General features: G+C 69.2%; 96 protein-coding genes and 2 tRNA genes (2 of these 98 cut by a window edge). 31 read left to right on the forward strand and 67 right to left on the reverse strand.

Annotation, left to right across the window (positions count from 1 at the left end; genetic code table 11):
• Positions 1–265, forward strand: the end of a protein-coding gene (locus LOK44_RS04185; RefSeq protein WP_237568760.1) for an MMPL/RND family transporter. 2,639 nt of this gene lie to the left of the window's left edge; 265 of the gene's 2,904 nt are visible here — the last part of the coding sequence; its start codon lies off the left edge, out of view; its stop codon occupies positions 263–265.
• 35 nt (positions 266–300) lie between these two features.
• Positions 301–750, forward strand: coding sequence for a DUF5078 domain-containing protein (locus tag LOK44_RS04190; RefSeq protein WP_372481188.1), 450 nt, complete (start codon positions 301–303; stop codon positions 748–750).
• On the opposite strand, the gene LOK44_RS04195 is transcribed toward LOK44_RS04190, so the two are convergent.
• From LOK44_RS04195 to LOK44_RS04205, 3 genes are all read right to left on the reverse strand, one after another.
• A complete protein-coding gene (locus LOK44_RS04195) occupies positions 747–1,412 on the reverse strand; it encodes a cysteine hydrolase family protein (protein ID WP_237568761.1) in 666 nt (221 codons plus the stop codon). The two genes, LOK44_RS04190 and LOK44_RS04195, sit on opposite strands and share 4 nt — an antisense overlap.
• Before the next feature lie 144 nt (positions 1,413–1,556).
• Positions 1,557–2,543 (reverse strand): zinc-dependent alcohol dehydrogenase family protein, encoded by a 987-nt coding sequence (locus LOK44_RS04200; RefSeq protein ID WP_237568762.1) that lies wholly within the window; start codon positions 2,541–2,543, stop codon positions 1,557–1,559.
• Positions 2,544–2,580: 37 nt separating this feature from the next.
• Complete coding sequence (locus tag LOK44_RS04205; RefSeq protein WP_237568763.1) at positions 2,581–3,549, reverse strand: NADP-dependent oxidoreductase; 969 nt, start codon at positions 3,547–3,549, stop codon at positions 2,581–2,583.
• Positions 3,550–3,650: 101 nt separating this feature from the next.
• Here LOK44_RS04205 and LOK44_RS04210 point away from each other — a divergent pair, with 101 nt between their 5' ends.
• On the forward strand, positions 3,651–4,262 hold the full coding sequence (locus LOK44_RS04210) for a TetR/AcrR family transcriptional regulator (RefSeq protein ID WP_237568764.1): 612 nt from the start codon (positions 3,651–3,653) through the stop codon (positions 4,260–4,262).
• Between the two features lie 16 nt (positions 4,263–4,278).
• On the opposite strand, the gene LOK44_RS04215 is transcribed toward LOK44_RS04210, so the two are convergent.
• The 8 genes from LOK44_RS04215 to LOK44_RS04250 all read right to left on the reverse strand — a co-directional run bounded on the left by LOK44_RS04215 (position 4,279) and on the right by LOK44_RS04250 (position 13,519).
• Complete coding sequence (locus LOK44_RS04215) at positions 4,279–4,878, reverse strand: NADPH-dependent FMN reductase (protein ID WP_237568765.1); 600 nt, start codon at positions 4,876–4,878, stop codon at positions 4,279–4,281.
• A gap of 84 nt (positions 4,879–4,962) precedes the next feature.
• Positions 4,963–5,694 carry a M15 family metallopeptidase gene (locus LOK44_RS04220; protein WP_237568766.1) on the reverse strand — a complete coding sequence of 244 codons (732 nt, stop codon included), beginning with the start codon at positions 5,692–5,694 and terminating at the stop codon, positions 4,963–4,965.
• Positions 5,695–5,737: 43 nt separating this feature from the next.
• Positions 5,738–7,450: a hypothetical protein gene (locus tag LOK44_RS04225; protein ID WP_237568767.1), complete on the reverse strand. Its 1,713-nt coding sequence runs from the start codon at positions 7,448–7,450 to the stop codon at positions 5,738–5,740.
• 139 nt (positions 7,451–7,589) lie between these two features.
• A complete protein-coding gene (locus tag LOK44_RS04230; RefSeq protein ID WP_237568768.1) occupies positions 7,590–9,215 on the reverse strand; it encodes a dipeptide ABC transporter ATP-binding protein in 1,626 nt (541 codons plus the stop codon).
• The gene (locus LOK44_RS04235) at positions 9,212–10,096 is read right to left on the reverse strand and encodes an ABC transporter permease (protein ID WP_237568769.1); all 885 of its coding nucleotides are present in this window, start codon (positions 10,094–10,096) and stop codon (positions 9,212–9,214) included. Before LOK44_RS04235 ends, LOK44_RS04230 begins: the two co-directional genes overlap by 4 nt.
• Positions 10,093–11,061 (reverse strand): ABC transporter permease, encoded by a 969-nt coding sequence (locus tag LOK44_RS04240; RefSeq protein ID WP_237568973.1) that lies wholly within the window; start codon positions 11,059–11,061, stop codon positions 10,093–10,095. Before LOK44_RS04240 ends, LOK44_RS04235 begins: the two co-directional genes overlap by 4 nt.
• Positions 11,062–11,075: 14 nt before the next feature.
• Complete coding sequence (locus LOK44_RS04245; protein ID WP_237568770.1) at positions 11,076–12,596, reverse strand: ABC transporter substrate-binding protein; 1,521 nt, start codon at positions 12,594–12,596, stop codon at positions 11,076–11,078.
• Positions 12,597–12,625: 29 nt separating this feature from the next.
• Positions 12,626–13,519 (reverse strand): Lrp/AsnC family transcriptional regulator, encoded by an 894-nt coding sequence (locus tag LOK44_RS04250; RefSeq protein WP_237568771.1) that lies wholly within the window; start codon positions 13,517–13,519, stop codon positions 12,626–12,628.
• Positions 13,520–13,753: 234 nt separating this feature from the next.
• Here LOK44_RS04250 and LOK44_RS04255 point away from each other — a divergent pair, with 234 nt between their 5' ends.
• Genes LOK44_RS04255 through LOK44_RS04285 form a run of 7 tightly spaced genes read left to right on the forward strand, consistent with a single transcriptional unit; the run spans position 13,754 to position 21,172 of the window.
• Positions 13,754–14,152 (forward strand): YybH family protein, encoded by a 399-nt coding sequence (locus tag LOK44_RS04255; RefSeq protein ID WP_237568772.1) that lies wholly within the window; start codon positions 13,754–13,756, stop codon positions 14,150–14,152.
• Complete coding sequence (locus LOK44_RS04260; protein ID WP_237568773.1) at positions 14,149–15,741, forward strand: purine-cytosine permease family protein; 1,593 nt, start codon at positions 14,149–14,151, stop codon at positions 15,739–15,741. The genes LOK44_RS04255 and LOK44_RS04260 overlap by 4 nt, the downstream gene beginning before the upstream one ends.
• Complete coding sequence (gene speB, locus LOK44_RS04265; RefSeq protein ID WP_237568774.1) at positions 15,738–16,694, forward strand: agmatinase; 957 nt, start codon at positions 15,738–15,740, stop codon at positions 16,692–16,694. Before LOK44_RS04260 ends, speB begins: the two co-directional genes overlap by 4 nt.
• On the forward strand, positions 16,691–18,295 hold the full coding sequence (locus tag LOK44_RS04270; protein WP_237568775.1) for a thiamine pyrophosphate-binding protein: 1,605 nt from the start codon (positions 16,691–16,693) through the stop codon (positions 18,293–18,295). The genes speB and LOK44_RS04270 overlap by 4 nt, the downstream gene beginning before the upstream one ends.
• Before the next feature lie 15 nt (positions 18,296–18,310).
• The gene (locus tag LOK44_RS04275) at positions 18,311–19,804 is read left to right on the forward strand and encodes a sodium:solute symporter family protein (protein ID WP_237568776.1); all 1,494 of its coding nucleotides are present in this window, start codon (positions 18,311–18,313) and stop codon (positions 19,802–19,804) included.
• A gap of 27 nt (positions 19,805–19,831) precedes the next feature.
• Positions 19,832–20,344: a hypothetical protein gene (locus LOK44_RS04280; protein ID WP_237568777.1), complete on the forward strand. Its 513-nt coding sequence runs from the start codon at positions 19,832–19,834 to the stop codon at positions 20,342–20,344.
• A 6-nt stretch (positions 20,345–20,350) separates the two neighbouring features.
• Positions 20,351–21,172, forward strand: coding sequence for an LLM class flavin-dependent oxidoreductase (locus LOK44_RS04285; RefSeq protein ID WP_237568778.1), 822 nt, complete (start codon positions 20,351–20,353; stop codon positions 21,170–21,172).
• Here LOK44_RS04285 and LOK44_RS04290 read toward each other — a convergent pair.
• From LOK44_RS04290 to LOK44_RS04305, 4 genes are all read right to left on the reverse strand, one after another.
• Positions 21,169–21,399 carry a hypothetical protein gene (locus LOK44_RS04290; protein ID WP_237568779.1) on the reverse strand — a complete coding sequence of 77 codons (231 nt, stop codon included), beginning with the start codon at positions 21,397–21,399 and terminating at the stop codon, positions 21,169–21,171. The genes LOK44_RS04285 and LOK44_RS04290 overlap by 4 nt on opposite strands.
• Before the next feature lie 150 nt (positions 21,400–21,549).
• Complete coding sequence (locus tag LOK44_RS04295) at positions 21,550–21,753, reverse strand: hypothetical protein (protein ID WP_237568780.1); 204 nt, start codon at positions 21,751–21,753, stop codon at positions 21,550–21,552.
• A gap of 61 nt (positions 21,754–21,814) precedes the next feature.
• Positions 21,815–22,840, reverse strand: a complete 1,026-nt coding sequence (locus tag LOK44_RS04300) for a zinc-binding dehydrogenase (RefSeq protein WP_237568781.1) — start codon at positions 22,838–22,840, stop codon at positions 21,815–21,817.
• A gap of 11 nt (positions 22,841–22,851) precedes the next feature.
• The gene (locus tag LOK44_RS04305) at positions 22,852–25,236 is read right to left on the reverse strand and encodes an AAA family ATPase (RefSeq protein WP_237568782.1); all 2,385 of its coding nucleotides are present in this window, start codon (positions 25,234–25,236) and stop codon (positions 22,852–22,854) included.
• A gap of 59 nt (positions 25,237–25,295) precedes the next feature.
• Between LOK44_RS04305 and LOK44_RS04310 the strand changes: the two genes are divergently transcribed.
• Positions 25,296–26,018, forward strand: coding sequence for a TVP38/TMEM64 family protein (locus tag LOK44_RS04310; RefSeq protein ID WP_237568783.1), 723 nt, complete (start codon positions 25,296–25,298; stop codon positions 26,016–26,018).
• Here the strand turns inward: LOK44_RS04310 and LOK44_RS04315 are convergent.
• On the reverse strand, positions 25,975–27,516 hold the full coding sequence (locus LOK44_RS04315; RefSeq protein WP_237568784.1) for an FAD-binding protein: 1,542 nt from the start codon (positions 27,514–27,516) through the stop codon (positions 25,975–25,977). The genes LOK44_RS04310 and LOK44_RS04315 overlap by 44 nt on opposite strands.
• A 172-nt stretch (positions 27,517–27,688) precedes the next feature.
• On the opposite strand from LOK44_RS04315, the gene LOK44_RS04320 reads away from it, so the two are divergent.
• Positions 27,689–28,738 (forward strand): GGDEF domain-containing protein, encoded by a 1,050-nt coding sequence (locus LOK44_RS04320; protein ID WP_237568785.1) that lies wholly within the window; start codon positions 27,689–27,691, stop codon positions 28,736–28,738.
• Positions 28,739–28,748: 10 nt separating this feature from the next.
• On the opposite strand, the gene LOK44_RS04325 is transcribed toward LOK44_RS04320, so the two are convergent.
• The 12 genes from LOK44_RS04325 to LOK44_RS04380 all read right to left on the reverse strand — a co-directional run bounded on the left by LOK44_RS04325 (position 28,749) and on the right by LOK44_RS04380 (position 43,979).
• Complete coding sequence (locus LOK44_RS04325) at positions 28,749–29,738, reverse strand: GGDEF domain-containing protein (RefSeq protein ID WP_372481189.1); 990 nt, start codon at positions 29,736–29,738, stop codon at positions 28,749–28,751.
• Between the two features lie 14 nt (positions 29,739–29,752).
• The gene (locus tag LOK44_RS04330) at positions 29,753–30,475 is read right to left on the reverse strand and encodes an MgtC/SapB family protein (RefSeq protein ID WP_237568787.1); all 723 of its coding nucleotides are present in this window, start codon (positions 30,473–30,475) and stop codon (positions 29,753–29,755) included.
• 76 nt (positions 30,476–30,551) lie between these two features.
• A complete protein-coding gene (locus LOK44_RS04335; RefSeq protein WP_237568788.1) occupies positions 30,552–31,436 on the reverse strand; it encodes a formylglycine-generating enzyme family protein in 885 nt (294 codons plus the stop codon).
• Positions 31,429–32,346, reverse strand: coding sequence for an HAD family hydrolase (locus LOK44_RS04340; RefSeq protein WP_237568789.1), 918 nt, complete (start codon positions 32,344–32,346; stop codon positions 31,429–31,431). The genes LOK44_RS04335 and LOK44_RS04340 overlap by 8 nt, the downstream gene beginning before the upstream one ends.
• Positions 32,346–33,890 (reverse strand): arylsulfatase, encoded by a 1,545-nt coding sequence (locus LOK44_RS04345; RefSeq protein ID WP_237568790.1) that lies wholly within the window; start codon positions 33,888–33,890, stop codon positions 32,346–32,348. The genes LOK44_RS04340 and LOK44_RS04345 overlap by 1 nt, the downstream gene beginning before the upstream one ends.
• Before the next feature lie 181 nt (positions 33,891–34,071).
• Positions 34,072–34,145: transfer RNA gene (locus LOK44_RS04350), tRNA-Ile, on the reverse strand.
• Positions 34,146–34,288: 143 nt separating this feature from the next.
• Entirely contained in the window at positions 34,289–36,772 is a 2,484-nt protein-coding gene (locus tag LOK44_RS04355) for an alpha/beta hydrolase family protein (protein ID WP_237568791.1), read from the reverse strand.
• Between the two features lie 487 nt (positions 36,773–37,259).
• A complete protein-coding gene (locus LOK44_RS04360; RefSeq protein ID WP_237568792.1) occupies positions 37,260–38,093 on the reverse strand; it encodes a carboxymuconolactone decarboxylase family protein in 834 nt (277 codons plus the stop codon).
• A gap of 7 nt (positions 38,094–38,100) precedes the next feature.
• A complete protein-coding gene (locus LOK44_RS04365) occupies positions 38,101–39,471 on the reverse strand; it encodes a metallopeptidase TldD-related protein (RefSeq protein WP_237568793.1) in 1,371 nt (456 codons plus the stop codon).
• A 64-nt stretch (positions 39,472–39,535) separates the two neighbouring features.
• Entirely contained in the window at positions 39,536–41,053 is a 1,518-nt protein-coding gene (locus LOK44_RS04370) for a TldD/PmbA family protein (RefSeq protein WP_237568794.1), read from the reverse strand.
• Positions 41,054–41,097: 44 nt separating this feature from the next.
• Positions 41,098–41,928, reverse strand: coding sequence for a CbiQ family ECF transporter T component (locus tag LOK44_RS04375; RefSeq protein WP_237568795.1), 831 nt, complete (start codon positions 41,926–41,928; stop codon positions 41,098–41,100).
• On the reverse strand, positions 41,925–43,979 hold the full coding sequence (locus tag LOK44_RS04380) for an ABC transporter ATP-binding protein (RefSeq protein ID WP_237568796.1): 2,055 nt from the start codon (positions 43,977–43,979) through the stop codon (positions 41,925–41,927). The genes LOK44_RS04375 and LOK44_RS04380 overlap by 4 nt, the downstream gene beginning before the upstream one ends.
• 105 nt (positions 43,980–44,084) lie before the next feature.
• On the opposite strand from LOK44_RS04380, the gene LOK44_RS04385 reads away from it, so the two are divergent.
• On the forward strand, positions 44,085–44,528 hold the full coding sequence (locus LOK44_RS04385) for a MarR family winged helix-turn-helix transcriptional regulator (protein WP_237568797.1): 444 nt from the start codon (positions 44,085–44,087) through the stop codon (positions 44,526–44,528).
• Positions 44,529–44,569: 41 nt separating this feature from the next.
• Positions 44,570–45,814 carry an MFS transporter gene (locus LOK44_RS04390; RefSeq protein ID WP_237568798.1) on the forward strand — a complete coding sequence of 415 codons (1,245 nt, stop codon included), beginning with the start codon at positions 44,570–44,572 and terminating at the stop codon, positions 45,812–45,814.
• Between the two features lie 7 nt (positions 45,815–45,821).
• Here the strand turns inward: LOK44_RS04390 and LOK44_RS04395 are convergent, their stop codons facing one another.
• A complete protein-coding gene (locus LOK44_RS04395; RefSeq protein ID WP_237568799.1) occupies positions 45,822–46,550 on the reverse strand; it encodes a VIT1/CCC1 transporter family protein in 729 nt (242 codons plus the stop codon).
• Positions 46,551–46,652: 102 nt separating this feature from the next.
• Here LOK44_RS04395 and LOK44_RS04400 point away from each other — a divergent pair, with 102 nt between their 5' ends.
• Complete coding sequence (locus LOK44_RS04400; protein WP_237568800.1) at positions 46,653–48,620, forward strand: acyl-CoA dehydrogenase family protein; 1,968 nt, start codon at positions 46,653–46,655, stop codon at positions 48,618–48,620.
• Positions 48,621–48,636: 16 nt separating this feature from the next.
• Here LOK44_RS04400 and LOK44_RS04405 read toward each other — a convergent pair whose 3' ends face one another.
• Positions 48,637–49,116, reverse strand: a complete 480-nt coding sequence (locus LOK44_RS04405; RefSeq protein WP_237568801.1) for an LppP/LprE family lipoprotein — start codon at positions 49,114–49,116, stop codon at positions 48,637–48,639.
• Positions 49,117–49,133: 17 nt separating this feature from the next.
• Positions 49,134–49,209: transfer RNA gene (locus LOK44_RS04410), tRNA-Asn, on the reverse strand.
• Positions 49,210–49,368: 159 nt separating this feature from the next.
• On the opposite strand from LOK44_RS04410, the gene LOK44_RS04415 reads away from it, so the two are divergent.
• Entirely contained in the window at positions 49,369–49,614 is a 246-nt protein-coding gene (locus tag LOK44_RS04415; RefSeq protein WP_237568802.1) for a hypothetical protein, read from the forward strand.
• Here LOK44_RS04415 and LOK44_RS04420 read toward each other — a convergent pair.
• From LOK44_RS04420 to LOK44_RS04430, 3 genes are all read right to left on the reverse strand, one after another.
• A complete protein-coding gene (locus LOK44_RS04420; protein ID WP_237568803.1) occupies positions 49,611–49,892 on the reverse strand; it encodes a DUF7155 family protein in 282 nt (93 codons plus the stop codon). The two genes, LOK44_RS04415 and LOK44_RS04420, sit on opposite strands and share 4 nt — an antisense overlap.
• 61 nt (positions 49,893–49,953) lie before the next feature.
• Positions 49,954–51,849 carry a DNA primase gene (gene dnaG / locus LOK44_RS04425; RefSeq protein WP_237568804.1) on the reverse strand — a complete coding sequence of 632 codons (1,896 nt, stop codon included), beginning with the start codon at positions 51,847–51,849 and terminating at the stop codon, positions 49,954–49,956.
• Positions 51,850–51,853: 4 nt separating this feature from the next.
• A complete protein-coding gene (locus LOK44_RS04430) occupies positions 51,854–53,125 on the reverse strand; it encodes a deoxyguanosinetriphosphate triphosphohydrolase (RefSeq protein WP_237568805.1) in 1,272 nt (423 codons plus the stop codon).
• Between the two features lie 57 nt (positions 53,126–53,182).
• Here LOK44_RS04430 and LOK44_RS04435 point away from each other — a divergent pair, with 57 nt between their 5' ends.
• Positions 53,183–55,198: a TPM domain-containing protein gene (locus LOK44_RS04435; protein ID WP_237568806.1), complete on the forward strand. Its 2,016-nt coding sequence runs from the start codon at positions 53,183–53,185 to the stop codon at positions 55,196–55,198.
• Positions 55,199–55,264: 66 nt separating this feature from the next.
• Here the strand turns inward: LOK44_RS04435 and LOK44_RS04440 are convergent, their stop codons facing one another.
• Together LOK44_RS04440 and LOK44_RS04445 are read right to left on the reverse strand one after the other, a co-directional pair.
• Positions 55,265–56,152 carry a type IV toxin-antitoxin system AbiEi family antitoxin gene (locus LOK44_RS04440; RefSeq protein WP_237568807.1) on the reverse strand — a complete coding sequence of 296 codons (888 nt, stop codon included), beginning with the start codon at positions 56,150–56,152 and terminating at the stop codon, positions 55,265–55,267.
• Positions 56,153–56,312: 160 nt separating this feature from the next.
• Positions 56,313–57,710 (reverse strand): glycine--tRNA ligase, encoded by a 1,398-nt coding sequence (locus LOK44_RS04445; RefSeq protein WP_237568808.1) that lies wholly within the window; start codon positions 57,708–57,710, stop codon positions 56,313–56,315.
• A 105-nt stretch (positions 57,711–57,815) separates the two neighbouring features.
• Here LOK44_RS04445 and LOK44_RS04450 point away from each other — a divergent pair, with 105 nt between their 5' ends.
• Together LOK44_RS04450 and LOK44_RS04455 are read left to right on the forward strand one after the other, a co-directional pair.
• The gene (locus tag LOK44_RS04450; protein WP_237568809.1) at positions 57,816–58,205 is read left to right on the forward strand and encodes an ArsR/SmtB family transcription factor; all 390 of its coding nucleotides are present in this window, start codon (positions 57,816–57,818) and stop codon (positions 58,203–58,205) included.
• Positions 58,202–58,609 (forward strand): Fur family transcriptional regulator, encoded by a 408-nt coding sequence (locus LOK44_RS04455; RefSeq protein WP_163924418.1) that lies wholly within the window; start codon positions 58,202–58,204, stop codon positions 58,607–58,609. Before LOK44_RS04450 ends, LOK44_RS04455 begins: the two co-directional genes overlap by 4 nt.
• Here the strand turns inward: LOK44_RS04455 and LOK44_RS04460 are convergent.
• Genes LOK44_RS04460 through recO form a run of 3 tightly spaced genes read right to left on the reverse strand, consistent with a single transcriptional unit; the run spans position 58,598 to position 60,730 of the window.
• Positions 58,598–59,044 (reverse strand): hypothetical protein, encoded by a 447-nt coding sequence (locus LOK44_RS04460; RefSeq protein WP_237568974.1) that lies wholly within the window; start codon positions 59,042–59,044, stop codon positions 58,598–58,600. The two genes, LOK44_RS04455 and LOK44_RS04460, sit on opposite strands and share 12 nt — an antisense overlap.
• The gene (locus tag LOK44_RS04465) at positions 59,041–59,928 is read right to left on the reverse strand and encodes a decaprenyl diphosphate synthase (protein ID WP_237568810.1); all 888 of its coding nucleotides are present in this window, start codon (positions 59,926–59,928) and stop codon (positions 59,041–59,043) included. The genes LOK44_RS04460 and LOK44_RS04465 overlap by 4 nt, the downstream gene beginning before the upstream one ends.
• On the reverse strand, positions 59,870–60,730 hold the full coding sequence (gene recO, locus LOK44_RS04470; protein WP_163924417.1) for a DNA repair protein RecO: 861 nt from the start codon (positions 60,728–60,730) through the stop codon (positions 59,870–59,872). The genes LOK44_RS04465 and recO overlap by 59 nt, the downstream gene beginning before the upstream one ends.
• A 77-nt stretch (positions 60,731–60,807) precedes the next feature.
• Here recO and LOK44_RS04475 point away from each other — a divergent pair, with 77 nt between their 5' ends.
• Complete coding sequence (locus LOK44_RS04475; RefSeq protein ID WP_237568811.1) at positions 60,808–62,262, forward strand: amidase; 1,455 nt, start codon at positions 60,808–60,810, stop codon at positions 62,260–62,262.
• A gap of 10 nt (positions 62,263–62,272) precedes the next feature.
• On the opposite strand, the gene era is transcribed toward LOK44_RS04475, so the two are convergent.
• From era to hrcA, 8 genes are all read right to left on the reverse strand, one after another.
• A complete protein-coding gene (era, locus tag LOK44_RS04480; protein ID WP_237568812.1) occupies positions 62,273–63,172 on the reverse strand; it encodes a GTPase Era in 900 nt (299 codons plus the stop codon).
• A gap of 7 nt (positions 63,173–63,179) precedes the next feature.
• Positions 63,180–63,497, reverse strand: a complete 318-nt coding sequence (locus LOK44_RS04485) for a cytidine deaminase-like protein (protein WP_237568813.1) — start codon at positions 63,495–63,497, stop codon at positions 63,180–63,182.
• A 16-nt stretch (positions 63,498–63,513) separates the two neighbouring features.
• The gene (locus LOK44_RS04490) at positions 63,514–64,824 is read right to left on the reverse strand and encodes a hemolysin family protein (RefSeq protein ID WP_237568814.1); all 1,311 of its coding nucleotides are present in this window, start codon (positions 64,822–64,824) and stop codon (positions 63,514–63,516) included.
• A complete protein-coding gene (ybeY, locus tag LOK44_RS04495) occupies positions 64,821–65,357 on the reverse strand; it encodes an rRNA maturation RNase YbeY (RefSeq protein WP_163924412.1) in 537 nt (178 codons plus the stop codon). Before ybeY ends, LOK44_RS04490 begins: the two co-directional genes overlap by 4 nt.
• Entirely contained in the window at positions 65,354–66,403 is a 1,050-nt protein-coding gene (locus tag LOK44_RS04500) for a PhoH family protein (RefSeq protein ID WP_237568815.1), read from the reverse strand. Before LOK44_RS04500 ends, ybeY begins: the two co-directional genes overlap by 4 nt.
• A gap of 96 nt (positions 66,404–66,499) precedes the next feature.
• Complete coding sequence (locus LOK44_RS04505; RefSeq protein WP_237568816.1) at positions 66,500–67,258, reverse strand: 16S rRNA (uracil(1498)-N(3))-methyltransferase; 759 nt, start codon at positions 67,256–67,258, stop codon at positions 66,500–66,502.
• A gap of 30 nt (positions 67,259–67,288) precedes the next feature.
• Positions 67,289–68,437 carry a molecular chaperone DnaJ gene (gene dnaJ / locus LOK44_RS04510; protein WP_237568817.1) on the reverse strand — a complete coding sequence of 383 codons (1,149 nt, stop codon included), beginning with the start codon at positions 68,435–68,437 and terminating at the stop codon, positions 67,289–67,291.
• Positions 68,438–68,491: 54 nt separating this feature from the next.
• Positions 68,492–69,523: a heat-inducible transcriptional repressor HrcA gene (gene hrcA / locus LOK44_RS04515; RefSeq protein WP_237568818.1), complete on the reverse strand. Its 1,032-nt coding sequence runs from the start codon at positions 69,521–69,523 to the stop codon at positions 68,492–68,494.
• A 178-nt stretch (positions 69,524–69,701) separates the two neighbouring features.
• On the opposite strand from hrcA, the gene LOK44_RS04520 reads away from it, so the two are divergent.
• A complete protein-coding gene (locus LOK44_RS04520) occupies positions 69,702–70,031 on the forward strand; it encodes a type II toxin-antitoxin system VapB family antitoxin (RefSeq protein WP_237568819.1) in 330 nt (109 codons plus the stop codon).
• Here LOK44_RS04520 and LOK44_RS04525 read toward each other — a convergent pair.
• The 9 genes from LOK44_RS04525 to LOK44_RS04565 form a co-directional block, all read right to left on the reverse strand.
• Complete coding sequence (locus LOK44_RS04525; protein WP_237568820.1) at positions 70,028–70,657, reverse strand: DUF998 domain-containing protein; 630 nt, start codon at positions 70,655–70,657, stop codon at positions 70,028–70,030. The genes LOK44_RS04520 and LOK44_RS04525 overlap by 4 nt on opposite strands.
• Positions 70,658–70,778: 121 nt before the next feature.
• Positions 70,779–70,994 carry an MbtH family protein gene (locus LOK44_RS04530; protein ID WP_237568821.1) on the reverse strand — a complete coding sequence of 72 codons (216 nt, stop codon included), beginning with the start codon at positions 70,992–70,994 and terminating at the stop codon, positions 70,779–70,781.
• Positions 70,991–72,307, reverse strand: coding sequence for an NADPH-dependent L-lysine N(6)-monooxygenase MbtG (mbtG, locus tag LOK44_RS04535; protein WP_237568822.1), 1,317 nt, complete (start codon positions 72,305–72,307; stop codon positions 70,991–70,993). The genes LOK44_RS04530 and mbtG overlap by 4 nt, the downstream gene beginning before the upstream one ends.
• Complete coding sequence (locus tag LOK44_RS04540; RefSeq protein ID WP_372481169.1) at positions 72,304–76,698, reverse strand: non-ribosomal peptide synthetase; 4,395 nt, start codon at positions 76,696–76,698, stop codon at positions 72,304–72,306. The genes mbtG and LOK44_RS04540 overlap by 4 nt, the downstream gene beginning before the upstream one ends.
• Complete coding sequence (locus LOK44_RS04545; protein WP_372481170.1) at positions 76,683–82,169, reverse strand: non-ribosomal peptide synthetase; 5,487 nt, start codon at positions 82,167–82,169, stop codon at positions 76,683–76,685. The genes LOK44_RS04540 and LOK44_RS04545 overlap by 16 nt, the downstream gene beginning before the upstream one ends.
• Positions 82,162–85,140, reverse strand: coding sequence for a mycobactin polyketide synthase MbtD (gene mbtD / locus LOK44_RS04550; RefSeq protein WP_237568824.1), 2,979 nt, complete (start codon positions 85,138–85,140; stop codon positions 82,162–82,164). Before mbtD ends, LOK44_RS04545 begins: the two co-directional genes overlap by 8 nt.
• Positions 85,140–86,459, reverse strand: coding sequence for a beta-ketoacyl [acyl carrier protein] synthase domain-containing protein (locus tag LOK44_RS04555; protein WP_237568825.1), 1,320 nt, complete (start codon positions 86,457–86,459; stop codon positions 85,140–85,142). The genes mbtD and LOK44_RS04555 overlap by 1 nt, the downstream gene beginning before the upstream one ends.
• Positions 86,449–87,189, reverse strand: coding sequence for a thioesterase II family protein (locus LOK44_RS04560; protein WP_237568826.1), 741 nt, complete (start codon positions 87,187–87,189; stop codon positions 86,449–86,451). The genes LOK44_RS04555 and LOK44_RS04560 overlap by 11 nt, the downstream gene beginning before the upstream one ends.
• Positions 87,186–90,719 (reverse strand): non-ribosomal peptide synthetase, encoded by a 3,534-nt coding sequence (locus LOK44_RS04565; RefSeq protein WP_237568827.1) that lies wholly within the window; start codon positions 90,717–90,719, stop codon positions 87,186–87,188. The genes LOK44_RS04560 and LOK44_RS04565 overlap by 4 nt, the downstream gene beginning before the upstream one ends.
• 101 nt (positions 90,720–90,820) lie before the next feature.
• Here LOK44_RS04565 and LOK44_RS04570 point away from each other — a divergent pair, with 101 nt between their 5' ends.
• A complete protein-coding gene (locus tag LOK44_RS04570; RefSeq protein ID WP_237568828.1) occupies positions 90,821–92,482 on the forward strand; it encodes a (2,3-dihydroxybenzoyl)adenylate synthase in 1,662 nt (553 codons plus the stop codon).
• On the opposite strand, the gene LOK44_RS04575 is transcribed toward LOK44_RS04570, so the two are convergent.
• Positions 92,472–97,721 (reverse strand): type I polyketide synthase, encoded by a 5,250-nt coding sequence (locus LOK44_RS04575; protein WP_237568829.1) that lies wholly within the window; start codon positions 97,719–97,721, stop codon positions 92,472–92,474. The two genes, LOK44_RS04570 and LOK44_RS04575, sit on opposite strands and share 11 nt — an antisense overlap.
• 58 nt (positions 97,722–97,779) lie before the next feature.
• Positions 97,780–98,910: a radical SAM family heme chaperone HemW gene (hemW, locus tag LOK44_RS04580; RefSeq protein WP_237568830.1), complete on the reverse strand. Its 1,131-nt coding sequence runs from the start codon at positions 98,908–98,910 to the stop codon at positions 97,780–97,782.
• A gap of 95 nt (positions 98,911–99,005) precedes the next feature.
• Between hemW and LOK44_RS30065 the strand changes: the two genes are divergently transcribed.
• The 4 genes from LOK44_RS30065 to LOK44_RS04595 all read left to right on the forward strand — a co-directional run bounded on the left by LOK44_RS30065 (position 99,006) and on the right by LOK44_RS04595 (position 102,369).
• Positions 99,006–99,098 carry an Ms4527A family Cys-rich leader peptide gene (locus LOK44_RS30065; RefSeq protein WP_372481190.1) on the forward strand — a complete coding sequence of 31 codons (93 nt, stop codon included), beginning with the start codon at positions 99,006–99,008 and terminating at the stop codon, positions 99,096–99,098.
• A 125-nt stretch (positions 99,099–99,223) separates the two neighbouring features.
• Positions 99,224–100,918 carry a nitrite/sulfite reductase gene (locus tag LOK44_RS04585; RefSeq protein ID WP_237568831.1) on the forward strand — a complete coding sequence of 565 codons (1,695 nt, stop codon included), beginning with the start codon at positions 99,224–99,226 and terminating at the stop codon, positions 100,916–100,918.
• Positions 100,919–100,921: 3 nt separating this feature from the next.
• Positions 100,922–101,626 (forward strand): phosphoadenylyl-sulfate reductase, encoded by a 705-nt coding sequence (locus tag LOK44_RS04590; protein ID WP_237568832.1) that lies wholly within the window; start codon positions 100,922–100,924, stop codon positions 101,624–101,626.
• Positions 101,605–102,369, forward strand: a complete 765-nt coding sequence (locus LOK44_RS04595; protein ID WP_237568833.1) for a sirohydrochlorin chelatase — start codon at positions 101,605–101,607, stop codon at positions 102,367–102,369. The genes LOK44_RS04590 and LOK44_RS04595 overlap by 22 nt, the downstream gene beginning before the upstream one ends.
• A gap of 12 nt (positions 102,370–102,381) precedes the next feature.
• Here the strand turns inward: LOK44_RS04595 and LOK44_RS04600 are convergent, their stop codons facing one another.
• The 6 genes from LOK44_RS04600 to LOK44_RS04620 all read right to left on the reverse strand — a co-directional run bounded on the left by LOK44_RS04600 (position 102,382) and on the right by LOK44_RS04620 (position 106,767).
• Positions 102,382–103,452: a sulfate/molybdate ABC transporter ATP-binding protein gene (locus LOK44_RS04600; RefSeq protein WP_237568834.1), complete on the reverse strand. Its 1,071-nt coding sequence runs from the start codon at positions 103,450–103,452 to the stop codon at positions 102,382–102,384.
• Between the two features lie 25 nt (positions 103,453–103,477).
• A complete protein-coding gene (cysW, locus tag LOK44_RS04605; RefSeq protein ID WP_237568835.1) occupies positions 103,478–104,290 on the reverse strand; it encodes a sulfate ABC transporter permease subunit CysW in 813 nt (270 codons plus the stop codon).
• Positions 104,287–105,171 (reverse strand): sulfate ABC transporter permease subunit CysT, encoded by an 885-nt coding sequence (gene cysT, locus LOK44_RS04610; protein WP_237568836.1) that lies wholly within the window; start codon positions 105,169–105,171, stop codon positions 104,287–104,289. The genes cysW and cysT overlap by 4 nt, the downstream gene beginning before the upstream one ends.
• Positions 105,168–106,208 carry a sulfate ABC transporter substrate-binding protein gene (locus LOK44_RS04615; RefSeq protein ID WP_237568837.1) on the reverse strand — a complete coding sequence of 347 codons (1,041 nt, stop codon included), beginning with the start codon at positions 106,206–106,208 and terminating at the stop codon, positions 105,168–105,170. Before LOK44_RS04615 ends, cysT begins: the two co-directional genes overlap by 4 nt.
• A gap of 118 nt (positions 106,209–106,326) precedes the next feature.
• The gene (locus tag LOK44_RS30070) at positions 106,327–106,419 is read right to left on the reverse strand and encodes an Ms4533A family Cys-rich leader peptide (RefSeq protein WP_372481171.1); all 93 of its coding nucleotides are present in this window, start codon (positions 106,417–106,419) and stop codon (positions 106,327–106,329) included.
• A gap of 153 nt (positions 106,420–106,572) precedes the next feature.
• Positions 106,573–106,767, reverse strand: coding sequence for a hypothetical protein (locus LOK44_RS04620; RefSeq protein WP_237568838.1), 195 nt, complete (start codon positions 106,765–106,767; stop codon positions 106,573–106,575).
• A 24-nt stretch (positions 106,768–106,791) separates the two neighbouring features.
• Here LOK44_RS04620 and LOK44_RS04625 point away from each other — a divergent pair, with 24 nt between their 5' ends.
• The 5 genes from LOK44_RS04625 to LOK44_RS04645 all read left to right on the forward strand — a co-directional run bounded on the left by LOK44_RS04625 (position 106,792) and on the right by LOK44_RS04645 (position 112,368).
• Positions 106,792–108,018: an FAD-dependent oxidoreductase gene (locus LOK44_RS04625; RefSeq protein WP_308192707.1), complete on the forward strand. Its 1,227-nt coding sequence runs from the start codon at positions 106,792–106,794 to the stop codon at positions 108,016–108,018.
• A gap of 56 nt (positions 108,019–108,074) precedes the next feature.
• Positions 108,075–110,096 carry a glycoside hydrolase family 15 protein gene (locus LOK44_RS04630; protein ID WP_237568839.1) on the forward strand — a complete coding sequence of 674 codons (2,022 nt, stop codon included), beginning with the start codon at positions 108,075–108,077 and terminating at the stop codon, positions 110,094–110,096.
• 68 nt (positions 110,097–110,164) lie between these two features.
• Positions 110,165–110,458, forward strand: coding sequence for an ANTAR domain-containing protein (locus tag LOK44_RS04635; RefSeq protein ID WP_237568840.1), 294 nt, complete (start codon positions 110,165–110,167; stop codon positions 110,456–110,458).
• Positions 110,459–110,507: 49 nt separating this feature from the next.
• A complete protein-coding gene (locus LOK44_RS04640) occupies positions 110,508–111,785 on the forward strand; it encodes a DUF222 domain-containing protein (protein WP_237568841.1) in 1,278 nt (425 codons plus the stop codon).
• A 76-nt stretch (positions 111,786–111,861) separates the two neighbouring features.
• Positions 111,862–112,368, forward strand: a complete 507-nt coding sequence (locus tag LOK44_RS04645; RefSeq protein ID WP_237568842.1) for a GAF domain-containing protein — start codon at positions 111,862–111,864, stop codon at positions 112,366–112,368.
• A gap of 196 nt (positions 112,369–112,564) precedes the next feature.
• Here LOK44_RS04645 and LOK44_RS04650 read toward each other — a convergent pair whose 3' ends face one another.
• The 3 genes in view from LOK44_RS04650 to lepA are tightly spaced (at most 34 nt apart) and all read right to left on the reverse strand, a layout consistent with a single transcriptional unit that may run on beyond the window.
• Positions 112,565–113,263 carry a sensor domain-containing protein gene (locus LOK44_RS04650; protein WP_237568843.1) on the reverse strand — a complete coding sequence of 233 codons (699 nt, stop codon included), beginning with the start codon at positions 113,261–113,263 and terminating at the stop codon, positions 112,565–112,567.
• Between the two features lie 34 nt (positions 113,264–113,297).
• Complete coding sequence (locus tag LOK44_RS04655; RefSeq protein ID WP_237568844.1) at positions 113,298–114,032, reverse strand: sensor domain-containing protein; 735 nt, start codon at positions 114,030–114,032, stop codon at positions 113,298–113,300.
• Positions 114,004–115,343 carry the 3' portion of a translation elongation factor 4 gene (lepA, locus tag LOK44_RS04660; RefSeq protein ID WP_237568845.1) on the reverse strand. It continues 580 nt past the right edge of the window, so only the last 1,340 of its 1,920 coding nucleotides appear in the window; the start codon falls outside the window, past its right edge; the stop codon is at positions 114,004–114,006. Before lepA ends, LOK44_RS04655 begins: the two co-directional genes overlap by 29 nt.

Genomic DNA, 115,343 nt, shown 5'->3' on the forward strand with positions numbered 1-115,343 from the left:
CACGTCGGCGGGCCTGGTGTTCGCGTTCACGATGATGTCGATGGCGGTCAGCGAGCTGACCGTGATCGGCCAGGTCGGCACCACGATCGGTCTGGGTCTGCTGTTCGACACGCTGATCGTGCGCTCGCTGATGATGCCGTCCATCGCCGCACTGCTCGGACGGTGGTTCTGGTGGCCGCAGAACGTCCGGACACGACCCCTACCCGCTCCGTGGCCGACGCCTCCGCCGTCGTCCAAGGACCCCGAACCGGTTCCCACCGCATGACGACGAGGAGCAACATGATGGGCACGCGCAATCTGATGCGTCGGGGCGGCCTGCTGGCCGCTACGTGCGGGATCGCGGCGACGGTGTTCGCCGCGCCCGCGGTCGCCGACTCCACGGACGACTACCCCATCCCGAAGCGACAGATCGAGACGTCGTGCGACGCCGAGCAATACCTGGCCGCCGTGCGCGACACCAGCCCGGTGTACTTCGAGCGCTACATCATCGACAAGAACAACCGGCCTGCCGACGTGCAGCAGGGCGCCGTGGACCGGATCCACTGGTTCTACTCGCTCAACGCCTTCGACCGGCGCGGCTACTCCGAGTACATCGCCACCCACGTCTTCGGCGAACCGATGGCTCAGCGCTGGGGCAACTGGGCGAAGGTCTTCTTCAACAACAAGGGCGTGGTCGCCAAGGCCACCGACGTCTGCATGAACTACCCGCGTGGCGACATGTCGGTGTGGGCCTGGCCGGTCGCGCGCTAACCGACGTCCGCGGTGGCCTGCATGGCGTTGACGACGTCCTCGGTCCAGACCACTCCGTGGGCGAGGAACGCATAGTTGACCAGAGCGGCCTGGTAACCGTCGCCCCATTCCGGGTGACGGGGACCTGCGATGGCATCGCGGACGACGTAGACCTCGAAGCCCTGTTCGAGGAGATCGCGCAGGTGCGATTCGACGCACATGTTCGCGAGCATCCCCCCGAGCAGGACCCGGTTGATCCGTCGTTTGCGCAGCTGCAGCACCAAGTCGTTGGTCTGCGAGCCGAACACCTTGTGCGGACTGACGACGACCGTGTCGGGGTCCTCGATGTAGGGCTTGAACTCGTCGAGCCAGTCGGCTCCCGAGCCGGTGAGCCCGTCGAGATTCAGGGGGCCTGGCCGGTCGAACGTGCCGGTGCGCAGTTCGTCGGACTCGAGTGGACCGTTGAACAGCCAGCGGTGGTCGGTGGGATAGAAGTAGTGCGGTGAGATGAACATCGGGTACGACGCGGCCTTCGCGGCTTGGAAGAGGGTGAGCATGTGGGCGACGGTGTCGTTCTCCGTGACGCTGTCACCCGTTGCGGCCCAGTTGATTCCGGCCGGGCTCAGGACGTCGTTCTGCGGATCGATGAACACGACGGCGGTGTCGCGTGGGTTCCAGTTCATTTCCAGTGCCTCTTCACCTAGGGCCAATCTCGGGTATGCATCGATGATTCCCCCATCGGCGGCTGACGTCGTCAGGGTTCGCACCCATCACGGGCACCTGCTGGCCCGTGTGCCAGATAGCTGCTAGCCGGTATCGACGCTGCGCTAGAGCTGTGGCAGCACGATCACCTTCCCCGATGCAGTGCCGTTCCCGACGGTCTCGTGGGCGTCGTCGACATCGGCGAGGGTGAAGGTCGTGTCGTCCAGTCGCGGGACCAGCCGGCCACTGTCAGCCAGCGCGGCCGCCTGAGACGCGATGTGGCCGTGATGATCTCGGCCATGGCCGGTCAGCAGCGGCATCAAGGTGAAGACGCCCGAGTAGGTGGCTCCGCGGAAGGACAGGGGCGCCAAGCTGTGGGTGCCCCACCCCAGTGCGCTGACGACGTGTCCCGTGTAGCGCTTGACTGCGGAGAACGATTCATCGAGGGTGGCGCCGCCGACGTTGTCGACCACGATGTCGAAGCCGTCTCCCCCGGTGTATTCGTCGACGTAGTCGTCGACGGCGGTCGTCGTGTAATCGATGGCCGTGGCCCCGACCCGGCGGATCACCTCCAGGCTCCTGGGACTCCCGGTGGCGAAGACCCGTGCGCCGCGGGCGATGGCGAGCTGTATTGCGAGGAATCCGACCCCGCCTGCTCCGCCGTGGACGAGCACCTGGTCGCCAGGGGCGACGCCTGCGCGGTCGACCAGCCCCTCCCATGACGTGATGAAGCCCAGTGGAAGGGCCGCTGCCTGTGCCATGGACAGCGCCTTGGGCTTGTGCGCGATCAACCGCGCGTCGACGGCAGCCAGTTCGGCCAGCGATCCCGGCACGCCGCCAACTCCACCGGTCATGCCGAACACTTCGTCGCCGATTTGGAATTGGTCCACACCAGCCCCGACGGCCTCGACCACACCGGCCGTGTCGATGCCGAGAATTGCCGGCGGCATCGTCTTCGCGTGTGCGGCCGCGCCTCGGCGGACCTTGGTGTCGAGCGGATTCACCCCGCTTGCCATGACTCGCAACAGGACTTCACCGGGGCCGGGGGTGGGATCGGGGATCTCAGTGATGTGCAGCGGAGCGTCGTAGGCGGTCAGGACTGCGGCACGCATGGTGTCTCCTCGGAGTCAGCTGTCATCATGAGAGCGGTCAGTCGAAGACGAGGACGAGTCGGCCACGGACGCCGCCTGCTTCGAGCAGACGGTGTGCCGTGGCGGCATCCTCGGCGGGGAACGTCCGTGCCACTCGCAGGGTGAGCTTGCCTTGCTCGGCCAGCATCCGAAGGCCGTCGAGCTTGCCGGTGGCGTGGGTGTAGTCGGGCACCCACACGTCGCGGACGGTGATGCCGCGATCGGGATGCAGCGTTGAGGTGCCGCGCTCGCCGGGGCGACGAACGATGGCGATCTGACCGCCGTCGCGCAACGCAGGCAGTACCTCGTCGCCTTGGAGTGCGGCGTCGACGACGGCCCCTATCCCTCCGGGGTGGCGCCGTCGAATCCCCTGTCCCACATCGGGTCCGCGCGGGACGATCTCGTCCGCGCCGAGAGCCGATACGAGTCGTTCGTCTGCGGGCGCAGCATCGGCGACCACCCGTAGCCCGTCGGCCTTCGCCAGCTGAACGACGTAGCCACCGACCGCACCCGCAGCACCGGTGACGCCGAGGGTCTCGCCCGGGGCCAGGTGCAACACGTCGAGCGCCCGGCGAGCCGTGAGCCCGTTCATCGGCAACGTGGCCGCCTCGGCGTGGCTGCTCCCGGCCGGCGCGAGAGTGACCTGGTCCGCTTCGACGACCACGTACTCGGCGTAGGCGCCGCCGGACTCGTCGATCGGCATGACGATCGCCATGACTCGATCGCCGATGCCGACACCGGTGGGGGTGCCCGGTCCGATCTCGTCGACGAGCCCGGCCACCTCCATGCCCGGACGGTACGGCGGCGACAATGTGCTCGCGCGCAACGCGTCGTCGATGTCACCGATTCGCAGCAGCGCATCGGCGGGATTGACGGTGGCGGCGTGCACCCTGACGCGGAGACGGCCGGGTCCGGCGTGGGGCTCGTCGACGTCCACCTGCCGAAGGACCTCCGGACCGCCGTATTCGGTGACCACGACTGCCCTCATGACTTCACCTCCCAATCGGGGACCACTCCCCCACTCATCCGACGTAGGATCCAAACGGGGATGTCTCCCCAGATATTCCGCTCGAGCCCAAGGAGCCCCAGGTGCGTGCTGACGCGCAACGCAATCGGACCGCGGTGCTGGCCGCCGCCGAGGCGGTGTACGCCGAACAGGGCGTGGACGTGTCGCTGAACGAGATCGCGCGACGCGCGAGCACCGGCAACGCCACGTTGTACCGGCACTTCCCCACCCGCGAGAAGTTGCTCGCCGAGGTCTACACCGGCCACCTCGAGCGCTACTGCGCACTGGCCGAAGACGCTGCCAGGGCGGACGATCCGGTGACTGCGTTGCGGGACTGCGTCATCGCCACCTGCGCGCTGCAGGCCACCAACCGAGGGTTGGCCGACCTGCTGGCATCGCTGCGACCGCTGTCGCCCCACGTCGAGGAACTACGGGCCCGGCACTACCGAGCCATCGCCACGGTGTTCGAGCGCGCGGTGGGCACTGGCCAGGTGCGCGCCGACGCGTCCCCGGCTGACCTCGCGGTGCTCTTGATCGCCAACGCCGGACTGATCCACCGGACCGCCGAGGACGCCCCGGGGGCCAGCGCCCGACTGGTCGCGTTGTGGCTGGCAGGTCTCATCTCTCACGAGGTACTCGTCGAGATGCCACCCGCTCCGACCGATACCGAGATCCGACGGGCGTTGCACGCTTGAGCGGCACCTGCGGAGATCACGCCTGCGCAGCGACGACGCCAGATGCGGGTTCGCGACCCCGACTCAGGGCGTTTGTCCACCATGCTAATTCCGCGATCAGCGCGTCGAGCTTCGAATCGAGGGCTGCGAAGAGTCCGGCATCGTAGGTGGGCGCCGTCATCGCAGGCACCAGCACGTCCGGCAGGATGTGCACTGCGGGACGGATGGGCGCCATCCCGAACTCGATTGCCACGGAGCGCAACTGCTCCACCGCGCGCGCACCGCCGACGTTTCCCCATCCGACGAAGGCGATCGGCTTGCGGTCCCATTCTGCGAACAGGTGGTCGGCCGCGTTCTTGAACACTCCGGTATATCCGTGGTTGTACTCACTGGCGAGCACGATGTACGCGTCGGCCTCGTCGATGTGTCGCCCGAACTCTGCGATCGCCGGTGTCGCGTACTGACGCGGCGCATACATCGGCGACGGGCCGTCGAAGCTCGGCAGGTCATGGTCGCGCATGTCGATCACGTCGACGTCTCGCCCCTCGCGCCGCAGACGCTCCGTCACCCACGCCGCCGGTCGATCGGCGAAGCGGTCCCGGCGGGTGCTGGTGATGATCACGGCGATCCTGGTCATGTGGGTCTCCTGACGTTCGGCGGGCAGCCTTCTGGCAGCCCGACCAAATAAACGGGGATGATTCCCCATCTATTCCGGGAGAACTCAGCGCTTCTCGAAGTGCTGGTAGTCCTTGGGGGTGCGCCAGTCGCCACCCCATCGCCACCCCCGGCTCGTGAACGCACGCACTGCCGGATCGCCGGCGTGCAGCATCCCCGGGTCGCGCCGCGAGCGGTCGACGAAGGGACCGGCGGTCGCGGGCTCCAGGTTCCCCCGACTGTCGACGTACGGGTTCAGCAGCGGGTTGACGTCGACGGCCCGGCCGAGCGCGTGCAGCGACCAGCCCGATCCGCTGGGGAGCCGCCGGCAATTGAACGCCGAGGTGTTGTCGTCGCGCATCGACAGTTCGTCCTCGGCACCCGGGTAGTGGTCGACCGTCCGCATCCGCTCGATCGGAAATCGCAGGCGGTACAGCTCGGCGAAGACGTCGATGACGTCGCCCACCAGGCCCTCGGCGACCACCAGATCACCGCGATGGGTGCGGCCGTCGAAGCCGAGGTAGTCGAGGTTCACCCGTCGCAGCCGTTCGGGTGGCACGGGACAACCGGGTCGCCAGGTGGCCCCGAGTTCGGTTGCGGTGACCGGGTATACGGCCGCGGGCGCGGTGACCGGCGTCGTCCGGGTGGGCGTTCGCGGTCGGGTGATCGTCCTCGGGATCTCCGGGTTCGGGGCCGCCGTGGTGGAGATGCTGGGCGACGACGTCGGGCCCGCCGCGGGCGGTGCGGGCGAGCACTGCACGACGACCGTGACGGCCGCGACGAGCGTCGCGACCGTCACGGCCCTGCGAGTGCCAGAGCACCCCCGACTGGGCGTGTCTACCTCAGGCGTTTCTGCGGCGGCCCATCGCCATGGCGACCACCACGGCACCGATGCTCAGCGCCGCGCAGAGCCCGGCCGCTGCCATCAGGTAGACGTCCCTGCGGTTGAACCCGTCGGACGCCGACTGGTCCGACAGCAGCCGAAGCTGGTAGTCACCGGGCAGCGGCGCCTCGCTCGGCTGATCCAGACCCGGGAATTGCTGGGTCCGGTGCACCTCGAACTGCCGCTCACCCGTTGGCGTCTGGTTCCAGACGCCCCATGCCGGGGTCACTCCGTCGAGGAGCACTTGGCGCTCGCCGAAGCGGGGATCATCGCCGACGTCGACGATGCGCTGCACGCGGAAGGGCTCGTATTGGGCCTGCGAGTAGTTCACGAAAACCGGAACGTTGTCGTAGCGCGCCACCGGTCGCGGCGGCGGTGGGAACGGCAGGCCGACGCCCGGGAAGAAGCCGCCCCCGAAGAAGCTGCCGACCGCCACGTTGACCGCCGTGTTCACCGCGTTCATGACGACCGCGGTGAAGCTGTAGGCCGCGAACTGTGCGACCTCGAGGACGATGCGCGACAACGGCGGTATGTACGCGATCCGCTGCACGTTCTCGTACACGTAGATGATGCGGACCGGGTCGCGGTACGGGTTGGCCAGGACGGGACGGTAGTACTCGTCGTACTCCACCCAGTCCGGACGCCACTGGCGGACGTTGCGGTCCCACAGGCCGACGCGGCGCACGTCGTCGTCGATGCGGGCGGCGTCGTTGATGCGATCGCCCTGGCGGATCTCCCGCTGCAAGTCCTGCAGGTCGATTGCCTTTGCGATGGCCTCGATGTCCGCCTTGGGCGCCGGCTCGGGCTTCGGCAGCTCGACGACCTTCGCGGTCTTGGCGACCCGAACGTCCTCGGCAGGCGCTTCGAGCGTCTCGGGCTGCAACGTCTCGATGGCCCGGGCCGCTTCGGACACGCTCGACGACACCGTCTCCCCCGCGTCCGAACGCTCGGACGTGGCGGCGGATTCGGATTCCGACGACGAGGGCTCACTCGACGACTCGGACGTCTCGCCGTCGGCGGGCTCGGGGCTCGTCGAGGCCGACTCGTCGGCCGAGGTGGCGGGAGCCTGCGACGCCGCGGACGGATCCGCGGCAGCCGGTGCGCTGCCCGGTGCCTCACTCGAGGGCGACGCCTCACGCGAAGCGGGCGGGGCGACCGTGGTGGCCGTCGTGGTCGGCGGCTTCGCGGCAGAACTCGGCGCGGCGGTGCTCGGTGCGGCAGTGCTCGGAGGAACGGTCGCCTTCGGCTCCGTGGCAGGAGCCTGCGTCTTCGTTTCGGGGGCGGGCTTGGGCGCCTGGGTCTCGGGCTTGGGTGCCTGAGTCTGGCGGGGGGCCTCCACGATCGGCGGTGCCTCGACCACCGGGGGCGCCTCCACGACCGGGGGCGCCTCGACCGCGGGCTCGGGTGCGGCGGTCTGCGTCGGGACGGCGGGTCCCTCGTCGGCCGACTCACCGCGCCCGGATCCCTCGCCATCACCCGACCCGGACTCCTCCGGTGCGGACACCTCGGGTTCTAATTCGACGATCGTCGTGGTCGGCCCGCTTGGACCGTCGCCCGGGGCGGCCAGCGCCGGGGCGACGCCTGCGGTGAGCGCCGTAAGCGACACCACCACTCCGGACGCCACCGCGGCGGCGATTCGCTTGTTGTTCAGTCCTGCTCGTGGTGCACGCATGTACGCATAACTCCTTCGATCCCAAGGAGCATGGCGTCTCCGCCACTTCTGCCCAGCAGCCATCCCCCGACGCTGGTCCCTGAACCAGCAGCTACCCGGCGCTCCCTACCCCATGATCATCGCCAGTGCGGAGGTTTCGTTACACGCGGGGACGAGCGGGCGGCACCGCCGCCAGAAGGGCCCGGGTGTAGTCGTCCTTCGGCGCCGAGAACAGGTCCGATGCGGGGCGTTGCTCGACCGCCCGGCCGTCCCGCATGACCAGCACGTCGTGGCTCATCCGCTGGATCACCGCGAGGTCGTGGCCGATGAACAGATAGGTCAGCGTCAGGTCGCGCTGCAGTTCGGCCAACAGGTCGAGGACCCGTGCCTGAACCGAGACGTCGAGCGATGCCGTCGACTCGTCGAGGATCAGCAGATCGGGTTCCAGCGCCAGCGCGCGGGCGATGCTCACCCGCTGGCGCTGACCCCCCGACAGTTCGTGGGGATACCGCGATGCGAACGACGTGGGCAGCCCGACGAGGTCGAGCAGTTCGGCGGTGCGCGCCTTGCGGCCGGCGCGATCTGCGGCCAGGCGGTGCACGCGCAACGGCTCCCCGATGGCCGAGCCCACCGGCGCGCGCGGGTCCAGCGAGGAGAACGGGTCCTGGAACACCAACCCGATGCGACGGCGCAGCGCCTTGTCGGCGCGGCGATGCCGGGCGAGGACGTCGGCACCGTCGAGGCGCACCGTGCCCGCCTCGGGTGTCACCTGCCCGGTGAGCGCCGCCGCGACCGTCGACTTGCCTGACCCGGATTCCCCAACCAGCCCCAGGGTGGCGCCCCGCCGAATCTGGAACGACAGATCGCGCACCGCGTGCACGGTGGTGCGCCCGGTGGGCGACGTGACGGGGAAGCGGACGTCGAGGCCCTCGACCGCCAGCAGCACGGGGGCGTCGTCGGAGATCGGCTCCGGTCGGTGCGCTCCGATCACGGGGCGGGCTGACAGCAGGTCGCGGGTGTACTGGTCGCGCGGGCGGTCGAACACGTCGAGGATCGGCGCCTGCTCGACGGCCTCGCCGTCGCGCAACACGGTGACGTCGTCGGCGACCTGCCCGATCACCCCGAGGTCGTGGCTCACCCAGATCACGGCGGTGCCGAAGTCGTGTTGCAGCGCGCGCACGAGCTCGATGATCTGGGCCTGGGTCGTGACGTCGAGCGACGTGGTGGGTTCGTCGGCGACGAGCAGTTCGGGATCGCATGCCAGGGCGATCGCGATCATCACGCGCTGGCGCTGTCCGCCCGAAAGCTGGTGGGGGTAGGAGCGTAGTCGCGACTGAGGGTCGGGCAGGCCGACGGCGTCGAGCAGTTCCAGTGCGCGGGCGGTGGCCTCGCGACGTGTGACGCGACGGTGCGCCTCGAGCGATTCGGTGATCTGCCGTTCCAGGGTCAGCATCGGGTTGAGCGACGTACCGGGGTCCTGGAACACGAAGCCGATCCGGCCGCCGTGCACGGTGCGCAGCGTGCGCGCCGACGCACCGACCAGCTCGATGGCCGTCGCATCGTCCCGCGCCCCCAGCGTGCTGGTGCCCGTGACCACGGCGGCGGGCGTGTCGAGCAGACCGGTGGCCGCGAGGACGGTCATCGACTTCCCGGATCCGGACTCTCCGACGATGCCCAGGGTCTGCTCGCGCTCGACGCGCAGCGATACCCCGCGCACGATCTCGCGCCTGCCGATTCGCACCTTCAGGTCGACGACGTCCAGAACGGGTTCGAGTGCAGGCGTCACTGGCGCCGCTCCATTCGCCTGATCTCGGCCACCGAGCGCTGCTTGGGGTCGAGGACGTCGCGCAGGCCGTCGCCGAACAGGTTGAACGCCAACACGATCACGAAGATCGCCGCCCCAGGGAAGATGGCCATCCACCACGCCAGGGTGACGAAGCCCTGCGAGTCGAAGATCATCCGCCCCAGCGACGGTTCGGGCGGTTGGATGCCAAGGCCCAGGAACGACAGCGCCGCCTCGGACAGGATCGCAAAGGCCAGCGACAGCGAGGTCTGCACGATGAGCGGTCCCGCGATGTTCGGCAGGACGTGGCGGGCCAGGATGTAGCCGTGGCCGGTGCCCATCGTGCGCGACACCGCGACGTACGGCTCGACGCGCACCGACAGCGTGCTGGCTCGTGCCACCCGGGCGAAGATCGGGGTGTAGACCACGCCGATGGCCAGCATGGTCGTCGTGATCCCCGGCCCCAGGATCGCGACGATGGCCAGCGCCAGCAGGAGCACTGGGAACGCGAACATGACGTCGACCACGCGCATGAAGACGGTGTCGACCCAGCCCCCGCGGTAGCCGGCGACGACACCCACCGTGACGCCGACGACGACGGCGAACGCGACGCTCACGACCGCCACCTGCATCGAGGCCTGCACCGCGACCAGCACGCGCGACAGCACGTCCCGCCCGAGTTCGTCGGTGCCGAACCAGTGTTGGGCGCTCGGACCCGCAAGTGCGCTGGGCACGTCGACGTCGTTGACGCCGTAGGGGGCGATCCACTGCGCGGCCACTGCGATGATCGCGACCGCGGCGAGCAGCACCGCGCTGACCATCGTCACCGGGTTGGACAGCAGCAGGCGCCACGACGTGACGCGGGTGTTCTCGGCGTCGGTCATGACAGCCTGATCCTGGGATCGACGACCGCGTACAGCAGGTCCACCAGGAGGTTGATCAGAAGGAAGAGTGCGGCCATCAGGAGCACCGCGCCCTGGATGACGGGGTAGTCGCGCGCGGCGACGGCGTTGTAGACCAACCGGCCCAGTCCCGGCCAGGCGAACACGACCTCGACGACGATGACGCCGCCCAGGATCGTGGCGAGCTGGATACCGGTGATCGTGAGGATGGGGACCAGGGCGTTGCGCACGGTGTGCCGGAACGTGACCACCGCGGGCGGTAGCCCCTTCGACCGCGCCGTCCGGACGTATCCCGTTGCACTGGCGTCTAATACGGCCGATCGCACGTAGCGCGTCATGATCGCACCGGCGACCAGGCCCACGGTGAGACCCGGCAGGATGACGTGCGACAGCCACCCGCCGGGGTCGTCGAACAGCGGCCGGTATCCGGACGTCGGCAGCCAGCCCAACGTGGTGGAGAACAGTGCGATCAGCAGGATTCCCATCCAGAAGTCGGGTATCGAGACGCCGAACTGAGTGGTCACCCGCACGATTGCGTCGCTGAGCCGGCCCTCCCGCAGCGCGGACCAGATGCCCGCGGGTAGCGCGATCAGCAATGCGATCACGATGCCCACCGCGGCCAGCGACAACGTGGCGGGCAGACGTTCCACGAGGATCCCGGCGACGGGATCGCCGTTGCGGAAGCTGACCCCGAGGTCGCCGCGGACCGCGGAGGTCACGTAGCCGAAGAACTGTTGGAGCAGTGGCTGATCCAGGCCGCTGGCCGCCCGCAGCGCGCCGTACGCCTCCGGGGTGTACCGCGTTCCCAGGGCGATCCGCACCGGGTCGCCCGGGACCAGATGCACCAGCGCGAAGACCACGATCAGCACGCCGACGAGCACCACCAGCGAGTAGGCGACGCGGCGCGCCAAGAATCGCAGAACGGGGTGAGTCAGCAACGGCGGCAGGGTCTTCGACGGGCTCACTGGCTCACCGCATCACTCACCGTCGCGGTGCGGAAGCGGATCGCACCGTCGCGACGCGCCTCGTAACCGGTGAGGTCGGGCGTCCAGCCCTGGATGACCGAGGGGTTGTACAGGTAGATGTAGCTGACCTGGTCGGCGATCTGGACCGCCGCCTTCGCGTAGTCGTCGGCGCGGGCGTCCCGGGCGGTCTCCACGCGCCCGGCGTCGAGGAGGCGGTCGACCTCGGGGTCGGAGAACTTCTGCGCGTTGTTCGAGCCACCGGTGTGGTGCTGGGCGTAGTAGAAGTCGTCGGGGTCGATGTTGCCGAGCCAGCCCATCATCAGCATGTCGAAGTTGCCGGTGTTCTGTTCGTCGAGCCAGGTCGCCATGTCGACGGTGCGGATGTTCACCGAGATGCCCAGTGCCGCCAGGTTGTCGGCGACCACCTGTGCGGCCGTCACGGTCTCCGGGTACTCGCTGGTGACGAGCATGTCGAGCGTGGCGGGCCGCACCCCGGATTCGTCGAGTAGACGCTTGGCCTCGTCGAGGTCGTACCGGTACTGGTCGTAGCGGACGTACCAGGGGTTGCCCTCGGGGATCGCCAACTGGTTCGCGACGGCAGTCCCGTAACTGGTGGCCTGAACGATCGCGTCGCGGTCGATGGCGTAGGCGATGGCCCGGCGCACCCGCACGTCGTTCCACGGTGCCCTGGCCTGATTGAGCGCGAAGTACCAGTAGTCGTTGCTAGGCGTCACCGCGAGGTGGATCGAGTCGTCGTTGCGCAACTGCTCGACGCGTTGCGCCGGAATGGAATCGGTCCAGTCGACCTCGCCTGCCTGCAACGCGGACAGGGCGGTGGAGGGCTCGGAGATGAACCGGTAGGTCACGCCGGGGACCTTCGGAGCGCCGCCCCAGTAGTTCGGATTCGCCGAGAGCGTGATGGAGTCACCGCTGCGTTGCGAGGCGAAGGAGAACGGCCCCGTTCCCATGGGACGCGTTGCGATGTCCCCACTTTCGACGTTGCGGCGCGACACGATGGCCATGCCCTTGAAGCCGCCCAGATTGGTCAGCAGGTTCGGCGTCGGCTCCTTCACCCGGATGACGACGGTCGAGGGGTCGGGCGCGGTGACCTCGGTGACGGCGCTGAACTTGTCGACGTTGGAGAGCTTCTCGTCGATGATGCGTCGATAGGAGTACACGACGTCGTCGGCGGTGAACGGACTGCCGTCATGCCACGTCACGCCGTCGCGCAGCCGGAACGTCCAGGTGAGTTGATCCGGCGACACGGTCCACGAGTCGGCGAGCGCAGGTCGCATCTCGAGGTTCTCGTCGGGTTCGACGAGCGTGTCGAAGACGTTCTCCAGCACCTCGAACGAGAAGTACGAGCTGGTCTTCTGCGGGTCCAGCTGGTCGGGCTCCCCGGCAATGGCGGCGATGAGGTTTCCTGCCGAGTCACCCAGGTCGACGCGTTGCGCACTCGCGCAGGACGTGAGGGTGAGCGCCACCACGGCAGCAACGAACGTGGCGAGCCAGCGCATTCGGGGCGGTTACCCACCCGGGCGATCATCTACACGCCGACGTCGAGACCCGACGCGTACGTCTCCTTGACCACCTCCAGGTGGGTCCAACTCTCCACGGCGCTGACGGTGGGCAGGGCCCGCACCGCGTCGAGCGTCTCGACGAGGTGACCGGTCGAGAAGCCGCGCACCGTGACCAGGACGTCGAACCGTCCCAGCGTGCGCGCCACGAAGATGACCGATCCCATGCCCGCCAGCAGGTCCAGCACGTCGCGGTCGTCGCCGCACAGCCGGACGCCGAAGCCCATGGCGCTCTGCATGTCGCGACCCGAGTGCCGAACCACCGCACCGATGCGGAGCACCTGCGCGTCGAGCAACCGGACCACTCTGCGGCGCGCGCCGGCCGGTGACAACCCGACCACCTCGGCCAATTCCACGTAGGACGCGCGGCCGTCGTCCTGCAGCGCCCGCAGTAGCGCGACGTCGACGTCGTCCACGTCGGTGGTGACGTCGCCGACCGGGCCGACCACGTCGCGGATCAACTCGACGTAGGTCAGGGTGTCGACCGCGACGACACCGGGGTGGGCGCGCAACTCGCCGATGGACCGGTCGATGTCGCGGGGCGAGGCCGCGCGCACCTCGACGACCAGTCCGTGCCGGCCGGTGGTGAGCGATAGGAACGGCACGTCGTCACGGCGGGCGATGTCGGCGGCGACGGCGGCGGCAGGGCCGTTCACGACGAGGCCCACGTGGGCGAGCGCCCCGCGCCCGATCACCGCCGGGTGCACGACACCGCGCACCACGACCTGTCCGCTGGCGATCAGGCGTTGCGTACGTGCTGCCGCCGCCGAGCGGGACAGCCCCACCCGGCGCGCGATCTCGCGGTGGGTGAGGCGGCCGTCGACCTCCAGCAGTTCCACGATGGCCTCGTCGACCTCGTCCATCCCCACTCCTTCCTCACGCTCAGCTGAGATTCGCGGCGAGATCTTTCGACCCGCCCGACCGACACATCGATCACCACAGGCACCCGCATCGGCCACTAATTCTCGTTAACTCTGCACCATGACGGCAATTCATGATCCGAAACGCACGCGTAACGAACGAACTGCTTGCCGAGCCAATCCTGCCGACTTACAGTGACCCGCACCACATCCGCACTCTTAGGACCGGGCCCTCCCATGACGACGCTGACCAGCGATCGAGTCTTGACCGCCACCGACGATCTCGTCGCAGCCTTCGCTGCCACCGACACCGCGGCGTACTTCGGAGGCTTCTCCCCCGACGCCACGTTCGTCTTTCATCCCGAACCGGCGCGCTTGAACGACCGCGCCGCCTACGAGGCGCTCTGGGCGTCGTGGCTCGCCGACGGATGGCGGGTGGTGTCCTGCGTCAGCAGCGAGCGGATGGTGCAGACGTTCGGCGACGTGGCCGTACTCAGCCACACCGTCGACACCGTCACGTCGGTCGGCGGTGAGCACACCAGTAGCCGTGAGCGCGAAACCATCGTGTTCGTGCTCGACGGCGACCGCGTGGTCGCCGTGCACGAGCACCTGTCCACGGCACCGGCAGTCTCGTGACCGAACCGCTCGCCGCACCACCGAAGATCACCGAGGTCGAGACCCACGGCGTCGAGCCGATTCCCGACGCCGAGCGGACGGCACGGCCGCTCGACCTGTTCCGACTGGTCTTCGGCGGCGCCAACACCATCGCCACGGTGGTTCTCGGCAGCTTCCCGATCATCTTCGGGCTGTCGTTCCGCGATGGCCTGCTCGCAACGCTTCTCGGCCTCATCCTCGGCGCGGCGATCCTCGCACCGATGGCGCTCTTCGGTCCGCGCAACGGCACCAACAACGCAGTGTCGTCCTCGGCGCACCTCGGCGTGCACGGCCGCGTCGTCGGATCGTTCCTCTCGCTGCTGACCGCGGTCGCGTTCTTCTCCATCTCGGTGTGGACCTCCGGTGACGTCCTGGTGGGCGGCGCCACCCGCGCCATGGGTGGCGCGCCGGACGCGGCGCCCAACGGTGCCGCGGTGGCCGTGGCGTACGGCATCTTCGCCCTGATGGTGCTCGTCGTGTGCATCTACGGATTCCGATTCATGTTGCTGGTCAACAAGATCGCGGTGGTCGCGGCCACGGTGCTGTTCCTCCTGGGGATCGTCGCGTTCGGCGGCACCTTCGACGCGGGCTACGCAGGCATCTTCGGCCCGGACGCCGACGCCGCGACCAATGCCCTCTACTGGCCGTCCTTCGTCGGGGCAGCGCTGATCGTCATGTCCAACCCGGTGAGTTTCGGTGCGTTCCTTGGTGACTGGTCGCGATACATCCCTCGCGAGACCCCGGCGTGGAAGTCGATGGCTGCCGCGTTCGGCGCCCAGATCGCCACCCTGGTGCCGTTCCTGTTCGGCCTGGTGACCGCCACGGTCGTCGCGTCGAATGCTCCGGAGTTCATCGACGAGGGCAACTACGTCGGCGGACTGCTGGCCGTGTCGCCGAACTGGTACTTCCTGCCCGTGTGCCTCATTGCGCTGATCGGCGGCATGTCGACGGGCACGACCGCGCTCTACGGCACCGGCCTGGACTTCTCCAGCGTCTTCCCGCGCTTCAGCCGGGTGCAGGCGACGGTGTTCATCGGCGCGATCGCCATCGGGTTCATCTTCGTCGGCAAGTTCGCGTTCAACGTCGTGCAGAGCATCTCGACGTTCGCGGTGTTGATCGTTACGTGCACCGCCCCCTGGATGGTCGTCATGATGATCGGCTGGTTCGTCCGGCGCGGCTGGTACGACTCCGACGCGCTGCAGGTCTTCAACCGCCGCCAGCGCGGCGGCCGGTACTGGTTCACCCACGGCTGGAACTGGCGTGGCCTCGGCGCTTGGCTGGTGTCGGCGGCGTTCAGCATCTGCTTCGTCAACCTGCCCGATCAATTCGTCGGTCCCCTCGGCGATCTCGCCGAGGGCATCGACCTCTCCATCCCCGTCGGCATCGGACTGGCCGCGGTGTTGTATCCGCTGCTGCTGTGGGTCAAGCCGGAGCCCGCCGATGCCTTCGGTCCCGACGGGCCACGCCTGGTGCCCGTGGGACCACCGTCCGACATTCCCATCACGTCCGTGGACGCATCGGGAACCACTGCCAAGACCCCCTTGGCCAAGCACGAGGAGTCGACGACATGAGCACCATCGGACCCATCGACGCCTCGAAGACGCCGCGCTTCGCCGGGCCCGCGTCCTTCGCCCGCCTGCCGCGCCTCGACCAGGTGCCCAAGGCCGACATCGTCGTGGCGGGCGTGCCGTTCGACTCCGGGGTGTCCTACCGCCCCGGCGCCCGGTTCGGCCCGACCCACGTGCGCGAGTCGTCGCGACTGCTGCGGCCCTACCACCCGGGTCTCGACGTATCGCCGTTCGAGATCGCGCAGGTGGCCGATGCCGGCGACATCGCGGTCAACCCGTTCAACATCCACGAGGCCATCGAGACCATCGAGGCGGCGGCCGTGGAGCTCACCGCGAACAGCACCAGCCTGGTCACCATCGGCGGCGACCACACCATCGCACTGCCCCTGCTGCGTGCTGCCGCTCAGCGGCACGGCCCGGTCGCGCTGGTGCACTTCGACGCGCACCTCGACACCTGGGACACCTACTTCGGCGCGGAGTACACCCACGGCACGCCGTTCCGCCGGGCCGTCGAGGAGGGCATCCTCGACACCGAGGCGTTGTCGCACGTCGGCACCCGCGGCCCGCTGTACGGCAAGAAGGACCTCGAAGACGACCGCCGCTTCGGCTTCGGCATCGTCACGTCGGCCGACGTGTACTACCAGGGCGTGCGCGAGGTCGTCGACAAGCTTCGGCAGCGCCTCGGCGACCGGCCGGTGTACGTGTCGATCGACATCGACGTCCTCGATCCGGCACACGCACCGGGTACCGGCACACCGGAGGCGGGCGGCATCACCAGCCGTGAATTGCTGGAGATCCTGCGCGGCTTCCACGGACTGAATCTCGTCGGCGCCGACGTCGTCGAGGTCGCCCCCGCCTACGACCATGCCGAGATCACCGGCGTCTCGGCATCGCACGTGGCCTACGACCTGGTGACGCTGCTGGCGATGCGGCACGAGGAACGCGCGCGCCCGTGACGACCAGGAATGGCGGTGACGTGGTCGTCGAAACACTTGTCGCGCTGGGCGCTTCGCACGTCTTCGGCATCCCCGGCCAGCACGCCCTCGGCCTCTTCGATGCGATCCGGCGAAGCGACCTCGAGTTCGTCAGCTCGCGCATCGAGAACAACTCGGCCTTCGGCGCCGACGGGTATGCCAGGGCTACCGGCGAGGTGGGCGTGCTGTTCCTCTCGACCGGACCGGGCGCGCTGATCGCGCTGGGGGCACTGCAGGAGGCCTACGCCACGGGTGTGCCGCTGCTCGTGATCACCAGTCAGGTGCCGCGCTCGGGCCTCGGGTTGCGGCGCGGCATGCTGCACCAACTCGACGACCAGCAGCGCAGCGCCGTCAACGTCACCAAGAGCACCGCCGTGGTCGAACATGCCGCGCAGATCCCCAGCCTGCTCGCCGACGCATGGGCACTCGCGCAGTCCGCTCCGTCAGGCCCGACGTGGGTCGAAGTGCCGCAGGACGTCCTGCTCGAACCCGTGGACGTCCCCACCGTGACCGGCGTGACCGCGGTCGACGTCACGCGCGCCGCCCGCCCCGAGGTCCTCGACGCCGCCGCCGAATTGCTTGATGGCGCAGAGCGTCCGGTCATCCTCGCCGGTGGTGGCGTGCGGCGCTCCCGCGGCGGGTCGGAGGCACTCGTCGCCTTGGCCGAACGCCTGGACGCACCCGTGGTCTCGACCGTCGGCGGCAAGGGCGCGATCCCGTTCGCCCATCCGCTGTCGGCGGCGTCGTGGATCGAGGACCGCCACACCACCGACCTGCTCTCCGACGCCGACGTGCTGCTCGCGGTCGGGACGGCGATGGGCGAGGTGACCAGCAACTACTTCACGTTCACACCGCGTGGCCGGCTGATCCACGTGGACGCCGAATCCCGCGTGCTGCAGGCCAATCACCCCGGACTCGCCGTGCACGCCGACGCCGCCCAGGCACTGCGTGGGATCGCCGACCGCGTGACACCGCGCGAGCAGCGCACCGGCGCCGGAATCGCTGCCACGCTCCGCCGGTCGGTCGAGGAACGGCTCGCAACCGAGGACGTCGACGCCGAGCGACGGGTGATGGCGGATCTGCGTGCCGCCGTTCCCGCCGCTGCTCACACCTTCTGGGACATGACCATCGCGGGGTACTGGGCGTGGTCGGCGTGGGATCCGCTCGACGGCGAGTTCCACTCCGCCCAGGGCGCAGGCGGTCTGGGCTTCGCCTACCCCGCGGCCGTCGCGGCGGCCATCGGATCGGGTCGGCGCACGTTCGCGGTATCCGGCGACGGCGGTGCAATGTACTCCATCGCCGAACTGGCCACGGCCCGTCAGCACGACGCGGACGTCACCTGGCTGATCGTCGACGACGGCGGCTACGGCATCCTGCGCGAGTACATGTCCAATGCGTTCGGCCAGGCCACGGCCACCGAGCTGTCCCAGCCCGACTTCGTATCGCTGGCAAGCAGTTTCGGCATCCCGGCGCACGCGGCAACGCTCGACGACGTCGGCGACGTGGTCGCCCGCACGTTCACCACCACCGGACCCGCCGTGGTCGTCCTGTCCGCCGTACTGAAGATGTTCTCTCCCACCTGAGCGAGGAGTCACACCATGGGTAAGCCACTCGACGTCGTCATCGTCGTCGTCTATCTCGGCGCCATGCTGGCGTTCGGTTTCTGGGGCAAGACGCGGACCAAGGACTCCGCCGACTTCCTCGTCGCCGGGCGCCGGCTGGGACCCGGCCTCTACACCGGCACCATGGCGGCGGTCGTGCTCGGCGGCGCGTCGACGGTCGGCGGCGTGGGACTGGGCTACCGGTACGGCATCTCGGGCATGTGGCTTGTCGTCGCGATCGCCGTCGGCCTGCTGCTGCTGTCGGTGGCGTTCGCGGGGCGCATCCAGCGGCTGCGGGTGTACACGGTGGCGCAGATGCTCAAGCTGCGCTACGGCGTCGACGCGACGTCGACGTCGGGGATCGTCATGGTCGCCTACACGCTGATGCTGTCGGTGACGTCGACGATCGCCTACGCGACGGTGTTCAACGTGCTCTTCGGCACCGACCGCACGGTGTCGGTGATCATCGGCGGCGCGATCGTCATGCTCTACTCCGCAATCGGCGGCATGTGGTCGATCACGCTGACCGACATGGTGCAGTTCATCCTCAAGACGATCGGCATCTTCTTCCTGCTGCTGCCGTTCACGTGGAACAAGGCGGGTGGGCTCGATGGCATCCGCGAGCGGGCCGGCGACGCCGCCTTCGACCTCGGCACGATCGGCACCCAGACGATCATCACGTTCTTCGTCGTCTACAGCTTCGGCATGCTGATCGGCCAGGACATCTGGCAGCGAGTGTTCACGGCACGATCACCCAAGGTGGCGAAGTGGGGCGGTACGGCCGCGGCGATCTACTGCCTGCTGTACGGCGTCGCGGGCGCGCTGATCGGCACGGCCGCATCGACCTTCCTGCCCGACGTCGAGGCCAGTGACGACGTGTACGCCCAGATCGCCGAGTCGATCCTCCCCGTCGGCATCAGCGGCATCGTGCTGGCCGCCGCCGTGGCCGCGATGATGTCGACGGCGTCGGGCGCGCTGATCGCCACCGCCACCGTGGCCCGCACCGACGTGAAGCCGTTGCTGGGCAGGCTGATCGGGCGTCGCGAGACCGCGGACCAGAACACCGAGCGGACCCGCGGAGACCAGGAGGGCAACCTGCACTCCGACCGGCTGTACGTCGTGGTGCTGGGCATCGTCGTCATCGTGATCGCCGCGCTGCTCAACGACGTCGTCGCCGCCCTGACGGTCGCCTACGACATCCTGGTGGGCGGTCTGCTGGTGTCGATCCTCGGTGGCTTCCTGTGGAAGCGCGCCACCGGGACCGGGGCGCTGTGGTCGATGATCGCCGGCACCGTCGTCACGCTCGGCACGATGTTCGTCGTCGGCGACGTGCTGGCCAACGAGCCGATCTACTACGGGCTCGCCGCGAGCCTGATCGCCTACGTGGTCGGGAGTCTGGTCACCAAGCGCACGCCCGCCGAGGTGCTCGAGGTGTGGGACGCCCGCCTGGCGGGACGCGATACCGCGGACACCCATCGTGTTGCCACGTGACGGGGCGTTCGCGGTTAGACTCCCGGCATGCTCCGTCGGCCAACCATCCGCGTGAGCGTTGCGCTGCTTGGCATTTCGTGGCTGACCGGGTGCGCTACGCCTCCTGAGGAGACCGACGCCACCTCGTCTGCGGCTCTGGACTCCCCGACTTCGTCGACGTCGCAGGCGATCCCACCCCCGGCACCCGCAGCAGTCACCAAGCAGTGGGTGGATCTGTCGGTCGGTGAGTGCATCGCGGAGGTACCGGCCGTCGACGTCGGCGTCGCGACCGTCTCCGTCGTCGACTGCGCGACGCCGCACCGCGCCGAGGTGTACCTGCTGGCGCCGGTCGCGGTGGATGCCGCCATTGCCGACGTGGGAGACAAGGCCTGCGCGGCCGGGGTCGACGCATACACCGGCGGCGGCCGCGGCGACCTGTCCATCACGTACCTGATCGATTCGAAGCAGGACCGCACCGGGGCGATTCCACTACCCAGCACCGTGATCTGCCTGTTGCAGGACGCCGAGGGCGCGCCACTGACCACATCCGTGCGAGGCTGACCGACCGTGACGTCACTACGAGTGGGTTGCGTGTTCCGGCCGGAGAACCCGCCGGAGACGCTGGGAGCAGCCACGCAGGCGGCCGAGGCCGCCGGCGTGGACGAACTGTGGCTGTGGGAGGACTGCTTCTTCCACGGCGGCTTGTCGGCCGCGGCGATCGCACTCGCCAACAGCACCAGACTGGTCGTGGGCGTAGGCGTGCTGCCCGTGCCGCTGCGCAACGTCGCGCTGCTCGCGATGGAGATCGCGATGCTCGAGCGGACGTTCCCGGGCCGACTGCGCTTCGGCATCGGTCACGGCGTCCAGGACTGGATGGCGCAGGTCGGCGAGCGCGTCGGTTCGCCGTTGACGCTGCTGCGCGAGTACACGACCGCGCTGACGGCTCTGCTGAACGGTGCGACCGTAGACGCCGTGGGCCGGTACGTCACGCTGTCCGACGTCCGACTGGACTGGCCGCCGAGCACGCCCGTCGAGGTGCTGCTCGCTGCGACGGGACCTAAGACGCTCGCGCTTAGCGGCGAACTCGCCGCTGGAACCGTGCTGACGTCGGGCACGTCGCCCGACGCGGTGCGGGCGGCGGTCTCGGTCATCCGGGCCGCGGCCGAACAGCCGCGGCCCCACCACGTGGTCGCCTACGTGTCCTGCGGCCTCGACGACGACCACGCCGACACCGAGGTGCGTGGCACCGCGGAGCAGGTCGCCGACGGTGTGCGGCAATGGATCGACGCCGGCGTGGACACCATCGTGCTGCAGCCCCGCGTCGGCGCGGACGCAACGGAGTTCATCCGTGCCATCGGCACCCGCGTCGCTCCACTGCTGCGGAGCTAGATCGCACCGAGGAAGCCGTACGGGAACTCGAACTGCGACGGCGCCTCTATGGTGGGCGAGAACTGACCCTCGTAATTGCCCGGCGTCTGGCAGACCGTGGTCTCCTGCCCGCGGTTCTGGCACGATGCCAGCTCCGTGGCAGCAGACGCGTTCGGCGCCAACGAGACTCCGGCGGCAACGGCTCCGGCGGCCAGTCCGGCCAGGATCAGGGTGGGTTGGATCTTCATCTCGGTACTCCCTCGTCGTGTGCTGCGCTCCACCGTGGGGCACCATCTGAGAATCGTCGAAGCCGACGGCGCGCACATCGACGCAGGCAGCCATCCGGGCGTGCGCGTTTCCGCACCGGGGGCTACCTGCTACCCGGTAGCGGCCACCGGTCAGCGCGTCAATTCGGCGACGATCGTGGCCGACCACGCTGCGACGCCGTCACCGACGTCGCGCCCGCCCCGTCCCCACGTCGATCCGATCGCGTTGACGCGCAGGGTGTTCCAGTCTTCGCAGGACGGTTGCTCGCGCGCCGACTGCGGGACGCACCAGAGCCGCCTCCAGTCGCGTCCATTTGCCCTCCCCGTCTCGCTCATCCTTCGATGGAACGTCGGTGGGCAGGGTCTGCGCAACTGATTTTCCGCGGACGCGGCTCGGTCAGGGCGTGAGGATGACCTTGACGCAATCGCCGGATCGAGCCGCCACTGCGGCGTAGGCGTTCGCTGCATCGTCGAGACCGTATGTGTCGGTGAAGATTCCGCTCACGTCGAGACGACCCGACTGCAGCAGCGGAAGCAGCTCCGGCCAGGTGCGCTGCACCGGAGCGGTCGTCATCCGCATCGTCACGCTCCGCACGAGGTTCATCAGCGCGGGGAACGGGAACGGATCGAGGTCGTGCACGCCGACGACGGACACCGTACCGCCGGGACGCACGCAGGTCAGCGCCGCCGTCATCGTGGCGTCGTTGCCGACCGCGTCGATGACCGACGCCGCTCCCCTACCACCGGTGGCGTCGTGCACTGCGGAGATGTCGGCTGGATGAAGGGGCGTGGCACCGCTCTTCGCGGCACGGTCGCGCCGGCCCTCGACGGGGTCGACGGCGAACACCGTGCCGGCACCGAGGACGATCGCGCTGCGCACGGCGCACAATCCGACGGCGCCGAGGCCGAAGACCACGACCGTCCCTCCCGGCGGGATGTCCGCGCGCTGGGCACCCGCCCACCCCGTGGCGAGGTTGTCGGTGAGCAGCAGCGCCTCCTCGCTGTCCACGTCCTCGGGCACGGCGAGCAGCTGGAAGTCGGCGGCGGGGACGGCGAGCAGATCCGACTGCGCCCCACCCAGCACGCCGGATCCGAAGATCTGCGGACCGGACAGACACGTCACCGGGTCACCCGACGCGCAGCCCACACAGCATCCGCAGCCGGCGACCGAGGACACCAGCACGGAGTCGCCGACCCGTACGGTCCGTACGTCGGGTCCGACGTCGACGACGACGCCGACCGCCTCGTGACCGAGCGCGACCGGCTCTGCGAGGGGGAAGTCACCCTCGTAGAAGTGCAGGTCCGACCCGCAGATCGCGCTGGCGGTCACCTCGATCACGGCGCCGTCGGGGCCGGGCAGGCCGGGGTCGGGCCGGTCGTCGACTCGAACCCGACCCGGGGCGTCGATCACCACTGTGCGCATGACAGCCGAGTCTATGGTCGGGTGCCGGCGATCCAGGTCAGGAACTCGTCGACGGACAGCACCGGTTTGCCGAACTCACGCGCCTTGCGCGCCTTGCCCGACTGCGTTCCCGGCTCTGCGGTCACGAGCACCTCGCACCGCGTCTTGGTGACCGACGGCACCGAGACCAGTCCCGCCGATGCTGCCATGCGCTCCATCGTGGTCCGCGGGATCGGTTTGCCGTCGGCGTCTTCCGCCGTGCCGGTGAAGCACACCCGCGCACCCGGCACCAATACTTCGTGGACGTCGACCCCATCGTGGGCCGACACCACGGCCTCGTCGACGATGACGTGTCCGAGCACGCGTTCGGTTTCGCGCAGCCGGTCGAGCACCTCGGCTGTGAGCGGGGTTCGGCGAGCAGCGGCACGCAATTGGTCGGCGATCGACTGTCGGGCCGCTTTCACCCATGCGGTGTCGGGATCCAACGACTTGACGGGCGAGCGCCCGAGCAGCGCCGCCCCGACGTCGCGACTGGTGTCGAGTATCGCCGACAGCGCGGGCAGGTGAATCGATGCGGGCGTAGGGGTTTCGTGATTTCGACTGATCAGGTGCCCAGACGGCGAATCGGTGTCGGCCGGTTCGTCGAACGCCGTGGTGCCTGCTTGGCCCACGTCGGCCATGCCGAACGCGGCGAGTTCGGCGCGTGCCCGCTCCAGCGCACTACCGGCGGTGAGTCCGCGGCGCTGTTCCGGCTGCGCGCCAGATGACGGCACGTCGACGCCCAGCGGCATGCCGACGACGTGACCCAGCCGTTTCAGTTCGAAGTCGAGGAGGCCGAGGGTGTCGTCCATTCCGACGCCGACCGGTGTGCAGCCCTCGAGCATCGGCGCCAACAGGGTCCAGGCCTCGGCCAGCGTCGGCGCGAGGAGGATGTCGGTCACGGTGATGCCGTAGGCCTGCCGTGCGTCGGCGAGATCGCGTTGCGGATTGACCAGTGTGCTGACCGCCGTGCCGTCGTCGAACGCCACTGCCAGTTCGACCGGGCGGGGCCGAGACATGCGGCCCTCGTCACCGACGGTGAGCATGCCGATCGCGCAGTAGCGGCGCGCCCGGTCGTCGGTGACCGCGGACCGCAGGAACCGCGCGACACGGCGGTCGGTCTTGAGGTCCTTTGGCAGCACCGGGCGCTTGAGCATCAGCCCGCGCATCGACGTGCACCGGCTCAGCGCGACGTACAGCTGGCCGAAGGAGAACATTCCGCCGCTGAGATCCACGATCATGCGTTCGAGGGTCTGGCCCTGGCTCTTGTGGATGGTGATCGCCCACGCCAGTTTGAACGGCTGCTGGGTGTAGCTGCCGATCACCTCGCGGCGCAGCGCGTTCCCGTCGACCACGGGCCGGGTGGCTTCCCACGTGTATGGCGTCACCTCGACGGCGTCGCCGCTGGTGAACTCGACGACGACCCGTTCGCCGCCGTGGGACGCGGCGACCACCCGGCCGAGCGTGCCGTTGACCCAGCGGTCGGACTGGTCGTTCGTGAGCATCATGACCTGTGCGCCGACCTTGAAGTGCAGTACCTCCTCGACCGGCGGGTCGAACAGGCTCAGGTCTCCGGACCGCCTGGCGTGGTGCTCGATCTCCGCTCCCGGCAGGCGTTCCAGGCGCTGCCGGTTGCGCGCCGTCACCAGCCGGTTGGTTGGGGCCAGGGTGAGCCAGAACTCGTCATCGGGTGGCACGAAGTCCGGGTCCGTGCGAGCGTTCAACTCCTCGCGGGCGTGACCGACCAGCACGCCCTCGCGAATCTCGTTCAAGATGGCCGTCATTCGATCGTCGCCCAGTTGCCGGAACACGGTGGTGAGCGCGACGGTCGGGAAGTCTTCACGACGAAAGCTGTCCGCGGAGAAGAAGTACGGGGTGGCGTATCGGCTGGCCAGGTAAGCGGATTCGTTCTCCTGCACCACAGGCGGCAGCTGGTAGAGATCGCCGACCAACACGATCTGCACGCCGCCGAACGGTGTGCCCGGCGTTGGGCCGAAGCGCTCGAGCGCCGCAGCCACCTGGTCGAAGAGATCGGCGCGGACCATCGAGGCCTCGTCGATGATCAGCGTGTCGAGTTTGGCGAGCAGCTTGGCGAAGCGGCCAGGGTAGTACCGGCCCGTGCGCACGTCGTCGAGGGAGGTAGTCGTGGAGAAGCCGAACAACCGATGCACCGTGTAGCCGTCGACATTGAGTGCGGCGATCCCGGTGGGCGCGACGACGACGACGTTGCGGTGGGTCTCGGCCATGAATCGGCGGATCAGCGTCGACTTCCCCGTACCTGCCTTGCCGGTGAGGAAGACGTGACTGCCCCCGCCGAGTAGGGCCAGGGCATGGCTGAACTCTTCGGTCAGCACGAAGTCGCGCGCCGGCGCCGTCACGTGCATCACCCCCTTGCGTCGGCAACCGTACCCTCGCCTGCGGCACAATCAATCCCAGAATGACCGACGACGACGGTGCGCCCGCCCCCTCCCGTAGATCTCACGTGGTGCGGCTCGCGGTGTTCGCGGCCTTGCTCCTGGGGTTGTTCTACCTGGTTGGGGTTGCGCGCGTCGTCGACCTCGACGTCGTCCGCAGTGCCGTCTCGGCAACCGGGCCCGCTGCGCCGCTGGCCTACGTCGTGGTCTCGGCGGTACTGGGCGCGCTGTTCGTTCCCGGCCCGTTGCTCGCCGCGGGCAGTGGGGTGCTCTTCGGCGCGGTGACGGGAACCTTCGTGACCATCGGCTCGGCGGTGGGCACGGCGGTGATCACCAGTCTGATCGGGAGGCGGGCGGGCCGCGACAGCGCGCGTGTCCTGCTGGGCGCCCGCCGCGCCGACCGCATCGACGACCAGATCCAGCGGCACGGCCTATGGGCCGTCGTCGGACAGCGTTTCGTCCCGGGCATCAGCGACGCGTTTGCCTCCTACGCGTTCGGCGCGTTCGGAGTTCCGCTGTGGCAGATGGCGGTCGGAGCATTCATCGGATCGGCACCACGGGCGTTCGTCTACACCGCGCTGGGTGCGTCGATCGGTGACCTGTCGGCGCCGCTGGCGTACACCGCGATCGGGGTCTGGTGCGTCACCGCCGTCATCGGAACCTTTGCGGCGCACCGGGGATGGCGGGCGTGGCGCAACCGGTCTACGGAGCCGAACCCGCCATGTGCATCGCCGCCAGGTGACTGAACAGCATGGAGGCGCCGATCGGATTGCCGCCACCCGGGTACGTCGTCCCCGACACGGCGGCCATCGTGTTGCCCGCCGCATAGAGGCCGGGAATGGGGCGACCGGCGGTGTCGAGGACACGGGCGTGCACGTCGGTCCGCAGACCGCCCTTGGTGCCGAGGTCGGAGACGCCGAACGCTGCCGCGCGGTAGGGCGGCGTGTCGATCGGCGCCATCGGCGGCACACCGCCGGTGAAGGCGAGGTCGAAGGGCAGTGCGCCGCGGCCGAAGTCGTCGTCCGAGCCGTTGGCGGCCAGTTCGTTGAAGCGGCGCACCGACGCCGCGAGTTCGTCGGCGGGCACCTCGATCACCTCCGCGAGTTCGCCCAGCGTCGCCGCCTCCCGCCACAGCCCTTCCGACTGATACTCGCTGGTCGGCGCGAACGACACGTTGGTCGCGAGCACCGGCGGTCGATCGCCGTCCCGGCTGTCGTAGACCAACCAGAACGGCCGGCCGACGGTGCCCGCCGCCATGGCCTTCAGGATCTCCCGCCCGGAGCGGTCGTAGGCGGTGGATTCGTTGACGAACCGTCGCCCGCGCTTGTCGACGAACATGCCGCCGGTGATGCCGAGCGCGAAGGCCGCCCGCCCGTCGGGATGGATCAGGCCCGGTGACCACCACGCCTGATCCATCAGATCCGTGCCCGCTCCCGCGGCGATGGCCGCGCGGTGCGCGAGCCCCGTGTTGCCGGGCGCACCCATGCTGTCGGTCGTCGAACCGGGCACGCCGTACTGGGCGCGCATGTCGGCGTTCTGCTCGAAACCGCCTGCTGCCAACAGGACTCCGCGGCGGGTCCGGATGACCTGGCGTTGGCCCTGGTGCTCGACGACGGCGCCGATGACCCGTCCGTCGTCGACGATCAGATCGACGAGGCGGGTCTCGAGGTGGGCGGCCACCCGGACGTCGTCGGCCATCGCGGCGAGGAACCGACCGACGAGTGCGCGCCCGCCGACGAGCAGGTCCGGCGGAGGGCTCCCGAGCCGCTCGTGGTCGAGTGGGCCGCGCACCAGGCCCTGGAACCGGCCGAGCCGGCTGTCCGGGACCGCTCTGGACACGATGTGCCGCATGCCGTCGGCGCGCGCTCCGGGCGTCTCACCGTAGTAGTCGGGCCACGGCAGGATCTTGAACGCGAAGCGCTCGTCGGCTTCGAGGTACTCGATCAGGGCGGCACCGCCGCGTACGTAGGCCTCCTGCAGATCCGCCGGCGTCCGGTCGCCGACCACGGCACGGAAGTATCGCAACGCGTCGTCGACGGTGTCGTCGCAGCCCGCGCGAACGAGAACGGGGTTGCAGGGGAACCACATTCCGCCCCCGCCCGAGTAGGCGGTCGTGCCCCCGAATCGATCGGTCGCCTCGACGAGCAGCACGCTCAGGCCCTCGCGGGCAGCCGTGTAGGCACCGGCGACTCCCCCGCCCGATCCCACCACCAGCACGTCGACCGTGTCGTCGAGCGCCCTCACGAACGTCGTCCGTCCTCGCTGCCCATGACGACGGACCATACGCGGGTCGAGTTGGTGACACAGACGATTCGGAGTCAGCAAACGCTGACCCGCGCGTCAGTTTCTACATCCAGTGTAGGGTCGGGCGACTGCCCAGCGGTCGCTGCCAGCAATGATCCGTCCCGGAGGTGGAATGCCCGTCGACGATTCAGCGTCGTCGTCCGCCGGAGCCCGCGACATGGACCGCCTGCTGACGGCCGTGCAGGAGTTGTCGTTCGCCCGCACGCTGGCCGACATCGAGCGCACGGTGGCGACGTCGGCGCGCGAACTCACCGGTTGCGACGGCGCCACCATCGTGTTGCGCGACGGTGACATGTGCAATTACGCCGACGAGGATGCGATCTCGCCGCTGTTCAAGGGCAGTCGCTTCCCGATGGACTCGTGCATCGGCGGCTGGGCGATGGTCAACCGCGCCGCCGTGGTGATCGCGGACGTCTACGACGACGCACGGATACCCATGCCGCTTACCGTCCGACGTTCATCAAAGAGCCTGGTGATGGTGCCGATCCGCAGCCTCGACCCCGTCGGCGCGATCGGCAATTACTGGGCAGACGAACGCGAACCGTCGGAGCGGGAAGTGGCTCTGCTGCAAGCCCTGGCCGACGCCACGTCGATCGCCATGGAGAACGTCCACGTGTACGCCGAACTCGAGCAACGGGTGCTCGACCGGACCGTCGAACTGGAGCGGGCGAACGAGAAGATCCAGCAGCTGTCGGTGACCGACGACCTCACCGGCGTCGGCAATCGCCGCGGTTTCTACCTCGCGGCGGAACCGGCCCTGCTCGAGGCCCGCCGAAACGGTCGCGATTGCGTGTTCGGCTTCATCGACGTCGACGGACTCAAGCTCGTCAACGACGAGTTGGGGCACGCGGTCGGCGACGCGCTGATCGCCGACGTTGCGCGCGTGCTTCGAGCCACGCTGCACGAGTCGGATCTCCTCGCCCGGATGGGCGGTGACGAATTCGCCGTCCTGGTCACCGATTCCGCGGCCGATCCCGCCGAGTTGCAGGAGCGGCTCCTCGCCGCGCTGCAGCGCTTCAACGACACCACGTCACGGGCGTACCGCATCTCGGCGAGTTTCGGGTTGATGCGCGTGTGCGCCACCGATTCCGGCTCGGTCGACGAGCTATTGGCACGTGCCGATGAACTCATGTACGTGGAGAAGCGGGCCCGGCTTACCTAGCCGCGGCCGGTCACTCGGCAGCAGCCCCCGAGTCGTCGCGCAACGGCCGTCCCCGGCTGCGGTAGAGGGCGGCGTCGGCCCGGGCACAGAGGTCGGCGATGTTGGCCGATGGTGACATCTGGGTGGCCGTGCCGAGGCTGACGTCGGGCGTGAGCCGGTGCACGTCGCGGACGAATTCGTCGACGGTCGCGGGGCTCTCGTCGACGAAGCACGCGGCGAACTCGTCCCCGCCCAGCCTGGCCAGCACCGTGCGTCGGGGGGCCGCTCGTCGCCACTGCTCGGCGTAGTCGACGATGCGCTGATCCCCGGCCTGATGTCCGTACGTGTCGTTGACGCGTTTGAGCCCGTCGATGTCGAGGGCGACGATGGTCACCGCCACCGGCGCCGCGCGGTGTCGTGCGAGCAGGTCCGTCGTTTCGATCTCCCAGCCCGCGCGGTTCAGCAGACCCGTCAGCGGGTCGGTGCACGCTGCGGTGAACATTGCACGCACGAGCAGGCCGAAGGATTCGGCGGCGCCGGTGATCGCCACGGTGATGATGAGGAAGGTGATGACGCCGACGTGTGGGGCAGGCGCGATGGCAACCGCCACCAAGCACGCGGCGGTGAGGACGGCGATCAGCGTCCATGCCCGGCGAGTCGGATGGAAGGCGCGGATGTACATCGCCAAGAACATCGGTGCGATCAGGCAGACGTATTCGGCGGTCATCGTGACGTGGAACGCCATCACGACCGGGGTGGCCGCGACCGCAGCCCAGGTTGCCAATGTGGTCCGATCCGGCTTGAGCACGAGCTGGACGAGTCCGAGGACGCCAAGGGCGATGGCGATGATGCCGCCGACCGGATTGCCGTAGACCAGGTCGGTGCGCACGGGGAACAGGGTGAAGACGACCCCGTAGGCGTAGAGGAACGTCGTCGCGCTCAGATAGATCCGCAGCAGCCGCACTCGCTGCCTGCCGACTGCGCGGTTGTCCCCTGCGGCGGGCGAACTCAAGCGATGCACGACGACCCCGCGGGTCACCGGGTCCAGTCCGCGGCCTGCTCGTCGGCGATGCGCCAGCTCACCGATGTCACGCCGTCGTGCTGACTGAGTTCCCGGACGGCCGTCTCGGCAGCCTGGTCGTCGCGCGCCGACGTCGAGTATTCCGCCTCCACCTCGACGTGGCCCGGATCGTGGGCCGGTCGGGTCCGCAGGGCGCGCAGTCGGAAGTCCGGTGAGGGCAGCGCGGTCGAGATCGAAGCCTTGACGTCCGCGCCCGCCTCACGCGGGCACATGACCCGAACCAGGTAATCGGCGGCCGTGACCTCCCGGCTGCGGCCCGCGGTGTGGACGCGATCCATGCGATTGGCCAGCGGCTGTAGAAACCAGTTGGCCGCGACGATGATGGTGGCGCCGGCCATCGCCTCGCGCCACATCCACGCGCCTGCGAGCGCGCCGACGGCCGCCGTGGACCAGAGCGTCGCGGCGGTGTTCAGGCCGGTCACGGACAACCCTTGCTTCATGATGACGCCGGCGCCGAGAAAGCCGATCCCCGAGACGATCTGGGCCGCGACGCGAAGGCGGTCACCCTCCTGGTCGAAGCTGTAGGCGCTCAGGATCAGGAACAGCGCCGAGCCCATGCTCACCAGGGCCATGGTTTGCAGGCCCGCCATCCGCGACCGCCACTGACGCTCGAACCCGATTGCGACGCCGAGCAGGGTCGCGAGCCCGACACGGGTCAGCAGATCGACCGCCAGCATGCCGTGATCATGCTCCACGCAGGCCGTCGAGGTGGTCAGACACGCTTGACGGGGCGGTTGGCGATGGTCGGTCCCGCTACGGCCGCCGCACGCACCGGAAGCCGACGTGGCTCATCCCGGTGTCCACCGGCTGTGGCCTGCGGGCGGCGGGCCGGTACCGCAGGCAGTACGCGTCGGCGCAGAGGAATGACCCACCCTTGACGACGCGGCGGGGCACCTGGGGCAGGTGCGGCTGACGTGGATCGTGGCTGTCGGCCTCGCAGCACCCGCCGCCACCCGGCGTGTCGGTGTACCAGTCGGTGGTCCACTCCCAGACGTTGCCCGCCATGTCGAACAGGCCGTAGCCGTTGGCCGGGAAGCTGCCGACGGGCGCCGTCCGGCCGTATCCGGGTTGGGGCCGCCAGGGGAACTCGCCGTGCCAGTAGTTGGCCAGGGGTTCGGACGGCCGCTCGGGTTCGTCACCCCACGTGTAGGTGGCCCCGGTCAGGCCGCCGCGGGCAGCGGTCTCCCATTCCGCCTCGGTGGGCAGCGCCAGCCCCGCCCACTGGGCGTACGCGTCGGCGTCCTCGTAGGCGACGTGCACGACGGGATGGCGAGCGCGCTTGGCGATCGAGGACAGCGGCCCGACGGGATGGCGCCACGACGCGCCCGGCGTCCACGTCCACCACTGGCTGAGGTGTCGCAGATCGACCGGTCCGGGGGTGCGCTGGAAGACCATCGACCCGGGCTGCAGATTCTCTGCCGGAGCACCCGGGTAGTCGGCGGGGTCGATCGGCCGCTCGGCGACGGTGACGTACCCAGTCGCGTCGACGAACGCGGCGAAGTCGTCGTTCACCACCTGGTGGGTCTGCATCCAGAAGCCGTCGACCGTGACCTCGCGTACCGGACCCTCCTCCGGGTAGTGCGCGGCGGAGCCCAACAGCGCACTCTGGGCGGGAATCCACGCGAAGTCGTCAGCCAAAGATCGTCACCCAATCGTCCCGCATGCTGATCACCGTCCACCCGTGCTGGCCCGCATGCGTCATCGCTCGCTCAGCGCCTGCGGTGTAGGCGAATTCACGCTCGCCGTCATCGTGGTCGACGAGCAACCGCAGCGCCGCAGTCCCGGGCCGGCCGGAGTACATCAGCATCTCGTCGTCGCCGTTGGAGTTGCCCGCAGCCAGGATGGGCCGCCTGCCGATGCGGTTCCAGATGCGTACCGGCTTCTCGGGCCCGTCATCCCAGATGTCGAGTGCGGGTTGGATCAGCAGGTCACCGTGCCCGTCGTCGCCCTCGAACTTCAAGCCTTGGGCACTACCGACCACGCGCTCGGGTGGGATGCCGTAGATCGCCGAGGTGACGGGGCGCATGAAGTCACGACCGCCGCCCGAGACGATGTAGCAGGTGAAGTCGTGGGCTTCGAGGTAGCGCAACAGCTCCACCATGGGCACGTAGACGCACTGTTGGTACGGGCACCCGAGCGTGGGATGGGTGGCCTCCGCGAAGAACCCGTTGACCAACGCGGCGTGCTCCTCGACGGTCATGGAGTCGTGCAGCGAGAGCACTGCCCCGGCAAGCGTCTTCAAGTCGGAGTCGTCACCCTGGTAGTGCATCGTGATGGCGCCGCCGAACCAGTTCAGGTCGCCCGTCATGGCGGCCAGGTACGGCTGCTCGACTTGCAGCGCGGGATCGCTCGCGGCCTTCGCGGCCAGCCGCCGCACGATGAAGTCCAGCTGGATGTACATCGGCTTCTCACACCACAGCGTGCCGTCGTTGTCGAACACCGCAACCCGGTCTTGCGGTTCGACGAAGTTGGGGCCGTCTGCGGTGACGCGACCCACGAAGTCCACGATCGCCGACTTCGCGGGCCCGTCGACCCAGGTGTCGAGCATCAGCCGCCGCGGCTGGCGAGGAACTTCTCGAGTTCCTCGACCGCGTTGGTGATGGTGAACGACGCCGGGTCCTGCCGTGGCGGGAATTCCTTGAACGTGTCGAGGAACTGGTTGACGATCGCCGAGGCGTAGAACATCAGGTACACCCGATCGATCATCCAGTCCCAGTAAGTGTTCGACGTGATGTCGGCATGTTCGTACGGGTCGGTTCGGAGGTTGAACAGCTTGGGCGCGCGCAGCCGGGTGAATGGCTCGAACCAGACCTGGAGGGTGCCGGGGCACCGCTGCTCCATGAAGACGACCTTCCAGTTGTCCACGCGGATGCCGAGCACGTCGCAGTCGTCGGAGAAGTAGATCATCCCGCGGCGCGGGCTCTTGTCGACCTCGCCGGTCAGGTAGGGCAGCAGGTTGTAGCCGTCGATGTGCACCTTGTAGGTGGTGTCGCCAATGGTCTTGCCCGACTTGAGTACCTCGACGACGTCGGGCTCGCCTGCTGCGGCGAGAAAGGTGGGCAGCCAGTCGTGGTGCTGAACGATCTCGTTGGAGACGCTGCGCGGCTTGATCTTTCCGGTCCACCGAATCATCTCGGGGATGCGGAATGCGCCCTCCCAGTTGGTGGCCTTCTCGCTGCGGAACGGGGTGGTCGCGCCGTCGGGCCAGCTGTTGGCGTGGGGCCCGTTGTCCGTCGAGTAGATGACGATGGTGTCCTCGGCGATGCCGAGTTCGTCGACGAGGTCCAGCAGCGTTCCGACGTGACGGTCGTGGTCGATCATCGTGTCGTGGTACTCCGACTGCCAGCGGCCTGCCTGCCCACGGCTCTCCGGCTTGGTGTGCGTCCGAAAGTGCATGTGCGTCATGTTCATCCACACGAAGAACGGCGTCTCCGCCTCGTGCTGGCGCTTGATGAAGTCGACGCAGGCACCGGTCGTCTCGTCATCGATGGTCTCCATCCGCAACTTCGTCAGCGGGCCCGTGTCCTCGATGCGCTGCTTGCCGACCGGGCCGTAGCGTTCGTCGACCTCGTCGGATTCCTCGTCGGTGGCCCAGGAGTGGATGACCCCGCGCGGCATCAGCGCCTTGCGCAGCAGCGGCGCCTCCTCGGCCGTCGGGTAGTCCTCGTGCTCTGGCTCTTCTTCGGCATTGAGGTGGTACAGGTTGCCGAAGAACTCGTCGAAGCCATGCACCGTCGGAAGGAACTTGTTCAGATCGCCGAGGTGGTTCTTGCCGAACTGTCCGGTGGCGTAGCCCAGTGGCTTGAGCAGCTCGGCGATCGTCGGATCGCCCTTCTGGAGTCCGATGTCCATGCCGGGCATGCCGACCTTGCTCATGCCGGTGCGATAGACGCTCTGGCCGGTGATGAACGACGAGCGGCCTGCGGTGCAGCTCTGCTCGCCGTAGGAGTCGGTGAAGAGCATGCCCTCATCGGCGATGCGGTCGATGTTCGGCGTGAAGTACCCCATGAGCCCGCGGCTGTAGCAGCTCAGGTTCGAGATGCCGATGTCGTCACCCCAGATGACCAGGATGTTCGGCTTGGCTTCAGGCATGGCAGTCCCTTCGACCGTGCGTCCTTTCAGGGAGCCTAAGCAGCCGCCGATCTTGGCGGGGGCGTCATCGTCGGATCGTCACGAAACGTTCGAGTCGGAACACATTGGACCCGCGAGCGACGACTTTTCGCCGGCTTCGGGGTCGAACGTCGACGGAAACTCGACGTTCACGAATCCAGAGTGGGGCGGGCGGGGCTCGAACCCGCGACCTAGGGATTATGAGTCCCCAGCTCTGACCGACTGAGCTACCGCCCCGATACGCCTAGCCTGCCTTGATGACATGCGCAGCAAAGCACGCTGCTAGTCGTGGAAATATCGTACCCCAGCACCTCCGCGGTCTTTGGTACGCGACAAGCCCCCTCGTCTGATCGGCGAGGGGGCTTGTCCGGCAGTGCGGGCTACTCGGAATCGCCGCCGTCGGCGGCGGCATCCTGCTGCGCTCCGTCGGCCGGGGTGGAGGTTCCGGTCTCGGGCTTCTCGGCCGCGGGCGGTGTGAACACCTTCTGCAGGTTCTTGCCGGCCTCGGCGAGGCCGTCGTGAACGCCCTTGATCGCGCCCGAGATCGGGTTGTCGCGCACGACGTTGAACTCCGGCTTCTTCGCCGGCGTCTTCGGCACGGTCGTCGTGTCGGCGTCGGTCGACTTCACCAGCGTCGTGCCGGTGGCGGTCGAGTTGGCGGCCCCGCCACCCGTCGGCGCTGACGGCACGTCGGGCACGTTCGGCAGGACGGCGCCGTTGATCTGATCAGACGCGCCCTGCACGGTGTTGCGCACGTTGGTGATACCAGGCGCGAGTCCGGAGGGCAGAGCATCCCGCACCCCGAAGATCGCCGGGTCCGCAACGTACAGCGGAGCGTCGATCGTGTTCTCGATCAGATCCCGCAGTGCGTCGGGGTCGCCCGAGGCGAGAGTCGCGAGGCGGGCGGGTCCGAGCACCAGGGACGCCAGCAGGCGCAGGCCCGAGGCGCCGAGGCCCTCGATGACGTCCGCCGCGGAGTCCACCGGCCCCGTGGTGGGCGTGTAGTCCTGGTAGCCGATCGCACCGGGCTTCTGGAACTCGGCGACGGTGTTGGCCACCACTTCACCGAAGCGCACCAGCGGGTCGTTCGAGTCTGCCGCCGCGAGGGCGACCGAATCAGCTCCGGCAGGTGCCGCCAGCGTGGCCAGACTCTCCTGCGGCAGACCGAGATTGCCACCGATGACATTCCCGAGATCGGGGAAGGCGTCGAGCAGTCCGGGCAGTGCGGTCGGGCCAGTAGGCAGTCCCAGGAGTCCTGCGATGATCGCCAACGGATTTGGCCCGGCCAGCGGTCCGCGGACCCCTGGCACCCCGCTGAAGAATGCGCTCTGCGTGCCCGCCACGAGCGCCGTGAGCAGATCCCCGGGCACCCGGCCGTAGTCCACGTCGGGGAAGCTGAGGAACGGTGCGAACTCGCTACCGAAGTTGCCCGAGAAGTCGCGGGGGTAGGGGTCGAGCGGGTTCGTCATGTCCTGCGTGACGTTGGTGTAGCCGAGGTTCACCAGGAGCTTCAGCGCCGGCTCGAAGGCGTCGGCGAACGGGTTGGTGAAACCGAACGCTCCCCCGGTGAACAGGTTGGCGACGTCAGTCGGGTACCGGAACGGCTCCAGCAGTGGGAGTGCGTTGGCCTCGATGGTGAGGAACTGGTTGAGCGCCTCGTAGTAGTCGTCCCCTGGCGAGATGTCCGTACCCAGAAGCGAGTTGACGAGCGGCACCAGGACGGACCGCGGCAGAGGCAGGCTGCCGATGATCGGAATTCCGCTGGCCGTGAGACCGTCGCCGATGGCCGCGGACACCGCGTTGCCCAACACGCTGGCAAGAACTGGCTCCAGTACCTGAGGCAGCGCGCCGGTGATGTCCGACCCCCTCAAGATGTAGCTCGGGAAGAGAAGCGCTGCCCCGTTGTTGGCCAGAGTGAACGGGTTCGGCCATGCCGCAAAGTCGGACAGTGGGTCGTACTCCACCGTGGCGTCGACCTTGATCGGTACCAGGACTGCGCCGCCATCGGTCTCGACGCCCACTTCAGGAGTGACGACGCTGTTCTGACCGAGCCCCACGAGGATGGAATCGAGTAGCGGCGCGAACCGTGCGGCGAGACCACCGTCTGCGCGTCCCGGATTCCGCAACAAGATCATCGGCAGGATGGTCAGGCTGGTACCCGGCTCGGCACCCGTTCCGGTGCCGCCTGGTTGGTTCGGCAAGTCGGCGACGACGTCGGGATAGGCCATCCCGGTGGCCAGCGAGCCGAGCCCGAAGGCGATCACGATCGGTACGCGAAGGTTCGGCACCTCGATCGGAACACTCGGGTTGGCGTCGATCACCTGCGGAATGTTCTTCACTGCGTTGAGCGCGAAGGTCGTTCGGCATGCCGTGTTGCTGGCTGAACATCCACCTCCACCGAGGAACTTCGGCAGGGTCGCCAAGCCGTAAGCGGCGTTGTATGCCGGTTGGTACAGCGGGTTCGGCACGGACACCGGAATCGAGATGTCGGTGTCGATCCCTCCGTAGGGCGTCGTGTTGATCGCGTTGGCGATCTCGCTCGGGAACGCAGGCACCCACGTCGGGTTGAGGCCGAGGATGCCGAGCGCGCCGAAGGGCGGGCCGGTCGTGATGACCTTGACCGGCAGGTCGATCGGGTCGCCGCCGGGAATGGGAATGGTCGTCGGGATCGGGATCAACTGATCGAGCGACGGCACGTCTATGCCGAGCGCGGCGAGCGCATCGGCGAAGGTCGGGAAGGTGGCCGCTGCGAGCGCTACGTCCTGATGCGAGTAGGCGGGCGACGGCAGCGTGGCGGCCGTGGCCGTTGGCGCGGTCAACCCGACCGTGAGCGCAGCCGTGGTCGTAGTTACGGCACTGATCATTGCTGCTTTGCGCAGCGATCGACGCACGGCTTTTTGACGATGTTTCCCCATGATGTTTCCTCCCCAGGAACCTTGTGCGATGAGGCTAACACCGCAAACATCGTCCGGCAATCAAAACGCAACATTCCGTTCGAACTTTCCTGCGATCTTGAAATACGGCTTGATCAGCGGTGATCCGACGATCTCTCCGTTCAAAGCCAGCGAATGAACCGCCGCTCAGGCGTCGTGAGTGAACTCAACATCGACGTTCAGCAATGATCGCAACACCGTCACCTCAGATGCTCGATCGAGAACTCCGAGCGCGCGCCCATCGCTGTCGACTCGGGGACGTCGATTAGCTGTTCGTCACGTCAGCACCATCGAGGCACCGCATGGCGAGAGCCCGGTCGCGCCGGCCAACTGAGTAGGTCAGTGCGTGGCGCCGACGGCATCGACCTGATGGTCGACTACCGTTGCGGCAGAGAGAGTCTGAGTGGCGAAGCGCCGTTCAGGCGTACACCGGCTGGCCGTCGGTTCCCAACAGGTACCGCTCGGTGCCCTCGGCGACGCGGGGCGCGTCGGCCGCCAGCGCGACGGCAATCTTGTTGGCGGCGTTGCGCATTACGTCCAGTGTCAGCTCGAGCGCCTCGCCGGCAGTGAAGTGCTCGTGCACCCCGGCAGCCACGTCGGGTTGGATGCGCGAGGGCGTCCATGTCAATGCGTCGACGAAACGCAGTGCCGCCCTGTGCCGCTCCTCGAGCAGTTCGGAGGTGTCGTAACTCTCGATGTCGTCGTACATCGACTCAGTACCACCGGCATCGAGCGCCGCACCCTCGCGCAGCGACTTGCACAGTCGGCACGCATGCTGAACGGCACCGCGCAACCGCACCACCTCGGTGGTCACGGGATCCAACGCCCGCATCGCACCGACCATTGGCGCAAAGCGGTTGAGCACCAAGTCGATCGGCTCTTCGTCGTGGTCCCGGCCGGCCGGTTCCGGGATGGCGGGCAGGCCCAGCGCCGACAGACCGGCCGACACCCTCGGTACGAAGTCGGCGATGAACACACATGCCGTCACCGTGAACGCGTCGTTGCCAGTGGCCGCCAGGAAGGCACCCCGCTGGGCGTCGCTCATCGACGACACGTCGGCCGCGAACTGCTCGGCGAAGTCGCGAACCGCGGCGTCGTCGGATGCGGCCGAGTCCGACGGTAGGGCCGGCAGCGACATGGTGTCTGCGCACACCCGACGAACCAGCGCATTGACCGGGCCGAGGGCGTTCGGCGACACCACGATCATCCGTGTCAGCAGGTCGTACGGCGCTTCCGGAAGGCCCGAGTCCATGTCGCGATTATTGCGCCTGGCTCACCGATGACATGTGAAAGTCGGGAATCCGGAGCGACGGCATGGCCGCCCGCGTCGCCCAGTCACCCCACTCGCGCGGCAGGGTCACCTCGCTGACGCCCGCCTCGGTCGCGCGCCGAAGCAGGTCCAACGGGCTCTCGTTGAAGCGGAAGTTGTTGACGGCGGCGGTGACCTCGCCGTCTTCCACCAGGTACACGCCGTCGCGGGTCAAACCCGTGAGCAGCAGGACGGTGGGATCGACCTCCCGCATGTACCACAGCGTGGTGAGCAACAGCCCCCGCTCCGTGCTCGCCACCATGTCCGCCAGACTCGCCGTCCCGCCCGTCATCAGCAGGTTGTCGGCGGCCACCGTCACCGGTACGCCGAACTCGGCCGCCGCGGCCCGCGGGTAGGCCAGTGCGTTCACAGCACCGTCGCGCAACCAGTCGACGCGACCGATGTCCATGCCGTTGTCGAAGACCGACGCCCGCTCTGACGAACTCGTGGCCGCTACGAACGGCGAGCACTGCAGGCCCCCCGCATCCGGGTCGGAGTAGAGGGTCAGGCCGAGGTCACCGAGGCGCTCCCCCAACCGCGTGCCCCCGGGTGCGGACAACGCCGTGCGACCTTCCTGCGCGCCGCGGCCGTCCATGCTCCACGCCAGGTAGATCATCATGTCCGAGACGGTCGAGGGGGGCATCAGCGTCTCGTACCGCCCCGCGGGCAGCTCCACCGTGCGCTCCGACCAGCCGAGCCTGATCGCTAGGTCGTCCAGCATCGAATCCGTTGGGACGTCGACGAAGTCAGGCGTGCTGACGCCGGCCCACGCACTGCCGCCGGACCGCTTGGCGTTGATCTCCACGGTGCCGGTCGGCTGAGTGTGCCTGCGCCGCAGACCGTTCGACGTGGCGACGAACGTCGTCTCGAGTTCGTGCCTGGCGAAGCCGTAAAGGGTGTCGGCACCGCGGAACCCGCGCGTCAGGCCTTGCGCCACGCCGCCGAACACCGTGGCACCAGTCGTCGGTACCGGATCGTGCCAATCGCCGGGAGCCGGCGTGGCCGCCAATGCCGGTGCAGAATCACGTGCCTCGGGCGCCGCCGCGGCCGCCGCCTGTGAGGCCGCCACCAACGGTGCGACGGCATTCGGGTCGACCTCGCTGGACTTCACCGAGCCGACGAACGCTGCGTCACCGCGGCGGACGATCGAGATCACGGTGGTGTCGCGTCCGAGCGACTCGCCGTTGGTGGTCATCGAGTTTCCCGCCCACCGCAGTGAGGCGGTCGACCGGTCGGTGACCAGGACGATGGTCTCGTCGGCCCCGCCGCGCCGCTTCGCCTCTGCCAGAGCCAGTTCCACCACCCGCGGTGCGCCGATCATCGTTGGCTCCACTTCACTTCTTCGCTGGCGCTCATCAGCGCTGACTCTTCTTCGCTGGCGCTCATCAGCGGCCCGACTCCTCACGCGTGTTCAGCACGTTGATCCCGCGGAACAGCGCCGACGGGCAGCCGTGGCTGACGGCGGCGACCTGGCCGGGCTGGGCCTTGCCGCAGTTGAATGCGCCGCCGAGTTGCCAGGTGGACGCTCCGCCGACGGCTTCCATCGCCCCCCAGAAGTCCGTGGTGGTGGCCTGGTAGGCGACGTCGCGGAGCTGTCCGTCCAGCCGCCCGTCCCGGATGCGGAAGAAGCGCTGCCCGGTGAACTGAAAGTTGTAGCGCTGCATGTCGATCGACCAAGACTTGTCGCCCACCACGTAGATGCCGTCGGAAACCCGCGAAATGAGGTCTTCGGTGGTGACGTCGTCGGCAGCGGGCTGCAGCGACACGTTGGCCATCCGCTGAATGGGAACGTGGTGCGGCGAGTCGGCGTAGGAGCAGCCGTTGGACCGCGCGACGCCGAGCCGGCGCGCGAACACGCGGTCGAGCTGGTAGCCGACGAAGATGCCCTCGCGCACCAGATCCCAGCTCTGCGCCTGGACGCCTTCGTCGTCGTAGCCGATGGTCGCCAGGCCGTGATCGACGGTGCGGTCGGCGGTCACGTTCATCACCGGCGATCCGTACTTCATGCTGCCGAGCTTGTCCGGAGTCGCGAACGAGGTGCCCGCATACGCCGCCTCGTACCCGATCGCCCGGTCGTACTCGGTGGCGTGGCCGATGGATTCGTGGATCGTCAACCACAGGTTCGACGGGTCGATCACCAGATCGGTCGGTCCGGCAACCACTCCCGGCGCCTTGACCTTCTCTGCGAGCAGCGTGGGCAGTTCGGCGAGTTCAGCACTCCAGTCCCACACCTCGTCGCCGGCTACCGCTTCCCACCCCCGCGCGGTCGGCTTGGCCAGCGAGCGCATCGACTCGAACGAGCCAGCGGCCGGGTCCACCGAGACGGCCTCGATGGTGGGCTGGACCCGCACGCGCTGCTGGGTGATCGACGACCCGAAGGTGTCGGCGTAGAAGGTCTGCTCCTTGGCGGCGTACAGGCTCGCCGACACGTGGTCGACACCGTCGGCCGCCAGCAACCGGCCCGAGTACTCGTCGAGCACGCCGATCTTCTCGGCCGTGGTCACGGCGAACGGGTCGACGTCGTAGTCCGACACCCAGGTCGCGTTGGCGTACACGGGTTCATCGGCCAGCTCGATGCGTTCTGCGTTGAGCGGCGCGAGCGTCGTCGCAACGGCGACCGCACGCCGCGCGGTGTCGGCGGCAACCCGCGGCGCCAGCTCGGCGTGCGACGCGAACCCCCACGTGCCGTCGACGATGACCCGCACCGCGAGGCCCAATTCGCGCGAGATCACCGACGTCTCGAGTTCACCGTCGCGCAATTGGATGATCTCGGTGGTGATGCGGTGAATGCGGAGGTCGGCGTAGCTGGCACCGGCGGCGCGGGCCGCGGTCAGCGCGGCATCGGCGAGTTGCAGCCGGGGCAGCGCGAGGAAGTCTGGATCCACACGGCGGTGCGCTGTCACGACTACACCGTAATGGCATCCGGTGCCGTAGCGGCGGACGAGCGCTAGGTGCTGGTCGCGAGCGGTGTCAGCAGTTCCACGTAGAGCGACACTGCGCTCAGCGCAGCGACGATCCCGATCGCCACCCAGTCGCGCAGCTTCGGACCCGACGGCTGCGCCGAGATCTGCCCCGTGCCACCGCGTGCGGTGATGGCGTCGCCCATCTCGTCCGCGCGGCGCAGCGCCACGGTGATCGCGGCCGCCAGCAGGTCGACCACTTCGATCCCCCAGCGCCGCAGCCGGGGTCCGTCGATCTGATCGCGCGGGCGCAGCCGTCGAGCGGCGAACAGCACGCGGAACTCGTCGATCAGCATGGGAAACGCGCGCAGTGCCAACGAGAGTGCGACCGCCCAGTCGTCGACCGGCACCCGCATGGCTCGCAGCGGCCGACCGAGTTTCGCTACGGCAGGCGCGATCTCCGCGACGTTGGTCGTCCACGACACCAGGGCGCCGAGGCCGAGAAGTACCAGCGACAAGGCAGTGAGCTGAAGGAAGTTCAGCACGCCACCGAGACCCAGGGTGACCGAACCGACCGTGACCTCCGGCGGCCCCGCGGCGAAGAACGCCGTGAACCCACCGAGGAACAGCAGGAACCACAGCACCCGCGGAACGGACGGCAGCGCCCCCCACGGAACGTGCGCCAGCTTCGCCGTCACGAACACCAGCAGCGCGACCAGCCCGATTGGCACCCAGCCCGGGTAGAACGTCATCAGGACGCCGATGCCCGCGACGACGAGGAGCTTGGTTCCCGCCCAGAGGTCGTGCACCACCGAGGGGCCCGGCACCGGACGCAGCAGGACGACCGGCCGCCGCTGCTTCTTCGCCGACGCGCTCACGATCCGCCTCCCGTCGATGACGCGGCACTCGGGGCGGGCGCGATGACACCCTTCTCGAGATGCAGCGTGCGGGGACACAGTCCCTCGAGGCCGGAGAAGTCGTGCGAGATCACGACGACGGTCAGCCCGGTGTTGCGGCGGAGGTCCTCGAGCACCGACAGCAGACCGCGCTGGCTGGCTGCGTCGAGGCCGGCCAGCGGCTCGTCGAGGATGATCGCCCTTGGCTTGCGTGCCAGCAGCCCGGCCAGCACGACGCGGCGCATCTGCCCGCCACTGAGCTGGTCGATGCGGCGCAGCCCGAGCCCTGCGTCCAACCCGACCATCGCCAGCGCACGCACCACCTGGGAGTGGTCGTGGTAGTCGAACCCCGCGCTCGAGGCGATCTCCAGGTCGACGCGGCCCCGCATCAACTGCAGCCGCGCGGCCTGGAACGAGATCGCGACGGCACCGACCTGATCGGAGACGGGCGTGCCGTCCAGCAGGCACTCGCCGGTAGTGGGTACCTGCAGGCCCGCCATGATCCACGCCAGCGTCGACTTGCCCGACCCGTTGAGTCCGTGGATGAGCAGTCCATCGCCCTCGTTGACGACGAAGTCGACGTCGCGCAGGGCGGTCGACGCCCACGGCGTCCCGCTGCCGTACTCGTGTCCGACACCGCGCAATTCGAGCAGCGGCGTACCCGCCGGATGGGCGACCACGCTGGCCTCGGGTACCGGTGCGCTCGACACCATCTCGACGTTGTCGGCCGAGCCTCCGTTTCCGGTCAGGTCGACGGTCCGGTCGGCGGAGTCCGCCTCGTCGTTGTAGTGCGTGATGTGCACCAGGGACATCTGGTGCCGCCCGGTCAGGCCGCCGAGTACCGAGATCAGCGCATCTCGGCCCTGCTGGTCGACCATGCTGGTCACCTCGTCGGCGATGAGGAGTCTCGGTTCGCGGGCCAGCGCGCCTGCCACGGCGAGGCGCTGGAGTTCGCCGCCCGACAGTCCACCGGTGTCGCGTTCGGCGAGACCGTCGAGACCGACCTCGTCCAGCAGCCGGTCCACGTCGACGTGCGTGCCCGCGGGCAGTCCCCACACCACGTCGTCGGCCACGCGAGTGCCGAGCACCTGACTCTCCGGATGCTGCATGACGACCGCGGTGCCGCCCACGCGGCCCAGCCCGACCCCGCCGGGCCGGTCGATGGTGCCGGCCGTCGGCTCCCTTCCGGCGAGCATCAGCATGAGCGTGGTCTTGCCCGAGCCGTTGGCGCCGGTGATCGCGAGGTGCTCGCCCGCCTCCACGTCGAGGGATGCCGGGCCGAACGCATCGTGGTTGGTTTCGGGATACCGGAAGCGCACGTCGCGCAGTCGCGTGGGCACCGGGTCGGCGGGCGGCTCCGAGGGATCGGGGGCGTCGAGCTTGTGGACGTCGGGAACGCCGAACAACCGGCCGAGCACGCGTGACAATGCCCACCACCCGACCAGGCTGACGAAGGTGATGCTGGCGATGCCCGACGCGATGATCAGCAGCGGCCAGTAGCTGAGCAGGTTGGCGAAGTCGTCGCGCATGCGCTGGGCGAAGGGCTCCAGGCCCGGGATGCGCTCGAGGATGCGCGCGGTCCCCGTGACGTTGGCGGTCATCGTCTCGAAGATCAGCGTGCGCAAGCGCACCAGCACGGCGAGTGCACCCGCGGCGGCGAGGCCGAAGGCCACTCCCGCGACGACCGCCGCAACGGCGACCGTCGGGGTGCCACGTCCGCGGCGCTTGACGATGCCGGTCAGTCCGCCGATGTAGGCGCAGTTGATCACCGTCATGGCCCCACCCATTCCAGCGATGAGGAACGCGATGACGGCGCCGGCGACGGTGGCCGCCAGCAGCACCCGCAGGCGGTAGCGGTAGGCGAGCAGGCCCATCGGAACCGTGCCCAGCAGCGAGAGGCCCGCTGCGAACGGCACGACCACTGCGATGATCGCCGTGGCGGCGCACAGCGCGGCCATGACGGCGGCGTGGGCCAGTTCGGCGGGACGCAGGGACCCGGCACGTCGAGTGTCGTGCGCGCCGGTCAGAGCCATTGCTCGATTCTGCCAGTCGTGCGGAGACGCCCACTTCAGCAGGCTGTGAGGATGGACACTCGCACCGACGTGCTCTACATAGAATGCCTATGTATCATTGGTGGCATGACCCCCAACGCCTCGGCCGATACGACACTGTCGTCGGATCTGCTGTCCGTCGTCGCCCGGATCAACCGGCTGGCCAACCAGAGGGTTCGTCTCGCGCTTCCGTTCGCCCAGGCGCGGTTGCTGGCCGTCATCGAAGACCAGGGCGCCGCCCGCATATCGGATCTGGCAGCGCTCGACCATTGCTCTCAGCCCACCATGACCACCCAGGTGCGGCGACTCGAGGACGCGGGCCTGGTCTCCCGCATCACCGACCCGGCCGACGCACGTGCCGTGTTGATCAGCATCACGCCCGAGGGCATCGAGGCGCTGGCCGCGGTGCGGGCAGACCGCGGCGCGGTCATCGACCCCTACCTCTCCCGCCTCGACGACGCCGACCGCCAGACCCTGGCCGACGCGGTGCGGGTCATGCGCGCCCTGCTCGAGGACGCGCAGAACCACTGACACCACGCATTTCGCGTTCAACCACGAGGAGGACCCGCCCGATGTGGCGCCAACCCAAGGCCGTCTGGGCCGTCGCGTTCGCTTCCGTCGTCGCCTTCATGGGCATCGGACTCGTCGACCCGATCCTGAAGCCCATCGCCGACAACCTCGACGCATCGCCGTCGCAGGTATCGCTGCTCTTCACCAGCTACATGGCGGTGATGGGCGTGGCGATGCTCATCACGGGAGTGGTGTCGAGTCGGATCGGCCCGAAGCGGACGCTGCTGCTGGGCCTGGCGATCATCATCGCGGGCGCCGGCCTGGCGGGCATGTCGGGCAGCGTCATGGAGATCGTCGGATGGCGGGCCCTGTGGGGCCTCGGGAACGCGCTCTTCATTGCGACGGCGCTGGCCACCATCGTCAACTCGGCACGGGGTTCCGTGGCGCAGGCGATCATCCTGTACGAGGCGGCACTGGGCCTCGGCATCGCGGTCGGGCCGCTCGTCGGCGGCGTCCTCGGCTCGATCTCCTGGCGTGGACCGTTCTTCGGCGTGTCCGTCCTCATGGCGCTGGCGTTGGTCATCACGACGTTCCTGCTGCCCGAAACCCCACGGCCACAACGGGCGACGACGCTGGCCGACCCGTTCCGCGCGCTGCGGCACCGCGGTCTGTTCGGCGTCGGGGTTACCGCGCTGCTGTACAACTTCGGCTTCTTCACGCTGCTGGCGTTCACGCCGTTTCCGCTCGACATGTCGGCTCACCAGATCGGGTTGATCTTCTTCGGCTGGGGCGTCGCCTTGGCCTTCACCTCGGTGGTGGTCGCGCCGCGCCTGCAACACGGGTTCGGCACCATCCGGGTGTTGATCGTCAACCTGCTGTTCTTCAGCCTGACTCTGGTCGTGATGGCGCTCGGCACCGATTCCAAGGCCGTGCTGGCCACCTGCGTGGTGATCGCCGGGCTGTTCATCGGCGTCAACAACACGCTGATCACGGAGACTGTGATGAAGGCGGCCCCGTCGTGCAGGAGCGCAGCGACCCGGGGAATCCAACCCGTAGAGCGTGGCGTGGCGTCGGCGGCCTACAGCTTCATGCGGTTCGGCGGAGCGGCGGTGGCCCCGTGGCTCGCAGGCGTATTGGGCGAGCAGATCAGCGTGCACCTGCCCTTCTGGGTGGGCGCCGGGGCCGTGCTCCTCGCCGCGGTCGTCCTGTTCGCCACCCGCGGACACCTGGCAGGGGTCGACGCGGACGAGGATCCCGAGGACCAGGCGCTCGACGAGGCCACGGCGGTGACGGTCGGCAGCGACTGACCCCCGGCTAGGTGACGGTGGTGCCGATGAGCGTGCCGACCACGTAGGTGGCCGCGATGGCGATCGCACCGAAAGCCAACTGCCGCAGCGACCCCACGACGATGCCCTTGCGGGTGAAGCTCGCGGCGACACCGCCTGCCAGCAGCAGACCGATGCCGCCACACGCCAACCCGAGCCACAGCGAGCCGAAGCCCAGCAGGTACGGGATCAGCGGGACGATCGCGCCGATCGAGAACATCAGGAACGACGACCCCGCCGCCACCCACGGCGACGGCTTCTCCCGGGGATCGACGCCGAGTTCCTGAACGAGGTGAAAGTTCAGCGCCTGGGTCTCGTCGCGGTGGATCTCGTCGGTGGCCTTGGTGGCGGTGTCCTTCGTCATGCCCATCGCCATCAACATCCCGACCAGCTCGGCTCGCTCGGCCTGAGGGTGCTTGCGGAAGGCTCGGCGTTCCACGCGCACCTCCGCCTCGACTTGCTCGTTGGCCGTAGTCACCGAGGTGTACTCACCGAGCCCCATCGAGAACGCGCCCGCAAGCAAGCCCGCGACGCCGGACACCACGACGGTCTGGGCGCTGGCGCTGGCGGCGACGCCGGCAATGAGCGCGGTGTTGCTCACCAAGCCGTCCATCGCCCCGAACGTCGCCGCGCGCAGCCAGCCACCCGACACGTTGGAGTGCGTATGGTCGATCTGATCTGGCAGGCCTTCGGCAGGCGGGCCGTCCGGTTCGGTCATGACGGAGATTCAACTCTCACTCCGATGTGACGATTCGATGAGGCTCCCCTGGGTTTGCGACATCACAGTTTCCCGGCGCTCCCGGCGGGCTACGGTCGAAGTATGACGACCACGGTGTCCTCCACTACCAGCACAGCCGATCACCTGCGCAACGCACTCGACGGCCGTTGGCGCGACGTGAAGAACCGCATGCGCCAAGAACTCTCCAACGAAGTGTTCAAACCGCACTACACGCCCAACACCGTGATTGCCCGCACCAAGGTGACGGAGCAGATGCGGATCATGGCCGCGCAGGGCTCGGCCGAGGACGGCTTCAAGAAGGAGCATGGCGGCAACGGCGACGTCGGCGCCGCGGTCACTCAGATCGAGATGCTGGCGATGTCCGATCTCTCGCTGATGGTCAAGGCCGGCGTGCAGTGGGGGCTGTTCGGCGGGGCCATCGAGAACCTCGGCACCGAACGTCACCACCAGGCGTACGTCAAGAAACTGATCGACCTCGACGTGCTCGGCTGCTTCGCGATGACCGAGACCGGCCACGGCAGCGACGTGCAGTCCCTGGAGACCACGGCCACCTACGACCCGGCCACTCAAGAATTCGTCATCGACTCCCCCACCCGCACGTCGCGCAAGGACTACATCGGCGGCGCCGCGAACACCGCGCGGGTCGCAGCGGTCTTCGCCCAGCTGATCACCCAGGGCGAGGGGCACGGGGTGCACTGCTTCGTCGTGCCCATTCGCGACGACGACGGCAACGACCTGCCGGGCGTGACGACCTCGGACTGCCAGTACAAGGGTGGTCTTCCCGGCGTCGACAACGGCCGCATTCAATTCGACCAGGTCCGCATTCCGCGGGAGAACCTGCTCAACAAGTACGCCGACGTCGCCGAGGACGGCACCTACAGCTCGCCCATCGAGAACCAGGGACGACGGTTCTTCACGATGCTGGGCACCCTGATCCGCGGCCGCGTCACCGTCGGCGGCAGCGCGGGCGCCGCGGCCCGCGTCGCCCTCGACATCGCGACGCGGTATGCGCTGCAGCGCAGGCAGTTCGAGGCGCCGGGCGCCGAGGACGAGGTGCTGATCATGGACTACCTGGTCCACCAGCGCCGACTGTTCCCGCTGATCGCGAAGTCGTATGCGCTGCAGTTCGCCCAGAACGAACTGGTCGCGAAGTGTCACGAGCTGCAGACGGCCGACGACCCGGACGCCGAGGAACAGCGCGAGCTGGAGTCCCGCGCGGCCGGCCTCAAGGCGGCGAACACGTGGCACGCCACCACCGCAATCCAGGAAGCCCGCGAAGCATGTGGCGGCGCAGGCTATCTCGCCGAGAACCGCCTCATCGCGCTCAAGGCCGACACCGACGTGTTCACGACGTTCGAGGGCGACAACCACGTCCTGACGCAGCTGGTCGCCAAGGAACTGCTGACCGCGTACGCCGACGACATCAAGGGCATGAGCCCGGTCGAATGGGTGCGGTTCGCCGCGAACTTCGCCGGGGAGCGGGTCCTCAAGCGCACCGCCGCCCAGACGATCATGCAGACCATCCTCGACACCCGGCAGGACAACGAGGAGGAGGGCTCGCTGTTCAACCGCGGCACCCAGGTCCAGATGTTCGAGGACCGCGAGGAGTACATGCTCGCCTCTGTGGCGCGCCGGCTACAGGGCAAGTCCAAGGAGATGTCGCCGTTCGAGGCGTTCAACGCCGTGCAGGACCACGTGCTGCACGCGGCCAAGGCGCACATCGACCGGATCATCCTGGAGGCGTTCGTCGCCGGCATCGACTCGTGCGACGACGACGACGCCCGCGAAATCCTCAACCTGGTCTGCGACCTTTACGCGCTGTCGGTGATCGAAGCCGACAAGGCCTGGTTCGTGGAGCACCGCTTCCTGTCCACCGAGCGCTCCAAGGCCGTCACCCGCGCGATCAACGACCGGTGCCGCAAGCTCCGTCCGCACGCGCTGCTCCTGGTCGAGGGCTTCGGCATACCGGAACAGCTGCGCTACGCGGAAATGCTGCATCCCGAGCACATTCCGGATGCCGACGAGCACGTCGAGCAGAACGCCGAGTAAACCGGCAGTCGGGTGACTAGGGGCCGGGGACGGGGTCCAGCGCCTTCAGCGCGCCATTCGCGCTCTGGAAGCGCACGGAACCTATGCCGGTCGGGCAGCACGCCTGATCGGCGCCCTGGCGCCACTGGTACTGCACCGTGACGGTGTCCGGGCCGGAGTTCACGATCGCGACGTAGGGCCGCGGCTCGGGGGTCGGGGTGCCGATCGGCGTGCCCGCGTCGAAGAACAGCACCTGCCCTGGCGCATCGGGCGCCGGCGAGGCCGAGGCGACCTGCACCCAGTACAGCGTGCAGTCACCGGTGTTGCCGCGCGCGGTCTCGCGCCACTGCGTGCCCGCGGGCAGCTTCGCGATCTCGGCGGCCACGACGTCGGCAGCGGGCCCGTCGTCGGCCGTGCAGGTACTCGCCGGAGGGGGCTCAGCGCTCGGCGGGCTCCAACCGCAACCCGCGGTGACGAAGGCCAGGAGCGACGCGATGACGATGAAGAGGTTCCGCACGGCACTGAGCCTACGGGTGGCTCCCCCGCCTGGACTCGAACCAGGAACCGTCCGATTAACAGTCGGAAGCTCTGCCAATTGAGCTACAGGGGATCAACCGGTGGTGCGCAGAACATGCCCGCGAACCGAGGCATGACTCTAGCGTACGGAGTCGCGATCATGGGTATCGGGGAGGTCGGACGCCTCGCACCGGCCGTCGTCCGCGATGTGAGGCAGGATGGAAAGCGACGCACCGTATCGAGAAGGAGTCCAGTGATAGGCATCGCCGCCGTGATGGCAGTGGGTTACGTGTTGGGCGCCAAGGCCGGCAGGCAGCGCTACGAGCAGATCGCCGGTACCTACCGGGCGGTCACGGGAAGCCCTCGCACCAAGGCGATCATCGACGCTGGACGCCGCAAGGTGGCCGATCGGGTATCACCCGACCCGCAGATGGTGAACGTGACGCAGATCGACGCCAAGACCTCGGTGCTACTGCCCGAGGGTGAGAGAAAGCGCTAGCCGATTCCCTGGGTCCACGTCGTGCCCGGCAGGATCGGGCCGACGTACCAGCCCGAGTCCGGGCTGTTGCCACCGTTGTACTGGGGCGTGCCGATCGTGAAGCTGTTCCCGGAGTCCGGTCCGTCGAGGCAGATGTTGTCCTCGAGGTTGCCGAAGTGAGCGCGGCACTGGGCCGTGTCGGTCGAGTCGACGCTGGTGAACGCCACGGCGATCGGAGTGGCCACGGCGGCCACGGCCAGGGCGCCTGCGGCGACGAGACGGTGTGCGCGAAGTGTCATGAGTGGCCCTTCCAGGACGTACGAGGCGTGCAGCGCATTCACCATAGCGCCATCGGCGCGCTCACGCAGTAAGGTCGTCGCCGCTGGCCCGTTCGATCAGGCTCTTGCGGTAGGTCTCCAGCGCGATCAGGTCGCCGTAGAGCGCGTGATATTCGTCGCTGTGATCCACTGACGACATGCGGTGCAGCTTGGACTTCATCTCGGCGATCTGCCTGCCGACCCACACTTCCTGCTGACGGGCCAATACGCCGCCGATGTAGCGGGGCAGTCGGTCGTCGTCGACGACGTTGATGCCCTCGACGCTCATCTCGTTGATCAGGCTCGCCAGTTCGGGGGTGGGCACCTTCTCCCGCACGGCTTCGATCCAGTCCGCACCCGACAGACCGGTCGACGTACCGCCCGCAGCCTGAATGGCGGCGCGGATGCCCGCGTACGCCGGATGGGTGAAGCTGTCGGCCGACAGCGAGTCGAACACCGGGCCGGCGATGGCGGGGTACTGCAGCGCCCCCTTGAGCGATTCGCGCTGAGTCCACAGCGTGGGGTCGCGCGGATCCGGTCGCGCCAGCGGCGCCGTGGCAACGGCACGCGGACGGGTCGACGCGTCGTTTCGCCGACCACCGGTGCTGCGGGCGTCCTCGCGCACGCGGCCCAGCACCTGGGCCACGTCCTCCCAGCCCACCCATCCGGCGAGTTGGCGGGCGTACTCGTCACGCAGCGACGGGTCCTTGATCTTGGCGACCATGGGTACGCAGCGGCGCAGGGCCGCGACCCGACCCTCGGCGCTGTCCATGTCGTGCTCGGCCAGCGCGGTCCGAATGGCGAACTCGAACAACGGGGTTCGTCGCGCCACCAGATCGCGCAGTGCGCCGTCACCGGACTTCAGCCGCAGATCGCACGGATCCATGCCGTCGTCGGCGACGGCCACGAACGACTGTCCCGCGAGGTTCTGCTCCCCCTCGAACGCCTTGACCGCAGCCGCCCGTCCCGCGGCGTCGCCGTCGAAGACGTAGATGAGTTCACCGCGAAAGAAGTTGTCGTCCATCATCAGTCGACGCAGCATCGACAGATGCTCGTCACCGAAGGCGGTACCGCACGACGCCACCGCCGTCGTCACGCCTGCCAGGTGCATCGCCATCACGTCGGTGTAGCCCTCGACCACCACGGCCTGATGGCCCCTGGCGATGTCGCGCTTGGCCAGGTCGAGACCGAACAGCACGTTCGACTTCTTGTACAGCACCGTCTCGGGGGTGTTGACGTACTTGGCCTCCATCGGGTCGTCGTCGAACAGCCGCCGGGCGCCGAACCCGATGACCTCGCCGGACGACACCCGGATCGGCCACAGCAGCCGCCGGTGGAAGCGGTCCATCGGGCCGCGCTTGCCCTCGCGGGAGAGCCCAGCCGCCTCGAGTTCCTTGAACTCGAACCCCTTGCCCAGCAGGTGCTTCGTCAGCCGGTCCCACCCCGAGGGCGCGAAGCCGCACCCGAACGTCGCCGCCGCATCGGCGTCGAAGTTGCGCTCCATCAGGTACTGGCGGGCCGGTGCCGCCTCCGCCGACGTCAGCGCCTCGGCGTAGAACTGCTGCGCGGAAGCGTTGGCGGCGATGAGCCTGCTTCGGCTGCCGCGGTCGCGTTGCACGTTGGTGGTCGAACTGCCGGAGTAGGTGACGGTGTAGCCGATGCGGTCGGCGAGCATCTCGACCGACTCGACGAAGCTGACGTGCTCGATCTTCTGCAGGAACGCGTAGACGTCGCCGCCCTCACCGCACCCGAAGCAGTGGAAGTGGCCGTGATTGGGCCGCACGTGGAACGACGGTGACTTCTCGTCGTGGAACGGGCAGAGCCCCTTCAGGGAGTCGACCCCGGCCCGGCGAAGCTGCACGTAGTCGCCCACGACGTCCTCGATGCGAGTGCGCTCACGGATCGCCGCGATGTCGCGATCTGAGATCCGGCCGGCCACCGATTCAGTCTAGTGGCCGTGGCGAACGCGCCTCGTGCACTCGTTCCAACCGGCCCTCGGTGTAGGAGGCGATCTGATCGATCACGACGCGCAACCTGGCCCCGTCGTCCTCGGCCGCCACGAACTCCGGGGCGAACTGCGGGTCGAGGCTGCCCGGTGCCTGCGCCCAGAGCGTCAGCGCCACCTCGTGGATGCGGGTGCGCTGGTCGGCCTGGATCCGCAGGTGACCGTGGTCGGACATGATGAATTGCAGCGCCAGCATCTTCAGCACGGCGACCTCGGTGCGCACCACCGTCGGCACCGCGAGATCCGTGTCGTACCGCCGCAGCGGTCCGTCGCCCGCGGCGGCCCTCGTCTCGGTGATCGCGGCGTTGGCGAACCGGCCGACGAGTTCGCTCGTCATCTGCTTCAGGGCCACCGACGACGCCAGGGTGCCGTCGTACTTGCCGACGTCCGCCACCACGGGAACCTCGGAGAGCCGCTCGCAGGCGGCGAGCAGGTCGTCGATCGTGAGCGAGGGGAACGCGTCGGCGCCCAGCCGGGCGAGCGACGCGGCGGCGTCGGCGTCGGCCAGCACCCGCAGGTCGATGCGCCCGGAGATCACCCCGTCCTCGACGTCGTGCACGGAGTACGCGACGTCGTCTGCCCAGTCCATCACCTGCGCCTCGAGGCACGGGCGCTCCGCGTCGGCGCCATCGCGGACCCACTGGGCCGCAGCCATGTCGTCGTCGTAGAACCCGAACTTCCTGCGGTCGAAGCGCTGCCACGGGTACTTGGTCACCGCGTCCAACGCCGCACGGGTGAGGTTGAGTCCGGCCGAGCGGCCGTCGGCGTCGAGCACCTTGGGCTCCAGCCGGGTGAGGATCCGGAAGTTCTGCGCGTTGCCCTCGAACCCGCCGAAGGGCTTCGAGATCTCGTTCAGCGCCCGTTCGCCGTTGTGGCCGTAGGGCGGATGCCCGATGTCGTGGGCGAGGCCTGCCAGGTCGACGAGGTCGGGGTCGCAGCCGAGGCCGATCGCCATGCCGCGGCCGATCTGCGCGACCTCCAGCGAGTGCGTGAGCCGGGTGCGGGGCGTCTCGCTCTGGCGCGGACCGACCACCTGCGTCTTGTCGGCAAGACGCCGGAACGCGGCGCTGTGCAACACCCGGGCCCGGTCGCGCGCGAAGTCCGTGCGGTGCTCGGCGTTCTCGGTGCCCGGCAGCGCGGCACCCTTCGCCGCTTCGACCACCAGTCGCGCTCGGTCGAAGTCGTCGTAGTCGTCGGTCGTGGTGGTCACCGCCGAACAGTCTGCCAGCACCGCGGCACTCGTTCGCCCACCCACTAGATTGGCGCCATGCGCAGGGAACGTCGAGCGGTCCGCTTCATCGGCCTGCTGCTCGCAGCACTGACCGTCGGCCTGATGACGACGCCGACTGCGTGGGCGGACCGGCCCACGCGGTTGGCGAACTACGTCACCGACGACGCCGGCGTGTTGAGCGCCGGGCAACTCACTCAGGTGCAGACGGCCGTCGACGGCCTCTACGACGCACGCCGGATCCGGCTGTGGGTGGTCTACGTCGACTCCTTCTCGGGCCAGAACGCGGAAGCCTGGGCGCGAAGCACGTTCAGCCTCAGCGATTTACAGGAAACCGACGCCATCCTCGCGGTCGCGACCGGCGATCGCGCCTACGCGTTGCTGGTCCCTACCGAGGCGGCGGGCGGCGTCGATGTCGACACGTTGCGGCGCAACGAGGTCGAACCCGCGCTACGCAGAGGCGACTGGGCTGGTGCCGCCGTCGCCGCCGCAACGGGTCTCGGTGACACCGGCAGCGCGGCCGGGATGAACTGGGTTGGGCTTGTCGCCATCCTCGCGGTGATCGCGATCGCCGTGGTGGTGCTTCTCTTCTGGCGCCGGCGCAGGCAGCGCAAGCGCCGGGAGGCCGAGTTCGCCGCAGCGCAGCGCGTCGACCCGACCAGCCCTGAGGCGCTGGCGTCGCTGTCCATCGACGCTCTCGACGACCTGTCCCGATCGATCGTGGTCGAGGTCGACAACGCCGTGCGCACCAGCGACAACGAACTGACGTTGGCGGTCGACGAGTTCGGCGAGAGGGACACCGCGCCGTTCCGCCGAGCGGTCGACAACGCCAAGACGACGCTCGCCCAAGCCTTCAACGTGCGGCAGATACTCGACGACGCCGTACCCGAGACACCGCAGCAGCGGCGCGACCTGTTGACCAGAGTGGTCGTGGCGGCGGCGAGGGCCGACCGGGAGCTGGAGGCCCAGGGCGAGGCGTTCGCGCAGATGCGCGACCTGGTGATCAACGCGCCGAGCCGGCTCGACACGCTGACCCAGCAGATGGTCGACCTCACCGCGCGCATCGAGCCCGCCCGGCAGCGGCTGACGGCGCTGAACGCTCAGTTCTCCGAGACCGCGCTGCACTCGATCGCCGGAAACGTCGACGCGGCAAGCCATCGCCTGACGTTCGCCGACCAGAACATCACCGACGCGAGGGCACTGGTCGCTCGTCCCGCGGGCAGCCAGGCGGGTTTGGTGGACTCGATTCACGCCGCCGAGTCGGCGCTCGGGCAGGCGCGCACGCTGCTCGACTCGGTCGACAGTGCGGCGACCGACATCAACAGGGCCGTCGCCGGCCTGCCCGATGCGATCGCCGACGGCCAGAGCGGGATCGCTCACGCCGACCAACTGCTCGCCCAGGCGTCGCTCCCCCGGGCGGCCGAACTCCGGGCCGCCCGCGACGCAGCCGCGACGGCGGTGGCGAACGCGCAGAGCAACGGTGGCGCCGACCCGCTGGGCGCTTTCACCGAACTCACCCAGGCCGACGCCGAACTCGACCAGCTGCTGTCGACCGTCACCGAGGAACGGGAGGCGGCCGAACGCATGAGCCGCGCGTTCGATTCGGCGCTGTTCGCCGCGCAGTCCCGGGTGCGATCGGTGTCGGACTTCATCGACACCCGGCGCGGGAGCGTCGGACCCGAGGCCCGCACCCGCCTGGCCGAGGCGGTCCGTCAACTCGACGCCGCACAGGCCAAGCGCGCGACCAACCTCGCCGAGGCGATCGCGCACGCCAACGGCGCGGCCATGCTCGCGGGCCAGGCGCAGACGCTGGCGAACGCCGACGTGAACAACGCCCAACAGAACTACATGGGCGGCGGCGGCTACGGCGGTGGCGGCGGCAGCAATGCGGGCGCCATCATCGGCGGGATCCTCATAGGCAACATCCTGTCCGGCGCGATGCGCGGCGGCTTCGGGGGTGGTGGCTTCGGCGGCGGTGGCGGCTTCAGCCCAGGCTCGTTCGGTGGGTCCGGCGGCGGCGGTGGCGGTTTCAGCGGCGGCGGCGGCCGCTTCTAGGGGTTTTCCCGCGAGCGTGCGTGTCTGCGGGCGACACGCCGCGCAGAAACCCGAGTTCACGCACGCTCACGCCGCGCGGGTCCGCGTCAGTTGTCGCCGGATGCCGAGCACGGTGTCGACCGGCCGCCGCCTGACGTCGTCGTAGACGATCGACGTCACCGTCCAGTCCATCTCGGCCAGCGCCGCGCGTTTCTGCCGGTCCCGGCGCAGGGCTTCGGGGTCGCTGTGCCAGTCGAACCCGTCGTACTCGACGGCGACCTTGCGATCCGGCCACGCGAAGTCGAGCCGCCAGAGCCGGCCCGCCCGGTCGATGAGGTCGTATTGCAGTTCGGGCGTTGGCAATCCGCCGTCGAGCATCACGAGCCGGGCTTCGCTCTCCATCGGGGACTCGGCGCGTGGGTCGGCGAGCGGGATGAGTTCGCGGACGGCCACGATGCCGCGACGGCCGAACTGCTCGACTGCGGCGAAGTGCAGGTCTCGGCGGTCGCACGTGCCGGAGCGCAGTGCGGCGTCGAGTGTCGCCAGCGCCCGCGGTCGACGAAGGCCGCGAGCCACCTCGACCGCGGTCCACGCGGGGGTCGTCGCCCGTCGACCATCGATACGGCCCAGCGGCGCTCCGTCACGACGGTGGACGACCAGCCCATCCGAATTGCGGAGCTGGTGTCGGACCGGGTTGAGGACGTGCAGGTCGGCGTCGCCCTCGGTGTCGAAGCCGTAGGCCGCGGCCGCGGTGCCGAGGCACATCGCGACCTGCTCACCGGCACGAAGGTCGAGCCCGCGCAGCCGAATCCCGTCATCGGGTTCGCCTGCGCAATAGATGCCCGGCCAGACCTTGGTCAGCTCACCGCGATCGATGCGGCGGTCGAGCTGACCCCGGCTCAGCACCGTCAGCAGTTGGCCCGTGCCCGCCACGCCACCCTGAGCTTCGAGCAGCCGTTCCACGCAAGCGTCCACGCGGTCGATCGTGACCTCGCCGGTGATCCCACCGCCAGACCGCTAGGGCAATCTGGGGATGAACTCGCGACTGGGGACAATCGAGCGTGCGTGAACTCGGGTCCTAGCGCGGCGTGTCGCCCGCAGACACGCACGCTCGCGGGAGTAATTACGGGAGTGCCTAGCAGCCCTTGAGGCGCACCGCCAGGTAGTTCGACACCTCGGAGATCGCGACGCGTTCCTGGGTCATGGCGTCGCGCTCACGGATGGTGACCGCCTGATCCTCGAGCGAGTCGAAGTCGATCGTGATGCAGAACGGCGTGCCGATCTCGTCCTGGCGGCGGTAGCGGCGACCGATCGCGCCTGCGTCGTCGAAGTCGACGTTCCACGACCTGCGGAGCTCGGCGGCCAAGTCCCGCGCCTTCGGCGACAAGTCGGCGTGGCGGGACAGCGGCAGCACCGCTGCCTTGACCGGCGCCAGGCGCGGGTCGAGGCGCAGGACCGTGCGCTTGTCGACGCCACCCTTGGCGTTGGGCGCCTCGTCCTCGGTGTACGCGTCGACCAGGAACGCCATCAGCGACCGCGTCAACCCCGCTGCGGGCTCGATCACGTATGGCACGAAGCGGTTCTCGGTCGCCTGGTCGTAGAACGACAGGTCGGTGCCGGAGTGCTTGGAGTGCGTCGACAGGTCGAAGTCGGTGCGGTTGGCGACGCCCTCGAGTTCACCCCACGGGTTGCCCGAGAAGCCGAACTTGTACTCGATGTCGACGGTGCGATCCGAGTAGTGCGACAGCTTCTCCTTCGGATGCTCGTAGAGCCGCAGGTTCTCCGGATTGATGCCGAGGTCGACGTACCACTGGAACCGCGTGTCGATCCAATACTGGTGCCACTCCGGCGCGGTCGCGGGCTCGACGAAGAACTCCATCTCCATCTGCTCGAACTCGCGGGTCCGGAAGATGAAGTTGCCGGGCGTGATCTCGTTGCGGAAGCTCTTGCCGATCTGGCCGATGCCGAACGGCGGCTTGCGGCGCGACGTCGTCACCACGTTCGCGAAGTTCACGAAGATGCCCTGGGCAGTCTCGGGCCGCAGGTAGTGCATGCCCTCCTCGGACTCGATCGGTCCGAGGTAGGTCTTGAGCATCATGTTGAAGTCGCGCGGCGCGGTCCACTGACCCTTCGTGCCGCAGTCCGGGCAGACGATCTCCTCCATCGGAACGGCGTCGGGATCGGCCAGTCCGTCCTTGGCCCCGCGCTTCTCGAAGTAGGCCTCCTGCAAGTGATCCTGCCGATGACGCTTGTGGCAGTTCAGGCATTCGACCAGTGGGTCGTTGAAGACTTCGACGTGACCGGAGGCGACCCACACCTCGCGGGGCAGGATGATCGCGCTGTCCAGGCCCACGACGTCGTCGCGGCCGGTGACCATCGACCGCCACCACTGCCGCTTGATGTTCTCCTTGAATTCGACCCCGAGTGGGCCGTAGTCCCACGCCGACTTCGTACCCCCGTAGATCTCGCCGGACTGATAGACCAGGCCACGGCGTTTCGCCAGGTTCGCAACGGTGTCGATGATGGATGCCACGGGTTCACAGCCTAGTCAGGCGCGTGTCCGGCCATCGCTCTGGCGTAGGCCCACCGGACGATCAATGCGTTGACATGCAGCATTCCGCATGTATTCTGACTTCTAATGAAAACCGTTTCCAGTTTGGCAGATCACTCGCAGGGCGGTCCGGAGCACGGCGGCCACGAGCACCACGGCCACGACGGGCCGCCGCCGCTCGACCTGCCGCCGCGCGAGGTCCTCGACTCCGCGGGCGAGCTGCTGCGAGCGCTGGCCGCGCCCGTCCGCATCGCGATCGTCCTGCAGCTGCGGGAGTCCTCGCGGTGCGTTCACGAACTCGTCGACTCGCTCGAGGTGCCGCAGCCACTGGTCAGCCAGCACCTGCGGATCCTCAAGTCGGCAGGCGTCGTCGCAGGCGAACGGTCCGGACGCGAGGTGTACTACCGCCTCGTCGACCACCATCTGTGCGACATCGTGCTCGCCGCCGTGGACCACTCCGCCGAGGATCGCGCATGACGGGCGTCGCGGTTCGGTCGACGAAGCAGCGCGCCGCCATTGCGGCACTGCTCGAGAACGTCGACGAATTCCGCTCCGCGCAGGAACTGCACGACGAGCTGCGCCGCCGCGGCGAGGGCATCGGCCTGACCACGGTGTACCGGACGTTGCAGACCATGGCCGCCTCCGGGCTCGTCGACAGCCTGCGCACCGACACCGGCGAATCGGTCTACCGGCGCTGCTCCGCCCACCATCACCACCACCTGGTGTGCCGCGGGTGCGGAACCGCCGTCGAGGTGCAGGGCGGTGCGGCCGAGAAGTGGGCCGCCGACGTGGCGCGCGAACACGGCTTCACCGACGTCACGCACACCATCGAGATCTTCGGCGTGTGCGGTGACTGCGTGCCCGCCGACTCAGCCGGTTAGCGCCGCGCGCACGTCGACCCCGGCGGACAGCACCAGCATCACCAGCGTGCGCAGCGCCTCGTCGCCGAGGCCCGCTGCCGGGAAGTTGTAGCGCAGCATCACGTCGGCGACCTTCTTGGCGCCCGTCTTTCGCGTCGCCGATGCCTTCGTCGCACCGTTGGCCGGCGACTCCACCAGCTTCTCCACTAGCACCACCGAGCCCAGCATCGTGCGACCGGCGTGCTCGACGACGCGTTCACGCGTCTTGTTGGTCAACGGCAGATCCCACGCCAACGGCTGTGACAGCGACACCATCTCGAGGCCGTCGGCGATCGTCACGACCCGGATCGACGCGACGGTGCCGGCATGACTGACCGTCAGGCCCTCGTCATCCTCCTCGAGCACCGTCGTGACGTCGCGGAGTACCGACGACAGCCGTTCCAGCAGCGACATCAGGCTCTACCGAAGCGACGATTGCGGTTGACGTACTCCATGCAGGCCTCCCACAGGTCGCGGCGGTCGTAGTCCGGCCACAGCTTGTCCTGGAAGACGAACTCGGCGTACGCCGCCTGCCAGATCAGGAAGTTGCTGGCCCGCTGCTCCCCCGACGTCCTGATGAATAGGTCGACGTCGGGGATGTCGGCACGGTGCAGGTGCTTGGCGAACGTCGCCTCGCCGATCCGGTTGGGGTTGATCTTGCCCTCGGCCGCCAACTGCGCGAGTTCCCTTGTTGCCTCGACGATCTCGGTCCGGCCGCCGTAGTTCACGCAGTAGTTGATCGTGATGACGTCATTGCCGACGGTCATCTGCTCGGCGATGTCGAACTCCTTGATGACGCTGCGCCACATTCGCGGCCGCGAGCCCACCCAGCGCATCCGCACGCCCATCGCGTTGAGGTTCTCCCGGCGGCGCCGCACGACCTCGCGGTTGAAGCCCATCAGGAAGCGGACCTCCTCGGTGCTGCGCTTCCAGTTCTCGGTGGAGAACGCATACACCGTGAGGTGCTTGACGCCGATCTCGATGGCACCGCAGGTGATGTCGATCAGCACCGCCTCGCCCATCTTGTGGCCCTCCGTGCGGCCGAGACCGCGCTGAGTCGCCCAGCGGCCGTTGCCGTCCATCACCACCGCGACGTGCTGGGGCACCTGACCTTCCGGGATCTGCGGCGCCGACGCCTTGGACGGATGCTGCGGCGGACGCGAGAACCTGCCGTTCGTGCCCGGCGGCAGCTCGGGGAACGGCACGGGCCACGTGGACTTGTCCGGAAAGGTCGGGTAGTCCTCAGGCGCTGGAGGCAGTTGTGGGTAGGTCTCCTTGCCCGCGCCCCGCATCAAAGCCATGGGACTCATCCTGCCCGACCAGAGGAATCCGGCGTCCGTCGACCGTGGCGGTGACCGCGGCGTCGACCCGGTACACCCGTTCCACCAGCGGCAACGTCCGCATTTGGCGTTCCAGGTGCCACTGCAGGTGTGCGGCCACCAGACCGCTCGCCTGGCTGCGGTGCGCCGGCGTGGACGCTTCGGCCACGTCCCAGTCCCCGTCGTGCAACGCGGCCATCAGGTCCACCACGCCCTGGGGCGGCGTGATCGACCCCGACGGACGGCAGTGCATGCAGACGCTCCCACCGGCGGCGACGTGGAACGCCCGGTGCGGCCCAGGGGTGGCGCACCGCGCGCACTCGACGAGCGCAGGCGCCCAGCCCGCAATCGACATGGCCCGCAGCAGGTATGCGTCCAGAACCAACTCGCGAGCCCGGGCGCCGTCGGCCACGGCCCGCAGCGCCGCCACGGTGAGCCGGTGCAGGGCAGGCGCCGGGGCATGCTCCTCGCCTGCGATCCGCTCGGCGGTCTCCAACACCGCGCACCCGGAGGTGTAGCGGCCGTAGTCGCTGACGATGTCGGTGGCGAAGGCGTCGATGGCCTGCACCTGGGTGACGATGTCGAGGTTGCGTCCCGGGTGCAGCTGCACGTCGATGTGCGCGAACGGCTCGAGCCGGGCACCGAACTTGCTGCGGGTACGGCGAACGCCCTTGGCGACGGCGCGCACCAAACCGTGGTCGCGGGTGAGCAACGTCACGATCCGGTCGGCCTCGCCGAGCTTGTGCTGCCGCAGCACCACTGCTCGATCCCGGTACAACCGCATCGCTCCAGTCTTGCACCAGACGGTGACGTCGTCGGCGAGGCCGGACCGTGATTTACGACCGATATTCTCGAACCAACATGGTTCTGACTCCACCCAAGGCATCCGCCAAGCGTTCGTCCGCCTCTCGATTTCCCACGCTGACGCAGCAGCTGTTCCAGCTCGCCAGCGGCCAAACCACATCCGAGAAGCTGGTCAGACACTCGTTGGACGCGATTGCCGCGAGCCAGCCCACCCTCAACGCCTTCCGCGTCGTCCTCGCCGAACAGGCCATCGCCGACGCCCGCAAGGCTGACCGGATGCGCGCAGGCGGCCAGTACCTGCCGCTGCTCGGCATCCCGCTCGCAGTCAAGGACGACGTCGACGTCGCGGGGGTGCCGACGCGCTTCGGCACGGCAGGCGACCCGCTTCCCGCCACCGCCGACAGCGAGGTGGTCCGTCGGCTGCGCGCCGCGGGTGCGGTCATCGTCGGCAAGACCAACACCTGCGAACTCGGCCAGTGGCCGTTCACCAGCGGACCGGGCTTCGGGCACACCAGGAACCCCTGGTCGCGACAGCACTCACCCGGCGGCTCGTCGGGCGGCAGCGCGGCGGCGGTGGCCGCGGGTCTGGTGACGGCGGCCATCGGCTCCGACGGCGCGGGCAGCGTGCGCATCCCCGCGGCGTGGACCCACCTCGTCGGCATCAAGCCGCAGCGCGGCCGCATCTCGACGTGGCCGCTGCCCGAGGCGTTCAACGGCATCACCGTCAACGGCGTGCTCGCGCGGACGGTGACCGACGCGGCACTGGTGCTCGATGCGGCGTCGGGCAACGTCGACGGCGACCTGCACCGGCCACCACCCATCCGCGCGACGGACCACGTCGCACAGGCGCCCGGTCAGCTGACCGTGGCGATGTCGACCGAGTTCCCGTTCACCCTCTTCCGCGCGAAGCTGCACCCCGAAATCCGCGCCGCGATGGCGACCGTCGCGAACCAGCTCGAGGAACTGGGGCACACCGTGCGGACCGCGAACCCCGACTACGGCGTGCGCATGTCGTGGGACTTCCTGTCCCGCTCGACGTCGGGTCTGCTCGATTGGGCCGACCGGCTCGGACCGCTCGTCGAGTGGGAGGAGCGCACGACGGCCAACATGCGGACCGGACGGCTGCTGTCGGAGCAGGTGCTGCGCAAGGCCCGCCGGCGCGAGGCGGAGGCGCAGCGACGGATCGGGTGGATCTTCAATCTCGCTGACGTGGTCCTCGCCCCGACCACAGCGATGCCGCCACCCGGCGTGCACGACTACGACGGCCGCGGCGGGTTGGCAACGGACCGCGCGATGATCCGCGAGTGCCCGGTGACCTGGCCGTGGAATCTATTGGGCTGGCCGTCGATCAGCATCCCAGCGGGTTTCACCTCTGACGGGCTGCCGATCGGGGTGCAGCTGATGGGTCCGGCCAACAGCGAGCCGCTGCTGATCTCGCTGGCGGCCGAACTCGAGGTCGTGGGCAACTGGGCCACCCGCCAGCCCGACCCGTGGTGGGCCGAGCCGGCCTGACCCGCGGAGCCTAGAAGCCCAGTCGGCCCAGCTGTTTCGGGTCGCGCTGCCAGTTCTTGGCGATCTTGACGCGCAGTTCCAGGTACACCTTCGTGCCGAGCAGTTTCTCGATCTGGGTGCGCGCGGCGGTGCCGACCTCGCGGAGACGGGCGCCGCCCTTGCCGATGATGATGCCCTTCTGGCTGTCGCGCTCGACGTAGAGGATCGCGTGCACGTCGATCAGGTCGTCACGGCCCTCGCGTTCGTTCACCTCGTCGATGACGACGGCCAGCGAGTGCGGCAGCTCGTCGCGGACGCCCTCGAGCGCGGCCTCCCGGATGAGTTCGGCCATGAGGACTTCCTCGGGCTCGTCGGTCAGCTCGCCGTCGGGATAGAACGCCGGGCCGGGCGGCAGCTGGGCGACCAGCACGTCGATCAGCACGTCGAGCTGCTCCCCCGCCGTTGCCGACACCGGCACGATCTCCGCTGTGCCGCCTGTCAATTCGCTCACCGCGATCAGCTGAGCGGCGACCTTCTCCCGCGACACCTTGTCGGTCTTGGTGACGACGACGACGAACGTGGTCCGCGGCGCGACGTCACGGATCTGTTGGTAGATCCAACGATCCCCGGGGCCGATGGTCTCGTCGGCGGGAATGCACATCCCGATCACGTCGACTTCGGAGTACGTCCCCTTCACCAGTTCGTTGAGGCGTTGCCCCAGCAGTGTGCGGGGACGGTGCAGACCGGGGGTGTCGACGAGCACGATCTGGAAGTCGTCGCGGTGGACGATTCCGCGGATCGTGTGCCGCGTGGTCTGCGGGCGGTTGGACGTGATCGCCACCTTCTCGCCGACCAGCGCGTTGGTGAGCGTCGACTTGCCGGTGTTGGGCCGGCCCACGAAGCAGACGAAACCAGAACGGAATTCGGTCACGAGAGCCTCATAGCGGCGTGCCCGCCCGGTCGGTCACGATCACCGAGGCGTCGGCGGACATCTCGCGTACGGCGGCCACTCCGGCATCGTCGTCCGAACCGCCCACCAGCACGGCGGCTTCGAGGCCGACGGCGCCGCTGGACACGGCGGCGGCGACCGCGACCTGCAGTGCCGTAAGGGTCAACGCTTCGAGGGTGACGGGAGCACCTGCGTACGTGCGGCCGTCGAGATCGCGGACGGCGGCACCGTTGCCCGCCTCGGCTCGCGCCATCGCCCCACGGGCGAGTACGACGAGCTTGGCGTCCTCGGCGTCGAGTTCGCTCACTCGAATTCCCCTCTCATCAGTCCTCATCGTCGTCGCCTTCACCGTTGCCGTCGCCGTCGGTGCGGGTGACCAGCACGGTGCCGACGCGCACCCGGCCGCGATGGTCGCGGCCGCCCTCGGCGCGCAGTCGCAGTGGGCCCCATGCCACCTCGGCGCCCGGCAGCGGAACCCTGCCCAGTTCGTGGGCGAGCAACCCGCCGACGGTGTCGACGTCGTCGAGGTCGCTGTTGATGTCGAGCCCGTCGAACAGCTCTTCCAGGTCGTCCAGCGGAACCCGGGCCGAGACCCGGAACTGATTGTCGCCGAGATCTTCCCAAGGCTGGACTTCGTCGGTGTCGTACTCGTCGGCGATCTCGCCGACGATCTCCTCCAGGACGTCTTCGATGGTGGCCAGTCCGGCGATGGCACCGTATTCGTCGACCAGGAGCGTCATGTGGTTCCGGTCGCGCTGCATCTCGCGCAGCAGCTCGTCGAGCGGCTTGGAGTCCGGCACGAAGACCGCGGGACGCATGACGTCGGACACCTTGGTGTCGCGGCCCCCGTTGGTCGAGTAGTAGGTCTGCTCGACGAGGTCCTTGAGGAAGACGACACCCACGACGTCGTCGACGTTCTCGCCGATGACCGGTATGCGCGAGTGCCCACTGCGCACCGCGAGCGACGTGGCCTGGCCGGCCGTCTTGTCGGCTTCGATCCACACCATCTCGGTGCGCGGCACCATGATCTCGCGCACGGCGGTGTCGCCGAGTTCGAAGACCGACTGGATCATCCGGCGCTCGTCGTCGGCCACCACGCCGCTCTGCTGGGCGAGGTCGACGACCTCACGCAGCTCGATCTCGGAGGCGAACGGTCCGTTGCGGAAGCCGCGACCGGGGGTCAGCGCGTTGCCGAGCAGGACGAGCAGGCGGCTGATCGGGGTCAGCAGCACCGAGATCGCCTGCAGCGGAAGGGCCGCCACCAATGCGATCGAGTAGGCGTTCTGACGGCCTACCGTGCGTGGGCCCACGCCGATCGCCACGAAGCTGACCACCACCATGATCGCCGCCGCGGCCACCAATCCCCAACCGAAGCCGAGCCGTTCCGCCAGATAGGCGACCAGCATGACGGTCGCGATGGTTTCGCACGTGATGCGCAGCAGGACGACGAGGTTGATGTACCGCGGCCGGTCGTGCATGAGCCGCGCCAGACGGGCGGCACCGGGGCGTTCGTCGCGGACGAGTTCTTCGACCCGCGCCATCGACACGGTGCTCACTGCAGCGTCGACGGCCGCGAACAGCCCGCCGACGAAGATCAGCGCGATGGCCCCGAGCAGGGGCGTCAGGCCCGTCACGATTGATCGTAGAAGCGCGACTCGTCGAGCAGTCTTCGGTCGCGTTCGGTCTGCCGTTCCCGGTGATATTCGTCCACTTGGGCGGCGACCCACTCCTCGAGCAGTTCGCGTTGCAAGGCGAACATCTCCTTCTCTTCATCGGGTTCGGCGTGGTCGTAGCCCAACAGGTGCAGCACGCCGTGCACGGTCAGTAGCGCGAGTTCCTGGCCGAGCGAATGCCCGGCCGTCTCGGCTTGTTTGGCGGCGAACTCGGGGCACAGCACGATGTCGCCGAGCATGGACGGGCCCGGTTCGGGGGCGTCGGGCCGTCCGCCTGGTTCGAGTTCGTCCATCGGGAAGCTCATGACGTCGGTGGGACCGGGCAGGTCCATCCACCGCATGTGCAGGTCGGCCATCGCGGCGGTGTCGAGCAGCACCATCGACAACTCGGCCGCCGGGTTGACGTCCATCCGCTCGATGACGAACTTGGCGACGCTGATCAGCTCGGTCTCCGAGACGTCCAGCCCGGACTCGTTCGATACCTCGATGCTCACCGGCGCGGCCTGCCCGCATTCGCCCGGCGCTGTGAACGGTTCAGCGCACCCGAGTCCTCGTGCCTGGCATAGGCGTCCACGATCTCGGCCACCAGGCGGTGCCGCACGACGTCGGCGCTGGTGAGTTCGGCGATGTGAATGTCGCTGATGCCATCGAGGATGTCTACCGCGGCACGCAGACCCGAGCGGGCGCCGCCGGGCAGGTCGATCTGGGTGGTGTCACCCGTGACGACGATCTTCGATCCAAATCCCAAGCGGGTCAGGAACATCTTCATCTGCTCGGCAGTGGTGTTCTGCGCCTCGTCGAGCACCACGAAGGCGTCGTTCAACGAGCGGCCACGCATGTACGCCAGGGGCGCAACCTCGATGACGCCCGTGCTCACCAGCTTCGGGATCAGTTCGGCGTCCATCATGTCGTGCAGTGCGTCGTACAGCGGACGCAGATACGGATCGATCTTCTCGCTCAACGTTCCGGGCAGGAAGCCAAGGCGCTCACCGGCTTCCACGGCGGGCCGGGTCAGGATGATGCGCGAGACCTGCTTGCTCTGCAGCGCGCTGACCGCCTTCGCCATCGCGAGGTACGTCTTGCCAGTACCGGCGGGGCCGATGCCGAACACGATGGTGTGCTTGTCGATCGCGTCGACGTAGTGCTTCTGGTTCAGCGTCTTGGGGCGGATCGTCTTGCCGCGCCGCGACAGGATGTCCAGCGTCAGGACGTCGGCAGGCGATTCGGAGCCCGACCCCATCAGCATCGACACCGTGTGGCGAACTGCATCGGGAGTGAGGGTCTGACCGCTCGACACCACGGCCATGAGTTCGGTGAGCGCACGTTCGGCGAGGGCGACGTCGGCGGGCTCACCAGAGAGCGTCAGCGCATTGCCTCGCGCATGCACGTCGGCGGTGAGCAGGCCCTCCAGCGCACGCAGGTTCTCGTCGGCAGAGCCGAGTAGGCCCACGACCAGGTCCGGCGGCACGTTGATGTTGCTGCGTACGGGGTTGCTGCTTCGTACCGACGACGAGGCAGCGTTCGTCTCGCGGGGCGTCACGTGGAGTTCAGTGCCTGCTTCCTGGGTTGGCGTGCGTGTCTGTTGCGAGTTTACCGCTGGTCACTGCCACGCCCCAATGGATAACGGGCGGCTTCGTCATCGCCACCTGGGCGTCAGCACGCCGAGCGCCCCCAGCGCGACGGCCGCGGCGGTCGACGTCCGCAGCACCGACGGGCCCAGCACCACCGCGGTGGCACCCGCGCCGGTCAACGCGGCGATCTCACCGTCGCTGATCCCGCCCTCGGGCCCGACCAGCAGGAACACCCTGTCGGCGGATGCGAGCCGGCCGGTCAGCGTGGGCCCGGTGATCGGTTCGGTGGCCGACTCGTGCAGCGCCAGCACCACCGCGCCCGCGGCGACCTCGGTCGCGACCATGGTCACCAGCTGGGCGGACGACACGACGGACTCGACGGCCGGGACGTAGGGCCTGCGCGACTGCCGGGCGGCCGACCGGGCCACCGCGCCCCACCTGCGCAGCCCCTTGTCGGCCTTCGCCGCGTCCCAGCGCGCCACGCAGCGCTCGGCCCGCCACGCCAGGAACGCATCGGCGCCCGCTTCGGTGGCCAGCTCGACGGCCAGTTCGGCGCGGTCTGACTTCGGCAGCGCCTGCACGACGGTCACGGTGGGCTTCGGTGGATCGATCGTGCGCAGGGTCTCGATGCGAGCGGACAGCCTGCCCTTGGTCACGTCGTCGACGACGCAGTGCGCCACGGTGCCCGCGCCGTCGCCGACGTCGATGCGTTCACCGACGCGGATTCGCCGCACGTTCGCGGCGTGGAACCCCTCGTCACCGTCGACGACGACGGACTCGGCGCCCTCGGGCAGCTCGTCGACGTAGAACAGCGCGCTGCTCACAAGCGATGCCGCTTCACGTTCATACGCGCGTCAGCGACCGGTGAACGTCTCGCGCAGCCGGCTGAACAGGCCGCCGTTCGCGGTGGGCCCGGCATTCGTGGACTTCACCTCGGCGACGTCGCGCACGCGGTGGTCCTTGATCTTGCGCAATAGATCGGTGTCCGTGTGGTCGAGCCGCGACGGCACGACGACCTCGATGTGGACGTGCAGATCGCCACGCACGCCCGACCGCAGGTGCGGCATGCCGTGCCCGCGCAGCGTGGTCACCGTGCCAGGCTGCGTGCCGGGAGCGATCGTGATGTCGGTCGGCCCGCTGAGGATCGCGTCGACGCTGACGGTCGTGCCCAGTGCCGCGTCGACCATGGGCACCGAGACCGTGCAGTGCAGGTCGTCGCCGTCGCGAACGAACACCTCGTGCTGCTGTTCGTGCACCTCGACGTACAGGTCACCTGCAGGCCCGCCGCCCGGGCCGACCTCGCCCTGGGCCGCCAGCCGCACCCGCATGCCCTCGCCGACGCCTGCGGGGATCTTGACGCTGACCTCACGACGGGCCCGCACGCGCCCGTCGCCGCCGCAGCGGTGGCAGGGGTCGGGAATCGTCTCGCCGACCCCGGCGCACACCGGGCAGGGCCGGGTGGTCATGACCTGGCCTAGCAGCGACCGCTGCACGGTCTGCACCTCGCCCTGGCCGTGACAGGTGTCGCACGTGACCGGGGTCGAGTCGCCGTGGGTGCCCTTGCCCTGGCACACGTCGCACAGGATCGCGGTGTCGACGGTGACCTGCTTGGTCACGCCCGTCGCGCACTCGGTGAGGTCCAGACGCATTCGCAGCAGCGAGTCCGAGCCGGGTCGCACCCGGCCGACCGGACCACGGCCGCCGCCGGCACCGCCGCCGAAGAAGGCCTCGAAGACGTCACCCAGCCCACCGAAGCCGCTGAAGCCGTTGCCTGCGCCGCCCATGCCGCCGGACTCCATGGGATCGCCACCCATGTCGACGATCCGGCGCCGATCGGGGTCGGTCAGCACCTCGTAGGCCAGCTTGACCTCGGCGAACTGTTCGGTCGCATCGGGGTTGACGTCGGGATGTAGCTCGCGCACCAGTCGTCGGTACGCGCGCTTGATGTCCGAATCACTCGCGCCCTTGCTCAAACCGAGCAACCCGTAATAATCGCGTGCCACGCCAAACCCTTCCAAGAAAACTTCAAGCCGCTCGCGCGGTCCGAATTCGCACCCCTAGCGGGTGCCCAAGACTTCGCCTATGTAGAGAGCAACCGCCGCGACGTTGGCGATGGTTCCCGGATAGTCCATCCGTGTGGGTCCGACCACACCCATGCCGCCGTACACCTTGCCCAGCGAGCCATAGGTAGTGCTGACAACCGAGGTACCGGCCATTTGTTCGGCCTCGGTTTCCTGCCCGATGCGTACCGTGACCTTACCGGCTTGCTGCTGGGCGGCGAGCAACCGCAGGACGACCACCTGCTCCTCGAGCGCCTCGAGCACCGAGCGCAGTGACCCGCCGAAGTCGGCGGTGTTGCGGGTCAGGTTCGCGGTGCCGCCGAGCAGGAGGCGTTCCTCCTTGTGTTCGACGAGGGTCTCGACCAGGACGGTGGCGGCGCGGCCCACGGCATCGCCCAGGCCGCCGTGGCCGTCGAGCTGCGAGGCGAGGTCGGCGACGTTCACCGACGCCGTCGACAGCGGCTTGCCTTCCAGCGCCTGGCCGAGCCGCTCGCGGAGCTGTGAGAGCTGGTGTTCGTCGAGGGCGTCGCCGAGTTCGACGATGCGCTGATCGACGCGGCCGGTGTCGGTGATCACGACGAGCAGCAACCGGGCAGGCGTCAGGGCGACGACCTCGAGATGACGCACCGTCGACGTCGTCAGGGTCGGGTACTGGACGATCGCGACCTGGCGGGTCAGCTGCGCGAGCAGCCGTACCGCGCGGCGCAGGACGTCGTCGAGGTCGACGCCGTCTTCGAGGAACTTCAGGATGGCGCGCCGTTCGCTGCTGGACAGCGGCTTGACGTCGTGCAGCCGGTCGACGAACTCGCGATACCCCTTCTCGGTGGGCACGCGGCCCGAACTCGTGTGCGGCTGGGCGATGTAGCCCTCGGCTTCGAGGACCGCCATGTCGTTGCGCACCGTGGCGCTGGAAACGCCGAGGTTGTGCCGCTCGACCAGCGTCTTGGAGCCGATCGGCTCCTTCGTGGTCACGAAATCGGCGACGATGGCGCGCAACACTTCGAAACGCCGGTCATCGGCACTACTCATGCGTTCACCTACCTCACCTAGAAGCGAACCTTCATTTTACGGTGACCAGCGACGTTGCCGGCGGGCGGCAGACCGATCGGGCCGCCAGCATGCCCGGGACAACATCGCCTAGGAGCACTAACCTCGTTCCCATGCCGACGCCGACGTCACGGACTCCTCCACCAGTGACGGCCCGCACGTGATCTTCAAGGGCGTCCGCGACGGCAAGCCCTATCCCGAGCACGGCCTGTCCCATCGGCAGTGGGCACAGATCCCGCCGCGGCAGATCCGACTCGACGAATTGGTCACCACGACGACGGTGCTGGCGCTCGACCGGCTGCTATCGGAGGATTCGACGTTCTACGGCGACCTGTTCCCGCACGCGGTGCGCTGGCAGGGCACGGTGTACCTGGAGGACGGTCTGCACCGCGCCGTGCGCTCCGCGCTGCGCAATCGGACCGTGCTGCACGCCCGCGTGTACGACATGGACCAGCCGTTCGAGCACCAGACCGGGCCCACCCACATCTAATTCCCGCGAGCGTGCGTGTCTGCGGGCGACACGCCGCGCCCCGACCCGAGTTCACGCACGCTCGCCGCCGATCCGACCAGGACCGCCACGGCCGTAACCGTCTGCCAGGCATAGATCGTGTAGACGCTCCCCCGCTCCCACGCGCCCACCGGCGGCACCGCGGAGACGACCACGGCCAGGCACGCGAGCCCGACCACGCCCAGCACCACCGACATCGCCCGGTACGCGCGAAACCCGGGCCGCAGCGCCCACGCGCCGGCCAGCACGGTGGCGTTGCCGCCGCCGATCGCCATCGCGGCGCCAATCCCGTGCCAGGGCGACGGAGTTCCGCTGTGCACCAGCGCGACCAGAACGTTGCCCACCCCGTTGCACACGGCGAACGCCAGGAACAGCGGCGCCTTCCGGCCACGGCACAGCAGCCAGCCACCGAGGGGCAGCGCCACCGCCTGCACCAGGAACGCCAAGTTCATCAACGCCGATCGCGGCGAGATGTCGGGTTGACCCAGGGAGCTGATGTAGTGGTGGGCGTAGTCGTACCCAGGCACGGCCGCAGCGGCGACGGCCTCGGTCACGAAGTACACGACCGCCGAGGCGATCCAGAGCGCTGCTCCGATGCGGGCTGTCACCCGGTCAGCCTACGGACCGGGCGGGCACTCATTCCGCCCGCGAGCGTGCGCGAACTCGGGTCTGAACGCGGCGTGTCGCCCGCAGACACGCACGCTCGCGGGAAGAAGGGAGACGAAGAGGTCAGCCGGCAGCCATCGCGTCGCGCAGGCTCTTCGGCCGCAGGTCGGTCCAGTTCTCCTCGACGAAGGCCAGGCAGTCGGCCCGGGTGCTCTCGCCGAACACGACGCGCCAGCCGGCGGGAACGTCGGCGAAGACCGGCCACAGGCTGTGCTGCTCCTCGTCGTTGACCAGGACGTAGAAGCCTGCGTTCTCGTCGTCGAAGGGGTTGGTGCTCATCGAGTCTCCTCATCGAGTCGTGATCGGGCGAACGCGGCGATGGGCTGCGCCGCGGTGAGATCCGAGCCCAGGACGCGGTCGGACAGCATGCCAAGGCAACTCAGGTTCGGGAAGCCGGGCCCCTGGGTCAGCCCGGACAGGCCGGGCAGGAACAACTTCGGATGGACCCCGACGACGGCGAGGTCGTAGCCGATCGACTCCTGCAGCAGCTCACCGCTGAGCGGACCGCCCATCCCGAGTTCCAAGACGTCGAGCGCATCCTGGTCGAACAGCGGCAGGAACCACAGCGAGTCGGCACCCGATCCGTCGATGACGAGGTCGAAACCGTGCACGGTCTCGACGGCCTCGCCTGCGGTGTTGGTGCTGAGCGTCAACCGGATTCGGCCGTCGCGTGCCACGGCGTGTGCCACCCGCCCACGCAGGTGCCGGATCCGGTCGTCGGCCAGCAGCGCGTCCTGCACGCGCGCCGAGAACACGCCGCGGTCGGTGCGGGCCAGCGCGTCGCGCCGTTCGGCGAGCGTCAGGCTCGTCCAGCCGGTCGGGTCGGAGAACAGGGTGTTCTCGAAGAAGCTCTCCCCGCGGGTGAACAGGGTGACCGACGGCGAGATCACCGTGATCGTCGAAACCCGGTGCCGGAACAGCTCGTTGAGCATCGACGCGGCCGTCTCACCGCCACCGATGACGGCCACCCGCTCGGCGGAGATGCGTTCGTGCGAGGCGGCGTGGTGCCAGAACTGGGCGATCGACATGACCCGCGGGTTGCCGGGCAGCACCGACCGTTCGGCCTGCCCGGGCCCGGTGATGACCACCCCGTCGGCGCGCACGGTCGTCTCGGCGGTGTGCAGCGACCACCGCTCCCCGCCTTCCTCTGTCGAGACCGAGATCCGTTCCACCTCACCCCGAACGACGGGCATCCCGATGTCGTCGGCCACCCAGCGCAGGTACTGGCTCCACCGCCGGTGCGTGGGCGCCGGGCGGCCCCGGTCGATCCACTCGGCGAACTGCCCCGTGGCGACGAGGTAGGCCTGCCAGCTGTGCCGGGTCATCCGCTCGTCGAGTTCGCCGTTGCGGCGCGGGACCAGCGACGACCGGTACGGGAAGCCGACGTCCTTCTCGGGGCCGGTGCCCAACCTGTGGTTGCCGTCGGTCCAGCCGCCGCCGGACTGCCAGTTGGCGGCGACGCCCGACCGTTCGACGGCGATGAGGTCGGGTGCGTCGACGCCCATCGCGCGCAGCTCGGCGGCCTTCGCCGCGATGGCGACGGCCTTGGCACCCGCGCCGACGACGGCCAGGGTCTTGGGTTCGATCGTCATTCGGTCACCTCTCGCAGGGCGTCCAGCCACGACGTCTGCAGGATCGCGACATCGTCGGCGGACAGGATGTCGGGCAATGTGCGCCACTGGATTCCGAGTACCGGCCTGCCGTCCCGTTCCAGCACCGCGGCCATGAGCGTCAGCTCGTGGCGTACGGCGAGGTTGGGCTCCGGCAGGCGCGACGCATCGGTCAGCAGCGCGCGGTCGGATCGCAGGGCGTTGGCGGCGGCATCCTGGTGGAACCGTCCGAGGAAGTTCACCAGCACCTGCGGATCACGATGTGCGCCAAGCCGTTCGGCGGCGTCGGGGCGCAGGTAGCGCAGCAACCCGTAGTCGATGCCGTCGCCGGGAATGCACGCCAGCCGGGCCGCGACCGCTGCGGCGTCGGTGGCGTCGATCCGCATCGGGTAGATGGCGCTGAGCAGGCCGACGGTGTCGCCGGTGTCGACGACGTGGCCCGTGATGCCCTCGGACACGACGGCATCGGCGCGGCCGTGGGTCTCCAGCGCCAGCAGCGGTGGTGGTGTCGGCTGGCCGCGCCTCCGCCGCCACCGATCCACCATGCGTGCCGTCGCCGCGATCAACACCTCGGTGGTCGGCACGGGGCCGGCGAGCACCCGCTCGGTCAGGTCGGGGTCGGCGAGGGCCAGCGTGACCACGACGTCCGCCACCCGGTCGCGGTCGGGATCGACGCGCCGCGTGCCGAGATCGGGGTCGGGCCCCTCGACCTGCGCGGCCCAGAAGTCGACCGTCTCGAGCTTCATGGCGCGGTCGTGCAGCAGTCTCGACCAGGTTCCGAGCGGGGTGTGCTCGCGCGCAGGCACCGGCGTGCGCCCGGCAGTCACTGCGTGCCAACCGGTTTCGAGTTCGCCCAGCACGATCCGCCACGACGCGGGGTCGACGGCCAGCACGTGCGGGGTGAGCAGCAGCACGCCGGGGCCGCCGTCGGCCGGGCGCATCCACACCGCGTCGAGCATCACGCCGCGCCGGGGGTCGAGGCGTTCCACCGCGAGGCCGGTCTGCGTGGTGACCGCGGTCGGCATGTCGCCGGAGACGACGACCTCGGACAGCACGTCGCCGACGGGATGCGCGACCAGCGTCATGGTCTCGACGTCGAGGCGGCTGCGCAGCACGGCATGACCGTCGATCACGCTGCGCAGCATGGCGTCCAGGTGATCGCGGGTGACGCCCTCGGGCAGGCGGATCGCCTCCGACTGCGCCAGTCGGCGGGCATCGCCGTGGGCGAGCAGCCAGTGCCCGTTCGGCAGCAGCGGGATCGGTTCGCCGTCCTCGTCGAATGCCCGCTCGTGGTCGGCGGTGTCGGAGTCCATCGCCGCGGCCAGTTCGCGCACGGTCGAGCAGTCGAGCATCAGTCGCGCGCGCAAGCTCAAACCCCGCCGCCGCACCGCCTGCACGACCGACAGCGCAACGATGCTGTCGAGTCCCAGGTCGAGGAAGTCAGCCGTGACGTCCACCGTCGGCGCGTCCAGCATCTCGGCCAGCACCTCGGAAAGCACGGCCTCGGTGTCGGTGGCCGGCCCCTCGCTCTGATCGGGCCTGCGGATCGCGTCGATGGCCGCCAGCGCGGCGTCGTCGACCTTGCCGTGGCGGGTCAGCGGAATCTCGTCGACGACGTAGACATGGTGCGGCACCAGGTATCTCGGCAATGTCGCGGTCAACATCCGGCGCAGGTCGGCGGCGTCGGCCTTCGTCGCGACGTACGCGACGAGCCGGGGACCGCTGCGGTGCCGCCGCACGGCGACGTGCGCACCGCGGACGTCGGGATGCCGGTGCAGCGCCGCGGCGACCTCGCCGGGTTCCACCCTGAACCCACGGATCTTGACCTGGTCGTCGCTGCGGCCGAGGAACTGGATCGCAGCCGGCTCGGAGTCGGTGAGCCGCACCACGTCACCGGTGCGGTACATCCGTGCGCCCGGCCGGAACGGGTCGGCGACGAAGCGGCCCGCGGTCTCCGCGGCACGACCGAGGTAACCCCGGGTCAGCTGACCGCCGGTGAGGTACAGCTCCCCCGCCACGCCGTCGGGGACCGGTCGGAGCCAGGCGTCGAGCACGTAGGCGGTGGTCGAGTCCGTGGGTTGACCGATGCACGGGGCGGGATGGTCGGCGATCGCGGCGACGACGGCTTCGACCGTGGTCTCGGTGGGCCCGTAGCAGTTGTGGGCGGACATGCCCGTGCGCGCGCATTCGTCCTGGATCGCCCGCCAAGTGCCGGTGTCGATCGCCTCGCCGCCGAGCGCGAGGACGGCCAGCGGCACGGTCGACAGCAGACCGGCGGCGCGCAACTGGGTGAACATGGACGGCGTGGTGTCGATCATGTCGATCCGCTGGCGACCGATCTCCTCGACCAGTGACTCCGCGTCGCGCTGCACGTCGTCACCGACGATGTGCACCGCGTGCCCGTCGAGCAGCGCGGCGAGCGGCTGCCACGCCGCATCGAACGTGAACGACCAGGCGTGGGCGATGCGCAGCGGGCGGCCGAGCCACCGGGCAGCGGGAGCCACGACGTTGCGCACGTGGTCGGCGCCGTAGGACAGCAGGGCGGCGTGGGTTCCGATGACGCCCTTGGGCTTTCCCGTGGTTCCGGAGGTGAACACGACGTAGGCGCCCTGTCCGGGGCCGACGTCCGCGGGCCGGTAGGACGCCGGAGGTGTCGACGTCGCGGCGGCCACCACCGCGTCGTCGACGACGAGTGCGGCGCCCGTCTGCCCGACGATCTCGTCGACCCGATCGGCGGGCATCGAGGGGTCCAGCGGCACGATCATGCCGCCTGCCTTGAGCACGGCGAGCATGGCGACCACGTAGTCCGGACCCCGGCGCAGCAGGATCGGGACCGGCGTCTCGGTACCCACGCCACGCCGCACCAGATCGGCTGCGAGACGGTCGGCCGCGTCGTCGAGTTCGCGGTAGGTCAGTCGCCCGCCACTCCAGCTCAGCGCGGTCGTGTCCGGCCGCTCGGCAGCCACGGCGCCGACCGCGGTGTGGAACCCACCGAGCGGCGCCTCCAAGACGCCTGGCGTGTCATCGCGCACCTCGCCGTCGAGGGTGACGGCGACCTCGCGCAGCGGCCGGTCCCACGCGGCGAGGAGGCGCTCGACGACCGTGAGCACCCGCCTGCCAAGATCCTCGGGCCGCAGGGTTCCCAGTACGCCGTCGAGGGTCTCGACGAGCACGGTGAGCTTGCCGTGGGTGGGATGCGCGGCGATCGTCACTGGGAAGTGCGAGAGGCTCTCCAGCGCAGCAGGTTTGAGCACGGCACCGTGGAGCGGGAACTCGTCGCTGCCCCCCAGGCCGCCCGGCGGGAAGTTCTCGTAGACGAGCAACGTGTCGTACAGCTCGCCGATGCCGCCGAGGGTCCGAAGCTCGGTGTGGCTGAGGTAGCTGTGGTCGCGCAGTTCGGCGGCCTCGCGCTGCAGTGCCAGGCACTGCCGGCGCACCGTCTCGGCCGGGTCGACCCGCACACGCAGCGGCACGGTATTGATGAACAGGCCGACCATCGACTCGACGCCGCTCAGCTCGTCGGGGCGGCCCGACACGGTGACGCCGTAGACCACGTCGGTGCGGTCGGTGAACGTCGACAGTATTGCCGCCCAGGCCATTTGGAACAGCGTGTTGACCGTGACACCCTTGGCGCGGGCGGATTCGAGGATGGCGGTGGTGTCCAGCTCGTCGAGCGTGACCTCGGTGCGCTGCGGCAGGCCGGGTGTCGCCTCGCGACCCGACAGTGCAGGCGACAGCAGCGTCGGCCCGGTCAGGTCGGCGAGGTGGGTGCGCCACCGCACGCGGCTCGCCTCCTGGTCGCGTCCGGCCAGCCAGCCGATGTAGTCGCGGTAGGGCCGCGGTGCCTGCGGCAGCGCGTCGACGTCCCCACCCGCGCAGTACAGGGCGATGAGTTCGCCGACGAACACCGGCAGCGACCAGCCGTCGATCACGATGTGGTGGGCCACCACGACCAGACGCCAACGCAGACCGGGCTTCTCGACGAGCAGGAACCGAATGACCGGGCCCCTGCCCAAGTCGAAGGATCGGCGTCGTTCCTCGTCCTCCAGTGTGACGGCCTCGGCGGCGGACGCGACGACGTGTCGCCAGGGCAGTTCGACGGCCGAGGGTACGACGGCGACGGCCTTGCTGAGGTTGCCCTGGACGAAGCTGGAGCGCAGGTTGGGGTGCCGCACCAGAAGCTTCTCGGCGCAGTCGCGGAGCAGTTCCGGGTCGAGGGTGCCCTCGACGTCCGCGGCCATCGCGATGACGTACGGGTCGGCGCCGTCCTCGCGGTCGGTCAGCCCCGCCAGCGAGTAGAGCCCCTGCTGCAGGGGGCTCAGCGCCAGGACGTCCGCGATCGGACTCGCGGGGGGGCTCACTCCTGGCCCCATCCGGCCGTCAGCGCCGCCAGTTCGTCGGCCGACAGACCGGACGCGGCCATCGGCGCGTGGTGCGTGTCGGCGGTCGTGACGGAGCCGCTGCCTGCCTTGGCATCGACGGCGGCGGCGAGTTTGGCCAGTTCTGGGTGCTCGAACACCATGCGCGCGGTGAGCGGCACACCGGTGTCGCGCGCCCGGGCCGCCAGCTGCACGGCGAGGATGCTGTCACCGCCGAGGGTGAAGAAGTCGTCGTGGCGACCGACTGCCGCACAACCGAGCACGTCGACCAGCATCACGGCGAGCGCGCGTTCGGTGTCCGTGCGGGCCGGTTCGGTCGACGTCACCGCGCGGAAGACCGGGCGGCTCAACGATTCCGGGGCCAGGTCGTCGACCACGGTGATCGCGGGCGGAACCAGGCCCTCGGGCAGCGCCGCGGTGACGGCGTCGGCGAACCGACTGCGCTCGGCCGCGTCGGTGATGTGCTCGCGTGGCACGACGTATCCGGCGAGTCGAGTGCCGACCCGAGCGGGCCAGTGCCGGGTGGCTGCGGCCGCCACGCCGTCGACCGCTTCGAGCGCGGCCTGCAGTCGGTGATCCACGGCGTCGACGACGTCGAGCCTGCCGTCGTCGGTCCACCGGGCGCGCTCACCGGTCCGGTATAGCCTCGCCCCACCGTCGAACGGGTTCGCCACGAAACGCGACGTGCTCGCGACGTTGCCTGCCGACTCCGCATGCCGATGCGCGTCGTCGACCGCCCCGCCCGCGTAGTAGACGTCGCCGATGACGCCGACGCCGGTCGGTTCCAGCCACTGGTCGAGCACGTACACGTGGGTGGCGTTCGCGGCGTGCGTCGACCCCTCCGGCGCAACGGCCCGCAGGCTCCACTCGCCGACGATGCGGCGTCGCTCGCCCGGGTCGACGACGATGACGTCGCGCAGCGTCTGCGAGGCGTCGCTGGCGAACGCGTCGAGGACCTGGTGCAGGGAGGCGACCAGCCGTTCGGCGGTGCCGCGCTCGTAGAGTTCGGTGCGGTAGATGACGGTGCCTTGGTAGCCCGCGCCGGCCGTGGCGAAGAAGTTCACCGACAGGTCGGCGTGCGCGACGTCGAAGGTCGGCTCCACTGCGGTGAAACGCGTTTCGCCGTCGGGACTCGATTTGCTTCCCGGGTCGCTGCGCTCCTGCCCTCCGCCGTCGATGACCATGTCGGCAGGCAGTTCCTCGCGCACGTGGACCACGACGCCGAACAGCGGGTTGCGCGACAGCGACCGCACGGGGGCGACGGCGTCGACGACCCGGTCGAACGGCAGGTCCTGGTGCGCGTACGCACCCAGCGCCATCTCCCGTGACCGCCGCAGCACCTCGCGCAGCGTCGGGTTGCCCGACAGGTCGTTGCGCAGGACGACGATGTTGATGAAGAACCCGATCAGCTGGTCGAGCTGCGGTTCGGTGCGACCGGCGACGGGGGTGCCGAGCGGGATGTCGACGCCCTCCCCCGCCGCGTGTAGCGCCACGGCCACCGCGGCCTGCAGCAGCATGAACTCGGTGACGCCGAGTTCGCGGGTCAGCTCGACCAGCCGGGCGCGCGTGGAGCCGTCGACGTCGAAGGCCAGTGCGTCACCGCCACCCGACGGCACGGGCGGACGCGGGAAGTCGGGGCGCAGCCCGTTCTCCTCGGGCAGGTCGGCGAGCTGTGCGATCCAGTACTCGCGCTGCGCGGCGACGGCTGCTCCCGCCGAGCCCTCCTCGGTGAGCAGTTGGTTCTGCCAGGCGGCGAAGTCGGCGTACTGCACGGGCAGCGGGTCCAGCGCCGTGCTGGTCTGCCCGCCTCGCCGCGCCCGGTAGGCCGTGAGCACGTCGGTGAACAGCACTCCGGCCGACCAGTGGTCGGCGGCGATGTGGTGCACGACGATCGAGAGCACGTGGTAGTCGGGCGTGGACAGCACGGCCGCGCGGATGGGCCAGTCGGTCTCCAGCTCGAAGCAGTACTTGCGCTCGGCGTCGAGTTCGCGTCGGAGCCACTCGTCGCCGTCGCCACGGGCTCGCCGCACCCGCAGCGGTGCCGCCGGGTTGATCACCTGGTGTGGCGCGCCGTCGATCTCGCGGTAGGTGGTGCGCAGGATCTCGTGCCGTTCGACGACGTCGTCGATCGCGGCGACGAGCGCCTCGACGTCGCTGGGTCCGGTGACGCGGGCGGCGAACGGGATGTTGTTGACGGGGTTCGGCCCGTCGATGCGGAACTGGAACCACTGCCGCAGCTGAGCCGCCGACATCTGCATCGGCCCGTCGTGCGGGATGGCGACGATGCCGGGTCGTCCCGACGCGCCACCCGTGGCGATCAGCTCGTCGACGTGGCGGGCGAGGCCGGACACCGTCGCGTGTTCGAACACGTTTTGGACGCCGACGTCGACGCCGCACCGGGAGCGCACCGCTGCAACGAGTTTCGTGGCCAGCAACGAGTGCCCGCCGAGATCGAAGAACGAGTCGTCCGCACCGACCTGGTCGCGATCGAGCAGCTCGGCGAAGAGTTCGGCGATGCGGCGCTCGGTGTCGGTGGCCGGTTCGCGGTACTCGGTGGCCGATCCGATTTCGGGCTCGGGCAGCGCTCGACGGTCGATCTTGCCGTGCGCGGTGATCGGGATCTCGTCGATCGCCACGTAGGCCGCCGGAATCATGTACTCCGGCAGGGCCGCGGCCACCCGGGCCCGGATCCGGTCGATCTCCACTATCTCGGCGTCGGCGGCCGGTGTCACGTAGGCGACGAGGCTCTTGCCGAGCGTCGGCAGATCGCTGACGAGGACCACGGCCTGGCCCACCGACGGGTCGACGGAGATGGCCGCGGCCACCTCGCCGAGTTCGATGCGGAAGCCACGGATCTTGACCTGCTCGTCGGCGCGGCCGACGAATTCGACGTCGCCGTCGGCGTTTCGGCGCGCGAGGTCACCCGAGCGGTACATCCGCGCACCGGGGTTGAACGGGTCGGCGACGAAGCGTTCGGCGGTGAGACCGGGCCGGCCGTGGTAGCCGTGGGCTACGTGGCTGCCGCCGATGTAGATCTCGCCGATGACGCCCACCGGGACGGGTTGCAGTGCGTCGTCGAGCAGGTGGATGTGGGTGTTGATCTTCGGGGTGCCGATGGGCACGATCCTGGCGCCCTGGGTGCCCTCGACCTTGTACCGGGTGCAGTTGAGCACGGTCTCGGTGGGGCCGTAGAAGTTGTGCAGCAGCGAGTCGAACGTGGCGTGGAACTTGTCGGCGATCTCGCCGGGCAGCGCCTCACCGCCGATGGGCACGCGCTGCAGGGTGCGCCATTCGTTCACGCCGGGCAGTGACAGGAACAGGCCGAGCAGGGACGGCACGAAGTGCATCGAGGTGATGCCCTCGTCGCGCAGTAGGTCGGTCAGGTAGCCGATGTCGCCGAGGCCGCCCGGGCGCGGGATGACCAGCCGCGCACCGGCTGCGAGCATGCCGAAGATCTCGCCGATCGACACGTCGAAGCTCTGCGACGCCACCTGCAGCAGGCGGTCGTCCTGCGACACCGCGTAGTCCTCGCCGAACCACACGAAGTACTCGGCGATCGGACGGTGCGGAACCGGCACGCCCTTGGGCAGTCCGGTCGACCCGGACGTGTAGATCAGGTACGCGGTGTTGTCGGGCAGCAGCGGGCGCACCCGGCCGGCGTCGGTCGGGTCGGACGCCGGGTAGTCGTCCAGGCCGGTCACGGCGTCGCGCAGTACGAGTTTGGGGTCGGAGTCGGCGAGGATGTAGTTCAGCCGGTCCTCGGGGTAGGTCGGATCGACCGGCAGGTACACCGCACCGGCCTTGACGACGCCCAACGCCGTGATCACGAGTTCCGGTGACTTCTCCAGCAGTACCGCCACCCGGTCCTCGGTACCGATGCCCTGGCTGATCAGCCAGTGCGCCAGCCGGTTCGAGGCCTCGTTGAGTTCGCGGTAGGTGTAGTGCCTGCCCTCGAAGACGATCGCGACGTTGTCGGGTGTCCGGGCAGCCTGCGCCGTGACCAGATCGGTCAGCGTGGTCGCGGACGTCTCGAAGTGCTCCCCTGTCGCGACCGCGTGCATCCACTCGGAGTCCTGCGCGGAGAACAGCCGCAGCCGTGACAGCGGCGTCGAGGGTGCGGCGAGCGCGTCGTCGAGCAGCACCGCGAAGTGGCGCAGCATCTGGGCGGCCAGCCCGGCGTCGAGCACCTCGGTGAGGTGTTCGGCTTCCACCACCGCGCCGTCGGCGTCGAGTTCGATCATGAAGCCAAGGGGCAGTTGGGTGATGTGCCCTCGCAATTCGGCGCGCTCGCTGTGGACGCCGTCGGGGCTGAACCCGCCGCCGTCGGGCTCGCGGAACCCGAAGCTGACCCTGGTCATTCGCTCGGCACCGTGGCGCCGGTCGGGGTTCAGTTCGCGCACCACGCGGTCGAGGTTGACCCGCTGGTGGGCGAACGCACCGAGCGCGGTGTCACGCGTCGCGTCCACGAGGTCGCGGAAGCTCTCGCGTCCGGTCGGCCGCAGCCGCATCGCCACGGTGTTGCCGTAGTAGCCGATGGTCTCGTCGGTGTCGCGGTTGAGGACTGGCGTCGCGACGAGGAAGTCGTCGGCGTGGGTGTAGCGGTGGACGAGCGCGCCGAATGCGGCCAGCAGCACCATGTAGGGCGTGGCGCCGGTGTCGCGGGCGAAGTCGGCGACCTTGCCGACGGTCTCGGCGGACAGCCGCAGGGTGCTGCGCTGGGATCGGAAGCTGATCGGGACGGCAGATCCGTTGGGGCCGGGGAGTTCCAGCGGCTCGGGCGGGGCGGCCATCACCGCTCGCCAGTAGTCGATGTCGTCGGCGGCCGTGTCGTCCGGTGTCGCGACCCGCCGCGGCGTCGGCCGCAGCGTCTCGCCGGAGTAGGCGCGGGTGAGGTCGGGGAAGAACACGCCCCACGACCCGTCGTCCCACGCGATGTGGTGCGCGACGAGCAGCATGACGTGCTCGGCCGCGGCGGTCCGGATCAGCGTGATGCGCAGTGGCGCATCGGTGGTCAGGTCGAACGGCGCGCCGAACTCGCGCTGCGCGAGCACCTCGAGCCTCAGTGCGCGGGCCCGTTCGGACTTGTCCGACAGGTCGTGCACCGCCCAGCCGGGGGTGAGGTCGTCGTGCACGGTGGCACGCGGCTCGCCGTTCTCGTCGGCGCGGTAGGTCGTCCGCAGGATGGGGTGCCGCCGGGCCACGGCGTCGAGGGCGTCGTGCAGCCGCTGCGCGTCGAGTGCGCCGGTCAACCGGTAGGACAGGCAGATGTTGAGCAGGACGCCGCTCGGCTCGGCGGCCTGCACGAACCACATCCGGCGCTGGCCGTCCGACAGCGCGGTCGGGTCGACGGCGGCGGCCTGCGACGCACCGGACGCGCCTGCCAGTCCGCGCTCGGCGAGCTTGCGGCGCATCAACTCCAGCCTGGAGTCGCTACCGGTGCGGGTGCCGTCTGCGATGTCAGTCACGAATGAGCGCCTTCTGGTCGGGTCGGTTCAGGTGTTCGATCAATTCGGCTGCGGTTGCGCCGCCGAGAATCGTGGCCAGCGGGACCGTTCGCCCGGTGGCCTTCTTGAGCTTCTTCCTCAGGTCGAGCGCCAGGAGCGAGTCGACGCCGAGGTCGAGCAGGGACGCGTCGAGGTCGATGCCGCCCGCATCGGCCAGGCTCAGCACCGAACCGAGGGCGAGGCGCATGGTGTCGGTCGCATCGAGACCGCCCGGGACGTCGGCGCCCTCGGCGGACGGTGCCGCGGCTGCGGCGGTGTCGGCGTGACCGAGGAAGGCGCGCAGCCGGTTCGGGTCCGCCGAGAACACCAGCGGGTCGTCGGCGTGATCGCGCAGGCTCTCCTCGACGGCACGGTCCGGGGACATGGCCAGCAGCCCCGAGCGTTGGACGCGGGCGATCTCGTCGGCGTCGATGATGCCGGTGTCCTGCCACAGCCCCCATCGCACGGCGGTGCAGTGCCGTCCCCGGGCGCGTAGGTGGACGGCCATGACGTCGAGCAGCCGGTTGGCGGCGGAGTAGGCGGCATGCCCGCGGCCGCCCCAGAGTCCGGACACGGAGGAGCACAGCAGGATTCGCGCGTCGGCGCGCAGTGGCCACTCGTCGACGAGGTGGCCGAGACCGGCGACCTTGGCGCCGAACGTGTCGCGCACGCCTGCCGTCGTCAGGTCGCGGTGCGATGCGATGACGGCAGCACCAGCGGCGTGGACGACCAGTGTCGCGCCGTCACCGCCGAACTCGGCTGCCGTGGCGGCGAGGCCGGCCCGGTCGGTGACGTCGCACGGTGGTGCCAGGATCTCGGTGCCGTGGGTCGTGGTGAGACGGCGCAGCACTGCGGTGTCGGCGCCGCCGCGGCTCAGCAGCACGATGCGGCGTGCGCCACATTCGGCGAGCGCCCGCGCATAGTGCAGTCCGATGGCGCCGCCGCCGCCGGTGATGACCACCTCGTCGAGGACCCCGGAGTCCGCCGACCACGATGGCGCGGCGGGCGCGTCGCGCGTCGACCGCTGGTGTGCCACCGGTGCGGAGCCCACATTGCGGATGGCGACGACGTCACCGTCGCCGAGCAGTGCCGTCGCCAGCGCGTCCGCCGAGACGTCGTGGTCGTCGGCCAGATCGAGGTGCCGGAACCAGTGGTCGGGGTATTCGAGACCGATGCTGCGGTGCATCGACGCCAAGGCGGCTGGGAAGGGCAGCGGCGCCGGGTCGGCCGCGCCGACGCGTTCAGCACCCACGGTGACCAGCCACACGTCGCGGTGGGTCGGGGTGACGGCATCGACATAGCTCAGCAGGCCGCGCTCCCAGCGGTCGGCGAGATCGCCTGCCGCCGCGACGGCGTCGTCCTGCGCGACGTGGTCGGCGACGACGACGAGGACGTCCGCGGCGACGAGGTGGGCCTGCCGTACTCCGTCGGCGCGGTCGACGGCCGTGCGCAGCGCGCCGGCGAGCGGTTGGTCTCCCCCGGCGTCGAGGACGGCGACGCGGCGCACGGCGCCGACTGTGGCGGCCGGGACCGGCTGCCACTGCTCGACGGCGACGGTGATGCCGGCGATCGGCGGGAGCGGTTCCGGGGTGGCCCAGTGCCGGTCTGCCCGCATCGGGGCGAACGGAAAGTCGCGCAGCGGTTTCCGCGATCCATCGATCGGAACCGTCCAGCGGTGACTCACGTCCGCGGCGGCCACTGCCGCGATGTTGGCCGACAGGCAGTCGGTGACGTCCTCGTCGCGCCGGCCGGAGCCGACCATCGTGACGGTGCCCTCGGCCACGTCGGGCAGATCGTCGAGCACGTCGCCCATGGCGAACAGCAGTGCGGGGTGAGCCGACATCTCGACGAAGGTGCGCGCTCCCCTGTCGACGGCTGCGGCGACGGCACGGTCGAATCGGACGGTGGACCGCAGGTTGCCGTACCAATAGTCGCCAAACGGGGTGCCCGGCGGCACGACGTCGGCCGTCGCCGATCCGATGAATTGAATCGGCGTGTCGAGGAACTCGCCACCGGGTAACAGGTCGTCGAGTTCGGAGCGCATCGGGTCCAGCGCGGTGGTGTGCGCGGGAAACCACATCTCGATCGGCTTGGCGAACGATCCGTGTTCGCTCACGGTGCGGACCGCGGCGGCGACGGCGTCACCGTCGCCGGACACCGCGACCGACGACTTCGAGTTCACGACCGACAGCTCCAGCCAACCCGGGGTGTGCGCGATGACGTCGCGGGCCTCGTCCTCGGTGATCCCGAGGACGGCGACGCGGTAGGGGCCGGTCAGCCGGTCGAGCAGGGTGGCACGCGCGATCACGACGCCGACGGCGACGGGGAGGGTGATCGCGCCCGCGACGTAGGCGGCGCCGATCTCGCCGAGGCTGTGGCCGACGGTGACGTCGGGCAGCACGCCTGCCGATCGCCAGACGCGCGCCAGCGCCACCCCGTGGACGAACTGCGCGCCCTGGATCTGGATCTGGCTGAAGTCGTTGGTCCGGGCACCCGGCTCGGCCAGCAGGTAGTCCAGCGGTGATGCCGCGCCGGCCGCGGAGAACACCGCCGCGCACGCGTCGACCTCGGCCCGGTATTCGGGCAGGCGGTCGTAGGCAGCGGCGCCCATCGACGGCCACTGACTGCCCTGCCCGGGGAAGACGAAGGCGACGCGGGGATTGCCCGCCTGGGCGGCGGGCGCCGTCGCCCTGGTGATCAGTGGATGATCGTCGCCCACCGCGAGGGCCGTGAGACCCGCGCGCAATTCGTCGACGTGGGCGGCGCGGATCACGGCCCGGTGGCGGCGCAGGCGACGGGTGCGGAGCAGTGTCGACGCGACGTCCGCCACCTCGGTGGCCGGGCGGCGGTCGAGGTAGGTGAGGATCGCCGCGGCGTCGGTGGCGACGAGGCCCTCGGCGTGGGCGCTCAGCAGGACCGGGGTGCGCCCATCGGGCAGCAGGGTGCCGACCATCAGGCGGCCTCCCCGTCGGGGCTCTGGTGATCGGGCATCGACACCACGACGTGGGCGTTGGTTCCGCTCATGCCGAACGCCGACACCGCCGCGATGCGGCTGCCGTCGGTCGCGGGCCACGGCGTCCGCTTGGTGGCCAGGCGCAGACCTTGGGAATCCCAGTCGATCTCGCGGCTGGCCTCGTCGACGTGCAGGGTCGCCGGAACGGCTCCATGGCGCGCTGCGACGAGCACCTTGGCCAGGCCGAGCCCGCCGGCTGCCGCCTGCGCGTGGCCGAAGTTCGACTTGACCGACCCGAGCAGCGCGCCGGCACCCGCTGCGGTGGCACCGTACGTCTGGGCCAGAGAGCGCAGCTCGGTGCGGTCACCGAGGCGGGTGCCGGTGCCGTGGCCCTCGATCATGCCCACGTCCTGCGGGCGCACACCTGCGGTGTCGATGGCCTTGCCGAACAGCCGGGCCTGCGCCGTACCACTCGGTGCGGTGAGGCCCACGGTGCGACCATCCTGGTTCACGGTCGAGGCCAGGACCTCCGCGAGGACGTGCCGCCCATCGGCCAGTGCACGGGATCGCCGCTGCAGCAGGAACATCGCTGCCCCCTCGGCCCAGACCGTGCCGCTCGCGAGCGCACTGTATGGGCGGCAGCGGCCGTCGTCGGACAGCGCGTGCTGCTTGGAGAACTCGACGAAGTATCCCGGTGTGCCCATCACGCAGACGCCACCGGTCAGGGCCAGGTCGCAGTCCCCCGACCGGATGGCCTGGGCGGCCATGTGGAAGGCGGTCAGCGCCGAGGAGCACGAGGTGTCGATGGTCATCGCAGGGCCCGCGAGGTCCAGCGTGTAGGCGATGCGTCCGGAGATGACGCCCAGCGACGTGCCGGTGATCAGATGCCCGCTGTGGTTGGAGTACTCGGCCAACTCCGGGCCGTACTCCAGGTAGGACGCGCCGACGTAGCAGCCGACGTCGTGTCCTGCGACGTCGTCGGGGTTGATGCCGCTGTTCTCCAGAGCCCGCCACGCGAGCCGCAACGCCACCCGCTGCTGCGGGTCCATCGCCACCGCCTCGCGCGGGGAGATGCTGAAGAAGGCCGAGTCGAATGCCGCTGCGTCGTCGAGGAATCCGCCCAGGTCGTGAATCGGCTTGAACCCGTCGCGCCGGGAACCGTCGAGCAGGTCGCGGACGGCCCAGCCGCGGTCGGTCGGGAAGCACCCGAGGGCTTCGCGTTGCTCCGAGAGCAGTGACCAGTAGGAGTCGGCGTCGGTGACGCCGCCGGGCGCCTCGATCGCCATGCCCACGATCACCACCGGATCGTCAGACGTCATTGACCAGCTCCGCCACCTCTGCGGTGTGGTCGTTGACGAAGAAGTGTCCGCCGTCGAACATCGACAGCGTGAACGCGCCCGTGGTGTGGGTCTCCCAGCGGCGCAACATGTCCACGCTGACGCGGTGGTCCCGGTCGCCGCCGAGGGTGTGGATGTCCGCGGCGATCGTCGCGCCGGCATCGCACGCGTACCGGTTGAACGCCGAGTAGTCGGCGCGCACCGCCATCAGGAGCAGTTCGACGAAGTCGTCGTCGTCGAGCAGCCGGGGGTCGGTGCCGCCCAGATCGACCATCTCGGCGATGATCTCGCTCTGCGCCATCGGCAGATCGGGTGCCGCGGCAACCGTCGAGGGCGCCTCGCTCGCCGACACCCACAGCGCGTCGATCTCGACGCCTTCGCGTTCGGCGACGCGGGCGAACTCGAACGCGACCACCGCACCCATGCAGTGCCCGAACAGCCGGATGGAACCCAGCGCGGCCCAGTCCCCCGCGTCGAAGAGGTCGCGTGCCAGGTCGCCAACGGTCGCGGGAGCGGGCTGCGACAGGCGGTCGCCGCGCTGCGGGTACTGCATCACGTAGGCGTCGCTGCCTGCCTTCGCAAGTGCGGTACCCAGTGACCGGTAGGCCAGTGCCGCCCCGCCCGCGTGCGGGAACACCAGCGTCGCGGGTCCGCCATCGGCCGGGTACCGCTTGACCCACGGCTTGACGACGAGTGACCGGGCGTCGGTCATGACTGGGTCTGCACGGCGGCCCGCTCCAACTCGGACACCACTTCGGCGTTGTCCATGTCGGAGATCTCGAGGTACAGCTCGGCGACCTGTTCGAGTCGGTCGCTGCCTGCCTCCCGAGCGGTCAGGCGGCCGGCCAGTGCCTCGACCGTCCGCGTCGCGAAGACGTCGGGCACCATGACGGTCGGCGTGTCCAGCCAGTCGCGGATGCGTGCCACCGTCGCGGTCGCGAGCACCGAGTCGCCGCCGAGTGCGAAGAAGTCGTCGTCCAGCCCGATTCCGGAGCCGGCGTCGTCGCGGCCGAGCACCTCGCCGATGATGGCGGCCAAGGCCCGCTGCAGCGCGGTCGACGGCGCGCGGTAGCTGCGTTCGGCGGGCACGCCGGCCTCGGCCAGCCACTGCGCGATGCCCCTGCGGTCGATCTTGCCGTTGTAGAACGGGATTCGGTCGGTGGGGACCAGCAGTTGCGGAACCATGTGCGGCGGCAGGATGTCGGCCACCCGCGCGGCGACGGTCTCGGTGTCGACGGCCGGGTCGTCGATGCGGACCATGGCGCCAAGGAGGTCGCGCCCACGGCCGGAGGCGCCGGCGGGTACGACTGCCGCCACGGCAGCCGCGACGCCGTCCACGCGCGACAGTGCAGCCTCGACCTCGCCGAGTTCGATGCGGTACCCGCTGAGCTTGACCCGGTGGTCGGCGCGTCCGACGAATTCGAGTGTGCCGTCCGGCCGGTAGCGCACCAGGTCACCCGAGCGGTACCAGGTGCTCCCGTCGTACTCGACGAACTTCTCTGCGGTCAGGTCGGGCCTGCCGCGATATCCGCGGGCGATCCCACGGCCCGAGAACCAGAGTTCGCCGGGCACCCAGTCCGGGCAGTCCTCGCCGTTGACGTTCACGACGCGGCAGGCGTTGTTCGGGAACGGCACGCCGTAGGGCACCGAGGTCCAGGTGGCGGGCAGGTCGCGGTCGAGGTCGTCGCCGACCTCGTAGATGGTGCCGTGCACCGCGGTCTCGGTGGCGCCACCGAGGCCGGCGAACCGCACGCCGGGCACGCGTTTGCGCAACGCGCGCACCATGTCCGGGCGCACCCAGTCACCGCCGGCAAGGACCACCCGCAGCGACGCCAGGGATCCCGCAACCTCGGTGAGCATCTCCAGCCAGCCGGGCAGGAAGTTCACGACCGAGACGCGGTGTTCGTCGATGAGGAGAGCCCACGAGTCGGGGTCCCGGCGCTGGTCCTCGTCGACCACGACGACGGCGCCGCCCGCCCGCAGGGTGCCGAAGACGTCGGGCACCGACATGTCGGATTCGAGGTGCGACAGCGCCAACGCGCGGTCGTCCGGTCCGATCTCGAAGTGGCGGTAGAGGAATTCGAGGGTGTTCATCACGGCGCCGTGCGTCAGCTCGACGCCCTTGGGCTCGCCGGTGGAGCCGGAGGTGAACAGCACGTACGCGAGGTCCTTCGGCGCGGCCGCCGTCGGCTCGAGATGGGCGGGGTCACCGACGATCTCGGCGTCGGCCACGGTGAGGGCAGGCACCCCGCAGACGTCGAGCACGTCGGGTAGCTCGGTGCCGGTGACGAGTGCGAACTCGACGCCGCCGGTGTCGAGGATCCGGGCCGTGCGTTCGGCGGGCTGGTCGACGCCGATCGGCAGGTAAGCCGCACCGGCGGTCAGGATCGCCAGCAGGGCGGGAATCTGCTCGGGGTTCTTGGGGCCCAGCACCGCGACGACGTCACCGCGGTGCACGCCACGCGACTGCAGTGCGGCCGCGATGGACAGCACCTGGTCCTTCAACTCTCCGTAGGTCAGCGTGCCTGCGCTACCGATGACCGCGATCGCGTCGGGTGTGCGTTCGGCGTTGCGGAAGAACCCGTCGACCAGGTTGTCTCCGCTCGCCGGCGCCGCGGTGGCGTTGGCGGCGCTGCGGACGGCGCGCGACTCCTCGGACACGGCGGGCGGATCGGCCGTGTCCCATGCGGCGTCATCGGTGGCCAGCCTGCGCAGTTCGGCCACCTGGTAGGCGAACATCGCCTCGGGGACACCCGGCGGGAACGCCTCGACGCGGACGTCCCAGTTGATCATCAGGCCGTTCGCGAGCGGCGTGGCCTGCGCGTCGAGCAGCACCTGCGGGCCCTGCGAGATCGTCCACACGGGCTCGCCGAACTGGTCGGTGACGTCACCGGCGAACAGGTCGCCGAGCCCGAGCGCGCTGGTGTAGACGATGGTGGCCAGCGTCTGCGTGCCGCGGTGGCGGCTCACGTCGCGCAGCACGGTCAGCCCCGACACGGCAGAATGCTTGGCGGTCTCGTGCAGGACCTCCTGCACCGCGCGGGCACGCTCGGCGGCCGTGGTGGTTCCGGTGAGGTCGATGTCGAGCATGAGCGACGACGTGAAGTCGCCGACCAGCTTGTCGACGTCGGGGTGGTAGGGCTCGCGGCCGAACATCGGCAGGTTGAGCAGGAACCGCGAACTGGTCGACCAGTGCGCCAACGCATTCGCATACGACGCCGCGACGGCCATCGCCGGCGTGAGGCCGCGGCGGTGTGCCGCGGCGAACAGGGCATCGCGGGTGGGGACGTCGAATACGTGCCACAACCGGATGTTGCGCAGCGGGTTCGCCTGCTCGTCGCGCGGAACCACCGGCAGCGCAGGCGGTTCCGGCAGATCCGGCACGCGCTCGGCCCACCATTGGAGGTCGTCCTCGGACGGCGGTGGCGTCGTGGCGGTCAGCGCGGCACGGTATTCGCGGTAGGTGTAGCCGAGTTCGGGCAGATCGGCGCCACGGTAGAGCGCGGCGAGGTCGGCCATGAAGTTGCGGTAGCTGACCGCGTCGGCGGCCTGCATGTCCATGTCGACGTGCAGCCGCGTGCCGCCGCCGGGCAGCAGCGACAGCGAGATCTCCAGCACGGCGTCGTCGAGCAGCTGATGCGACTTCGCGTCCCTGGTGGCCTCGAGTCGCTGCTGCGCGGTTTCGTCGTCGAGGTCGCGCAGGTCGAACACTGTGACCGGGAGTCCGCGGTCGCTGATCCGCTGGGTGCCGTCGGGCAGGATCTCCTGGCGCAACATGGGATGGCGCGCAGCGAGTTTCGCTGCCGCCGTGCGCAACCGCTCCGGGTCGACGCCGGTGCCGTCGAACTCCACGTAGAGGTGCGCTGCCACGCCGCCGAGTTCCTGCTCGCCGTGCCTGCCGACCCACATCGCGTGCTGGATCGGTGCCAGCGGGAACGGCGCGCCGGGGTCGTCGTCGGATGCCGAATCATGCTCGTTGACAGCAGGTTCGGTGGCGGTGAGGTGGTCGGCGTGCTCGGCGACCAGATCGACCCACGCCTCGACGGTCGGGCTGGCGGCAAGCGCCGCGAATCCGACGTTGATGCCCTGCTTCCGCCATCGTCCGGACAGCGACATCATGCGGATGGAGTCCAGGCCCGAAGCGATCAGGTCGGCAGTGGGGTCGAGCGCCTCGGGCGAGACGCCGAGCAACTCGGCGACCTCGTCGCCCACGGTCTGCGGAGTCGTCGCAGCAACACCCACTGTGGTCCCTCCAAGTATTAGTAAAGGCTGCCCTAACTTTGAGGAGGCTACCCTATTGTCCATCCGGTCAACACTCCTACCCGAAGGGCTCGGCTGCGCTCGTGAACACGTCAACCCACCAGGCTTTTCAAGGCGAGCAACGCGATCTCGTACGGGGTTTCACACCGTTTCCGCACGACCGCGCCGACGAGTACCGCCGGGCCGGTTACTGGCAGGGACGCCGGCTTGACGGCATCCTCCGCGACGCCGCCCGGCAATGGCCCGACAAGCCGGCTGTGATCGATGCCACGGGGCTCCTCACCTTCGGTGAACTCGACGCGCTCGCCGACCGCGTCGCCGCCGCGCTGGCCGCTCGCGGGATCCGTCCGGGCGACCGAATGCTGCTGCAACTGCCGAACTCGAAGGAGTTCGCCGTCGCCGCCTTCGCGCTGCTGCGGGCAGGCGCGGTGCCGGTGCTGTGCCTGCCGGGCCATCGGTCGGCGGAGCTGGGACACTTCGCCGAGGTGAGCGGCTCTGTCGGTCTGATCATCCCGGACGTCGCGGCGGGCTTCGACCATCGCGACATGGCGGCCCAGCTCGTCGAGGCCAATCCCGACCTAAAGCACATCCTGGTGCTCGGTGACCCGGGTCCGTTCGACTCTTGGTCCGATCTTCGAAATCACCCGGGCACTACGCCACCCGCGTTCGACGTCGACACCACCGAACCCGCCGTTCTGCTGGTGTCGGGTGGCACCACCGGGCTGCCGAAGCTCATTCCACGGACCCACGACGACTACGTCTACAACACGACCGCGAGCGCGCAGGCCTGTGGCCTCGTCCACGACGACGTGTACCTGGTGGTGCTGCCCGCGGGGCACAACTTTCCGTTCGCGTGCCCCGGCCTGCTCGGCTCGATGACCGTCGGCGCCACCACGGTGTTCACCGACGACCCGAGCCCCGAGTCCGCGTTCGCCCTGATCGACCGGTACGGGGTCACGGTCACCGCCCTGGTCAACGCGCTGGCCAAGCTGTGGACCCAGGCGTGCGAGTGGGAACCGGTGCTGCCGACGTCGCTGCGCTTGATTCAGGTCGGTGGGTCCCGGTTGTCGCCCGAGGAGGCCCGCTACATCTACGACGGCCTGACCACGGGGCTGCAGCAGATCTTCGGCATGGCCGAGGGCATGCTGCAGTTCACCAGGCCGGGTGACCCCGTCGAGGTGGTCGCCAATACCCAGGGCAGGCCGGTGTCCCCGCACGACGAGCTGCGCGTCGTCGACGAGAACGGCGTCGAGGTCGCCCCCGGCGAGGAGGGCGAGCTACTGGTCCGCGGCCCGTACACCATCAACGGCTACTACCGCGCCGACGCGGCGAACGCCCGCTCGTTCACCCCCGACGGGTTCTACCGCTCCGGTGACCGGGTGCGGATCTTCGCCGACGGCCCGAGGGCAGGCAACATCGAAGTCGTCGGCCGCATCAAGGACGTGATCCACCGGGGCGGTGAGACGGTCTCGGCGAGCGACCTCGAGGACCACCTGCTCACCCACCCAGCCGTGTACGCGGTAGCTGCCGTCGCGCTGCCGGACGACTACCTGGGCGAGAAGATCTGCGCGGCAATCGTGTTCCGCGGCGCACCGGTCGGCCTGGCGGACCTCAACGCCTTCCTCGACGAGCGCGGTGCGTCGACGCACGCCCGGCCCGACGTGCTGGTGCCGATGCCGTCGCTGCCGATGACCGCCGTCGGCAAGGTGGACAAGAAGAAGGTGGTCGCGGCGATCATCGGCTGACCGGGGATGCGGGTGAGAGCATCTCCACGATCCGGGCCGATACCGCCGCCGCCGTGGGGTGCTCCCACAGCAGCGTCGGTGGCAGTGACAGGCCGGTCTGCTTCTCGAGCTGACGGCGCAGACGGACGGTCATGATCGAGTCGACGCCCAGTTCGACCAGTGGCAGGTCGGCATCGACGTCGGCCTCGGCGAGCCCGAGCTGGCCTGCCACGGCGGCGAGCACCAGCCGGGCGAGCCGGTCGGGATCGATCTCGCCTGAGTTCATCTCGGCGTCGAGCCCCTCGCCGCCACCGGTGGCTGAATCGTCGTCGACAGGAGCGACGTCGGCGAGGATCGGCACGGTGGCTGCGGCAGGCAGCACCGGCAGCACGACCACGTTGGGGTCACCGTCGAGCATCGCGAGATCCAGTGCCCGCAGCGCGTCGTCGGCCGTCACGGTCCCCATGCCGAGCGCGTCGAGCTGCGCGGCGACGAAGTCCGACGTCGATCCCATGCCGAGACCACGCCACGCCGTCCACGCGATCGCGGTGGTGCGATCCCCGAGGCTGCGCCGGTGCCGCGCCATCACGTCGAGGAACGAGTTGGCACAAGCGTAGGCGCCCTGACCGGGGAAGCCGGCCAGATAGCCGCACGAGGAGAACAGGACCATCCAGTCGAGCTGCTCCGGAGGGAAGACCTCGTGCAACGCGAGCGTGCCGTGCACCTTCGGGTGCATGGCGGCCGCGAAGTCCTCGGGAGTCGTATTCGACAGCAGCGCACCGGCTTCCACGCCCGCGGCATGGATCACGCCACGTACGGGCGGGAGGTCGCGCAGTACCGACCGCAGGACGTCGGCCGATCCCGGCGCACCCAGGTCGACGGCCGCGACGGTCACCGAGACGCCTCGCTCCTCCAGCGCCGCCACCGCGCGGATGGTGTCCGCACGGTCTGCGTCGCCGTCCCACTGCGACCGCGGCGGCAGGCCGGATCGCGACAGCAGCACCAGCCGCCGGGCGCCGAGATCGGCGAGACGCTGCGCGATCAGCAGCCCCAGCACGCCGGTGCCGCCGGTGATCAGGTAGCTCCCTCCCGGTGAGCACTGCATGGGGTCGCCCGACCCTGCGGCAGGCGCGGCGAGACGGGCGACGAGTGCCACCCCGTCCCGGATCACCACGACGCCATGGCCGTGCAGCGACGTCAACGCACCGAGCGGCACTCGACCGTCGGCTGAGTCCACGCCACCCAGGTCGATGACGCCGCCCCACAGTCCGGGGTGTTCGGCGGCCGCGACCCGGGCCAGTCCCCACAGCGGCGAGTGCGCGAGGTTGCCACCTTCGTACACGCCGGTCGTCAGCACCCAGAGCCGGGCGGTGAGGCTGGATTCCTGCAACCGGGTCAGCGTGCGGACGACCAGGTCCACCGACGACTCCGGCGCCTCGTCCTGCCTCGGGAGCACGACCACGACGGCGGTTCGGCCCAATTCCGTTGGCAAGCCGCCGAACTCGGTGATGTCCGCGATCTCGCTCGGATCCTCGACGGCGCGGTACGGGACGCCGGCCGCGGTCAGGTCGCGCACCGCCGAGTCGAGGCCGTCGACGTCGCCGCCGACCAGCACGACGCCACTGGGCCGATCGTCGCAGTCCCACGCCACCTCGTGCCAGGCCACGTGGTGCAGTAGGCGAGTCGGATCGCCGGCCGACCACTGCCCGGGGTTCTCGAGTTCCTCGAACGCCATCCCGGCGATCGACACCAGCACCGAACCGGCGCCGTCGGTGATCGTCACGTCGGTGGTCGTGGTTCCCGGTCGTCGTCGCACCAGCAGTGTCGCCGTGGCGGGCGGCGCGCCATGGACGTGCACCCGTTCGATGCGGGCGGGCATGCGCAGTCTCGGTGCGCCGTCGAAGATCGTCGACGCGGCCGAGGTCGCCGCGTCGAGCAGCGATGCCCACGAGGTCGGGGCACAGCCGTCCGCCTCCGCATCGACCACGGCGAGCAATTCGTCCGTCCCGCGGCGCATCTCGCGGACGTCCCAGCCGAAGCCCATGGCGGCCACGCCGAGACGGGCCAGGGTGTCGATCACGTGACGCGGCGGCAGCTCCTCCGTGCACCGGCCGCGGGCTGCGGCGAGATCGCATGCGGTGTCTAGCAGTTCGTCGATGTCGTCTCGCACGGCGACCACGGCGCCGCTGTGGGTCAGCCATCCGCCGTCCTGCTCAGTGTCGGGCTGTCCGGCGTCGACCAACCGCGACGAGAGGGTCAGCTCCCGGTCCCGAAGGACCACTTGAATGTCGCGTGCGCGGGCCGGTGCGACCGGTGTGCGAAGCCTGACGTCGGCCAGTCCGACACCCGTGCACTCACCCGGTTCGCCGATCCGGCCACCCCGCGCGGCTGTGAGGAACGTGTTCAGAAGCACTGCGGCGGGGATGATCTCGGTGCCCTGCACCGGATGGTCGCCCGGGTAGGGCCGGGTGTCGACGTCGAGCCTGGTCTGCCACATCCTGGTCGACACCGTGCCGGTGACGTCGGTCCTGCCGCCCAGCAGGGTGTGGCTGGCGACGTCGTGGACGCCACGACCACCCGGCGGTGGGGTGGGGGTCCGCCAGAATCGGCGGTGCTGCCAATGCGTGCCCGGCAGGTCGCCCGCCCATGGCTCGTGCGAGTCGATGCCGTGGTCGACGTTCGCGCCGTGGCAGTACAGCGTGGCAACGGCGATGGCGACGGCCCTGACCTCCGGGGTGTCGCGGCGCAGTACCGGTATTGCTGCGTGCTCGTCGATGCCGAGGCCGAGCAGGGTCTCGACCACCGAGTGAGAGACGACGGGATGCGCGGACACCTCGAGGAATACGCGGTGCCCGTCCTCGGCCGCCGCGGTGACCGCCTCGGCGAAGCGCACGCGACCGCGCAGGTTGGTCGCCCAGTAGTCGTGGTCGCGGGATGCGCTCGAGCGCGGGTCGGCCAGTGCGGTGGTGTAGAGCGGAATCCGAGCGGGCGTGGTCGGCGGCAGGTCCGCGACGTGGCGTGCCAGGTCGCCCACGAGTGCGTCCATGGCCGGGCTGTGGAAGGCGACGTCGGTGTTCACCCGACGGACGACGATGCCCTGATCGGCCCACTCGGTGCAGGTCTCGTCGACGGCGCCGGCGAGCCCGGAGATGACGGTCGACTCCGTGGATGCGCTGATCGCCGCGACCACGTCGTCGCGGCCGTCGAGGCGCTGCTCTGCGTCGGCGAACGGCAGCCGGACGAGCGCCATCGCTCCGTGCCCTGCGACGGATCGGAAGCCGCGGGCGCGGTAGCAGGCGACGGCCGCCCCGTGGCGCAGGTCGAAGACGCCGGCCACGACGCAGGCGGCGACCTCACCGACCGAGTGGCCGATGACGGCGGCAGGGGTCACCCCTCGTTCGCGCAGCACCGCAGCGAGGCCGACCTGCATGGCGAACGTGAGGGCCTGTACCCGGTCGGCGCCGCCGAGTTCGCCGGTGGTGAGCGCCTCGCGTGCGGAGAAGCCGAGTTCGACGCCGAACACCTCGTCGACCTGATCGACGACGCGCGCGAAAACCGTTTCGGCGGAGAGGAGTTCGCGGCCCATGCCGGACCAGTGCGAGCCGTGGCCGGAGAACACCCAGACGGCGCCGTCGTGCGGCCCCGGCCGGGCGGAACCGGTGACGAGGTTGGCAGCGGCCTCGCCACGCGAGAGGGCGTCGAGAGCCGATGTCACCTCGTGCGGGTGCTCGGCGACGATTGCGGCGCGGACGGATTCGTGGGTGCGCCTGGTCCACATCGTGTTGGCGACGAGGCGGGTCGGCACGTCGACGACCCTGAGGTGGTCGGCGAGCGCCTCGCCCGCAGCGGCCAGCCTGGCCTCCGAGCGCGCGGACAGCGGGACGACGAGCGGTGTCGACACCTCGTCACGCCGCGCCTGCGGTCGAGCCGGCGCCTCTTCGAGCAGGACGTGCGCGATGGTGCCGCCGTAGCCGTAGCTGCACACCGCCGCGCGCCGCGGGGCATCACCGCGCGGCCAGGCCTCGACACTGGTCGGTACGCGCAAACCGCTTGCGGCCCAATCGATCGCGGGCGTCAGATCGCGAAGCCCAGCCGTCGGCGGGACCGCCTCGTGGTGCAGCGCGAGGACCGCCTTGATCAGCCCGATGACGCCTGCGCCGCCCTCGAGGTGGCCGACGTTCGGCTTCACCGACCCGATCCTGCAGCGGTCGTCGTCGGCGCGGCCACGGCCGTACACCGCGGCCAGTGCGCCCACCTCGGTCGGGTCACCCGTCGGCGTTCCGGTCCCGTGCGCCTCGACGAAGCCGACGCTGGTGGGTGCGATGCCCGCGGTCCGGCACGCGCGAGCGAACATGTCGGCCTGCGCCTCGCCGTTGGGCGACATGATGCCGACGGTGCGGCCGTCCTGGGCGATGGCGCCGCCCCGGACGACGGCGAGTACGCGATCACCGTCGCGCTGGGCGTCGGCGAGTCGCTTGAGCACTACGACCCCGGCGCCCTCACCGCGCCCGTAGCCGTCGGCCGACGCGTCGAAGGTCTTGCAACGGCCGTCGCTCGCGGTGGCGCCCGCCTCGTCGAGGACGCGGACCAGCCCCGGTCCGATCAGAGCGCTGACACCGCCGGCCAGCGCCAGCGACGTCTCGCCCGCGCGCAGCATCTGGCACGCCTGATGGACCGCGACCAGCGAGGCCGCGCATGCGGCGTCGAGCGCAACGCTGGGGCCGCGGAGGTCGAGTAGGTGCGAGACGCGGTTGGCGATACCGCACAGCGAGGTGCCGATGCCCGTCCATGCCTCGATGCCGGGCAGGTCCTCCATGATGAGCTTGCCGTAGTCGTCGGAGTTGACGCCCATGAGCACGGCAGTGTCGCTGCCGGCAAGCATCTTCGGCCGGACGCCGGCGTGTTCGAGTGCCTCCCAGCTGACTTCGAGTGCCAGCCGCTGCTGCGGATCCATCAACTCGGCCTCGCGGGGCGACACTCCGAAGAACTCGGCGTCGAACCCGGGCAGGTCGTCGAGGAAGGTGCCCCACCTGGTGGTGTCGCGCAGTACCGCGGCGTTGCGGGGGTCGCGGCGCAGGTACGGCTCCCAGCGTTCCTCGGGCACCTCGCGCACGTCGCTTCTGCCCTCGAGCAGGAAGTTCCAGAACACCGACGGGGTCGAAACGTTGCCGGCCACGCGGACGCCGAGGCCGATCACGGCGATGGGCTCGGGCGACTCGATCACCTCCGGCGAACTCTGGTAAGCCTTGCCTAAGTCCATGCGGACAATATTGGCACAGCACCGGCCAGGTCAGGCGACTACCCGAGGTGAGGCGGCACTACGAGAGCAGGTCGCGCACGACGGCGTCGGCCAGCAGCCTGCCCCTGTCGGTGAGCACCAACGAGTCACCGCTGCGCCGAAGAAGCCCGTCCGCGCAGAGCGTTTCGGCGTGGCCGCGCTCGTCGTCGGCGAGCACCGACGCGGGCATCCCCTCGCGCAACCTGACTCGCAGCATCACCTCTTCGAGGTGCCGCTCCGACGGCGTCGGCTCCTCCCGGCCCGCGACGGGCAGTTCACCGCGGGACAGGACGTCGGCATAGGCGCTGGGGTGCTTGACGTTCCACCATCGGACGCCGTCGACGTAGCCGTGTGCGCCGGGCCCGGCGCCCCACCACTCACCGCCGTTCCAGTAGCCGAGGTTGTGCCGGCACTCGCCGCCAGGGCGACTCCAGTTCGACACCTCGTACCACTCGAAACCGGCGTCGGAGAGGCGGGAGTCGAGCATCTCGTAGCGCGTGGCGAGCACGTCGTCGTCGGGTGCGGGTATCTCGCCTCTTCGCACACGCCGTGCCAGCGCGGTGCCCTCCTCGACGATCAGCGCGTAGGCCGAGACGTGGTCGATGCCTGCGCCCAGCGCGGCGTCGATCGTGCGGGCCAGGTCGTCGTCGGTCTCCCCCGGCGTGCCGTAGATCACGTCGAGGTTGACGTGTTCGAACCCCTCGGCGCGGGCCTCGGCGGCGGCGGCGGTTGCGCGCCCGGGCGAGTGCACCCGGTCGAGCACGGCGAGTACGTGTGGCGCCGTCGACTGCATGCCGAGCGAGATGCGGGTGTAGCCCGCAGCCCGGAGGTCGGCGAAGAAGCGCGGCGACGTGGATTCGGGGTTGGACTCTGTGGTGATCTCGGCGCCGGGTTCGAGGTCGAACTCCGCCCGGATCGCCTCCAGCACCGCCGCCAGACCGTCCGCCCCCAGCAACGATGGCGTGCCGCCGCCGACGAACACCGTGCGCACGGCCCGTCGTCCGCCCAGCCGCGCGGCGGCCAGGCGCAGTTCGATGCGCACGGCGTCGAGCCATCCGCCGGGGGTGGCGCCGCCCAGCTCACCCGGGGTGTAGGTGTTGAAGTCGCAGTATCCGCACCGGGTCGCGCAGAACGGCACGTGCACGTAGATGCCGAACGCCGGTGAGATCACCCGCCCAGTGTCCCAGAACGGGTTTTGCGCACCGTGAGTCTGAATCTGGCCCGGTTGGGGTGTATGAGCCGTTTCGTGGCAGAATGGGGCGCGTGATGTCCGCCGCCAGCTCGACCACCCGCGTATCGCTGGTGATCCGGCGGCATGTCGACTTCAAGCGCGTCTGTACTTGTTGCTGTCTGCCTTGATCTGCGTCTGACTTCGGAGACCTGCCCGCACCATCCCCAGCTGGCTACCGGATCTGCGCCGCCGGACAGCCACCGGTGATTGTGCGCGATCCGTTCGCCGGCTCCTCCAAGAAGGGGCCAATCCCATGACCACAGCCGAATCCAAGCCTGCCGGCGCCAAGGCCAAGCCGGCCAAGCGTCCCCGCGGCGAGGGCCAGTGGGCGCTCGGCTACCGCGAGCCGCTCAACCCCAACGAGCAGGCCAAGAAGGACGACAACCCGCTCAACGTGCGGGCCCGCATCGAGAGCATTTACGCCAAGGGCGGCTTCGAGAGCATCGACAAGGGCGACCTCCGGGGCCGCTTCCGCTGGTGGGGCCTGTACACCCAGCGCAAGCCCGGTTATGACGGCACCTGGACCGGTGACGACAACACCGACATGCTCGAAGACGAGTTCTTCATGTTGCGGGTCCGCAGCGACGGCGGCGCATTGACCGCGGCGGCGCTGCGCACCCTTGGCGGGATTTCGACCGAGTTCGCCCGCGACACCGCCGACCTGTCGGACCGGCAGAACGTCCAGTACCACTGGATCCGGGTCGAGGACATGCCGGAGATCTGGCGTCGCCTCGACGAGGTCGGCCTCCAGACCACCGAGGCGTGCGGCGATTGCCCCCGCGTGGTCCTTGGGTCGCCGTTGGCAGGCGAGTCCCTCGACGAGGTGATCGACGGCACGCCCGCGGTCAACGAGATCGTCGAGCGCTACATCAGCAAGCCCGAGTACTCCAACCTCCCGCGCAAGTTCAAGACCGCGATCTCGGGTCTGCAGGACGTGGTGCACGAGGTCAACGACGTCGCGTTCATCGGGGTCGAGCATCCCGAGCACGGCCCGGGCTTCGATCTGTGGGTCGGCGGCGGACTGTCCACCAACCCGATGCTCGGTCAGCGGGTCGGCGCCTGGGTGCCGCTCGACGAGGTGCCCGACGTCTGGGAGGGCGTCGTCAGCGTCTTCCGCGACTACGGCTACCGCCGCCTGCGGTCGAAGGCGCGGCTGAAGTTCCTGATCAAGGACTGGGGCGTCGAGAAGTTCCGTCAGGTTCTCGAGACGGAATACCTCAAGCGTCCGCTGATCGACGGCCCCGCTCCGACCCCGGTCACGCGGCCCATCGACCACGTCGGGGTGCAGAAGCTCAAGAACGGTCTGAACGCCGTGGGCGTCGCGCCGATCGCGGGCCGGGTGTCCGGCACGATCCTGACCAAGGTTGCCGATCTCGCCGAGTCCGTCGGCAGTGACCGGATCCGGTTCACGCCGTACCAGAAGCTGGTCGTCCTCGACGTTCCGGACGACAAGCTCGACGAGTTGCGCGACGGTCTGGACGCGCTGGGTCTGCCGTCGCAGCCGTCGCACTGGCGGCGCAATCTGATGGCCTGCACGGGCATCGAGTTCTGCAAGCTGAGCTTCGCCGAGACCCGCAAGCGGTCCCAGACCCTGGTGCCGGAGCTGGAGCAGCGGCTCGAGGACATCAACGCCCAGCTCGACGTCCCGGTCACGGTGAACATCAACGGGTGCCCCAACTCGTGCGCCCGCATCCAGGTCGCCGACATCGGCTTCAAGGGCCAGATGGTCGACGACGGCGACGGTCCCGTCGAGGGTTTCCAGGTTCACCTCGGTGGCAGCCTGGGCCTCGACAGCGGTTTCGGCCGCAAGTTGCGCCAGCACAAGGTGACGAGTGACGAACTTCCCCACTACATCGAGCGGGTCGTCCGCAACTTCGTGAAACAACGCGAGGACGGTGAGCGTTTCGCTACGTGGGCGGTGCGAGCCGATGAAGCGGACTTGAGGTAGGACATGACTGACTTGCGAACTGAGCACGATCTGGTCGAGCTGGCCGAACGCGGCGCGGCGGAGATGGCAGGTGCGTCTGCCGACGAGCTGCTGCGCTGGACCGATGAACACTTCGGCGGCGACTACATCGTGGCGTCGAACATGCAGGACGCCGTCCTGGTGGACCTCGCTTCGAAGATCCGCCCCGGCGTCGACGTGTTGTTCCTCGACACGGGATACCACTTCGTCGAGACGATCGGGACTCGCGACGCCGTCGAGGCCGTGTACGACGTGAACGTGGTGAACGTCACGCCCGAGAAGTCGGTCGCCGAGCAGGATGCGCTGCACGGCAAGAACCTGTTCGCAAGTGATCCCGGCGCGTGCTGCCGCATGCGCAAGGTCGAACCCCTTGGCAAGGCGCTGGCCGGGTACTCCGCATGGGTGACCGGCATCCGCCGGGTGGAGGCGCCGACGCGCGCCAACGCTCCCCTGATCAGCTTCGACAAGGCGTTCGGTCTGGTGAAGATCAACCCGATCGCACCATGGTCGGACGAGGAGATGCAGGACTACATCGACACGCACGGCGTGCTGGTGAACCCGCTCGTCGACGAGGGCTATCCCTCGATCGGCTGCCTGCCGTGCACCGCGAAGCCCGTCGAGGGCGCCGACCCCCGCAGCGGACGCTGGGCCGGCCTGGCCAAGACGGAATGCGGGCTGCACGCGTCGTGACCGCAGAGCCGCTCCGCCGACCCGGTCCGCCGGGGCTCGTCCTGGCGGCACACGGCAGCGCCGACCCTCGGTCCCCCGCGGTGACCCGCGCCCTGGCGGGGCGCATCCGCCGGCTGCGGCCGTGGCTCGACGTCCGGGTCTCGTTCCTCGAGCAGTGCGGGCCCGCCCTCGCGTCGGTGCTCGCCGACGTCGCGCGCCGCGACGAGCACGTGGTGGTGGTGCCGCTGCTGCTGGCGAGCGCCTATCACGCCCGTGTCGACATGCCCGCGGTGGTAGCGGCGTCCGGTGCATCGGTGCGGCAGGCCGCCGCCCTGGGCGAGGATCCGGCGTTGATCGCCCTGCTCGGGCAGCGCCTCGCCGAAGCCGGCGTGCCCGCAGAGCAGGAAGGGATGGGCGTGATCGTGGTGGCCGTCGGATCGTCGAACGACGCCGCCAACGCGCGCACCACGACCGTCGGAACCGCGTTGGCGGCAGGCTCCAAGTGGGCAGGCGTCGAGGTGGCCTTCGCGACCGGAGCGCACCCGAACGTCACCGAGGCGGCAGAGCGCCTGCGCGACCGCGGCGCCGAGCGCTGCGTCATCGCACCATGGTTTCTGGCGAACGGCAGGATCACCGACCGGGTCGCCAAAACCGCTGCGGCACTATCGATTCCGATGACCGAGCCGCTCGGTTCGCACAACCTCGTCGCGGCGGCCCTGCTGGACCGGTACGACGAGGCCCTCGCCGTCGCTGCGGCCGCCTGACCGCCGAGCGGTTCAGGCCTGACTCAGCGCAGCGGCGTCCTCGTCGACGGGCGCGAGGTCTCCTCCACCGGGAATCGGCGGGACCCGGGTGGCCCGTACGTAGACGGTGTCGCCCTCCCTCAGTCCGAGCGCCTCGGCGTCACCGCGGGTGATTTGCGCGGTGAACGGCGCGTTGTCGTTCGCGCCCCGCAGCTCGACGCGAACTTCGAAGCCCAGCATGACGATTCGATCGATGGTGGCGCGGATGACACCGGTCGCACTCACGCTGGATTCGCTCTGCGCGATGGCCATGTCCGGATTGCGGCCGACCCGGATGTCGTGCGGCCGCACCAGTGAACCGTTGAGCGAGGACACCGCGCCGAGGAACGACATCACGAAGGCGCTCGAAGGCGTGTCGTAGACCTCGTTGGGGGTGCCGACCTGCTCGATGCGGCCCTTGTTCAGCACGGCGATGCGGTCCGCGACGTCCAGCGCCTCAGCCTGGTCGTGGGTGACCAGCACGGTGGTGACGTGCACCTCGTCGTGCAGCCGGCGCAGCCAGGCCCGCAGATCCTCGCGCACCTTGGCGTCCAGCGCGCCGAACGGCTCGTCGAGGAGCAGGACCTGCGGATCGACGGCGAGGGCACGCGCGAGCGCCATGCGCTGGCGCTGCCCGCCCGAGAGCTGGTTCGGGTACCTGGTCTGGAAACCCGCCAATCCAACGATCTCGAGCAGGTTGTCGACCTTGTCCTTGATCTCCGCCTTGGGCCGCTTGCGGATCTTCAGGCCGAACGCGACGTTGTCGCGCACCGTGAGGTGCTTGAACGCTGCGTAGTGCTGGAACACGAAGCCGATGCCGCGCCGCTGCGGCGGGACGCGGGTGACGTCCTGACCCTTGATCGTTATGGTGCCGGTGTCGGGCTGATCGAGCCCGGCGATCGCGCGCAACAGCGTCGACTTACCCGACCCGCTGGGCCCGAGCAGCGCCGTCAGCGATCCCTCCGGCACGTCGAAGTCGATGTCGTCGAGCGCGACGAAGTCGCCGTAGCGCTTGTTCGCGCCGCGAACGGTGATCGCGTTCTTGGTCGTATCGTCCGTCGTCATGTCATCGGGTCCTTAATCGATAAGCCTATTTCGCCGCGCGCGCTCGGCGCGCATCGAGAATCACCTGGGCGACGAGCACGAACACCGCGACGGCCATCAGCAGTGTGGAGATGGCGTATGCGCCGTACTCCTGGCCCCGGTTGTAGCGGTCGGACACCAGCAGGGTGAGGGTCTGCGAGGTCCCCGGCAGGTTGGACGACACCATGATCACGGCGCCGAACTCGCCGAGGGTCCGGGCGATGGTCAGCACGACGCCGTAGGTCAGCCCCCAGCGGATCGACGGCAGGGTGATCTTCCAGAACGTCTGCCACCACTTGGCACCCAGCATGGACGCCGCTTCCTCCTGGTCGGTGCCCAATTCGTGCAGCACGGGTTCGACCTCGCGGATCACGAACGGCACCGTGACGAAGATGCTGGCGAGCACGATGCCGGGGAAGCTGAAGATGATCTTGAGCCCGAAGTCGTTCTCCACGAAGCCCATTGCACCCGCCGACCCCCACAGCAGGATCAGCGCGACGCCGACCACGACCGGCGAGACGGCGAACGGCAGGTCGATGACCGCCTGCAGGATGCTCTTGCCGCGAAAGCGATTGCGCGCCAGCACCAGTGCGGTCGGGATGCCGAAGATGACGTTGAGCGGCACGACGATCGCGACGACGAGGAGCGACAGCTGCAGCGCCGAGATCGCGGCCGGCGTGCCGATCGAGGCGACGAACGAGCCGATCCCGGGTTCGAAGGTCCGCCACAGGATCAGGCCGACCGGGACGATGACGAGGATGAGGATGTAGGCCAGCGCGGTGTAGCGCAGGAGGTTGCGCACCAGCGGCGACAGGGTCATCGCGCCAGCTCCTCACGCTTGGCGGCGCGCGATCCGATCGCCCGCAGCACGAATAGGACGACGAACGAGATCGCCAGCAGCACGATCGAGATGGCCGCCGCGCCCGTGCGGTCGTCGTTCTCGATCAGCGTGCGGATCCACTGTGACGACACCTCGGTCTCGCCGGGCACGGCGCCACCGATGAGGACGACGGAGCCGAACTCGCCGATCGCGCGCGAGAACGCGAGCCCCGCGCCCGACAGCAGCGAGGGCAGCAGCGCGGGCAGGATCACCCGCGTGAAGATGGTGACGTTGTTCGCGCCTAGGGACGCGGCCGCCTCTTCCACCTCGCGGTCGAGTTCGAGCAGGACGGGCTGAACCGATCGCACGACGAAGGGCAGCGTGACGAACAGCAGCGCGACGCCGATGCCCCACTTGGTGTGCTGCAGGTGCAGATCGACCGGGCTGTTCGGCCCGTACAGCGCGAGCATGACGAGGCTCGCCACGATGGTCGGCAGCGCGAATGGCAGGTCGATGACTGCGTCGACGAGTCGCTTGCCCGGGAAGTCATCGCGCGTGAGGACCCACGCGACCAGCAGCCCGAACACCAGATTGACCAGGGTGACGCCGATCGAGACGGTGATGGTCACCTTGAACGAGGCGATCGCGGCGTTCGATGTCACCGCATCCCAGAACGCTCCCCACCCGCCGCCGGCGGCCTGCCAAAGGATGGCGGCGAGCGGGAGCAGCACGATGACGCTGAGCCACATCGTCGCCGCGCCGACTCGCAGACCCGTCGACCCGTACCGGCGGCTGAACCGGCTGGGCGCACGGCCGGGGCCACCGTCGCCGGTGACCTCGGGCCGAGCCGCCTCGGGATTGGGGGCTACCCCTGCGGTCATCCAGTCGCCTGCTTGTAGATCTTGGTGACCGATCCGTTGTCCTTGTCGAACAGTGCGGGATCGACGGCGCTCCAGCCGCCGAGATCGGCGATGGTCCACAGCTTCTCGGGCGTCGGGAAGTCGGCGGCGAATTGCTCGGCGACTGCGGGGTCGACGGGGCGGAAGCCTGCCTCGGCCCACACCTTCTGGCCCTCGGGGGTGTAGAGGAAGTTCTTCAGCGCGTTGGCCTGCTCCTGGTGTGCGCTACTGGTGACGACCGCGACGGGGTTTTCGATCTTGAAGGTCTGCGGCGGGTTGACGTGTTCGACGTCCTTGCCCTGGCGCTCGACGTTGATCGCCTCGTTCTCGTAGCTGATCAGCACGTCGCCGGTGCCCTGCAGGAACACGTCGGTGGCCTCGCGGCCCGACCCGGGGCGGGTCTTGACGTGCTCGGTGACGAGCTCGTTGACGAAGTCGAGGCCGGCCTGAGCGTCCTTGCCGCCGTTGCTCTTCGCCGCATACGGCGCCAGCAGGTTCCACTTGGCCGAGCCGGAACTCAGCGGGCTCGGGGTGACCACCTCGAGGCCGGGCTGGAGCAGGTCGTCCCAGTCCTTGATGTTCTTCGGGTTGCCCTTGCGGACGACCAGGGAGACCACGGAGCCGAAGGGCACGCCCTTGGTGGCGTCGGCGTTCCAGTCCTTGGCGACCTTGTCGGCCTTCACCAGCCGGGTCACGTCGGGCTCGACGGAGAAGTTGACGATGTCGGCGGGCTTGCCGTCGACGACGGCGCGGGACTGGTCGCCCGATGCGCCGTAGGACGTGGTCACCGCGATGCCCTTGCCTGCCTCGGTCGCGGTGAACGCCGGAATGATCTTGCTCCATCCTGGTTCCGGCACGGCGTAGGCGACGAGGGTCAGCGTGGTGTCCGCATCGCTCGCGCCGTCGCCGCCGGCGACGTCGCTCGCACCGCCGCCGCAGCCGGCGAGCAACGTGGCGGTGAGCGCCAGGGCGCCGACGGACAGCCAGGACTTCGTGGCCTTGGGCTTGAGAGTGGGCATGACTGCCTTTCCTTGGGGGTGGGGAAGCTGCGGACCCCGTTCACGACGGAAAGGCGAAGGTGACAGTTCAAGGCTCGAACGAGCACGCGAGCCGACGCCAAACCGCGAACGGGCTGGGTCAGCGACAACAGGAAACGTCTGCAACAGCGCAGGAACCCACGGCAATGAGGGCCAAGACGTGGCCCTCGGTGCTGCCGGACGCTGCATGCATGGCGCGAAGAATAACAGAGTTCAATTACCGCGGGCAGCAGCGGAGCGCCTCGGCGAGGGCTGTCGCCGCGTCACCTGGCGAGCAGCCACATGACGATGACTAACACCACCAGTGCCACCAGGATCAGCGTGACACGCGAGCGTGGCATTCCGTTCACGTTTCATCCTCCTCTGCATGGCGGGCACGACGTAGCAAACGGATCCCGTTGCCGAGGGCGCCGTCGAGAACCACCGCGGCCCCGTAGGCCAACGCCAGGACGACGGGCATGACCACGACGGTCTGGGCGACGAAGCCGAGGCCCGAAAGCCACAGTTCCACCCCGTCCCACCAATTCAGGATGCCGCTCACCCGCACCACCCTACGATCTGTGTCGTGAACGCCTCCGACGCGACGACGACGTGCCTGGTTGCAGGGGGCGGACCTGCCGGCATGATGCTGGGTCTGCTGCTCGCCCGCGCCGGTATCGACGTGACGGTGATGGAGAAGCACGCGGACTTCCTGCGCGACTTTCGTGGCGACACCGTGCACGCCAGCACCCTGCGTCTGCTCGACGAATTGGGCCTCGGCGCGCAGTTCGCGGCTCTCCCGCACCGGATGATCGAGGGCGTCAACGCGACGATCCAGGACACCACGCTGCACATCGACCTGAGACGCCTGCCGGGGCCGCACAAGCACATCGCTCTGGTGCCGCAGTGGGACTTTCTGGAACTGCTCGCGACGGCAGCGCGCCGCGAGCCGACGTTTCGGCTGCTGCGCAGCACGGAGGTGCTGGGTTTGACGCGGTCCGGCGGGAAGGTGACCGGGGTGCGCTACCGGGACGCCGACGGCGTCGAGAAGCAAATGCACGCCCACCTCACCGTGGCGTGCGACGGCCGCTCGTCGATCCTGCGCCAAGATGCCGGTCTTGCGACGCGCAACTTCGGCGCTCCGATGGACGTGTGGTGGTTCCGGCTGCCACGTCACGCGGACGATCTGCACGGTCTGAACGGCGTGTTCCAGTTCGGGCACGGCTGCGCCCTGATCGACCGAGGGGATTACTTCCAGATCGCCTACCTGATTCGCAAGGGCGCCGATGCGGCGATGCGCGAGGAGGGCATCGAGTCGCTGCGCCGCGAGATCACCGAACTGGTGCCGTGGCTGGCCGACCGCGTCGACCAACTGGCGTCCTTCGACGACGTCAAGCTGCTCGACGTCCAGCTCAACCGGCTGCGACGGTGGTACGCCGACGGACTGTTGCTGATCGGGGACGCCGCTCACGCCATGTCACCGATTGGCGGCGTTGGGATCAACCTTGCGGTCGCGGACGCGGTCGCCGCCGCGCGCATCCTGGCCGGTCCCCTGCGCACCCACTCGGTCACCAGGCGCCGCCTGGCCGCCGTGCAGGCGAGGCGCTGGCTGCCTGCAGCGATCATTCAGCGCGTGCAGCGGACCGTGCAGGACCGCGCGATCGCCGTCGCCATCGGCAATCCGGAGGGCTTGCGCGAAGCCCCCAGGGCCGTGGTGCTGGCCAACCGCTTCCCCGCCTTGCGCGCCATCGCAGCGTACGGGGTGGCGATCGGCCCCCTGCCCGAGCACGCCCCCGACTACGCGCGCCGCTGACCTCCGGGGAACGCACCGGTAGACGGGGGGTGCGTTTGCGGTCGATGATGTGCGGCATGGTTCTGCAGCACACCGAGTCCTCCGACGGCGCCCGCGAGAATGGTCGCGGCGACGTCGAACCCTCGGCACCGTTCACCGTCACCGCTCCCGTCCCCTACGTCGCGGGTGGCGCGCTGCGGAATCCGTTCCCGCCGATCGCCGATTACGCGTTCCTCTCCGACTGCGAGAACACCTGCCTGATCTCGTCGGCCGGATCGGTCGAGTGGATGTGCGTGCCGCGTCCCGACTCCCCCAGCGTGTTCGGGGCGATCCTCGACCGCGGGGCGGGCCACTTCCGGCTCGGGCCGTACGGCGTGACGGTGCCTGCCGCGCGGCGGTATCTGCCCGGCAGCCTGATCCTCGAGACGACGTGGCAGACCCACACGGGGTGGCTCATCGTGCGCGACGCGCTGGTGATGGGGCCCTGGCACGATCTGGACACGCGGTCGCGCACGCACCGCCGCACCCCGATGGACTGGGATGCCGAGCACATCCTGCTCCGCACGGTGCGGTGTGTCAGCGGCGTCGTGGAATTGGTGATGAGCTGCGAGCCGTCGTTCGACTACCACCGCCAGAGTGCGACGTGGGAGTACTCGGCGGCGGCGTACGGCGAGGCCATCGCCCGCGCGGGCAAGGATCCCGAGGCGCATCCGACGCTGCGGCTGACCACCAACCTGCGCATCGGACTCGAGGGACACGAGGCACGCGCACGCACCCGACTCTCGGAGGGCGACAACGTCTTCGTCGCGCTGAGTTGGTCGAAGCACCCGTCGCCGCAGACGTTCGACGAGGCCGCCGACAAGATGTGGAAGACGAGCGAGTCGTGGCGCCAGTGGATCAACATCGGCGACTTCCCCGACCATCCGTGGCGCTCCTATTTGCAGCGCAGCGCGCTCACGCTGAAGGGCCTCACCTACTCGCCCACCGGCGCACTGTTGGCGGCGAGCACCACGTCGCTCCCGGAAACACCTCAGGGCGAACGCAATTGGGATTACCGCTACTCGTGGATTCGCGACTCTACGTTCGCCCTGTGGGGTCTCTACACGCTCGGACTGGATCGCGAGGCCGACGACTTCTTCGCGTTCATCGCCGACGTGTCGGGCGCCAACAACGGTGAGCGGCATCCACTTCAGGTGATGTACGCCGTGGGTGGTGAGCGACACCTGGTGGAGGAGGAATTAAATCACCTGTCGGGTTACGACAACTCCCGGCCCGTGCGGATCGGCAACGGCGCGTTCGACCAGATGCAGCACGACATCTGGGGCACGATGCTCGATTCGGTGTACCTGCACGCGAAGTCGCGCGAACAGATCCCCGAGATGTTGTGGCCGGTGCTCAAGAATCAGGTCGAGGAGGCCATCAAGCACTGGAAGGAACCCGACCGGGGCATCTGGGAGGTCCGAGGCGAGCCGAAGCACTTCACGTCGAGCAAGATCATGTGCTGGGTGGCACTCGACCGCGGCTCGAAACTCGCCGAACTGCAAGGCGAGAAGAGCTACGCCCAGCAGTGGCGGGCGATCGCCGAGGAGATCAAGGCCGACATACTGGAACACGGTGTCGACGCGCGTGGCGTGCTCACGCAGCGCTACGGCGACGACGCACTGGATGCGTCACTGTTGTTGGCGGTACTGGTGCGGTTCCTGCCGTCCGACGATCCGGTGGTACGCGCGACGGTGCTGGCCATCGCCGACGAACTCACCGAAGACGGACTGGTCTTGCGCTACCGCGTGGAGGAGACCGACGACGGCCTGTCCGGCGAGGAGGGCACGTTCACGATCTGCTCCTTCTGGCTGGTGTCCGCGCTCGTCGAGATCGGTGAGTTCAGTCGCGCCAAGCACCTGTGCGAACGCCTGCTGTCGTTCGCCAGCCCGCTGCATCTGTACGCCGAGGAGATCGAGCCACGTACGGGCAGGCACCTCGGCAACTTCCCGCAGGCATTCACCCACCTCGCATTGATCAATGCGGTCGTTCACGTCATCCGCGCCGAGGACGAGGCCGACAGCACCGGCGGCTTCCAGCCCGCGAACGCTCCCACCTGAGTTCAGCCGTTCTTCAGACTCACGGCGCTTCGATGTCTCGACGGCGTCGGGTTCGAGGTCGAGAATGAGTGTGTCTCTCGAAAGGACGCCGTCATGAGCCAGCTCCGCACGCACCCGCATCCCGCCGCGACCTCGACGTCGCGGTCGGCATTCTGGTCGGGGTGCGCGGCTGCTCGGAGCGGGCGGCGTTCGAGGAATTGGTGGGCGTGGTCAACCGGACAGGGCTGGGACTGTTCAACGTGGCGGCCAGCCTGATCGCCGTTGCCGCGGGTTCCTCGTCGGCTGACGACACGGAGGCGTTCAACGCCTGGGGCGAGCTGATCCGGCGTGCCCGGGCCACTGCGTTGGCGCCCATCACCTGAGACTTGTCGGCGTCCCCACTTGTCGGTGGGTGGCCGTAGACTCGAACACGTGTTCGATCTACTGGACTTCGACCCCGCCACGGTGGACGAGGCCGGGCTGATCGACCGCATCACCGAGTTGGAACGGCTCAAGTCCACCGCCGCAGCCGCCCAGGCCCGGATGACCGCCGCCCTGGACATGATGCGCCGCACCGCCGAAGCCGACGCCGGCATCCCACTGCGCAAGCGCGGACAAGGCCTGGCCTCCGAGATCGGGCTGGCCCGACGGGAGTCACCCAAGCAGGGTGGCCGCCACCTCGGGTTCGCCCGCGCCCTGGTCCACGAAATGCCCCACACCCTCGCCGCCCTGGAAACCGGCGCGCTCTCGGAATGGCGGGCGACGCTGCTGGTCAAGGAATCGGCCTGCCTCGAGGTCGAGGACCGCCGCACCCTGGACGCCGAGATGTGCGCCGACCCCACCAGCCTGGTGGGCAAGGGCGACAAGCGGATCACAGCCGACGCGAAGGCGATCGCCTACCGCCTCGACCCCCACGCCGTGGTCGAACGCGCCCGCCAGGCAGAGAAGGACCGATGCGTCAGCGTCCGGCCCGCCGCCGACGCCATGGCCTGGGTGAGCATCCTGCTCCCCGTCGCCCAGGGCGTGTCGGTCTACGCCGCCCTCAAGCACGCCGCCGACACCACCAGCGATGGCCGCAGCCGCGGCCAGGTCATGGCCGACACCGCCGTCGAACGCATCACCGGCCGCCCCGCCGACACCCCCGTCCCGGTCACCGTCGATCTGGTGATCACCGATGAAACCCTGCTCGGCGGGGACACCGAACCCGCCCGCATCCCCGGCTACGGACCCATCCCCGCAGCCGTCGCACGACACCTCATCTCCAATACGGTCGGTGACGACCGATCCCGCGCCACCCTGCGCCGCCTCTACCGCCACCCCAAGACCGGCACACTCGTGACGATGGAATCCCGCGCCCGACGATTCCCGAAGGCGCTGGCCGCGTTCATCGCGCTACGCGACGACACCTGCCGCACCCCCTACTGCAACGCCCCCATCCGCCACACCGACCACGCCCAACCCAACGCACGCGCCGGACCCACCACCGCACTCAACGGCAACGGCATGTGCGAAGCCTGCAACTACGCCAAGGAAGCACCCCGCTGGCGCGTCCGCACATCCAAAGAGTTTGATTGCCACACAACCGAAGTCACCACGCCGACCGGCGCTACCTACACCGGCAAGGCCCCACCACTACCCGGCCGCAACAGCGACCACGTCACCAGCATCGACGTCGCACGCTTCCGAGTCGTGTTCCGCCGCGCCGCCTAGTTGCCCTGGCCGAACGCCATTCCCATGCGATCTGCACGAGTGCATCCCTTGGCAGTCGAGCCCGCGGTGCCCGATGATGGAGCGGGTGAGCACTCCTGAGCCCCACCGCACCGATACGACGGCTGGCCTTGCCCCCGTGGCCGACGACCTGACGAGGCTGGCGGCCTCCCTCGGCGTCAAGTCGGTCCTGGTCATGAGATCGGAACCCGGCGAGATGGTCGTGGCCGCCACCGCGGGTGAGGCCACCCGGCACTACACCGTGGGCGCCGCAGGGAAGAAGGCCGGCGACGACGAAGCGCGGGTGCCGCTGTACTGCGAACGGGTGGTCGACGCCGACGAGTCGCTGTTCGTGCGCGATTCACGCGACGACGCGACCTTCACGGGCAACGAGGACGAGAAGGAGTTCGGTCTGCACAACTACCTCGGCCTCGCCGTACACGATCCCGACGGCAAGGTCGTGGGCACCGTCTGCGTGCTCGACGATCGCGCGAGGGACTACACCGACGCCGAACGCGCTGAACTGAACCGGCTGCGCGACGACGTCGAACGCATCGTCGCGGACGGGAACTCGGCCCTGGGCTGAGGCCCGCCGCCCGGTCCTACGAGAAGAGGACGGCGCCGACGGCGATCACCAGGATGCCCAGGACCAACGGCAGCCACAGTCGCACGACAGCCCAGGTACCGGTCGACGATGGCGTGTAGCGCTGCGTCATGTCCCGACGGTAGACCGGCGGAGGGTTTCGCGTAACCATTTGCGCTCGTGCTGGATCGAAAACCCGCTATTCCCTTGCGTTGTCGAGCATCCGCTCAGCGATGTCGATGGCACCGTCGCTGCCGCCGTACGTGCACGCCCAGGTCTCGACGATCAGATTAGACGCCGCCGACAGGGCGTGCTGGCACATCCAGTCCGGCGACTCCTCCTCGGTGGTCACCTGGACGAGCATGTCGTCCTCGGCGCTGAGATCGCCTATCCCCCACACGTAGCTGAGGTCGGTGTCCTCGATGGTGACCGAGTAGCCGGCGCACTCCTCCCACGCAGACGCGGACTGGTCGTAGAACCGGCTCGCCTCGGCGTCGGAGGAGAACAGCACGGCCGTCTGCTCGATCCAGTGCTCGTCGTTCGAGTCCGCGACGACCTGATCGCGAACGGCGGTCCAGCCACTATCGGCGTACACCGACTCCTCGGCACCCATGACGGCGCCGAGACAGTCCGGATCCGACGCCACGTCGAGGTTGTCGGACATGACCTCGTCGTCGACGAGTGTCTCCAGCTCGGCCGCGCCCACGACGTCGGCGAGTTCGTCGAGGCTCAGCATGACGTCGTCGAGCTGGGACTCGCGCAACACCGGCACGTCGACCGGAACGACGCGCGGATCGCGCACGGCGTTTCCCGAGACCGTGCTCGAGCACCCGATCACGAGCAGGCATGCTGCGGTCACGAGGAGACGGCCGGTGGACCTGCGGGCGACGACGTTCACCGCGTCATTGTGACCGACCAACCCACGCGGTGCGTCAGTTCGGTTCCGCCACCTTCTCGAGCATGGCCTCGACTGCGCGCTCGGCCATGTCCCGCGCCGAGACGCCGGCTGACCCGTCGGACGAGATGGCCAGTGACACCTCGACGATCGTGTCCCCACGGACTCCGATCGAACGTTCGTAGCGGGCGGTGCCGCCGCCGGAACGCTCGCTGGTGCGCACGGTCGCCGACATGACCGGACCGGCGAGCTGCACGTCCTGGACCCGCGCGTCGACGTCGGCTCCCGTGACCCCGGGCAGGTGCTTGACGACGGTCGAGCCGTCGCACTGCTGCCATCGCCCGGCGAACTCGTCGAACGCCGCGCGGGCACCGTCGCCGGTGGACATGCGCACGGCGGCGGCATCGGCACCCGACGTCGCCACGCCGGGGTCCCAGTTGAAGAAACTGAGCCGGGCCGCCTCGAGTACGGGCAGCGGCTCGTAGACGATTCGCGGCGCGGTGTCCGTCACGGCGACGCACGCGATGGGTGACGCATCGGAATCGGTGCGGTAGCCGTCCGGCAGGATCTCCACGCCACCCTCGAACGGCTGAAACCCGAACGTGCTCAACGGACTGTCGACCGCGGCGCTGATCTCCGACTCGGTCGGGAGGATGCCGAGTGCGGCATCGGACTTCGTCGCAGATCCCGCGATGGACTGCGCGCATCCCGTCAGCAGCAGAACGGCGAGAAGCGCTGCCCGGCTACTTCTTCGGCTTGTCACTTGCCGCATCGGAGGACAGTGCGGCGACGAAGGCCTCCTGGGGTACCTCGACCCGGCCGATCGTCTTCATCCGCTTCTTGCCTTCCTTCTGCTTCTCCAGCAGCTTGCGCTTGCGGGTGATGTCACCGCCGTAGCACTTGCTGAGCACGTCCTTGCGGATGGCCCGGATGTTCTCGCGCGCAATGATCCTCGACCCGATCGCGGCCTGGATCGGCACCTCGAACTGCTGACGGGGAATGAGTTCCTTGAGCTTGGTGGTCATCTTGTTGCCGTAGGCCGCGGCGGAGTCCTTGTGCACGATCGCGCTGAAGGCGTCCACCGCCTCGCCCTGCAGCAGGATGTCGACCTTGACCAGATCGGACTCCTGCTCGCCCGCCTCTTCGTAGTCCAGGCTGGCGTAGCCGCGGGTGCGCGACTTCAGCGAGTCGAAGAAGTCGAAGATGATCTCGCCGAGCGGCATCGTGTAGCGCAGCTCGACGCGTTCGGGCGAGAGGTAGTCCATGCCACCCAGCTCGCCGCGACGCTGCTGGCACAGCTCCATGATGGTGCCGATGAACTCGCTCGGCGCGATGACCGTCGTCTTCACGACGGGTTCGTAGACGGCGCCGACCTTGCCCTCGGGCCAGTCGGACGGGTTGGTCACCGTCAGCTCGGTGCCGTCGTCCTTGACCACGCGGTACACGACGTTCGGGGAGGTGGAGATGAGGTCGAGGTCGAACTCCCGCTCGAGCCGTTCGCGGGTGATCTCCATGTGCAGCAGCCCCAGGAAGCCGCAGCGGAAGCCGAAGCCGAGGGCCACCGAGGTCTCCGGCTCCCACACCAGGGCCGCGTCGTTGAGCTGGAGTCGTTCCAGCGCGTCGCGCAGGTTCGGGTAGTCGGATCCGTCGACCGGGTAGAGGCCGGAGTAGACCATCGGCCGCGGCTCCCGGTAACCCGTCAGCGCGTCGGTCGCACCGTTGCGGGCCACCGTGACGGTGTCACCCACCTTGGACTGCCGGACGTCCTTCACACCGGTGATGAGGTAGCCGACCTCGCCGACGCCGAGACCCTGGGTGGCCTTGGGCTCGGGTGAGACGATGCCCACCTCCAGCAGTTCGTGGGTCGTCCCGGTCGACATCATCTTGATCTTCTCGCGGGGGCTGAGCTTGCCGTCCACCACGCGGACGTAGGTGACCACGCCGCGGTAGATGTCGTAGACGGAGTCGAAGATCATGGCCCGCGCGGGCGCGTCGGCGTCACCCACCGGGGCGGGGACGAGCCGGACGACCTCGTCGAGCAGTTCGCGGACGCCGACACCGGTCTTGCCAGACACCCGCAGCA

Source organism: Mycolicibacterium lacusdiani, from assembly GCF_021916785.1.
Classification (GTDB): Bacteria; Actinomycetota; Actinomycetes; order Mycobacteriales; family Mycobacteriaceae; genus Mycobacterium; species Mycobacterium lacusdiani.

Coding starts and splice junctions, on each gene's coding strand:
- LOK44_RS04190 (WP_372481188.1), top strand. CDS start 301: ATGCGTCGGGGCGGCCTGCTGGCCGCTACGTGCGGGATCGCGGCGACG.
- LOK44_RS04195 (WP_237568761.1), bottom strand. CDS start 1,412: ATGAACTGGAACCCACGCGACACCGCCGTCGTGTTCATCGATCCGCAG.
- LOK44_RS04200 (WP_237568762.1), bottom strand. CDS start 2,543: ATGCGTGCCGCAGTCCTGACCGCCTACGACGCTCCGCTGCACATCACT.
- LOK44_RS04205 (WP_237568763.1), bottom strand. CDS start 3,549: ATGAGGGCAGTCGTGGTCACCGAATACGGCGGTCCGGAGGTCCTTCGG.
- LOK44_RS04215 (WP_237568765.1), bottom strand. CDS start 4,878: ATGACCAGGATCGCCGTGATCATCACCAGCACCCGCCGGGACCGCTTC.
- LOK44_RS04225 (WP_237568767.1), bottom strand. CDS start 7,450: ATGCGTGCACCACGAGCAGGACTGAACAACAAGCGAATCGCCGCCGCG.
- LOK44_RS04235 (WP_237568769.1), bottom strand. CDS start 10,096: ATGACCGACGCCGAGAACACCCGCGTCACGTCGTGGCGCCTGCTGCTG.
- LOK44_RS04245 (WP_237568770.1), bottom strand. CDS start 12,596: ATGCGCTGGCTCGCCACGTTCGTTGCTGCCGTGGTGGCGCTCACCCTC.
- LOK44_RS04250 (WP_237568771.1), bottom strand. CDS start 13,519: ATGGACGAGGTCGACGAGGCCATCGTGGAACTGCTGGAGGTCGACGGC.
- LOK44_RS04255 (WP_237568772.1), top strand. CDS start 13,754: ATGACGACGCTGACCAGCGATCGAGTCTTGACCGCCACCGACGATCTC.
- speB (WP_237568774.1), top strand. CDS start 15,738: ATGAGCACCATCGGACCCATCGACGCCTCGAAGACGCCGCGCTTCGCC.
- LOK44_RS04275 (WP_237568776.1), top strand. CDS start 18,311: ATGGGTAAGCCACTCGACGTCGTCATCGTCGTCGTCTATCTCGGCGCC.
- LOK44_RS04280 (WP_237568777.1), top strand. CDS start 19,832: ATGCTCCGTCGGCCAACCATCCGCGTGAGCGTTGCGCTGCTTGGCATT.
- LOK44_RS04290 (WP_237568779.1), bottom strand. CDS start 21,399: ATGAAGATCCAACCCACCCTGATCCTGGCCGGACTGGCCGCCGGAGCC.
- LOK44_RS04295 (WP_237568780.1), bottom strand. CDS start 21,753: ATGAGCGAGACGGGGAGGGCAAATGGACGCGACTGGAGGCGGCTCTGG.
- LOK44_RS04300 (WP_237568781.1), bottom strand. CDS start 22,840: ATGCGCACAGTGGTGATCGACGCCCCGGGTCGGGTTCGAGTCGACGAC.
- LOK44_RS04310 (WP_237568783.1), top strand. CDS start 25,296: ATGACCGACGACGACGGTGCGCCCGCCCCCTCCCGTAGATCTCACGTG.
- LOK44_RS04320 (WP_237568785.1), top strand. CDS start 27,689: ATGCCCGTCGACGATTCAGCGTCGTCGTCCGCCGGAGCCCGCGACATG.
- LOK44_RS04330 (WP_237568787.1), bottom strand. CDS start 30,475: ATGCTGGCGGTCGATCTGCTGACCCGTGTCGGGCTCGCGACCCTGCTC.
- LOK44_RS04340 (WP_237568789.1), bottom strand. CDS start 32,346: ATGCTCGACACCTGGGTCGACGGGCCCGCGAAGTCGGCGATCGTGGAC.
- LOK44_RS04345 (WP_237568790.1), bottom strand. CDS start 33,890: ATGCCTGAAGCCAAGCCGAACATCCTGGTCATCTGGGGTGACGACATC.
- LOK44_RS04355 (WP_237568791.1), bottom strand. CDS start 36,772: ATGATCAGTGCCGTAACTACGACCACGGCTGCGCTCACGGTCGGGTTG.
- LOK44_RS04360 (WP_237568792.1), bottom strand. CDS start 38,093: ATGGACTCGGGCCTTCCGGAAGCGCCGTACGACCTGCTGACACGGATG.
- LOK44_RS04365 (WP_237568793.1), bottom strand. CDS start 39,471: ATGATCGGCGCACCGCGGGTGGTGGAACTGGCTCTGGCAGAGGCGAAG.
- LOK44_RS04380 (WP_237568796.1), bottom strand. CDS start 43,979: ATGGCTCTGACCGGCGCGCACGACACTCGACGTGCCGGGTCCCTGCGT.
- LOK44_RS04385 (WP_237568797.1), top strand. CDS start 44,085: ATGACCCCCAACGCCTCGGCCGATACGACACTGTCGTCGGATCTGCTG.
- LOK44_RS04390 (WP_237568798.1), top strand. CDS start 44,570: ATGTGGCGCCAACCCAAGGCCGTCTGGGCCGTCGCGTTCGCTTCCGTC.
- LOK44_RS04395 (WP_237568799.1), bottom strand. CDS start 46,550: ATGACCGAACCGGACGGCCCGCCTGCCGAAGGCCTGCCAGATCAGATC.
- LOK44_RS04400 (WP_237568800.1), top strand. CDS start 46,653: ATGACGACCACGGTGTCCTCCACTACCAGCACAGCCGATCACCTGCGC.
- LOK44_RS04420 (WP_237568803.1), bottom strand. CDS start 49,892: ATGACACTTCGCGCACACCGTCTCGTCGCCGCAGGCGCCCTGGCCGTG.
- LOK44_RS04435 (WP_237568806.1), top strand. CDS start 53,183: ATGCGCAGGGAACGTCGAGCGGTCCGCTTCATCGGCCTGCTGCTCGCA.
- LOK44_RS04450 (WP_237568809.1), top strand. CDS start 57,816: ATGAAAACCGTTTCCAGTTTGGCAGATCACTCGCAGGGCGGTCCGGAG.
- LOK44_RS04455 (WP_163924418.1), top strand. CDS start 58,202: ATGACGGGCGTCGCGGTTCGGTCGACGAAGCAGCGCGCCGCCATTGCG.
- LOK44_RS04465 (WP_237568810.1), bottom strand. CDS start 59,928: ATGGCTTTGATGCGGGGCGCGGGCAAGGAGACCTACCCACAACTGCCT.
- recO (WP_163924417.1), bottom strand. CDS start 60,730: ATGCGGTTGTACCGGGATCGAGCAGTGGTGCTGCGGCAGCACAAGCTC.
- LOK44_RS04475 (WP_237568811.1), top strand. CDS start 60,808: ATGGTTCTGACTCCACCCAAGGCATCCGCCAAGCGTTCGTCCGCCTCT.
- hrcA (WP_237568818.1), bottom strand. CDS start 69,523: ATGAGTAGTGCCGATGACCGGCGTTTCGAAGTGTTGCGCGCCATCGTC.
- LOK44_RS04530 (WP_237568821.1), bottom strand. CDS start 70,994: ATGAGCACCAACCCCTTCGACGACGAGAACGCAGGCTTCTACGTCCTG.
- mbtG (WP_237568822.1), bottom strand. CDS start 72,307: ATGACGATCGAACCCAAGACCCTGGCCGTCGTCGGCGCGGGTGCCAAG.
- LOK44_RS04540 (WP_372481169.1), bottom strand. CDS start 76,698: ATGGGGCCAGGAGTGAGCCCCCCCGCGAGTCCGATCGCGGACGTCCTG.
- mbtD (WP_237568824.1), bottom strand. CDS start 85,140: ATGGTCGGCACCCTGCTGCCCGATGGGCGCACCCCGGTCCTGCTGAGC.
- LOK44_RS04555 (WP_237568825.1), bottom strand. CDS start 86,459: ATGACGTCTGACGATCCGGTGGTGATCGTGGGCATGGCGATCGAGGCG.
- LOK44_RS04560 (WP_237568826.1), bottom strand. CDS start 87,189: ATGACCGACGCCCGGTCACTCGTCGTCAAGCCGTGGGTCAAGCGGTAC.
- LOK44_RS04575 (WP_237568829.1), bottom strand. CDS start 97,721: ATGGACTTAGGCAAGGCTTACCAGAGTTCGCCGGAGGTGATCGAGTCG.
- LOK44_RS30065 (WP_372481190.1), top strand. CDS start 99,006: ATGTCCGCCGCCAGCTCGACCACCCGCGTATCGCTGGTGATCCGGCGG.
- LOK44_RS04585 (WP_237568831.1), top strand. CDS start 99,224: ATGACCACAGCCGAATCCAAGCCTGCCGGCGCCAAGGCCAAGCCGGCC.
- LOK44_RS04590 (WP_237568832.1), top strand. CDS start 100,922: ATGACTGACTTGCGAACTGAGCACGATCTGGTCGAGCTGGCCGAACGC.
- LOK44_RS04595 (WP_237568833.1), top strand. CDS start 101,605: ATGCGGGCTGCACGCGTCGTGACCGCAGAGCCGCTCCGCCGACCCGGT.
- LOK44_RS04600 (WP_237568834.1), bottom strand. CDS start 103,452: ATGACGACGGACGATACGACCAAGAACGCGATCACCGTTCGCGGCGCG.
- cysW (WP_237568835.1), bottom strand. CDS start 104,290: ATGACCCTGTCGCCGCTGGTGCGCAACCTCCTGCGCTACACCGCGCTG.
- cysT (WP_237568836.1), bottom strand. CDS start 105,171: ATGACCGCAGGGGTAGCCCCCAATCCCGAGGCGGCTCGGCCCGAGGTC.
- LOK44_RS04615 (WP_237568837.1), bottom strand. CDS start 106,208: ATGCCCACTCTCAAGCCCAAGGCCACGAAGTCCTGGCTGTCCGTCGGC.
- LOK44_RS30070 (WP_372481171.1), bottom strand. CDS start 106,419: ATGCATGCAGCGTCCGGCAGCACCGAGGGCCACGTCTTGGCCCTCATT.
- LOK44_RS04630 (WP_237568839.1), top strand. CDS start 108,075: ATGGTTCTGCAGCACACCGAGTCCTCCGACGGCGCCCGCGAGAATGGT.
- LOK44_RS04645 (WP_237568842.1), top strand. CDS start 111,862: ATGGAGCGGGTGAGCACTCCTGAGCCCCACCGCACCGATACGACGGCT.
- LOK44_RS04655 (WP_237568844.1), bottom strand. CDS start 114,032: ATGCGGCAAGTGACAAGCCGAAGAAGTAGCCGGGCAGCGCTTCTCGCC.